The organism is Streptococcus sanguinis, from assembly GCF_900475275.1.
GTDB classification, from domain to species: domain Bacteria; phylum Bacillota; class Bacilli; order Lactobacillales; family Streptococcaceae; genus Streptococcus; species Streptococcus sanguinis_N.
This window is the reverse complement of record NZ_LS483364.1, coordinates 1,326,444-1,441,786: the sequence shown is the minus strand read 5'-3', so window position 1 is coordinate 1,441,786 and position 115,343 is coordinate 1,326,444. Positions and strand designations below refer to the sequence as shown.

Annotated in this window: 94 protein-coding genes and 2 pseudogenes (2 of these 96 cut by a window edge); 86 read left to right on the top strand and 10 right to left on the bottom strand. The window is 44.2% G+C overall.

The genetic code is table 11. The features are described from left to right. From DQM55_RS07225 to DQM55_RS07215, 3 genes are all read left to right on the top strand, one after another. Positions 1-3,884, top strand: partial view of a CshA/CshB family fibrillar adhesin-related protein gene (locus DQM55_RS07225; RefSeq protein ID WP_111675971.1) — the end only. It extends 6,283 nt beyond the left edge of the window; only the last 3,884 of its 10,167 coding nucleotides appear in the window; its start codon lies beyond the left edge, outside the window; its stop codon occupies positions 3,882-3,884. A 208-nt stretch (positions 3,885-4,092) separates the two neighbouring features. Next, positions 4,093-9,387: a CshA/CshB family fibrillar adhesin-related protein gene (locus DQM55_RS07220; protein WP_111675970.1), complete on the top strand. Its 5,295-nt coding sequence runs from the start codon at positions 4,093-4,095 to the stop codon at positions 9,385-9,387. Positions 9,388-9,731: 344 nt separating this feature from the next. Continuing rightward, complete coding sequence (locus tag DQM55_RS07215) at positions 9,732-18,047, top strand: CshA/CshB family fibrillar adhesin-related protein (protein WP_111675969.1); 8,316 nt, start codon at positions 9,732-9,734, stop codon at positions 18,045-18,047. A gap of 188 nt (positions 18,048-18,235) precedes the next feature. On the opposite strand, the gene fbpA is transcribed toward DQM55_RS07215, so the two are convergent. Beyond that, entirely contained in the window at positions 18,236-19,885 is a 1,650-nt protein-coding gene (gene fbpA, locus DQM55_RS07210) for an Rqc2 family fibronectin-binding protein FbpA (RefSeq protein WP_002925200.1), read from the bottom strand. 281 nt (positions 19,886-20,166) lie between these two features. Here fbpA and DQM55_RS07205 point away from each other — a divergent pair, with 281 nt between their 5' ends. From DQM55_RS07205 to DQM55_RS07175, 7 genes are all read left to right on the top strand, one after another. Then, positions 20,167-21,366, top strand: a complete 1,200-nt coding sequence (locus DQM55_RS07205; protein WP_111676942.1) for an RES domain-containing protein — start codon at positions 20,167-20,169, stop codon at positions 21,364-21,366. A gap of 494 nt (positions 21,367-21,860) precedes the next feature. Continuing rightward, the gene (trpX, locus tag DQM55_RS07200) at positions 21,861-22,868 is read left to right on the top strand and encodes a tryptophan ABC transporter substrate-binding protein (protein WP_002925189.1); all 1,008 of its coding nucleotides are present in this window, start codon (positions 21,861-21,863) and stop codon (positions 22,866-22,868) included. Positions 22,869-23,186: 318 nt separating this feature from the next. Next, on the top strand, positions 23,187-24,236 hold the full coding sequence (gene pheS / locus DQM55_RS07195; protein WP_002904274.1) for a phenylalanine--tRNA ligase subunit alpha: 1,050 nt from the start codon (positions 23,187-23,189) through the stop codon (positions 24,234-24,236). Between the two features lie 45 nt (positions 24,237-24,281). After that, the gene (locus tag DQM55_RS07190; protein ID WP_111675968.1) at positions 24,282-24,791 is read left to right on the top strand and encodes a GNAT family N-acetyltransferase; all 510 of its coding nucleotides are present in this window, start codon (positions 24,282-24,284) and stop codon (positions 24,789-24,791) included. 248 nt (positions 24,792-25,039) lie between these two features. Beyond that, complete coding sequence (gene pheT / locus DQM55_RS07185; protein ID WP_111676940.1) at positions 25,040-27,445, top strand: phenylalanine--tRNA ligase subunit beta; 2,406 nt, start codon at positions 25,040-25,042, stop codon at positions 27,443-27,445. Between the two features lie 158 nt (positions 27,446-27,603). Further along, positions 27,604-27,996: a YbgA family protein gene (locus DQM55_RS07180; protein WP_002925182.1), complete on the top strand. Its 393-nt coding sequence runs from the start codon at positions 27,604-27,606 to the stop codon at positions 27,994-27,996. Positions 27,997-28,146: 150 nt separating this feature from the next. Continuing rightward, positions 28,147-28,974 (top strand): alpha/beta fold hydrolase, encoded by an 828-nt coding sequence (locus DQM55_RS07175; RefSeq protein ID WP_002925180.1) that lies wholly within the window; start codon positions 28,147-28,149, stop codon positions 28,972-28,974. A gap of 121 nt (positions 28,975-29,095) precedes the next feature. Here DQM55_RS07175 and DQM55_RS07170 read toward each other — a convergent pair whose 3' ends face one another. Beyond that, a complete protein-coding gene (locus tag DQM55_RS07170) occupies positions 29,096-30,244 on the bottom strand; it encodes a cobalamin-independent methionine synthase II family protein (RefSeq protein ID WP_172454740.1) in 1,149 nt (382 codons plus the stop codon). Between the two features lie 131 nt (positions 30,245-30,375). Further along, the gene (locus DQM55_RS07165; RefSeq protein WP_111675966.1) at positions 30,376-30,843 is read right to left on the bottom strand and encodes a GNAT family N-acetyltransferase; all 468 of its coding nucleotides are present in this window, start codon (positions 30,841-30,843) and stop codon (positions 30,376-30,378) included. A 233-nt stretch (positions 30,844-31,076) separates the two neighbouring features. Between DQM55_RS07165 and DQM55_RS07160 the strand changes: the two genes are divergently transcribed. Together DQM55_RS07160 and DQM55_RS07150 are read left to right on the top strand one after the other, a co-directional pair. Further along, the gene (locus DQM55_RS07160; protein WP_111675965.1) at positions 31,077-31,547 is read left to right on the top strand and encodes an SP_0198 family lipoprotein; all 471 of its coding nucleotides are present in this window, start codon (positions 31,077-31,079) and stop codon (positions 31,545-31,547) included. Between the two features lie 181 nt (positions 31,548-31,728). Next, positions 31,729-32,766 carry a zinc-binding dehydrogenase gene (locus DQM55_RS07150; protein WP_111675963.1) on the top strand — a complete coding sequence of 346 codons (1,038 nt, stop codon included), beginning with the start codon at positions 31,729-31,731 and terminating at the stop codon, positions 32,764-32,766. Between the two features lie 70 nt (positions 32,767-32,836). On the opposite strand, the gene DQM55_RS07145 is transcribed toward DQM55_RS07150, so the two are convergent. Further along, positions 32,837-33,562 carry a hypothetical protein gene (locus DQM55_RS07145; protein ID WP_111675962.1) on the bottom strand — a complete coding sequence of 242 codons (726 nt, stop codon included), beginning with the start codon at positions 33,560-33,562 and terminating at the stop codon, positions 32,837-32,839. Positions 33,563-33,670: 108 nt separating this feature from the next. Between DQM55_RS07145 and DQM55_RS07140 the strand changes: the two genes are divergently transcribed. From DQM55_RS07140 to DQM55_RS06965, 36 genes are all read left to right on the top strand, one after another. Beyond that, entirely contained in the window at positions 33,671-34,279 is a 609-nt protein-coding gene (locus tag DQM55_RS07140; protein WP_111675961.1) for a TetR/AcrR family transcriptional regulator, read from the top strand. A 67-nt stretch (positions 34,280-34,346) separates the two neighbouring features. After that, positions 34,347-35,408: an ABC transporter permease gene (locus DQM55_RS07135; protein WP_002925166.1), complete on the top strand. Its 1,062-nt coding sequence runs from the start codon at positions 34,347-34,349 to the stop codon at positions 35,406-35,408. Beyond that, positions 35,409-36,074, top strand: coding sequence for an ABC transporter ATP-binding protein (locus DQM55_RS07130; RefSeq protein WP_002904288.1), 666 nt, complete (start codon positions 35,409-35,411; stop codon positions 36,072-36,074). A 9-nt stretch (positions 36,075-36,083) separates the two neighbouring features. Beyond that, positions 36,084-36,536: a GNAT family N-acetyltransferase gene (locus tag DQM55_RS07125; protein WP_111675960.1), complete on the top strand. Its 453-nt coding sequence runs from the start codon at positions 36,084-36,086 to the stop codon at positions 36,534-36,536. A gap of 173 nt (positions 36,537-36,709) precedes the next feature. Then, the gene (locus tag DQM55_RS07120) at positions 36,710-37,321 is read left to right on the top strand and encodes a TetR/AcrR family transcriptional regulator (protein WP_111675959.1); all 612 of its coding nucleotides are present in this window, start codon (positions 36,710-36,712) and stop codon (positions 37,319-37,321) included. An 18-nt stretch (positions 37,322-37,339) separates the two neighbouring features. Further along, positions 37,340-39,106, top strand: coding sequence for an ABC transporter ATP-binding protein (locus DQM55_RS07115; protein ID WP_111675958.1), 1,767 nt, complete (start codon positions 37,340-37,342; stop codon positions 39,104-39,106). Then, on the top strand, positions 39,099-40,844 hold the full coding sequence (locus DQM55_RS07110; protein ID WP_111675957.1) for an ABC transporter ATP-binding protein: 1,746 nt from the start codon (positions 39,099-39,101) through the stop codon (positions 40,842-40,844). Before DQM55_RS07115 ends, DQM55_RS07110 begins: the two co-directional genes overlap by 8 nt. A gap of 96 nt (positions 40,845-40,940) precedes the next feature. Then, positions 40,941-41,363, top strand: a complete 423-nt coding sequence (locus DQM55_RS07105; protein ID WP_111675956.1) for a hypothetical protein — start codon at positions 40,941-40,943, stop codon at positions 41,361-41,363. 30 nt (positions 41,364-41,393) lie between these two features. Then, positions 41,394-42,662: a DUF2130 domain-containing protein gene (locus DQM55_RS07100; protein WP_111675955.1), complete on the top strand. Its 1,269-nt coding sequence runs from the start codon at positions 41,394-41,396 to the stop codon at positions 42,660-42,662. 5 nt (positions 42,663-42,667) lie between these two features. Next, positions 42,668-43,054, top strand: a complete 387-nt coding sequence (locus tag DQM55_RS07095) for a hypothetical protein (protein WP_002909978.1) — start codon at positions 42,668-42,670, stop codon at positions 43,052-43,054. Further along, positions 43,051-43,500 carry a GNAT family N-acetyltransferase gene (locus tag DQM55_RS07090; protein ID WP_002909977.1) on the top strand — a complete coding sequence of 150 codons (450 nt, stop codon included), beginning with the start codon at positions 43,051-43,053 and terminating at the stop codon, positions 43,498-43,500. Before DQM55_RS07095 ends, DQM55_RS07090 begins: the two co-directional genes overlap by 4 nt. Before the next feature lies 1 nt (position 43,501). Next, positions 43,502-44,299 carry a hypothetical protein gene (locus tag DQM55_RS07085; RefSeq protein ID WP_002909976.1) on the top strand — a complete coding sequence of 266 codons (798 nt, stop codon included), beginning with the start codon at positions 43,502-43,504 and terminating at the stop codon, positions 44,297-44,299. 392 nt (positions 44,300-44,691) lie between these two features. Then, positions 44,692-45,498 carry an alpha/beta fold hydrolase gene (locus DQM55_RS07080; RefSeq protein WP_111675954.1) on the top strand — a complete coding sequence of 269 codons (807 nt, stop codon included), beginning with the start codon at positions 44,692-44,694 and terminating at the stop codon, positions 45,496-45,498. A gap of 3 nt (positions 45,499-45,501) precedes the next feature. Beyond that, positions 45,502-46,380: a tRNA pseudouridine(55) synthase TruB gene (gene truB, locus DQM55_RS07075; RefSeq protein WP_111675953.1), complete on the top strand. Its 879-nt coding sequence runs from the start codon at positions 45,502-45,504 to the stop codon at positions 46,378-46,380. A 250-nt stretch (positions 46,381-46,630) separates the two neighbouring features. Beyond that, positions 46,631-47,560, top strand: a complete 930-nt coding sequence (locus tag DQM55_RS07070; protein ID WP_301280216.1) for a bifunctional riboflavin kinase/FAD synthetase — start codon at positions 46,631-46,633, stop codon at positions 47,558-47,560. Positions 47,561-47,671: 111 nt separating this feature from the next. Continuing rightward, positions 47,672-48,073 (top strand): Spx/MgsR family RNA polymerase-binding regulatory protein, encoded by a 402-nt coding sequence (locus DQM55_RS07065; protein ID WP_002906786.1) that lies wholly within the window; start codon positions 47,672-47,674, stop codon positions 48,071-48,073. A 2-nt stretch (positions 48,074-48,075) separates the two neighbouring features. Beyond that, the gene (locus DQM55_RS07060; protein ID WP_002897770.1) at positions 48,076-48,354 is read left to right on the top strand and encodes a UPF0223 family protein; all 279 of its coding nucleotides are present in this window, start codon (positions 48,076-48,078) and stop codon (positions 48,352-48,354) included. Beyond that, on the top strand, positions 48,344-49,114 hold the full coding sequence (locus DQM55_RS07055) for an inositol monophosphatase family protein (protein WP_172454739.1): 771 nt from the start codon (positions 48,344-48,346) through the stop codon (positions 49,112-49,114). The genes DQM55_RS07060 and DQM55_RS07055 overlap by 11 nt, the downstream gene beginning before the upstream one ends. Then, positions 49,115-50,419: an RsmF rRNA methyltransferase first C-terminal domain-containing protein gene (locus DQM55_RS07050; protein WP_111675951.1), complete on the top strand. Its 1,305-nt coding sequence runs from the start codon at positions 49,115-49,117 to the stop codon at positions 50,417-50,419. A 130-nt stretch (positions 50,420-50,549) separates the two neighbouring features. Then, complete coding sequence (locus tag DQM55_RS07045) at positions 50,550-51,431, top strand: phosphate ABC transporter substrate-binding protein PstS family protein (protein WP_111675950.1); 882 nt, start codon at positions 50,550-50,552, stop codon at positions 51,429-51,431. Beyond that, a complete protein-coding gene (pstC, locus tag DQM55_RS07040) occupies positions 51,428-52,345 on the top strand; it encodes a phosphate ABC transporter permease subunit PstC (protein WP_002895771.1) in 918 nt (305 codons plus the stop codon). The genes DQM55_RS07045 and pstC overlap by 4 nt, the downstream gene beginning before the upstream one ends. Then, positions 52,335-53,219: a phosphate ABC transporter permease PstA gene (gene pstA / locus DQM55_RS07035; RefSeq protein ID WP_111675949.1), complete on the top strand. Its 885-nt coding sequence runs from the start codon at positions 52,335-52,337 to the stop codon at positions 53,217-53,219. The genes pstC and pstA overlap by 11 nt, the downstream gene beginning before the upstream one ends. Before the next feature lie 10 nt (positions 53,220-53,229). After that, entirely contained in the window at positions 53,230-54,033 is an 804-nt protein-coding gene (pstB, locus tag DQM55_RS07030) for a phosphate ABC transporter ATP-binding protein PstB (protein ID WP_002895769.1), read from the top strand. 75 nt (positions 54,034-54,108) lie between these two features. Next, positions 54,109-54,867, top strand: coding sequence for a phosphate ABC transporter ATP-binding protein PstB (gene pstB / locus DQM55_RS07025; RefSeq protein ID WP_009660526.1), 759 nt, complete (start codon positions 54,109-54,111; stop codon positions 54,865-54,867). Between the two features lie 14 nt (positions 54,868-54,881). After that, positions 54,882-55,535 carry a phosphate signaling complex protein PhoU gene (gene phoU / locus DQM55_RS07020; protein WP_002895767.1) on the top strand — a complete coding sequence of 218 codons (654 nt, stop codon included), beginning with the start codon at positions 54,882-54,884 and terminating at the stop codon, positions 55,533-55,535. 152 nt (positions 55,536-55,687) lie between these two features. Beyond that, positions 55,688-58,231 carry a M1 family metallopeptidase gene (locus DQM55_RS07015; RefSeq protein ID WP_111675948.1) on the top strand — a complete coding sequence of 848 codons (2,544 nt, stop codon included), beginning with the start codon at positions 55,688-55,690 and terminating at the stop codon, positions 58,229-58,231. A 160-nt stretch (positions 58,232-58,391) separates the two neighbouring features. Continuing rightward, positions 58,392-62,582 (top strand): LPXTG cell wall anchor domain-containing protein, encoded by a 4,191-nt coding sequence (locus DQM55_RS07010; RefSeq protein ID WP_061592829.1) that lies wholly within the window; start codon positions 58,392-58,394, stop codon positions 62,580-62,582. Between the two features lie 267 nt (positions 62,583-62,849). Further along, positions 62,850-63,134: a helix-turn-helix domain-containing protein gene (locus DQM55_RS07005; RefSeq protein WP_002909958.1), complete on the top strand. Its 285-nt coding sequence runs from the start codon at positions 62,850-62,852 to the stop codon at positions 63,132-63,134. A 55-nt stretch (positions 63,135-63,189) separates the two neighbouring features. Beyond that, a complete protein-coding gene (locus tag DQM55_RS07000) occupies positions 63,190-63,516 on the top strand; it encodes a DMT family transporter (protein ID WP_002900559.1) in 327 nt (108 codons plus the stop codon). Positions 63,517-63,519: 3 nt separating this feature from the next. Next, complete coding sequence (locus tag DQM55_RS06995; protein ID WP_002909957.1) at positions 63,520-64,335, top strand: SDR family NAD(P)-dependent oxidoreductase; 816 nt, start codon at positions 63,520-63,522, stop codon at positions 64,333-64,335. Positions 64,336-64,515: 180 nt separating this feature from the next. Then, the gene (locus tag DQM55_RS06990) at positions 64,516-64,998 is read left to right on the top strand and encodes a hypothetical protein (RefSeq protein WP_111675947.1); all 483 of its coding nucleotides are present in this window, start codon (positions 64,516-64,518) and stop codon (positions 64,996-64,998) included. A 104-nt stretch (positions 64,999-65,102) separates the two neighbouring features. Next, positions 65,103-65,777 (top strand): response regulator transcription factor, encoded by a 675-nt coding sequence (locus DQM55_RS06985; protein ID WP_002897753.1) that lies wholly within the window; start codon positions 65,103-65,105, stop codon positions 65,775-65,777. Further along, positions 65,767-67,158: a sensor histidine kinase gene (locus DQM55_RS06980; RefSeq protein ID WP_002904314.1), complete on the top strand. Its 1,392-nt coding sequence runs from the start codon at positions 65,767-65,769 to the stop codon at positions 67,156-67,158. The genes DQM55_RS06985 and DQM55_RS06980 overlap by 11 nt, the downstream gene beginning before the upstream one ends. Positions 67,159-67,173: 15 nt before the next feature. Then, entirely contained in the window at positions 67,174-68,112 is a 939-nt protein-coding gene (locus DQM55_RS06975; protein ID WP_061592832.1) for a ketopantoate reductase family protein, read from the top strand. Between the two features lie 112 nt (positions 68,113-68,224). Beyond that, positions 68,225-68,611, top strand: a complete 387-nt coding sequence (gloA, locus tag DQM55_RS06970; RefSeq protein ID WP_002895748.1) for a lactoylglutathione lyase — start codon at positions 68,225-68,227, stop codon at positions 68,609-68,611. A 61-nt stretch (positions 68,612-68,672) separates the two neighbouring features. Continuing rightward, the gene (locus DQM55_RS06965) at positions 68,673-70,070 is read left to right on the top strand and encodes a polysaccharide deacetylase family protein (protein ID WP_111675946.1); all 1,398 of its coding nucleotides are present in this window, start codon (positions 68,673-68,675) and stop codon (positions 70,068-70,070) included. A gap of 93 nt (positions 70,071-70,163) precedes the next feature. Here the strand turns inward: DQM55_RS06965 and DQM55_RS06960 are convergent, their stop codons facing one another. Then, complete coding sequence (locus DQM55_RS06960; RefSeq protein WP_111675945.1) at positions 70,164-71,255, bottom strand: DEAD/DEAH box helicase; 1,092 nt, start codon at positions 71,253-71,255, stop codon at positions 70,164-70,166. Beyond that, on the bottom strand, positions 71,245-72,255 hold the full coding sequence (locus DQM55_RS06955) for a Gfo/Idh/MocA family protein (protein WP_111675944.1): 1,011 nt from the start codon (positions 72,253-72,255) through the stop codon (positions 71,245-71,247). Before DQM55_RS06955 ends, DQM55_RS06960 begins: the two co-directional genes overlap by 11 nt. 79 nt (positions 72,256-72,334) lie before the next feature. Here DQM55_RS06955 and udk point away from each other — a divergent pair, with 79 nt between their 5' ends. From udk to DQM55_RS06880, 15 genes are all read left to right on the top strand, one after another. Next, a complete protein-coding gene (gene udk / locus DQM55_RS06950; protein WP_032909529.1) occupies positions 72,335-72,970 on the top strand; it encodes a uridine kinase in 636 nt (211 codons plus the stop codon). Positions 72,971-73,134: 164 nt separating this feature from the next. Further along, positions 73,135-73,803 (top strand): YoaK family protein, encoded by a 669-nt coding sequence (locus DQM55_RS06945; RefSeq protein ID WP_111675943.1) that lies wholly within the window; start codon positions 73,135-73,137, stop codon positions 73,801-73,803. 537 nt (positions 73,804-74,340) lie between these two features. Continuing rightward, entirely contained in the window at positions 74,341-75,909 is a 1,569-nt protein-coding gene (locus tag DQM55_RS06940) for a 2-isopropylmalate synthase (RefSeq protein WP_111675942.1), read from the top strand. A 12-nt stretch (positions 75,910-75,921) separates the two neighbouring features. Further along, on the top strand, positions 75,922-76,959 hold the full coding sequence (leuB, locus tag DQM55_RS06935) for a 3-isopropylmalate dehydrogenase (RefSeq protein ID WP_111675941.1): 1,038 nt from the start codon (positions 75,922-75,924) through the stop codon (positions 76,957-76,959). Then, positions 76,956-77,222: a DUF1294 domain-containing protein gene (locus DQM55_RS06930; RefSeq protein ID WP_011836838.1), complete on the top strand. Its 267-nt coding sequence runs from the start codon at positions 76,956-76,958 to the stop codon at positions 77,220-77,222. Before leuB ends, DQM55_RS06930 begins: the two co-directional genes overlap by 4 nt. Before the next feature lies 1 nt (position 77,223). Continuing rightward, complete coding sequence (leuC, locus tag DQM55_RS06925) at positions 77,224-78,606, top strand: 3-isopropylmalate dehydratase large subunit (RefSeq protein WP_011836839.1); 1,383 nt, start codon at positions 77,224-77,226, stop codon at positions 78,604-78,606. A 9-nt stretch (positions 78,607-78,615) separates the two neighbouring features. Beyond that, positions 78,616-79,206, top strand: a complete 591-nt coding sequence (gene leuD, locus DQM55_RS06920; RefSeq protein ID WP_002895722.1) for a 3-isopropylmalate dehydratase small subunit — start codon at positions 78,616-78,618, stop codon at positions 79,204-79,206. Between the two features lie 100 nt (positions 79,207-79,306). Then, positions 79,307-80,086, top strand: a complete 780-nt coding sequence (locus tag DQM55_RS06915) for an L-threonylcarbamoyladenylate synthase (protein ID WP_002897734.1) — start codon at positions 79,307-79,309, stop codon at positions 80,084-80,086. A 183-nt stretch (positions 80,087-80,269) separates the two neighbouring features. Further along, positions 80,270-80,707 carry a MarR family winged helix-turn-helix transcriptional regulator gene (locus DQM55_RS06910; protein WP_111675940.1) on the top strand — a complete coding sequence of 146 codons (438 nt, stop codon included), beginning with the start codon at positions 80,270-80,272 and terminating at the stop codon, positions 80,705-80,707. A 3-nt stretch (positions 80,708-80,710) separates the two neighbouring features. Continuing rightward, a complete protein-coding gene (locus DQM55_RS06905) occupies positions 80,711-81,475 on the top strand; it encodes a nuclear transport factor 2 family protein (RefSeq protein ID WP_111675939.1) in 765 nt (254 codons plus the stop codon). 14 nt (positions 81,476-81,489) lie between these two features. Next, positions 81,490-82,218: an ATP-binding cassette domain-containing protein gene (locus tag DQM55_RS06900; RefSeq protein WP_111675938.1), complete on the top strand. Its 729-nt coding sequence runs from the start codon at positions 81,490-81,492 to the stop codon at positions 82,216-82,218. Beyond that, positions 82,211-83,731: an ABC transporter permease/substrate-binding protein gene (locus DQM55_RS06895; RefSeq protein WP_111675937.1), complete on the top strand. Its 1,521-nt coding sequence runs from the start codon at positions 82,211-82,213 to the stop codon at positions 83,729-83,731. The genes DQM55_RS06900 and DQM55_RS06895 overlap by 8 nt, the downstream gene beginning before the upstream one ends. 148 nt (positions 83,732-83,879) lie before the next feature. Next, the gene (locus DQM55_RS06890; RefSeq protein WP_111675936.1) at positions 83,880-84,197 is read left to right on the top strand and encodes a TfoX/Sxy family protein; all 318 of its coding nucleotides are present in this window, start codon (positions 83,880-83,882) and stop codon (positions 84,195-84,197) included. 91 nt (positions 84,198-84,288) lie between these two features. Then, positions 84,289-84,954: a SatD family protein gene (locus DQM55_RS06885; RefSeq protein ID WP_111675935.1), complete on the top strand. Its 666-nt coding sequence runs from the start codon at positions 84,289-84,291 to the stop codon at positions 84,952-84,954. Then, positions 84,951-85,688, top strand: coding sequence for a DUF3307 domain-containing protein (locus DQM55_RS06880; protein WP_111675934.1), 738 nt, complete (start codon positions 84,951-84,953; stop codon positions 85,686-85,688). The genes DQM55_RS06885 and DQM55_RS06880 overlap by 4 nt, the downstream gene beginning before the upstream one ends. Positions 85,689-85,748: 60 nt before the next feature. Here DQM55_RS06880 and DQM55_RS06875 read toward each other — a convergent pair whose 3' ends face one another. Further along, positions 85,749-86,510 (bottom strand): DNA/RNA non-specific endonuclease, encoded by a 762-nt coding sequence (locus tag DQM55_RS06875; RefSeq protein WP_111675933.1) that lies wholly within the window; start codon positions 86,508-86,510, stop codon positions 85,749-85,751. 193 nt (positions 86,511-86,703) lie between these two features. Here DQM55_RS06875 and DQM55_RS06870 point away from each other — a divergent pair. From DQM55_RS06870 to DQM55_RS06840, 7 genes and pseudogenes are all read left to right on the top strand, one after another. After that, positions 86,704-87,284 (top strand): annotated as a pseudogene (locus DQM55_RS06870) (GrpB family protein). Positions 87,285-87,333: 49 nt separating this feature from the next. Beyond that, positions 87,334-87,603 (top strand): annotated as a pseudogene (locus tag DQM55_RS06865) (methyltransferase domain-containing protein); the annotation flags it as partial. Between the two features lie 11 nt (positions 87,604-87,614). Further along, positions 87,615-88,238: a Type 1 glutamine amidotransferase-like domain-containing protein gene (locus DQM55_RS06860; protein ID WP_111675931.1), complete on the top strand. Its 624-nt coding sequence runs from the start codon at positions 87,615-87,617 to the stop codon at positions 88,236-88,238. 104 nt (positions 88,239-88,342) lie between these two features. Continuing rightward, positions 88,343-89,176 (top strand): alpha/beta fold hydrolase, encoded by an 834-nt coding sequence (locus tag DQM55_RS06855; protein ID WP_111675930.1) that lies wholly within the window; start codon positions 88,343-88,345, stop codon positions 89,174-89,176. 29 nt (positions 89,177-89,205) lie between these two features. Further along, positions 89,206-89,703, top strand: a complete 498-nt coding sequence (locus DQM55_RS06850) for a GAF domain-containing protein (protein ID WP_111676938.1) — start codon at positions 89,206-89,208, stop codon at positions 89,701-89,703. Then, positions 89,703-91,373 (top strand): DNA polymerase III subunit gamma/tau, encoded by a 1,671-nt coding sequence (gene dnaX, locus DQM55_RS06845; RefSeq protein ID WP_111675929.1) that lies wholly within the window; start codon positions 89,703-89,705, stop codon positions 91,371-91,373. The genes DQM55_RS06850 and dnaX overlap by 1 nt, the downstream gene beginning before the upstream one ends. 38 nt (positions 91,374-91,411) lie before the next feature. Further along, positions 91,412-91,603: a DUF3272 domain-containing protein gene (locus DQM55_RS06840; RefSeq protein WP_002895701.1), complete on the top strand. Its 192-nt coding sequence runs from the start codon at positions 91,412-91,414 to the stop codon at positions 91,601-91,603. 52 nt (positions 91,604-91,655) lie between these two features. Here the strand turns inward: DQM55_RS06840 and birA are convergent, their stop codons facing one another. The 3 genes from birA to DQM55_RS06825 form a co-directional block, all read right to left on the bottom strand. Beyond that, complete coding sequence (gene birA, locus DQM55_RS06835) at positions 91,656-92,591, bottom strand: bifunctional biotin--[acetyl-CoA-carboxylase] ligase/biotin operon repressor BirA (RefSeq protein WP_111675928.1); 936 nt, start codon at positions 92,589-92,591, stop codon at positions 91,656-91,658. Between the two features lie 16 nt (positions 92,592-92,607). After that, on the bottom strand, positions 92,608-93,609 hold the full coding sequence (locus tag DQM55_RS06830) for a LacI family DNA-binding transcriptional regulator (RefSeq protein ID WP_111675927.1): 1,002 nt from the start codon (positions 93,607-93,609) through the stop codon (positions 92,608-92,610). A gap of 83 nt (positions 93,610-93,692) precedes the next feature. Further along, positions 93,693-94,523, bottom strand: coding sequence for an AraC family transcriptional regulator (locus DQM55_RS06825; protein WP_172454738.1), 831 nt, complete (start codon positions 94,521-94,523; stop codon positions 93,693-93,695). A gap of 102 nt (positions 94,524-94,625) precedes the next feature. On the opposite strand from DQM55_RS06825, the gene DQM55_RS06820 reads away from it, so the two are divergent. The 16 genes from DQM55_RS06820 to DQM55_RS06745 all read left to right on the top strand — a co-directional run. Beyond that, positions 94,626-96,788: an alpha-galactosidase gene (locus DQM55_RS06820; protein ID WP_111675925.1), complete on the top strand. Its 2,163-nt coding sequence runs from the start codon at positions 94,626-94,628 to the stop codon at positions 96,786-96,788. A gap of 12 nt (positions 96,789-96,800) precedes the next feature. Then, positions 96,801-98,060, top strand: a complete 1,260-nt coding sequence (locus tag DQM55_RS06815; RefSeq protein ID WP_002904350.1) for an extracellular solute-binding protein — start codon at positions 96,801-96,803, stop codon at positions 98,058-98,060. Positions 98,061-98,073: 13 nt separating this feature from the next. Then, positions 98,074-98,940, top strand: a complete 867-nt coding sequence (locus DQM55_RS06810; protein ID WP_111675924.1) for a carbohydrate ABC transporter permease — start codon at positions 98,074-98,076, stop codon at positions 98,938-98,940. 13 nt (positions 98,941-98,953) lie between these two features. Further along, positions 98,954-99,787 carry a carbohydrate ABC transporter permease gene (locus DQM55_RS06805; protein ID WP_002912289.1) on the top strand — a complete coding sequence of 278 codons (834 nt, stop codon included), beginning with the start codon at positions 98,954-98,956 and terminating at the stop codon, positions 99,785-99,787. A 215-nt stretch (positions 99,788-100,002) separates the two neighbouring features. Then, entirely contained in the window at positions 100,003-101,448 is a 1,446-nt protein-coding gene (gene gtfA, locus DQM55_RS06800) for a sucrose phosphorylase (RefSeq protein WP_002924988.1), read from the top strand. A 21-nt stretch (positions 101,449-101,469) separates the two neighbouring features. Further along, positions 101,470-102,606: an ABC transporter ATP-binding protein gene (locus DQM55_RS06795; protein WP_111675923.1), complete on the top strand. Its 1,137-nt coding sequence runs from the start codon at positions 101,470-101,472 to the stop codon at positions 102,604-102,606. A 176-nt stretch (positions 102,607-102,782) separates the two neighbouring features. Then, a complete protein-coding gene (locus DQM55_RS06790) occupies positions 102,783-103,961 on the top strand; it encodes a galactokinase (protein WP_111675922.1) in 1,179 nt (392 codons plus the stop codon). A gap of 66 nt (positions 103,962-104,027) precedes the next feature. Beyond that, positions 104,028-105,509, top strand: coding sequence for a UDP-glucose--hexose-1-phosphate uridylyltransferase (gene galT, locus DQM55_RS06785; RefSeq protein ID WP_111675921.1), 1,482 nt, complete (start codon positions 104,028-104,030; stop codon positions 105,507-105,509). Between the two features lie 45 nt (positions 105,510-105,554). Then, positions 105,555-106,556, top strand: a complete 1,002-nt coding sequence (gene galE / locus DQM55_RS06780) for a UDP-glucose 4-epimerase GalE (protein WP_172454737.1) — start codon at positions 105,555-105,557, stop codon at positions 106,554-106,556. 349 nt (positions 106,557-106,905) lie between these two features. Further along, positions 106,906-107,496: a CDP-archaeol synthase gene (locus DQM55_RS06775; protein WP_111675919.1), complete on the top strand. Its 591-nt coding sequence runs from the start codon at positions 106,906-106,908 to the stop codon at positions 107,494-107,496. Positions 107,497-107,510: 14 nt separating this feature from the next. Further along, entirely contained in the window at positions 107,511-110,006 is a 2,496-nt protein-coding gene (locus DQM55_RS06770) for a PEP/pyruvate-binding domain-containing protein (protein WP_111675918.1), read from the top strand. Further along, positions 109,993-110,625 (top strand): CDP-alcohol phosphatidyltransferase family protein, encoded by a 633-nt coding sequence (locus DQM55_RS06765; RefSeq protein ID WP_111675917.1) that lies wholly within the window; start codon positions 109,993-109,995, stop codon positions 110,623-110,625. The genes DQM55_RS06770 and DQM55_RS06765 overlap by 14 nt, the downstream gene beginning before the upstream one ends. Further along, a complete protein-coding gene (locus tag DQM55_RS06760) occupies positions 110,618-111,490 on the top strand; it encodes a phosphatidylserine decarboxylase (protein WP_111675916.1) in 873 nt (290 codons plus the stop codon). Before DQM55_RS06765 ends, DQM55_RS06760 begins: the two co-directional genes overlap by 8 nt. Beyond that, on the top strand, positions 111,475-112,374 hold the full coding sequence (locus tag DQM55_RS06755) for a UbiA family prenyltransferase (RefSeq protein WP_002906717.1): 900 nt from the start codon (positions 111,475-111,477) through the stop codon (positions 112,372-112,374). Before DQM55_RS06760 ends, DQM55_RS06755 begins: the two co-directional genes overlap by 16 nt. Beyond that, positions 112,374-114,857, top strand: a complete 2,484-nt coding sequence (locus tag DQM55_RS06750; RefSeq protein WP_111675915.1) for a phosphoenolpyruvate synthase — start codon at positions 112,374-112,376, stop codon at positions 114,855-114,857. The genes DQM55_RS06755 and DQM55_RS06750 overlap by 1 nt, the downstream gene beginning before the upstream one ends. Beyond that, positions 114,844-115,343: the start of a hypothetical protein gene (locus tag DQM55_RS06745; RefSeq protein WP_111675914.1), read on the top strand. It continues 574 nt past the right edge of the window; 500 of the gene's 1,074 nt are visible here — the first part of the coding sequence; the start codon lies at positions 114,844-114,846; its stop codon lies off the right edge, out of view. Before DQM55_RS06750 ends, DQM55_RS06745 begins: the two co-directional genes overlap by 14 nt.

The following is a 115,343-nucleotide window of genomic DNA, read 5'->3' as shown; positions in this document are numbered from 1 at the left end:
ACAAGCAATTTGTAGGTAAACCAGATCCAATCACTGTAAAACGTGTTGATAAGAATGGCACTCCAGTAATGGCAACTTACAGCCCAGAGTTTACTAAGGTTACGCCAACTGGTACTGGCACTAAGTCAGAAGGCTTGCAAGGTCAAGTCCAAGAGGGCCAAGTCACCTTCACTCCAGGCCATGACTCTGTTCCATTCCCAGCTAGTTCAACTCCATTATTCGATAATGGTACCGCAGTTAAAGAAGTGCCAAATGTTGGTAAGTTCGAAGTGGATGCGGACGGCAAAGTAACCTTCACACCAGACAAACAATTCAAGGGTGAAACGCCAGAACTTGAATTGACTCGCACTGATGTCAATGGTACCCCTGTTACAGTTAAGTATCAAGCAGTAGTGAAAGAGGTAACTCCAACAGCTACTACCTCAACCAGCACTGGCCCACAAGGCCGTCCACAAACGGGTAAACCAAACTTTGTTGGTGGCGACCCGAATGTACCACTGGATAATGATACTCCAGCGACTTTCGATGATGGAAGCAAACGCAAGGAAGTTCCAAATGTTGGAATCTTCGAAGTAACACCAGATGGATCTGTCACTTTCACACCTGACAAGCAATTTGTTGGCACACCAGACCCAGTTGTTGTTAAGCGGGTAGATAAGAATGGTACACCAGTGACGGCTAAGTACACACCAACTGTTGAGAAAGTGACTCCAAGAGCGACAGGTGCTCAGACAGAGGGGCTTCAAGGCCAAGTTCAAAAAGGTAAGATTACTTTTGAAGCAGGAAATCCGCAAGTCGGCTTCCCAGAAAACAGTACGCCAGTCTTTGACACTGGCACGAATGTCAAAGAAATTGCCAAAGTCGGTAAGTTCGAAGTAGACGGAGAGGGTAATGTTACCTTTACTCCAGTTAAAACGTTTGTTGGTAAGACACCGGAAATCGAACTCAGCCGTGCCGATGTTAATGGCACAGCAGCTAAGGCTAACTACCAAGCGACTGTGACTGCTGTTATTCCGACCGGTACTAGTGACAAGACAGAAGGACTTCAAGGCCAAGTTCAAGAAGGGAAAGTTACCTTCACGCCAGGGCATGATTCAGTTCCATTCCCTGCTGGTTCGACTCCGTTATTTGACAATGGTTCTTCTGTTAAAGAAGTACCGAATGTCGGTAAGTTCGAAGTGGATGCAGATGGCAAGGTTACTTTCACTCCAGACAAACAATTCAAGGGTGAAACACCAGAACTTGAATTGACTCGTGTGGATGCCAATGGAACACCAGTAACTGTCAAATATCAAGCGGTAGTGAGGGAAGTCACTCCGACAGGTACCACCTCAACCAGCACTGGTAAACAAGGACGTCCACAGACAGGTAAGCCAAACTTTGTCAGTGGCAATCCAGATGTACCACTGGATAATGACACTCCAGCGACTTTCGATGATGGAAGCAAACGCAAGGAAGTTCCAAATGTCGGTACTTTTGAAGTGGCACCAGATGGATCTGTCACTTTCACACCTGACAAGCAATTTGTTGGAACACCAGACCCAGTTGTTGTTAAGCGAGTGGACAAGAATGGTACGCCAGTGACGGCTAAGTACACACCTACAGTTGAGAAAGTGACCCCAATAGGAACTACCGCAACCAGCACTGGTCCTCAAGGCCTGCCTCAAACGGGTACTCCAACCTTCACAGGTGGTAATCCACTGGTTCCAATTGATGACTCAGTCGAGCCAAGCTTCTACGATGGCAGCAAGGAAAAGACTATTCCAGGTCAGGGAACTTACACCATTACTCCAGATGGCTCAGTGACCTTTACTCCAGAGAAGCAGTTTGTAGGTAAACCAGATCCAATCACTGTAAAACGTGTCGATAAAAACGGCACACCGGTAACGGCGACCTACAGTCCAGAGTTTACGAAAGTAACTCCGACTGGTACTGGATCCAAGACAGAAGGTCTTCAAGGCCAGATCCAAGAAGGAAAAGTCACCTTCACTCCAGGCCATGAATTAGTTCCATTCCCGGCCGGTTCGACTCCATTATTTGATAATGGCTCTTCTGTCAAAGAAGTACCGAATGTTGGTAAGTTTGAAGTGGACGCAGACGGCAAGGTTACTTTCACTCCAGACAAACAATTCAAGGGTGAAACGCCAGAACTTGAATTGACTCGCACTGATGTCAATGGTACCCCTGTTACAGTTAAGTACCAAGCGGTAGTGAAAGAGGTAACTCCAACAGGCACCACCGCAACGAGCACTGGCCCACAAGGTCTTCCGCAAACCGGCACTCCAACTTTCAAAGGTGCAGACCCACTAGTTCCGATCGATGAGACAGTTGAGCCAACCTTTGCAGATGGCAGCAAGAAGAAGACCATTCCAGGTCAAGGAACGTATACCATCACTCCGGATGGAGCAGTGACCTTCACGCCAGACAAGCAGTTTGTAGGTAAACCAGATCCAGTCACAGTAAAACGAGTGGATAAGAACGGCACACCAGTGACAGCGACCTACAGTCCAGAGTTCACCAAGGTAACTCCGACAGGTACTGGCACTAAGACAGAAGGTCTGCAAGGTCAGGTTCAAAAAGGTCAGGTGACTTTCACGCCAGGACATAAATTAGTTCCATTCCCTGCTGGATCTACTCCACTCTTTGGTAACGGAAAGAATATTAAAGAAGTGCCAAATGTTGGTAAGTTCGAAGTGGATGCGGATAACAAGGTGACCTTCACCCCGATAAAACAATTCAAGGGTGAAACGTCAGAACTGGGATTGATTCGTTTAGACGCTAACGGAACTCCGGTTATTGTCAAATATCAAGCAATAGTGAAAGCAGTAGTCCCAACTGGTAAAGATACCACATCTACGAATATCAAGGGTCATGTTCAGACTGGCACACCTGTCTTCGAAGCAGGTGATCCATTGGTACCAATTGATGAGACGATTGCGCCAATCTTCGAAGACGGAAGCAAGGAAAAGACTATTCCGGGTGAGGGAACCTATACCATCACACCAGACGGTACAGTAACTTTCACTCCAGAAGCTGATTTCCTTGGTCAGGGAAGCGGTGTGACTCTTATTCGTCGTGATAAGAATGGCACTTCAGTTACAGCTCGCTATGTTCCAACCGTGGTGGAACCATCAACTAGCAAGGATAGTGTGTCTAGCGGCCGTAAGGGCCAAGCTCAAACGGGCACGCCAACTTTTGAAGGGGCGATTGACCAGGCAGTAGCACCGACCTTTGCAGACGGCAGCACAGAGATGGTTGTCCCGGGTGAGGGAACTTACAGGTTCAATATGCTAGGGGCAGTGACCTTCGTTCCAGAAGCTGACTTTGTCGGAACTGCTCGCGGAGTTGTCGTGAAGCGTTCAGATATTTATGGCAATGCTGTGACGGCTACCTATACCCCAACTGTTTTGGGAAGCACGGCCACAGAAGATACCGGTAGCACCGGTCTCAAAGGCCAGCCGCAGACTGGTAAACCAATCTTTGAAGGAGACGTGGATCCAACCGTTCCTCCAACTTTCGAGGATGGCAGTACTGAAAAGGTTGTTCCAGGCCAAGGAACTTACACGATTGCGCCAGATGGCACAGTGACCTTTGTACCGGAAACTGGCTTTGTCGGTCAAGCTGACGGCGTGACTGTCATTCGTAAAGACCGCAATGGTCAGACGATTTCAGCAGTCTATGTTCCGACTGTGACAGAAGCTCCTGTTCAGCCAGAGCGGACGATTACGCCTGCACCACCATCTCTTTCTAAGAGTGAGGGTGCAAAATCCCTTCCTAAGACAGGTACAGAAGAAACCTCCTACTTAGCAGCAAGCTTACTTGCGGGAGTATCAGGTTTGGGACTGATTGGCTTAGAGAAGAGAAAGAAGAAGTCTGAAGACTAAGAGGTGAGAACTTAGCTTCTAACCGCTAAATCAAAATAGGAAAGATTCGTTTATGGATCTTTCCTATTTTTGTTAAAAATAGACCATTTTTAACAAAGTGTCTAATTATAATGTTAGTTTCTTACAATTATAGTTATATATATGGATAACTAAAATAGAATAGTGTATAATAAAAGCTGCAATTTAAATGATTATTTAGGAGATTATTATGGGAAAAGATTTATTTAATCCTCACCTGCGTAAGTTTTCGATTCGAAAACTAAACGTCGGTGTTTGTTCTGTGCTCTTATCAACCTTGCTTCTTTTGGGAGCAGCAACACAGGTTAGCGCTGATGAAACTGTTGGTTCTAATGCCCAAAGTGAGGTTTCGCAAACAGGTACAGCAGGTTCCTCAGGAAGTACTGCAGAATCAGTAAATTCACCAGCTGAGGAAAGTAAGCCTGACACTATTGCAGTTCAAGCAGAAGATGCGTCTGCGGTAGCGACTGCAAGGCCTGATTCAGTTGATAAGCCAACAAGTGAGCAGCCAGCTGCAGAAACTACCTCTTTGCAAACAACTGTTCCTGCAGAAGTTAAGTCTGAGGAAAACAGCCAACCAGCTCCTGCTCAACCGGCAGGAACTACAGAGACTCCTCAGCCTAGTCGCTCTCGTCGGGTAAGACGGGATGCAGCACCTACTGGTCTGCGAGATGGTGACCCTAACAACACCATTGAAAAGCCTACTTTGGCTGATTCTGAAAAAAAGAACCCGACAGACTTGATGAAGCAGATTAACTGGCTGGATCTTGGGGATAAAAGTGCTATCAGCAACTTAGATACGGACGATTCCTTTAAAGTTGGTACTGTCTATGAAAAAGAAATTTCACCTGGCTATCGTATCAAACTGACAGTGACGGAATTAAAACCCTTCCACTCAACAGAGATTTATCGTGACCGCGTCAAGGGTACTGCGTATGAAAGTAGCTATGATCCGAATGCGAAAAACACTTGGTTCAGATATGTAAATGAAGACTATAAAAAGCAGGAAGCTGAGGGAGATTCGGCTAGACCGAAAATTATAGGAGCGGAGCAGAATCAATGGACATCTGTTCGAGACCAAGGGATTAACACCAATGGCCGAAAGACTCAATTACAAGTTCCTAAAAATGGTGCTAGCTACGGTATAAAATTCAAGGTAGAAGCGACTTACCTTGGGAAACCTGTAAAAGCAACAGTTATCATGGCAGATGGAGAAGAAGCCAACCCAGGGGAGTATGCTATCTTCACGACCAATGGCCAAGGATGGGAACACTTGGCAGAATGGAAACGTGTCCTGCCAGACGGTCGGGAAATTACCGAAACTTATGCACCGATGAACCCTAACAGATATGGTCAATATATAGGAGATAATGCGACTATACCTGTAATCGACTGGACTGCTTTTACTAATCCAGATCAAAAAACAGGAGGCTTGGGCTCTCAGGTCTTTGGTCCTAATACTTCTAAAGATCACACAGTTCCGATTGTGATGACACGTGGTGCTTCAGAAGTTGGGATTTATATTGCTTCTTCTGGTCAGCAAGCTGCTATGATTGGTTTTATGGTAGTAGATGAGGGGGATGCACCAGCTTCTTATGGAAATGCTGTTCATGCTATTTCTGGTTATGATGCCAATACAGGTGCAAGAACTCCTCAGCCATTCTTGGGTCGAGTTGAAGCTGATATTGATACTACTTCGGGTAATGACTGGAGGCATGATGACAATACTGATCACGCAGACGAAGGGGTTGATCAGCTCTTGCCTTCAGATTTGACCGGTAAGACAAATAACCTTTTCCGAGTCAATCGTCTTCAAAATGGTGACTACTCAGTTCGCCTGCAAGCCTCTGCCAATGGTAATAGCAAGGCCTATGTCCGTGCTTGGATTGATTTCAATCAAAATGGTGTTTTTGATGAAAATGAGGCCAGCGAATTTACTGAAGTAACAACGGCTGGTGACTATACTGTTAATTTTAAGAATAATCCAGCGATGACCAATCCTGAAGTTAGCAAGCTGGGAATGCGGGTCCGTATTGCCCTGAATAAAGGAGATATTGAAAAACCTACTGGGACAGCGTTTAGTGGGGAAGTTGAAGACTTAGAAGTCATCTTGACCTATCCGCCAAAAGGTGAAAAGAAGGAAAGTTCAGGAATAATCGGCCAGCCTCAGAAAGCTACTCTTCAGTTTACACCTCAAGGTATTGATCAAAATGATGAAAGCAAGAAAGCGGCTATTGATACAACTGTAGCACCTGTTGTTTTGGACAATGCAGGTCATACATTAACAGCAGATGGCGACGGTTGGTACAGTACTGCTGAGGGACGATATAAAGTAACAGCCAAGGGTGCAAATGTGGATGTGATATTTGAACCTAGCACTGGCTATATCGGTACTACTCAGGGAATTAATATCCGACGTGTTGATACTAATGGTGCAAGTACAGATTGGATTGCGAAGAATAATGGAGAACCTGTTATCAACAATAAGTTGAATAACATGGATGCCCGCTATATTCCGACTGTTTTGAATTTCGCGGAACATCGTTCGACGGACGCACAAGGTTTGCCTCAAGTGCAAGATATTGTCTTTAATGATGGAAATCCTGCTAAGACACCTGTTCAACCATCTTCAACGAATCCTGTCTCTTTCTTGGATGCTGATGGCAATCGTATTGTTGGAACAAGCGCGAAGGCAACCTCGCAAGGCCAAGAAGTGGGAACCTTTGAGTTAGATCCAGCTACTGGTCGTGTGACTTTCACTCCGAATAAGTCATTTGTAGGGACGGTCGACCCTGTTAACCTACAATTGTATGATATCGATGGAACAGAGCACCGTGCAATCTATCAACCAACAGTAACGCGTCTTGTTCCAACAGCACAAGGAGCAAACTCTGAAGGTATTCAAGGTGCTGAACAATCTGGTGATTTGATCTTTACGCCAGGTGATAATCGTGTGCCAATTAATGAGGCAGTTGCTCCAACTTTTGATAACGGTCAAACAACTAAGGTTGTTCCGAATGTCGGAACTTATATGGTTGATAACTCAGGTCGTGTAACCTTCCAACCGGTTCCTAGCTACACTGGCCGTCCAAGTGCTGAATCTGTTAAACGTGTTGATATGAACGGGACAGAAGTAACCGCTGCTTATCAAGCCGAAGTTAAGGCCGCAACCCCAACAGGTCAAGATACACAGTCTACTGGTTTACAAGGGAAACTTCAAACGAGTCACCTAAACTTTACTCCAGGTCAAGCAAGTATTAATGGACAGAATGCGATGGTGCCTTTAGCGCCAGAGGGACCACAATTTGTAGTTAATGGGCAAATTCAACAAGCTAATAGTCTGCCTGTGCATGATGCAAGTGGCAAGCTACAAGGAACCTACACTGTTCAAGCTAATGGAGATATTAGCTTCCAACCTGCACCTGATTTCCATGGGACGCCAACTCCTGCGCGTCTTCGTGTAAGGGATATGAACGGTTCTACAGCAGAAGCGGTTTACCAACCTACAGTGACTCAAGTAACTCCAACCAGCACCGATGCGACTAGTACAGGTCCTCAGGGCGTTCCACAAACCGGTACCCCAACCTTCGCGGGCGGTGACTCAACTGTTCCAATTGATATGGATTCTCCAATGACCTTCGAAGATGGCCAGCCTAAGAAGACTGTTCCAGGAGTAGGGGAATACACTATTAACTCAGATGGTTCTATCACTTTTACTCCTGAGAAACAGTATGTTGGCACCCCAACACCAGTTACAGTAAAACGTGTAGATAAAAATGGCACGGAAGTTACCGCAACTTACACGCCAATTGTTACTAAGGCAACGCCAACCAGTACCAATGCAACAAGCACAGGACCTCAAGGAGTTCCACAAACTGGTACACCAACTTTCCAAGGTGGTGATTCATTAGTTCCAATTGATGAAACCGTTGAGCCGACCTTTGAAGATGGAAGCAAGAAGAAGACTATTCCAGGTCAAGGAACTTACACCATTGCTCCAGATGGCGCAGTGACCTTCACGCCAGACAAGCAATTTGTAGGCAAGCCCGATCCAGTCACTGTAAAACGTGTGGATAAAAATGGTACGCCAGTAACTGCAACATATAGCCCAGAGTTTACTAAGGTAACTCCAACCGGCACCACAGCGACTAGCACCGGTCCGCAGGGTGTTCCGCAAACAGGCACTCCAACTTTCCAAGGTGGTGATCCACTAGTTCCAATCGATGACACAGTAGAGCCAAGCTTCAACGACGGAAGCAAGGAAAAGACTATTCCAGGTCAAGGAACATATACCATCACTCCAGATGGCGAAGTGACCTTCACCCCAGATAAGCAGTTTGTAGGCAAACCTGATCCAATCACTGTGAAACGTGTGGACAAGAATGGAACTCCAGTAACTGCGACATACAGCCCAGAGTTCGCCAAGGTAACTCCGACTGGTAAAGATACTACATCTATAAATATCAAGGGGCATGTTCAGACTGGCAAACCTATCTTCGAAGCAGGTGATCCATTGGTTCCAATTGATGAAACAGTTGAACCAACTTTCGAAGATGGAAGTAAGGAAAAGACAATTCCAGGTCAAGGAACTTACACCATCACTCCAGATGGCTCAGTTACATTCACACCAGACAAGCAATTTGTAGGAAAAACCGATCCAGTCACAGTGAAGCGAGTGGATAAGAATGGCACCACAGTGACGGCTCGCTATGTTCCGACCGTGGTTGCACCATCAACCAGTCAGGACAGTGTGTCCAGCGGCCGCAAGGGCCAAGCTCAAACGGGCACGCCAAGCTTTGAAGGGGCGATTGACCAGGCAGTAGCACCGACCTTTGCGGACGGCAGCACAGAGATGGTTGTACCAGGAGAAGGAACTTATCGGTTCACTATGCTGGGAGCAATAAACTTTGTGCCAGAAGCTGACTTTGTCGGAACTACTCGCGGAGTTGTCGTGAAGCGTTCAGATATTTATGGAAATGCTGTGACGGCTACCTATACCCCAACTGTCTTGGGGACTACTGCCACAGAAGATACCGGCAGCACAGGTCTTAAAGGCCAGCCGCAGACTGGTAAACCAATCTTTGAAGGAGACGTGGATCCAATTGTTCCGCCAACATTCGAGGATGGTAGCACCGAAAAGGTTGTTCCAGGCCAAGGTACTTACACGATTGCGCCAGATGGCACTGTGACCTTTGTACCGGAAACGGGCTTTGTCGGCCAAGCTGACGGTGTGACAGTGATTCGCAAAGACCGCAATGGTCAGACGATTTCAGCGATTTACGTTCCGACTGTGACAGAAGAACCTGTTCAGCCAGAACGGACGATTACGCCTGCACCGTTATCTCTTTCTAAGAGCGAGGGTGCAAAAGCCCTTCCTAAGACAGGTTCAGAAGAAACCTCCTACTTGGCAGCAAGCTTACTTGCGGGAGTATCAGGTTTAGGACTGTTTGGCTTAGAGAAGAGAAAGAAAAAGTCTGAAGATTAAGAGATAGGAACTTAGGTTTCAATTCCTAAATTAAAAGAGGAAAGATTCATTAGTGAATCTTTTTTCTTTATATCCAAGGAAATAAATCTTAAAAACTTCATAATAATAGTATTTCTAAAATGTTAAACACTAAAGTAGAATCTGAAATATTCCTATATTTATTTAATTTATAAGGATTTTTCTATGGTCTATTTTTTCTTTTGTTTTCAAAAATAGACTATAAAACGCTTTGTGTCAATTTTTAAAAAAATTTTTTATATAATTATAGTTATATATATAGCTAACTAAAATGGAATGTTGTATAATAAAACTATTGTAACTAGATGATTATTTAGGAGATTATTATGGGAAAAGATTTATTTAATCCTCACCTGCGTAAGTTTTCGATTCGGAAACTGAACGTCGGTGTTTGTTCTGTGCTCTTGTCAACCCTGCTTCTTTTGGGAGCAGCGGCACAAGTTAGTGCTGACGAAGCTAGTGATTCTGGTGCCCAGAACGATGTTTCGCAAACAGGAATAGCCGAATCATCAGTGAATTCTGCTGAAACTGTGGCTTCTGAACATTTACATGCAAAAGAAAGTTCAGCACTTGCTTTTGCTACTGAGACCCTTCAATCCGATGATAATCCTAGTCCAAGAAGCTCAGAGCCTGAGAAAGTTGAAGAATCTACTGAATCTACAGCAACTAAATCAGTCGAGGATACTCAACCAATCACTGTTCACCCAGAAACATCTAACGCGGCTGTCGTGTCTGAAAAGTCAGAAGCAACCGCAGATCTAGCTCAGCCTAATCGCTTTCGTCGTGTGAGACGGGATGCTACACCTACTGGACAACAGAACAGTCTAACAACAGGAGTTCCGATAGGTACTGGATCAGCTGGGGCAGATGATGCTACCTCTACGCCAAGAGTACCTAAACCAAGCTTGGAGGAATCTGTCAAGAAAGATAGTACCCAATTAGCCAAACAGATTACTTGGCTTGATTTTTCGGATATTGCAAGTTGGAAAGGATTGGATTCACGAGGCGGACTCCAAGTAGGAACGACCTTCAAGAAAGAAATTTCACCTGGCTATGAGGTGACCTTGACCGTCACAGAGCTCAAGCCTTTTAATTCCACAGAAATATATAGAAAACGGGTTAAAGGAACACCGACAGAAAATACTTATAACCCAAATGCACAAAATGATTTCTTGCAGTCGAGTTCAAAATATGGGAGAACACCACTTTCAGTGATAGGGGCAAGTCAGGATCAATGGACAACTATTCGTAATCAAGGTTTTAATACCCAGAATCATAAGACGCAACTTGTTTACCCTGAGGATTCAGCTAACTGGGGAGTGAAATTCAATATTGAGGCAACCTATCTCGGTAAGCGAGTGGCCCCTACGGTGGTTATGGCCGATGGTGAAGACGCCAACCCAGGTGAATTTGCTATCTTCACTACTAACGGAGAAGGATGGGAATATCTCGGTGAATGGAAGAATAAGAGTACTGCCAAAGAAGCCTACACGGTTATTACCAAGCAAATGGTGGATGAAGCGGATAAAAAAACGCGCGGCGGCCTCTTAATTTTAAGAGATAAAAGCGTAGACTGGTATAAGTACCTCAGTCCAGATACCGTGACGGGTGGTCTGGGAAGTCAGGTATTTGGACCAAACCGTTCTAACGAACGGACGGTTCCTGTAGTGATGACGCGTGGGGCATCTGAAGTAGGTTTCTATGTAGCATCATCTGGGCAACAGGCTATGATGATGGGATTTTTAGTGGTGGATGGAAGTGATGCGCCAGCGACTTATGGCGAAGCCTTCCATACCATTTCAGGACGTGATTCGGTGACTGGTAAGCTAATTAATCAGCCTTATTTAGGGACAACGCCAGCTGATATTGATGTTGAGTCATCCAATGACTGGGTTCTGGATGATAAAAAGGAACATAAGGACGAGGGGGCCAGCCAATTACTAGCGGACGATCAATTAAGCGCTTCTAATGATTTGCTTGATTTAGACAAAGCCACAAATGGAACTTATACGATTAAAATCAAAGCTAACCCAAATGGCAATGCTAAATCCTATGTCAAGGCATGGATTGACTTCAATAATGATGGAGTCTTCAGTGAAAGCGAAGGTAGCAACCTACAAGAGATTACAGCTGCTGGTGACTATACCTTGACCTTCAATGCCAACTCAAATATTAGTGGCGGTCAAGTAGACAAATTGGGTATGCGTTTCCGAATTGCGACTAATAAAGGCGATATTGAGCAACCAACCGGTATTGCCTTTAGCGGTGAAGTAGAAGATATGCTCTTGCATCGCATTTATCCTCCTAAGGGGGAGAAGCAGACTACGGACGGCTTTACAGGTGAGACTCAAACTACTATCCTTCACTTCACACCTAAAGGAACGGATCGTTCAGACGACAGTGTCAATGCAGTTATGAGTACCCAAGCGCCTCAGGTTTTGGATAAGAAAGGCCAAGTTCTGACCGCCGTCGATGGTAACTATATTCGTCCAGAAGGGACCTATCAAGTGACCGTCAATGGCAATGATGTGCAAGTAACCTTTACACCAAATGCGGAATTTTCTGGAATTGCTGATGGAATTAACATCCGTTGGACTGACAGCAATGGTACATCAACTGGATGGACTTCAACGGATACTTCTGACCCTAATAAAAATGATCAATTGACTAGTATGGACGGCCGTCATGTGCCGACAGTCCGTAAGATTCCAAACTACGAATCAAATGGTATTCAAGGGTTAGACCAAAATAAAACGCTAATCTTTAACGATGATGATGCGAATACGGCCCCTCTCATGCCAGATGCTACCCATCCTGCCATCTTTGTGGATGCTAACGGTCAGACAGTAGCAGGCAACACGGTGCCAGCCATGTCCAATGGCCAGCAAGTCGGGACCTATGAATTGGATCCAAATACCGGCCAAGTAACTTTCAAACCTATCAAAACTTTTTATGGTACGCCAGACCCAGTGGTAGTTCAAGTCAGTGATACCGATGGTAAAGCACATCGGGCACGCTACCAACCTAATGTGACCCAAGTAACACCAAGAAGCACCGATGTTGAATCAACTGGCCTCCAAGGTCAAGCACAAAGTGGTAAGCCGACCTTCACCCCAGGTGACCAACAAATCCCAATTGACATGAGCAAAGCCATGACTTTTGAAAATGGGACGAACACCTTGGAAGTAGCTAATGAAGGAACTTATACTATCAATTCAGATGATACCATTAGCTTCAAGCCGCTTAAGCAATTCACTGGTAAGGCGACTCCAGTGACGGTCAAACGTGTTGATACCAATGGCACCGAAGTGACTGCAACCTATACACCTAACGTGACCAAGGTCACACCAACCAGCACACCCGCTATTTCATCAGGTCCTCAAGGGGTGCCACAAACAGGAACGCCGGTCTTCAAGGAAGGCGACCCAGCGGTTCCAATCGACTATAACAAGCAAATGACCTTTGACGATGGTCAACCTAAGAAGACGGTTGCGGGCGTAGGGGAATATACCATCAATTCAGATGGATCTATTACCTTTACCCCAGATAAGAAATATGTGGGGACCCCAGCTGCAGTGACGGTCAAACGAGTTGACGAAAATGGCACCGAAGTAAGAGCGACCTATACGCCAACCGTGACGGAGGTTACACCAAGAAGTACCAATGCCGTTTCAAGTGGCCTGCAAGGACAACCACAAAGTGGCAAGCCAACCTTCACCCCAGGTGACAAGGCTGTGCCGATTGATATGAGCCAACCAATGACCTTTGAGGATAATCAAACAACTAAGAAGGTAGACAAGGTCGGGACTTATGTCATTGAGTCAGACGGTACGATAACTTTCACGCCAGACAAGCAATATGTGGGGACCCCATCTCCAGTAACAGTTAAACGCGTAGATACAAATGGAACCGAAGTAAGAGCAACCTATACGCCAGCTGTGACGCGAGTCACACCAACCAGCACCAATGCTGAGTCAACAGGCCTGCAAGGCCAACCACAAAGTGGCAAGCCAACTTTCAGTCCAGGTGACCAAGCAGTTCCAATCGATATGACCAAGTCCATGACCTTTGAAAATGGGACTGACACGTTGGTAGTAGCTGATCAAGGAATTTATACTATTAATTCAGATGGTTCCATTACTTTTAAGCCAGAGAAGAAATTTACTGGCAAGGCGACCCCAGTCAATGTTAAACGTGTAGACACAAATGGAACAGAAGTAACGGCCACTTACACACCTACTGTTGAAGAAGTTATTCCAAACGCAACTGGCGATCAGACTGAAGGTCCACAAGGATTGGTTCAGAATGGCAAGATTACTTTTGAAGCTGGAAGACCAGAAGTAGGTTTTTCAGCAGACAGTACCCCAGTTTTTGACACGGGTACCAATGTGAAAGAAATTGAAAATGTTGGCAAGTTTGAAGTGGATATTGATGGTAATATTACCTTTACACCTGTTAAGACATTTGTAGGTAAAACACCTGAAATTGAAGTCAGTCGTGCAGATGTCAACGGTACCGTCGCTAAGGCAAAATATCAAGCAACGGTGACAGCAGTAAAGCCAACTGGTGTTGGAAATAAGACAGAAGGCCTGCAAGGTCAAGTTCAAGAAGGTAAAGTGACCTTCACACCAGGGCACGACTCTGTTCCATTCCCAGCTGGTTCAACTCCATTGTTTGATAACCATTCAACAGTGAAAGAAGTACAGAATGTCGGTAAGTTTGAAGTGGACTCTGATGGTAAGGTTACCTTCACTCCAGTCAAGCAGTTTAAGGGGGAAACACCAGAACTTGAATTGACTCGCACCGATGCTAATGGCACTCCTGTTACAGTCAAATACCAAGCAGTTGTGAAAGAAGTGGTTCCAAGAGGAACCGACGCGACTAGCACAGGTCCTCAGGGTGTTCCGCAAATAGGTAGCCCGAGCTTCCAAGGTGGTGATCCGCTAGTTCCGATTGATATGGATTCTCCAATGACCTTTGAAGATGGTCAACCTAAGAAGACAGTTCAAGGAGTAGGAGAATATACCATCAACTCAGATGGTACTATCACCTTTACCCCAGACAAACAGTATGTGGGGACCCCAGCTTCAGTTACTGTTAAACGTGTAGATAAGAACGGCACGGAAGTTACTGCCACCTATACGCCAACGGTAACACGGGTAACGCCTACTAGTACCAATGTTGAATCAACGGGTCTCCAAGGTCAACCGCAAAGTGGCAAGCCAACTTTCAGTCCAGGTGACCAAGCGGTTCCAATCGATATGACCAAGTCCATGACCTTTGAAAATGGGACTGACACTTTGGTAGTGGCTAATCAAGGAACTTATACCATTAATTCAGATGGTTCTATTACCTTCAAACCAGTTAAGCAATTTACTGGCAAGGCGACACCTGTTACGGTTAAACGAGTCGATGCTAACGGTACAGAAATAACTGCGACTTATACACCGACCGTTACCAAGGTGATACCAACCAGCACCAATGCGACTAGCACAGGTCCTCAAGGTGTCCCTCAAACTGGCATTCCAACCTTTGCGGGTGGTGATCCACTAGTTCCAATTGATGACTCAGTAGAGCCAACTTTCGAAGATGGAAGTAAGGAGAAAAAGATTCCAGGTAAAGGAACCTACACCATTACTCCAGATGGAGCAGTGACCTTCACGCCAGACAAGCAATTTGTGGGTAAACCAGATCCAATCACTGTGAAGCGAGTGGATAAGAACGGTACACCAGTAACGGCAACTTACAGCCCAGAGTTTACTAAGGTTACGCCAACTGGTACTGGCACTAAGACAGAAGGCCTACAAGGTCAAGTCCAGGAAGGCAAAGTGACCTTTACGCCTGGTCATGACTCAGTTCCATTCCCAGCCGGTTCGACTCCACTCTTTGGTAACGGAAAGAATATTAAAGAAGTGCCAAATGTTGGTAAGTTCGAAGTGGATGCGGACGGCAAGGTTACTTTCACTCCAGACAAACAATTCAAGGGTGAAACACCAGAACTCGAATTGACTCGTGTGGATGCTAATGGCACTCCAGTAACCGTCAAGTACCAAGCGGTAGTGAAAGAAGTGATTCCTACTAGCACCAATGTGATTAGCACTGGTCCTCAAGGTGTTCCGCAAACTGGCACCCCAACTTTTGCTGGCGGTGATCCACTAGTTCCAATTGATGACTCAGTAGAGCCAACTTTCGAAGATGGAAGCAAGAAGAAGACCATTCCAGGTCAAGGAACGTATACCATCACTCCGTATGGAGCAGTGACCTTCACTCCAGACAAGCAATTTGTAGGTAAACCAGACCCAGTCACAGTAAAACGAGTGGATAAGAACGGCACACCAGTGACAGCGACCTACAGTCCAGAGTTTACCAAGGTAACTCCAACTGGTACTGGTGATAAGACAGAAGGTCTTCAAGGTCAAGTCCAAGAAGGTAAAGTAAGCTTCACCCCAGGCCATGACTCTGTTCCATTCCCAGCTGGTTCAACTCCGCTGTTTGATAACAATTCAACAGTGAAAGAAGTTCCAAATGTCGGCAAGTTCGAAGTGAATGCGGATGGAAAGGTGACTTTCACACCAGACAAACAATTCAAGGGTGAAACACCGGAACTCGAATTAACTCGTGTGGATGCCAACGGTACTCCTATCACCGTCAAATATCAAGCAGTAGTGAAAGAAGTGATTCCAACTGGCACCAATGCGACTAGCACTGGTCCTCAAGGTGTTCCACAAACCGGTACTCCAACGTTTGCGGGTGGTGATCCACTAGTTCCAATTGATGAATCAGTAGAGCCAACTTTCGAAGATGGCAGCAAGGAGAAAAAGATTCCAGGTCAAGGAACTTACACCATTGCACCAGATGGCGTAGTGACTTTCACACCTGAAAAACAATATGTTGGTAAACCAGATCCAGTCACTGTGAAACGTGTAGATAAGAACGGCACGGAAGTGACTGCGACTTACAGTCCAGAATTTACGAAAGTAACTCCAACTGGTACTGGCACTAAGACAGAAGGCTTGCAAGGCCAAGTTCAAGAAGGCAAAGTAAGCTTCACTCCAGGGCACAACTCTGTTCCATTCCCTGCTGGTTCGACTCCGTTATTTGACAATGGTTCTTCTGTCAAAGAAGTACCGAATGTTGGTAAGTTTGAAGTTGATGCGGACGGTAAGGTGACTTTCACTCCAGACAAGCAGTTTAAGGGTGAGATACCGGAACTTGAATTGACTCGTACCGATGCCAATGGCACTCCAGTAACCGTCAAGTACCAAGCGGTAGTGAAAGAAGTGATTCCTACTAGCACCAATACAACCAGCACCGGTCCACAAGGTGTTCCACAAACCGGCACACCGACCTTTGCAGGTGGTGATCCACTGGTTCCAATTGATGACTCAGTTGTGCCAAGCTTCGACGATGGCAGCAAGGAAAAGACCATTCCAGGTCAGGGAACATACACCATTACTCCAGATGGAGCAGTGACCTTTACTCCAGACAAGCAGTTTGTAGGCAAACCAGATTCAGTGACTGTAAAACGTGTCGATAAAAATGGCACTCCAGTAACAGCTACCTACAGTCCAGAGTTTGCCAAGGTTACTCCAACTGGTAAAGATGCGACCTCTACGAATATCAAAGGTCATGTTCAAACAGGCAAACCTGTATTTGAGTCAGGTAATCCATTGGTGCCAATTGATGAGACGATTGCACCAACCTTCGAAGACGGAAGCAAGGAAAAGACTATTCCGGGTGAGGGGACTTATACCATCACGTCAGATGGGACAGTCACCTTCACTCCAGAAGCTGATTTCCTTGGTCAGGGAAGCGGTGTGACTCTTATTCGTCGTGATAAGAATGGCACTTCAGTTACAGCTCGCTATGTTCCAACCGTGGTTGCACCATCAACTAGCAAGGACAGTGTATCCAGTGGCCGCAAGGGCCAAGCTCAAACGGGCACGCCAACTTTTGAAGGGGCGATTGACCATGCAGTAGCACCGACCTTTGCGGACGGCAGCACCGAAATGGTTGTCCCAGGAGAAGGAACTTATCGGTTCACTATGCTAGGGGCAGTGACCTTTGTGCCGGAAGCCGACTTTGTCGGAACTGCTCGCGGAGTTGTCGTGAAACGTTCAGATATTTATGGCAATGCCGTGACGGCAACCTATACCCCAACTGTTTTGGGAAGCACGGCCACAGAAGATACCGGTAGCACCGGTCTCAAAGGCCAGCCTCAAACTGGTAAACCAATCTTTGAAGGCGACGTAGATCCAACCGTTCCTCCAACTTTCGAGGATGGCAGTACTGAAAAGGTTGTTCCAGGTCAAGGTACTTACACGATTGCGCCAGATGGCACAGTGACCTTTGTACCGGAAACTGGCTTTGTCGGCCAAGCTGACGGTGTGACAGTGATTCGCAAAGACCGCAACGGTCAGATGATTTCAGCAGTTTACGTTCCGACTGTGACAGAAAATCCTGTTCAGCCAGAGCGGACGATTACGCCTGCCCCTCCATCACTTTCTAAGAGTGAGGGTGCAAAATCCCTTCCTAAGACAGGTACAGAAGAAACCTCATACTTAGCTGCAAGCTTGCTTGCGGGAGTATCAGGTTTGGGACTGATGGGCTTAGAGAAGAGAAAGAAAAAGTCTGAAGACTAACATAGGCTTGAAGAAATTCCGTTAATAAACTAGAAGAATTTCGGAAAAGCTCAAAAATAGGTAGAACTTATGTTCTACCTGTTTTTTTTTAACAAAAAATTGTTGGAATTAATAGAAAGAATCGAAAGCTTCAGCTGGCTAATGACTGTCCTGCTCCTAAGTCAGTTTGATAGTTAAAGAGGGTAACTTTATATCTTCATGCTTTTAATTTTCTCTTCATCCGGTGTGACGCGCAGGGTTTTCTGGCCCGTATAGGTGACAAATCCTGGCTTTCCACCGGTTGGTTTGTTGAGCTTTCTAGTCTCAATCATATCTACTTGGACCAGATTGGAGAGTCTAGCTTTGGAAAAATAGGCTGCTAACTCGGCAGCGTCTGTCTTGACTTCATCGCTGGGCTGAAGATTGCCTGTGATGACCACATGACTACCTGGAATATCCTTGGCGTGAAACCAAAGCTCGTCCTTCTTGGCCATCTTAAACGTCAGCTCGTCATTTTGTAGATTATTGCGTCCAACTAGGATAATAGTTTGGCCATCTGTTGCCAAATATTTCTCCGGTTTCTGTCTTTTGTGGATTTTCTCTCTTTGGCGTCGGCGGATAAAGCCAGTCTGGATTAGTTCCTCCCGAATTTCTGCAATTTCAGTCAGGCTGGCCTGAGAAAGGGCTGTTTCCACGCTCTCTAGGTAGAGAATCGTAGTCCGTGTCTCCTCAATCAAGCTGGTCAGGTGTTTGACGGCTTCCTTGAGCTTCTGGTAACGTTTGAAATAGCGCTGGGCATTTTGGTTGGGAGTCAGGGCCTTGTCAAGCGAGATGATAATCTTCTCACCTGTATAGTAATTATCCAACTCAACCTGGTCCTGATCGTTAGGTACCTGATGGAGAAAGGTAGTTAAGAGCTCCCCTTTTTGACGGAATTCCTCTGCATTCTCCGTTGCTAGAAGTTCTTCCTCTTGCTTAACCAGCTTTTTTCGGTTCTTTTCCAACTCATTTTCTACTCGACGAATCAGTTCGCTAGCCTGCTGGTTGACTCGATCTCGCTCAGCCTTGTCCTTATAGAAAGTGTCCAAAAGCTCGGATAGCGTGGACATTTGGGTCTTGCTGTCGGAAAATAGCAGAGCAGAGAAGGATTTTTCGGTCAGGCTTGGCTGAGTTGGACTGGCAAAAAATGCACGGAAAGTTTTGAGCTTGTCAGCTGTCAGACGGCCACTGAGCTCAGTAGCCGTATCTCGGCCCAATCCCTGAAAAATCTGCTGCAGGCGTTTGGGCTCTAAGTCTTCAGTATGTAAGATTTCAAAGAGCTTTTCATCACCCACAGCGAAAGGATTGAGACTGCCTGTCTGAGGCGGTGCGACATAGGTTGAGCCAGGCAGGATCGTTCGATAGCTATTTTGTGAAAATCCGACATGTTTGATGGCCTCAATAATCTTACCGCTAGCCTTGTCCAAGAGAATGATATTGCTGTGCTTGCCCATGATTTCGATGACCAGAGTCACAGCCACGCTATCGCCGATTTCGTTCTTATTGGAGACGCTGATTTCCAAAATCCGGTCATTCTCCACCTGCTGGATTGCTTCAATAACAGCGCCCTGCAGGTATTTGCGCATCACCATGATAAAGGTATTGGGAACAGCTGGATTTTCAAACGTGGTATCTGTCAGCTGGACGCGCCCAAAGACCGAGTGGGCTGATAAGAGCAGCTTGTGGCTTTTACGGTTGCTGCGAATCTGTAAAACCAGCTCCTGTTCAAAGGGCTGATTAATCTTCTGAATACGGCCGCTCAACAATTCGCGGCTGAGCTCCTCTGTCATGTGGTGTAAAAAAAATCCGTCGAAAGACATCTATATTCTCTCTTTCATAGAAATAACTTCTATCATTATATCATATCACAGAAAATAGACCAGGAAGTTGATGAATATTTCTTGAAAGGGGTCTATACATTAAAAGAAATAATCATAATGTACCCTAATTATTTTTTGAACTGTTTTACAGCAATATGACAATGCAAAGGAATGGAAAAAGAGGAGATTGTGGTATAATGTATATTATTCATAAATAACTTGAAAGCAAGGTATATTATTTGATTTGTACGAGATGTGATGAGTTCAAAAAAGTTTTGGCAGTGGAAGAGTACATTGTAAGAAGTGCTCCAGAAAAAGGAAATTTTCTTGAAGAACTTTTTGATGAATTTTCTGTAAACCAAGAAGTAGAAAGTATATGCCAAAATTGTAGTAATAAAATATCGAAAAGTGAATCTTACTTTGATGACGATGAGTTAATGGAAAGATTGTATCATTTTATTGGAGAGCAACTAACATCTAAAATTGAAGGTTGTCAGTTTTGTTCTCAACCATCAGAAATATTTACCAGTATGCGACATGGTGGATTCTTTGATGAAGAGGATGATGTTGAGGGTATGATTGATGATTTAGATACCTCAATTGAAGTAGGAGAATTTATCTATGATCAATTTGATTTAGATACCATTGATGAAATTGTTAAATCTATGTACTGCCCAGTGTGTGGCTTTGGTTCTGGACCTAATTATGATGAAAAAATAGACTATGGTTTTTTTGATGAGTTTTCGAAAATTTACACAAAAGAATCTTTAGACGAATTTGATGAAAGGTTTTATGGAGAAATTGAAGAAATAGAGAAAGAAGTCAGCTTATTGGCAAATGAATTAACAATGGAAGAGTTAGTTGACTTGAAGGATGAATATATACAAAATAAACTTTATGTTTCTCAAAATAAAGCTTTTTTAAGTCTTGAAGAAGTTATTAAGTCTTTGTATGAAAAGGGAGGTTATTACCCTTTAGCTTCTGGAAGAACAATTTTTAGAACACGAACTATGGAACTTGGCTATCAAATTAGCGAATCACCGCCAGATGACAAATTATGGGAGCCTCCATATGGGGTATCGGGGCATGGAAGGTATAATGATATTGGAGTGAGTGTTCTATATTGTGCTAATAACTTAGATGTTCTTCAAGAAGAAGTTCCTTTAGATCAAGGGAAGGAATATGTATATGCTAAATTTATTCTTAGTAAAACTTTAAAAATGTTTCCAATAAATTTTGTTTTTAAGAGAGGGAAAGATAAACAGAGTGATTTTGATGGACTTATTTCTCAGCCATCAAAATCGGATTCAAAGTCATTTAGGATAGAATATATTATGAGCAATATTGTTGCAGCAATCTGTTCAAAAATAGGATATAACGGAATAGCGTATAAATCTACTAAGTGTCTGGAATCTATAAATTATGCTTTTCTTAGATTTGATAAAGAAAACGAACTTACGATGGTTGAAGTATTTAAATAAAATAGCTTTAATAGAGAAACGTTGGAGATGATTTTATTTTTATTCTAAAAAATGAAGATGATTCTTTGAATATCAGAATAATTAACAATGTATTAAATAATTGGATTTTAATCTTGACATTTTCGTCAGTATACTTTATAATAGTGTAGATTAGAAAGTAATTTATGACTGTCTTTTAGAGAGCCTGTAGTTGGTGCAAACAGGCGGTGGGCATGAACGAAATTGGGCTAATTGATAAAATGAATTTGAAACAATAAGAATTCGGTAGGCACACCTTACAGTGCAGCTTGTTTGATGACAAGACAGAGATATGGGGAATATTAGTTATTTTCCATAATTGAGGTGGCACCGCGATTTACGCCCTCACACAGAGTACCTGTGTGAGGTTTTTTGTTGCTTATTATAAAAAAACAAGGAGAATTGCCTATGTTTAAACGATGGCGTCCCTAGGGATTAAACAGAAAAAATATAAAACATAGAAATGGGGAAAGAACATGAAAAACAAACGATTAATCACTATCTTAGGCCTTCTGGCCGTTTTGGCAATCGGTGGGATAGTCTATTCCAGCCTGAACAGTAAAGGCAATACTACTAAGACTAGTAGTGATAGTCAGACAGTCAAGGTCGGCGTGCTGCAGTATGTCAGCCACCCTTCACTGGATTTGATTTACAAAGGAATCCAGGATGGTCTGGCTGAGGAAGGTTATAAGGGCGACAAGATTAAGATTGACTTTATGAATGCTGAGGGCGATCAGAGTAAGGTTTCTACTATGAGCAAGCAGCTGGTCTCCAATGACAATGATGTGCTGATTGGGATTGCGACTCCGTCTGCACAAGGACTGGCTGCAGCTACTAAGGACAAGCCTATTGTCATGGGAGCTATCACAGATCCGGTCGGAGCAAACCTAGTGAAAAATCTGGACAATCCAGGGGGCAATATCACTGGTGTCTCTGACCGCAATCCAGCTAAGCAACAGCTAGAGCTGATTAAAAAATTAACTCCAGATGTTAAGACTATCGGTGCGCTATATTCTAGCAGCGAAGACAATTCTAAAACTCAAGTGGAAGAGTTCAAAAAATTGGCTGAAGAGGCAGGCTACAAGGTAGAGGAATACTCTGTTCCGTCCACAAATGAAATTGCTTCAACCATGAATGTCATGACTGGCAAGGTTGACGCTATCTGGATTCCAATTGACAATACCATTGCATCAGCTTTTGCGACAGTTGTGTCCAGCAATAAAGAAGCTAAGAAACCGATTTATCCAAGTGCAACAGCCATGGTAGAAGAAGGTGGTCTTGCCTCTGTCGTTGTAGACCAGTATGACCTAGGTGTTGCGACTGGAAAAATGGCAGCTAAAGTCCTTAAAGGTGCTAAACCTGCTGATACTGCAGTAGATATTTTTGATACAGGTAAATCTGTTATCAATACCAAAAATGCGAAAGAACTTGGCATTACTGTACCAGAAGATGTTCTGAAAGAAGCAGGACAAGTGATTAAATAGAAAGAAGGAAGTCTGTTGTTTGACAGGCTTCTTTTTCTCGATAGTCTCTTCTTGTAAATTCTTTAACTGAGCTTGCGAAATGTTTAGAAATCTGTTAGAATGAAATATAACTGAATAGCAATCCGCAAGACCAGTAACCTAGGGGAAGTTTAACAGGGAGGGGAGCCATCGACTGAAAGCTCTCTAGATGAAAGCTAGGCGAATTCACTTGCTCTAGGATTGATAAGTAAGGTCTGGCTTGCCAGATAAAAAACGGATGGTACCGCGTGTCAACGCTCCGCTTATGGAGATTGGCGCGCTTTTTATTTTGGAGGGAAAATGACGAAAACGATTGAAGAACAATTGAAAAGCCTGCGCGAAGAGACTCTGGCTTCTCTCAAGCAGCTCAAGGCGGAGAATCAAAAAGAACTGCAGGACTTGCGTGTAGCTGTCTTAGGTAAGAAGGGTTCGCTGACTGAAGTCCTAAAAGGGATGAAGGATATTTCAGCTGAAATGCGGCCGATTATCGGGAAGCATGTCAATGAAGCGCGTGATATTCTGACAGCAGCCTTTGAAAAGACTGCTCAAGAGATGGAAGAGCAATTAGTAGCTCTGAAACTGGCTGAGGAATCCTTGGATGTGACCCTGCCAGGCCGTCAAATTCCGGTTGGGAACCGTCATATTCTTAGCCAAACTAGTGAGGAAATCGAAGATATTTTCATCGGAATGGGCTATCAGGTCGTGGACGGCTTTGAAGTGGAAAAGGACTATTACAACTTTGAGCGGATGAATCTGCCTAAGGACCACCCAGCACGGGATATGCAAGACACTTTCTACATTACAGAGGAGATTTTGCTCAGAACCCACACCAGTCCGGTACAGGCGCGAGCTATGGATGCTCATGACTTTTCTAAAGGGCCACTCAAGATGATCTCACCGGGGCGCGTTTTCCGACGGGATACCGATGATGCGACTCACTCCCACCAGTTCCATCAGATTGAAGGCTTGGTGGTTGGAGAAAATATTTCCATGGCCAACCTGCAAGGAACACTGCAGCTGATTGTCCAGAAGATGTTTGGCCAAGACCGCAGTATCCGTCTGCGTCCGTCATACTTCCCATTCACAGAGCCGTCTGTTGAAGTGGATGTTTCCTGCTTCAAGTGTGGCGGTGCCGGCTGTAATGTCTGCAAGAAGACTGGCTGGATTGAGATTATGGGAGCTGGTATGGTGCATCCGCGAGTACTGGAAATGAGCGGTATTGATGCAGAGAAATACTCTGGATTTGCCTTTGGTCTCGGTCAAGAGCGGGTAGCTATGCTCCGCTACGGTATCAACGATATTCGTGGCTTCTACCAAGGAGATATTCGTTTTTCTCAGCAGTTTAAGTAGAAACCTGTATTCATAGATACAGCTTTTCTGAGAAAGGAGTGCAGTATGCTAGTCAGAGTCAAGAAAGAAGAAGCGAGTCTCTTGCGGGAGTTGGAGGTCGCGACCTATCAAGAAACTTTTGGTCCTTTTATCAAGGAAGCTGATATGGCACATTATTTTGACAATGAGCTGTCGCTTGCAACTATCGAAAAGGAGCTAGAAGATCCTGAGTCAGAGACTTATTTTGTTGTCAAAGACGGTGAAATTGCTGGTTTTCTGAAGTTTAACTGGGGACAGGCTCAAACGGAGCAAGAACTGCCACAGGCCTTTGAGGTTCAGCGAATCTATGTCTTGAAAGCCTACCATGGTCAAGGCTTGGGCAAGGAAATGTTTGAATTTGCCTTAGATGAAGCCGAGAAACGAGGCTTTGACTGGGTCTGGCTAGGCGTCTGGGAAAAGAATTTTAGAGCTCAAGATTTTTACTTCAAATATGGCTTTGAAAAATTCAGCCAGCACGACTATATCACTGGTGAGACGGTAGACACAGACTGGCTACTGCGCAAGAAATTGAAATAAACAAGAAAATTTAAAGAGAGGAAATGAATACGACCTAAAAGCTCGAAATTTAGATGATTTGTCTCTGAAATCAGGATTTCAGACAAGTCCCTAAAATTTGGTCGGTCAAGTTCCTCAGCGATAGAATAGAGAAAGGAATTGAATCCGGGCTAAAAACTCGGAAAAAGGATAGATTTGCGAGCATTCATCGAATGCTTGAACAAATCTCCTATTTTTCAGTCGTTTTTGACGCCCTTGGTATCTTAAATATGCTAGTAAGTTATAAGTGGTTAAAAGAGTTAGTAGACATTGATGTGGCGAGCGCTGAGCTGGCTGAGAAAATGTCAACGACAGGAATTGAAGTGGAAGGTGTGACATCACCAGCTGCTGGCTTGTCAAAAATTGTTGTTGGTGAGGTGGTATCGTGTGAGGATGTTCCAGATACTCACCTGCATGTCTGTCAAGTCAATGTCGGAGAAGAGGTGAACAGTCAGATTGTCTGTGGTGCTCCAAATGTTCGCGCAGGCATCAAGGTTATGGTGGCTTTGCCAGGTGCTCGCATTGCCGACAATTATAAGATTAAAAAAGGAAAAATCTGTGGCTTGGAGTCACTGGGCATGATCTGCTCTCTCGGTGAGCTGGGCATTTCTGATTCTGTCGTGCCAAAGGAATTTGCGGATGGCATTCAAATCCTGCCTGAAGAAGCAGTGCCAGGTGAGGAAGTCTTCTCTTATCTGGACTTGGACGATGAGATTATCGAACTTTCCATCACACCAAACCGAGCTGATGCTCTGTCTATGCGTGGGGTGGCTCATGAAGTGGCTGCCATCTATGACAAGTCAGTACATTTTAAAGATTTTCCGCTGGTGGAAAATGAAAAGCAGGCAGCTGACAGCCTTTCAGTAGCCCTTGAGACAGAGAAAGCCTCTTACTACGCAGCTCGTATCTTGGAAAATGTCACCATTGCCCCAAGTCCTCAATGGCTGCAAAATCTCCTCATGAACGAAGGAATCCGTCCGATTAACAATGTAGTGGACGTGACCAACTATATCCTGCTCTACTTTGGTCAGCCCATGCATGCCTTTGATCTGGATACGTTTGAGGGTGACCAGATTGTCGTGCGGGAAGCGAGTGCTGGTGAAAAACTGGTGACGCTGGACGGTGAAGAGCGCGAGCTGGAAGTTAGCGACCTAGTCATCACTGTAGCGGACAAACCAGTAGCCCTTGCAGGTGTTATGGGGGGGCAAGCAACAGAAATTTCCGGTCAGTCCACTCGTGTTGTTCTGGAGGCAGCAGTCTTTGATGGTAAATCAATCCGCAAGACCAGCGGTCGCCTTAACCTACGCTCGGAATCATCTTCCCGCTTTGAAAAAGGGATCAACGTGGCAACTGTTAATGAAGCTTTGGATGCGGCAGCAAGCATGATTGCGGACTTGGCAGGAGCGACTGTTCAGGCTGGGATTGTATCCGCTGGCAGCTTAGACACTAGCGATGTAGAAGTGGTGTCCAGTCTCGCGGATGTCAACCGAGTTTTAGGAACGGACTTGTTGTATACAGATATCGTGGATGTCTTCCGCAGACTTGGCTTTGGCTTATCAGGAAATGCTGAACAGTTCACTGTCAGTGTCCCTCGCCGTCGCTGGGATATTTCAATCGAAGCGGACCTCTATGAAGAAATTGCCCGTATTTACGGCTATGACAAATTGCCAGCTAGCCTGCCAAAAGATGACGGGACTGCTGGTGAATTGACTGCAACGCAGCAACTGCGACGTCAAGTACGGACCTTAGCAGAGGGAGCTGGACTGACAGAAATCATCACCTACGCTTTGACGACGCCAGAAAAGGCGGTTGAGTTCACTCTCAATCCTAGCAATTTGACTGAGCTCATGTGGCCGATGACAGTAGAGCGCTCTGTTCTTCGTCAGAACATGGTTTCTGGGATTTTGGACTCCCTAGCCTACAATGTGGCTCGTAAAAATAAGAACCTAGCCCTCTATGAGATTGGTAAGGTCTTTGAGCAGACTGGCGATCCTAAGGAAGATCTGCCAAACGAAATCAATAGCTTTGCCTTTGCTTTGACAGGACTTGTTAATGAAAAAGATTTCCAGACCAAGCCAGTAGCAGTTGATTTTTTCTATGCTAAGGGTGTAGTGGAAGCACTCTTTGCTAAGTTGGGCTTGACTGCTGAATACGCGGCTAACAGCCAGATTAAGAGTTTGCATCCTGGGCGGACTGCTTTAATTTCTATCAAAGGACAGCCTGTCGGCTTTGTCGGTCAAGTCCATCCTGCGACAGCCAAGGCTTACGATATTCCTGAAACTTATGTGGCTGAGCTCAACCTGTCTGCTATCGAAGAGCAACTCCAGCCAGCACAGCCATTTACAGAAATCACTAAATTCCCAGCTGTCAGCCGTGATGTGGCACTCTTGCTCAAGGCTGAAATCACTCACCAAGAGGTCCTTGATGCAATCCAAGCAGCTGGTGTCAAGCGCTTGACCGATATTAAGCTCTTTGATATCTTCTCTGGTGACAAGCTGGGTGTTGGCCTCAAATCTATGGCCTACAGCCTGACTTTCCAAAATCCAGAAGCTAGCCTGACCGACGAAGAAGTGGCTAAATACATGGAAAAAATCGAAAAATCTCTGACCGAAAAACTTGGTGCAGAGGTACGTTAATGAACGATTCCCCAGTTATGTGGTTGGGGATTTTGATTCATACTCTTCTAAAACCTATTCAAATCATTGTTGATTTGCTTTCTATCTTACTAGGATGCGAGCAGTGATGCAGATGAACGAGTAGTGTTTGAAATTGAAAATCAGTAGGGGAAGTAATCATGGAAAATGTAAACCAAATCTCCCAATGTCAGACTCTTTGGGCTAGAAATAAATATCTGGTTCTCAGTCATTCCAGTAAGATTTATCTGGAAATCCGCCAATATCTGAAAAGTGACTCGGTGGAAGCAGCACATGTTCAAGGCTTGATTGACCAGGCAGTAACCCTGCCTGAAAACCGAGGTCAGGTCTGCAATGCCTTTCAGCATGTTTGGGGCTATTTTAAGAAAAAAGTCAGCACTTCAGAAAAAGAAGATTTTATGCATCTTTTGCTTCGTTACCAATCCGGTCAGGCTGAGCAGAAAGACTTGGTAAGAGCTGTAAGGGATCTGCTAGTCAAGTACCCTAATCCTTATCTGCAGCAGTCGACCTTGTTATTTGGGGATGAGGCATGAAGCTCTGAAATCAAGGGGAAAGAATAAGTTTGCTCGTCTAGTAGCTTTGAGGGGTGTAGATGATAAGAATAATTTGTTAGGCTCATAAACAATATTATTTTGACTAGTTTCGATAAAGGATCCACCTCGAGCAAAACGTGTCTTTAAGGTATGATTGGAGAAAAAATGTTTTTTACTTATCAGGGAAATAAATTATATTATAAAGTGATTGGTCAAGGAAAGCCAGTCTTGGCAATTCATGGTTTGGGCTGTTCATCTGAATTGATGGAAGGATGCTTGGAACCTATTTTTGAGAAACATGCTGACTATAAAAGGATTTATTTAGATTTGCCTGGCATGGGTAGGTCTGATGCCAATCCTGCTTTTGCAAGTGCGGATGCGATTTTAGAGATGCTCTTGAACTTTATAGAGACTGTAATCAGCGGACACTCCTTTCTCTTAGCTGGAGAGTCTTATGGTGGTTATCTTGCTCGAGGAATTTTGGCTAAGAAAAGGTCGGAGATTGATGGTTTGCTGCTTATTTGTCCAGTAGTTGTACCCAATCCGCAAGAAAGAATTCTGCCAAAAGACAGCCTGCTAATTAGAGAGGTAGGTTTTGATATAGCAGGCAAAAGCGAAGATTTCGTTGATTTAGCGATTTTACAGACTAAAGAAACTTATCGACGGTTTGCAAAAGAAATCCTAGTAGGGCTTCAGATGATGAATGCTCCCTTTGTCCAAAAGCTGCAAGAAAACTATGCTTTTTCGTTTGAAGTGGATCAAGGGATACAGGAAAAGGGCTATGACAAGCCCAGCCTTTTTATAGCAGGAAAGCAAGATCAAGTCGTGGGCTTCCAGCAGTTAGCCCAGCTGTCTCACTATTATCCAAGGGCAACTCATGCTGTAATGGATCTTGCTGGCCATAATGCACAGATAGATCAGGAGGCTCTCTTTACGGCCTTGGTTGAAAATTGGCTCAAGCGAATTGAACTTTCCTGATACTCCAAGATTTAATATGTTGAACAGATGCAGATGAAACTGGAGTTCATCTAAGAGATCTAATACAGTCCACAATTGATTTTAAAAGCATAGAAAAAAGCGGTCACACCGCTTTTTTTGCTTATTTTCCCCAGAATTTTTGGGCGATTTCTTGGCCTTGTTTTATTTTGGCCCATTGTTGCTCAATGGTGAGTTCGTTTCCAGAGTCACAAGAGGCGAAGCCACATTGGTGGGAGAGCAGGAGTCGCTCTTTTGGTAGAACAGTTGCTGCTTTCTCGAGGAGGTCTAGGACGCGTTTTTCGTCATCCAAGCCTGTCGTCTTACTGGAGAGCAGTCCTAAAACAACTTCTGCATCTTTGTCCTTCAAAGCTGCTAGGGCTGAGACATCTCCAGCCACGTCACTGTCCCACTCTAGGAAGTAGCGATCATAGTGTTGGTCGCGCAGGAATTTTTCCGCGATAGCTTCGTAGGTACCCTCAGCAGCAGAGCGGCTTTCGTAGTTACCACGGCAGTTGTGGGTCCAGACAGTCAGTCCAAGCTCATGGGCGTAGTCTACGACTTCGTTATTAATAGCGACAAACTCGTCTGCTAGGTCAGCCAGACTAGCATTCCCCTCCGCAAAGAAGCTAGCAGGATTGGACTCGTCAAAGAGTTCCCAGAGGCAGTCGTCAAACTGGATAATCTGTCCGCCAGCTGCCTTATAGTCGTCCAAAAATTCCTTATAGGCTTGAATCAAGCCTTTTTTCAAATCTTCATTGGTCTCATAAACTTGTCCTGGTCCCGCTAAGCGGTCAAAGACAGCTAACTCAGTATAAGCATGGGCAGGCCCCCAGACAGTCAGCTTAGTATCTTCACCAGCAGCCTCTTCCTTGACTAGCTTATAAATCTCGATAAAGTGATGGTTTTTACCAGAGAGTGGTGCTGTGATGCGGATACCAATGTCCTTGCGGGTCTCGTATTGCCCACCGTCGTGGTCCTTGAAGGTATAGCCGTGGTCAGCAATGTAGCGCTCAATTCCCTTAAGTCCCCAGACAAAGTCCAGATGCCACATAGACTTGGAGTATTCTCCATCCGTCAGGATGTCAATTCCCTTAGCCTTTTGCTCAGCAATAATCTCCTTGATGTCAGCTGTCTCCGTCTCATGGTAGCCTGGGAAGCTGTCGTAGAAGGGGTACTGAATATCATCGCGGTGCTCAATTTCTGTCTTATACTGGCGGAGATTTTCTGGGCGCAGAAGGGATCCAACCAGTTGAAATTTTGATTTTGTCATAAGATTTCTCACTTTCATTAGGGATTATGGTCCATTGTATCGAAAATTCCTCGGCAAATAAAATAGTTAATTATACTGGTAGGGTATAGCCGAAAACTATTGCTCGCGCTTCCTGAAATTTTTCCTTCAAATCAAAGTATCTTCTCCATTACAGTTTCCTGAGCCTGAAGCCCTAATCGCTCATAGAAACGCAGAGCTCCGACATTGTCGTTCCAAACATTGAGAGTCAGATTATAGCAGCCGATTTTCCGAGCATAGTCTTCCGCAAAGCGGTAAAGCTGCTCGCCAACCTTTTGCCCTCTGGCTTTCTCATCTACACATAAATCCTCAATAAAAAGTGTCTTGATGGGATTGAGTACAGGACTGTTCGGTTCCTTGATGGAGCAGAAGAGGTGACCGAGGATTTCTCTGGATTCACTTTCAAAGACGAAAATAGGGGTGGAATCCTGGCATAGAATCTTCTCAAGTTCTTCATTGTTAAATTTGCTTCCCTGATCTTTAAAAATATCTGGCCGAGCTTGATGATGAACCAGCAGGACTTGCTGGAGGAGTTCTTGTAGTGCAGGAATATCGCTGACTTGGGCTTTTCTGATTGGCATAATTTTCTCCATTCATCTTTTATAGAATCATTATACGACAGGGAACTATTTTGTCAAGCGAGCTCGGAAAGACTAACAGAACAAGTAGCGCCTGACTATCAAAGGTCAGTCAGAGTGATTGATTTCGTCAAGGTGTATTTCCTTATAATAAAAACTATTTTTTCTTGACAAATGAAACAGACAAGTGTAGAATATAAGTATAAACTACAAATGTAGAAAAAGGAGAAAAGGATATGACTATTACAAAAAAAGCCTTTATCGGAATTCTATCTCTGACAGCAGCGGTCCTATTGACTGCTTGCTCAGGCAATACTAACCAAGGAGGGAATACTAGTTCATCACAGAATACACAAGGCCAAACATCACAATCTGCGCAAAATCAGACTTCGCAGTCATCAGCTGCATCTTCCTCTAATCAGCCTTCTTCATCATCAAATGCAGGGCAGGCTACTAATCTAGACGGGCGCTACCAAGCAACCGACCATGATGGTGACCAGCATGTCCTGGAAATCAATGGTACGACTGGTACTTGGACTGAGACCGAGGTCGATGGCAGTAAGGAAATCAAGCAGGTACAAGTAGATAGCGCTAATCAAAGACTGATAGTCGGCGATGATGTCAAAAGTTACCGCCAAAATGGCAATCAGCTGATTGTGGACGAATTGGATGATGATCCAGACACTCTGACCTTTACCAAGCAGTAAAGCGCTTTTCATTCTGCTCAGGACAACAGGATGAGCAGTGAGGAAATCAAACTAGGAAACTCTGAGAATGGAGTTTCCTTTTTTTATAAAAATTTTATCTTAAATGATGTCAAATATTTGACTTGAAGGGTGCTTTAAGTTGTATAATAGTTGCAATAAAGATATCAAAGGAGAAGAAACGATGAAATTGGCAGTTTATACAAAAGCGGGTCAAGTTGGGCTCGCTGACATTGATAGTCCGCAAATTATTGAGGCAGATGATGCCATTATTCGGATTGTTCGGACCTGTGTCTGTGGCTCTGACCTATGGCGCTACCGCAGTCCAGATATTGAAGCAGGCCATCAAAATAGCGGGCATGAAGCTATTGGAATTGTCGAAGAAATTGGCGATGCAGTAACGACTGTTAAACCTGGCGATTTTGTTATTGCTCCATTTACTCATGGATGCGGGCAATGTGATGCCTGCCGTGCAGGATTTGACGGTACCTGTGATTCTCATATTGGGAATAACTGGTCAGACGGGGTGCAAGCAGAATATATGCGCTTCGAATTTGCTAACTGGGCTCTTATCAAAATTCCGGGCCAGCCCTCTGATTATACAGAAGGCATGCTCAAATCACTCTTGACATTGGCTGATGTCATGCCGACGGGTTACCATGCTGCGCGAGTGGCAGATGTTAAGCCTGGTGATAAGGTGGTCGTGATTGGTGATGGGGCTGTGGGACAATGCGCTGTTATCGCTGCTAAAATGCGTGGTGCTTCCCAAATCGTTCTTATGAGCCGTCACGAAGATCGACAAAAGATGGCCTTGGAATCCGGTGCGACAGCTGTTGTTGCAGAACGTGGCGAAGACGGAATTGCCAAGGTCCGTGAAATCCTTGGTGGTGGTGCAGATGCAGCTCTGGAATGTGTTGGAACAGAAGCAGCTGTTGATCAAGCTCTGGGAGTTCTTCACAACGGTGGTCGCTTAGGCTTTGTCGGTGTGCCACACTATAATAACCGAGCACTTGGTTCTACCTTTGCTCAAAATATTACAGTGGCAGGAGGAGCAGCCTCAGTCACAACTTACGACAAGCAAATCTTGCTCAAGGCAGTTCTTGACGGTGATATTAATCCGGGAAAGGTCTTTACTTCAAGTTACAAACTGGAAGATATCGATCAAGCTTATAAGGATATGGATGAACGCAAGACCATTAAGTCCATGATTGTCTTTGATTAGGTGTAGAAGAAAACAGCCTTGCTGCAGTCTCTTTAAGATGGCAGTAGGCTGTTTTTGTATGGAAGGAAATTCATTCTTTATGCTCTTTGCACCAAGCTATCCACTTTGACCATTCGGCGGCCAAGTGGAGCTGGTGTTCTTTGATAAGGCTGTCTGGACAAAGGCTGGGGAATTCAACACAGAATCGGGCTTCTAGGCCTTTTTCTGTGTCGCGAAACTGATGGCGAATACCACCGATATTGCAACCATTCGCTAGACTGGCGGCACCGACAGTTTGGAAGGGATAAGACGCATCACGAGGCTCCTCTATCTCAGCTTCACCACCAAGGTTAAGAAAAAACTGTGTCGGCAGCGGGCTGTTTCCTGCGGTCTCAATGACTTCTAGTTTGTCGCCGTGTGGCTGCATGGCATAATGGTCTGGACAGGCACCAAGATTGACTCTTTTATGAACATTTGTCTTTTCTAACATCAATTTTTCTAGCCTTTTACTGAAAGAAGCAGCAGTCAGTCCACTTGCAAAAATCGTGATGATAGCTCTTTTTCGTGGTTTCTTGGACCATTTGGCCGCCCATTTCATCAAACATTGGCTCCATTTGAGTTTGGTTCCGATTTGCTGGATTAGCTCTTCGTATGTCAGCTTCATTTTTGCTTCCAGTAGGGCTTGGTCTAAAATCTCCGTGTTGTCAGTATTAGGTAGCTGTAGATTAAGTATCTTAGCTGCTTTATGGATTCTCTTCTTCCGCCAGTGCTCAATTCTTTCTTGACTGACTTCCTTTTGATTGATAATAATCTTCATTTTTAATCCTCTTGTTCTTGTCTTCTGCTTATATTTATTATATAGTGGGAGCTGGATGGTAGACAAGCATCAATTTTAGAGAGACTGTTGCATTTTGAGGTGAATGGCATGTATGAGAAAAAAAGAAGAAAGACAGAAAAGCAGATAGAGACTAGCTTGCTGCAGTTGATGAAAGAGCAGACTTTTGAGACAATCAGCATTCGCCAATTGATTGACTTGGCGGAGGTGAATCGCAGTACTTTTTATCGGTATTATTTGGATAAATATGATCTGCTGGAGAAGATAGAAGACCGCTTGCTAGATGATTTGCAGGCCTATTATCAAGAGGCTCTAGAGTCTGCCTGCTTGTTCAAGTTAGAAAAGGATTTTAAAGTGGAAGACTATATCCATGAGAAACAAAATCTTTTTCATTTTTTTGAGCCTTACTTGGAAGACTTGGCCATTCTTTTAGGTCCAAATGGCAGTCCAACTAGTTCGAGGCGATTGCAGGAAGCTTTGAGGGAGATTTTCTCGCAGAGTATTTCCTTGGCTGATCCACATTTAGAGGAGGTTGAGGTGGACTTGCTCCTGAATCATCAAGCCGCGTCCTTTATGGGAACCCTGACTTACTGGCTGGCTCATCCTCTCTACAAGGCTCAGCAAATGAGTGATTTTCATGCTAGGGTGACCTCTGTCGGTCTGGCGGGCTTTGTTAGAGAGCATATGGAGGGGGATTGACAGGATAGTTTTTCCAGCTTGCTTCTTTATGGTATAATAGTCTCGAATATCTCGAAGGAGGACAGCTTTGTTTTTAGCTTTTAAAGAGATTGTCTACAGCCGCGGACGCTATCGTTTAGTGGTTGCTGTGGTCTTTCTCATTACCTATATGGTTTTCTTTTTATCTAGTCTTTCCGTCGGTTTGGCTAGGCTCAATCGCCTGGCTTTGGACCAATGGCAGGCTGAATCGATCGTTTTGTCAGAGTACGCCAATAAGAATCTAATAGCTTCGACTCTCAAGGAAGAGGAATACAGCCGCCTGCTTCAAGGGGACTCAATTGCGGCTTTGGGACAGACGTCAGCAGTGGCCAATTATGAAGATGGGACTGATAAACTCAATGCTCAGGTTTTTGGTCTCTCTTGGGATAGTTTTCTGGCGCCTGACATTATTGAGGGACGTCCTGCTGAGAATGCTTATGAAGTTATTGCGGATAAGCGTCTGCAGCAAAAAGGTGTCAAACTAGGGGACCAGCTTCAGCTCAATGGCAGTGAGCGCCTCTATCAGGTTGTTGGTTTCACAGAGGATAATAGCTTCTTTACGCAACCTGTAATTTTTATGGATCTAGATGATTTCAGGGAATTAAAGTACGGCTCTAGTCAGGTTAAGAATATCAGCGCACTTGTGGTCAAGGATGGTCAGAAGATTGAAGAAGCAGGACTTAGTCAGCTCTCTATGAGTGATTTTATAGAAAATATCCCTGGTTATCAGCCTCAGGTACTGACTTTTTCCTTTATGATTGGGGCAATGGTTCTGATTACATTTTTGGTATTGGGAATTTTCATGTATATTATTACCATCCAAAAGACGCATCTTTACGGTATTATGCGCGCCCAAGGAATTGCCAGTGGGAAGATTATTGCTTCTATTTTTTGGCAGATTTTCATCCTGTCCACTCTGGGAATCAGCTTAGCTGTTTTGGCTCTCTTGGGAACCCAGCTAGTCTTGCCGGCTTCTATGCCTTTTTACAGTGACTGGAGAGCTTATGCTGGATTGATTGTCCTGATTGTGTTCATGTCACTGGCTGGCGGACTCTTGTCCATTCATCGGGTTCTGAAAATTGACCCTATCACAGCGATTGGAGGTGAGTAAATGTCAATCATAGAACTAAAAGGGGTTACAAAAGAATATGGTCAGGGGCATACGCTGGTCCAAGCCCTGAAACCAACTGATTTCCGATTGGAAGCGGGGCAGTTTGTAGCTATTATTGGGCCATCAGGCTCAGGTAAAACAACCTTTCTGACCTTGCTGGGCCATTTGCAAACTCCCTCAAAAGGACAGATTCTTCTGCATGGGAAAGATACTTCCCAGCTCAAGGAAAAGGAACGAGCTGCTCTACGCTTCAATGATTTCGGCTTTATTTTGCAGGCTTCCAATCTCATACCTTTTTTGAAAATTGAAGACCAGTTTCAGCTGATTGACCGCTTATCTAAAAAGGAGAGAACAGATCTAGACAGTCTGATTGAGCTGTTGGATCTTAAAGGAACACTCAAGCAGTATCCGAAAGAGTTGTCCGGCGGAGAACGGCAGCGAGCTGCTATCGCCCGAGCACTTTACAATAGCCCTGATATTATCTTGGCTGATGAGCCGACAGCTAGTCTGGATACAGAGCGGGCCAAGCGCGTGGTCCATTTGCTCAAAGAGGTGACCCAGAAATTCCATAAGAGTGTAGTCATGATTACCCATGATACCCGCCTGCTGGACGAGGTTGACAAGGTTTATGAGATGCAAGACGGAGTGCTGACTCAAGTTCGATAAAGCTTTAGAATGGTTTATGCAATCAAACAAAAAAAGGAGAGGACTACGATTCATTATAAAACAAATCCGCAGCTAGATTTTGCTGCTGTACTAGATCTCTATGCTTCGGTTGGTTGGAGCAATTACATCAATTATCCTCGTCGGTTAGAGCAAGCCTTCCATCAGTCTTTGTTTGTGATGGCGGCCTATGATGAAGACAAGTTGGTTGCTTTGATTCGAGCGGTCGGAGATGGGCTTACCATTGTCTTTATTCAGGATTTGTTGGTGTATCCGCAGTACCAGCGTAAGGGAATTGGCCGAAGCCTTCTTCAGCAGACGTTGGAAAGATTTAAGAATGTTTACCAAATCCAGTTGGCAACGGAGCAGTCAGATAAAAATCTAGCTTTTTATCGAGAGCTCGGCTTTCGCCGACAGGAAGATTTCGACTGTACTGGCATGATTTATGCACCTAATAAAAAATAAAATTCTAGAGGAGCTTGTTCGCAAGCTCCTTTTGTTATGTTTACAAGAGGAAAAGGAATAGAACTAGACCGATGAAAATATTTCGCGGTCTCTTTTGTTTTTCCTTGACAGTTAAATTGTCAGAATTTATAATAAAAGAAGAAAGGCGATAACAGTGTTATCGAATTAAAATCATGAAAAAAGAAACAGATGAGTTAAACGAAAAAATCTTGGAAAGCGCGAGGAGTGAGTTCTTAGTTTATGGGTATCAGGATGCTTCACTTCGGAGAATTTGTCGCGCTGCTGGCTTGACGACTGGGGCACTTTATAAGCGCTATGAGAGTAAGGACAGTCTCTTTACTGCTCTGCTTGAGCCCACTCTAACAGCCTTAGACCAGTATGGACAAGAGCAGAAGCGACGTGACTATGCTTTCTTAGAAGAGGGACACCTGTCTGACATGTGGGCCCATCGCTTGGAAGATCTCCAGTCCCTGATGCGGATTCTCTATGAGCATAAGGATATTATGCAGCTCTTGCTCTTTAAATCTCAGGGATCTTCTCAAGCGGACTTCAGGATGCGTCTGCCTCATTTGGCTGCAGACGAGACTTATCGCTATTTGGAGCTGGCTTACAAAGAGGGTAAGATCAATCATTTGGTCAAACACGAGTTTCTGCGATCGTGCATGACAGCTTATTACACAGCTGTATTTGAGCCCTTGGCTAAAGACTGGCCCCAAGAGCAGGCGCTGAAATTTTGCCATTCCATCATGGACTTGTTTGACTGGGGAGGTTTGCTAGGTTTTTGATAGAAAGAAGGAAATTCTATGAAGAAAAAATCTGTCCTTGCTTGGATTTGGGACTTTGTTTCCCTTCATAAGATATATTTTGTGCTCAGTCTGATCTTTGCATTTGCCTCTGTGATTTCAGGATTTCTGCCTTATTTCTTTATTGGTGGAATGATTAATCAGCTCTTGAATGGTAATAAAAACTGGGATTTCTACCTGCATCAGTCAGCTTGGGCAGGTATGGCCTGGATTGGCTACTGGGGATTCCATGGTATTTCCACCATGCTGTCGCATACGGCTACTTTTAAGATTCTAGCGGAAATGCGGCACCGCCTGACAGATAAGCTAGCTAGGTTGCCTTTAGGCACAGTGCTCAGTCAGTCATCAGGCAGTTATAAAAACATTATCGTTGAGCGGGTAGATGCGACCGAAACGACCTTGGCTCACCTAATTCCAGAGTTTACTGCTGGGATTTTTGGTCCGATTATTGTTCTCATTGCCATGCTGATTATCGATTGGCGGCTGACCTTGCTGTCTCTCCTGACTATTCCCATCGTGGCGCTGGCCTATATGCGGATGGCTGTCAATAGCGAAGCGGACTATCAAAATACTCTGGTCAAGACCAAAAAACTCAATGATACAGCGGTGGAATACATCAATGGGATTGAAGTCATCAAGGTCTTTGGCAAGGAAAAATTTTCATACGATAAGTTTGTGACGGCTGCTAGAGAAGGAGCAGACTGCTTTATTGAGTGGATGCGCAAGTTCAATCTAGAGATGGGTATTGTGACTGCTTTTCTGCCATCAGGTTTGCTCTTTCTGCTGCCGGCTGGCTGTTATTTCTATCTGCAAGGTAGTTTGACTGCTAGTAATTTCATTCTGATGATTATTCTTTCGCTCAGTCTTCTGACTCCTCTGATTTTAGTGGCTAGTTACATGGACGATTTACGGAAAATCGGGACTATTTTTGGCCAAGTCATTGATATTTTGGAAAAGCCTGATTTGAAAAGGCCTCAGGAACTGAGAGAACTTCCAAAAGGAAGGGATCTGGTCATGACGGATGTCAGCTTTGGCTATACAGATGAAGAGGAAGTACTGCACGACATTTCGCTAGATATTCAGGCTAGCAGCATCAATGCTTTAGTTGGGCCATCAGGCTCAGGTAAGTCTACAATTGCCAAGCTTCTAGCTTCTTTCTGGGATGTCACTTCTGGTCAGATTACCTATGGGGGATTGGATATTCGCCAGCTTCCGCTAGACTATTACAGTCGGCAGATTGCTTACGTGACCCAGGATAACTATCTCTTTGATGAGACTATTATGGAAAATATTCGGATGGGAAATCCAGCGGCTTCTGACGAAGAGGTCATCGAAATTGCCCGTCGCTGTGGCTGTTATGACTTTATCATGAACTTGGAAGACGGCTTTGAAACTCAGGTAGGATCTGGCGGCGGTCATCTATCTGGTGGGGAGCGTCAGCGGATTGCTATCGCCCGTGCCATGCTTAAGGATGCGCCAATTCTTATCTTGGATGAAGCGACTGCTTATACAGATCCTGAAAATGAAGCACGGATTCAGTCCAGTCTAGCTCGTTTGATTGAAGGACGGACCTTGATTGTCATTGCCCACCGATTGTCTACGATTATGAGCGCAGACCAGATAGTCCTGGTCAATGATGGTCGGATTGAAGCTAGAGGCCGGCATGAAGAATTGCTGGCAACCAGTCCGCTTTATGCTTCAATGTGGCAGGCCCATATTGCTACCAGGGATAATAGTGAGATGGAAGGAGGGCTGACTCATGCTTAATATACTGAAGAAATTCTTTGATTTCTGTACGGCAGAGGATCGCAGGAAATTTTATCAATCCATTTATCTGGGCGTCATCAAGTCCTTTATCATCGCTCTGCGTATCCCAGCAATTGGCCTAGTCGTTATGGGACTGATTGAGAAGAATCTCTCTATGCAGACCTTCTGGCTGGCTCTGGGCATCATGCTGGTATCCACTGTGCTAAACGTCTGGATTACCCTGAAAATTACCATGCTGCAGACGGAAGCGGGCTATCATACCTGTGCTCAGAAGCGGATTGAAATTGCCGAGCACATGCGCTATTTGCCCATGGGTTACTTTAATCAAAATAGCTTGGGCAAGATTACCAGTGTTACGACCAATACGCTGGAAGGGCTGTCTGATGTAGCTACACGAGTGGTTATGATGACTGTGCAGGGCTTTCTGACGACTGGTCTCATCACCGTTTTGGTCTTTCTCTATGATTGGCGGGTTGGTCTGGTTCTATTGGTTGGTCTTGTCCTCTTTCTCCTGCCAAATACCCTCATGCGTTGGCAAGTTGGCAAAGTTTCTGATGTCAAGTATCAGGCAGATACGGATCTAGTGGCCGTTGTCTTGGAGTATAGCCAAGGTATCGCAGAGGTTAAAAACTACAATCTAGTTAACCGCTCTGCTAAAAAGTTGTCTAAGGCTATTGACCGCAAGAGTCAGCTAGATACCAAAATGACACTAGTGACTTCACCTTACATTGCCCTCCAGGGCATAGTGACCAAGCTGACCGGTCTCTTTATGGGGCTTTTCTCTATCTACTTTTACCTCAATGGCAGTATGGAGCTTCTGGTAACCATTATGATGATTGTCAGTGGTTTTATGATTTATGAAAATCTAGACGGCGTTGGCTCTTTCTCTTCTCTCCTGCGCATTGTTGATTTGTCGGTTGATATGGTCAATCAAGTTTTGGCTATCCAGCCGATGGACATCAGCGGTCAGGATATTGAGCCTAAGAGCAGTCGGATTGAGCTGAGAGATGTTAGCTTCTCTTATGGAAATAAGAAAATCATTGACCAGGTTTCCCTCACCATTCCCGAAAAAACAACAACTGCTCTGGTCGGACCTTCTGGATCAGGTAAAACAACGCTTTGCAACCTCATTGCCCGCTTCTGGGATGTGGACCAAGGAAGTATCAGTCTGGACGGACATGATGTTAGAGATTACAGCTATGACAGCCTGATTCGTAATTTCAGCTTTGTCTTCCAAAGCGTCTATCTCTTTGAGGATACTATTGCTAATAACATTCGTTTTGGCAAGCCGGAGGCCAGTCAGGAAGAAGTAATAGAGGCTGCCAAGAAAGCTGCCTGTCATGACTTTATCCTCTCACTGCCTGATGGCTATGACACCAAGATTGGTGAAGGAGGTGCCAGTCTTTCTGGAGGTGAGCGCCAGCGTATTTCCATCGCTCGGGCTATTATCAAGGATGCACCTATTATCATTCTTGATGAAGCAACAGCCAATGTTGACCCAGAAAACGAAGAAGCTCTCATGCAGGCTATTCAGGCTCTGACTCGCGATAAGACTATCATCATGATTGCCCACCGACTCAAGACAGTTGAGCATGCAGATCAGATTTTGGTGCTGGATCAAGGCCGCATTGTCGAACAAGGCAAACACCAAGACTTACTAGCTAAACAAGGCATTTACAGTAAATTTATCCAAGAAAGAAAAACAGCCGCCAGCTGGCGGATTGAGATAGGTGAGTGATAAACTGATACAGCAAGCTATTTGGCTTGCTGTTTTTAATTTCGAGAAAGGATGGTATAATAATCATAAAGATTAACGAGCAGAAGTAGGAGAAAGATGGAAAGAGCAGAGAAGCGGCCTCCTGGCCGGGCCTTTAGTTTGCATGATTTGAGCACTCGGAAGATTTGGCTGGAAAGCAATCATTTGCATGTTCAGTTTGATTATATGATTGATTATAGTCAGGAGGGCGAAAAGTATTATGAAGCTGGCATTTGCTTTGAAAATGTTGAGCTTGATTATTGTCAAATCTACATTTTGGACAGTCAAGAAAATCGGGCATTCACTGGTGTTTACTATCCATTAGAACATTTTCTAAAAGAATATCCGCAATTTATTATTACAATTATTCACGAATATTACAGTGATAAAAAGTGTCTTTGGCAGGGAGAATTATCAATAGGAAATAAGATTTTTCCTTGTCAGCTCCAAATAATGTATGAAGGCTGCATGAACTGTCGGATCGGAAAAGAAAAAGAATAAAGAGTTTAACTACAGAGAAAGAGGTACCCCATGAATGAAATCAAATGCCCCAACTGCGGGGAGGTTTTTACTGTCAATGAGAGCCAGTACAGTGAGCTTTTGTCGCAGGTTCGGACAGCAGAGTTTGACAAGGAGATTCATGCTCGGATTGAGCAGGAACTGGCTTTAGCAGAGCAAAAATACCAGAATGCCCAACAAGCCCTGCTATCGCAGAAAGAGCAGGAAATTAGCAAGCTTCAAAGTCAGATTGCTCAGTTTGAGACCCAGCAGGAATTGGCAAAGAAAGAGGCGGAGCAGGCAGCTAGTCTTCAATTGCAGGAGAAGGATAAGGAAGTTCAGCAATTGGAAAGTCAACTGACAACTCTGCGTTTGGAGCATGAAAATCAACTGCAAAAGACCTTGTCTGCGCTGGAAAAAGAGCGAGACGAGGTTAAGAACCAGCTAGTCTTGCAAGAAAAGGAAGCAGCGCTGGCTCAGACCTCGCTCAAAGAGCGCTATGAGGTAGAGCTGCGGCAGAAAGATGAGACAATAGAGTTCTACAAGGATTTTAAAGCCAAGCAGTCCACTAAGATGATTGGTGAGAGTTTGGAACAGCACTGCGAGTACGAGTTCAACAAGAACCGTATGGCCATGTTTCCACGAGCGGAGTTTGGCAAAGACAATGATGCCAGAACAGGCAGCAAGGGCGACTACATTTACCGTGAGGTGGATGAAAATGGTGTAGAAATCCTCTCGATCATGTTTGAGATGAAAAATGAAGGTGATGAGACAGCGACCAAGAAGAAAAACGAGCATTTCTTCAAAGAGTTGGATAAGGATCGGCGGGAGAAAGGCTGTGAGTATGCCATTCTGGTGACACTTCTTGAGGCTGACAGCGAGCTCTACAATTCGGGTATTGTCGATGTGTCCTATGCCTATGAGAAGATGTATGTTATCCGGCCTCAGTTCTTCCTCCCCATGATTACACTTCTACGTAATGCTGCTCTCAACTCGCTCCAGTACAAGCAGGAACTGGCCTTGGTGCGGGAGCAGAATATTGATATTACGCATTTTGAGGAAGATTTGGATGCCTTTAAAGTAGCTTTCGCTAAGAACTATCAGTCTGCTTCGACCAACTTTGGCAAGGCAATCGAAGAGATTGACAAAGCTATCCGCCGGATGGAAGAAATCAAGAAGTTCCTGACGACCTCTGAAAACCAGCTGCGCTTAGCAAATAACAAACTGGACGATGTCTCTGTCAAAAAATTGACACGTAAAAACCCTACCATGAAAGCTAAGTTTGAAGCTTTGAAAGAGTGAGAAAAATGGACTTAACAACCCGTTGGATACAATCAACCAAATTTGCTGAGATTGATCGAATTATAGAAAGACTGCCACAAGAAGGGAAGGAAACTTTTTATCAGCAATGGCAGGCTGCTTCTTCAGAATTACGTAAAGAAATTTGGATTGAACGAGGCAAACAAGTACTGTTAGCTAATGTAGTTTATTTTTTACTACTTTGCTATTTAGTCTTTTTTCAAGGGATGTCCTTATCTGTTAAGGATTTACCTTATCTTGGACTAGGTTTGTTAGTTTTTTCAGTGATTGGATTTATGGACGATGAAGAGGCGACTGACTTGGTTATTAAGAAAAAACGTCAGATAGCAGTAACTATTTATAAGCAATATTTTGAAAGAAAAATAGAAAAATGATAGATCAATTGACTGTTCAAGAATATGAGAAAGAAGACGCAGAAGTTCTGCCGCCCCTGTATAAAGCATTGGGCTATTCAGCAGAAAAAGATGAATTGCAAAGTAGACTCAGGTATATTCTTGCTAATCCAGCTTACGGTTGTTTAGTTGCTGAGAAAGAATCTCAGATTCTTGACTTTATCGGCTATGTTAAGCTTTACTTTTTCGAGTCCACAGCTTTCTACTATCGGATTTTAGCTCTGGCAGTCAGTCGAAATGCTAGGCGGCAAGGAATTGCGACAGCTCTGATGGACAAGGTCAAGAAGATAGCTAGTCAAGACGGTGCCAAAGCTATAGCCTTAAACAACGGAGATAATGATCAACGGTTGGTTGCGCATGCTTTTTACCAAAATTATGTCTTTCGTCAGACTAGCCTAGCTTTTGCGAGGAACGTAGAGGAGGATTAGCATGGGAAAGAAAAAAGCTAAGACTAGACCGGAAATACCGAAGAAGCCCGACCTCAGCCCTGCTATGCAGGCCCTTTTAGAAGAGGCTTATACCCTGTTTAAGTGCGAATTGCACTTTCCTCTGACCCTTTGTACCTGCCCTGTCTGCCTCTCCGAGGAGAATCTCAGAGCTTTGCAAACCACACCTGTCAGGGAACTGAGTGAGGCGTTAATCTATGAATACCTCAATGCGGTGGTTTCTAAGAGTGATGACGACTACCAAATCAGGCATTTTCTGCCTCGGATTTTAGAGATGATTGCTCACTACATTGAAATCAGAGTCGATGATTCTCTTAATCTGGATCGGTGTCACTTTGAAAGTGACAGTTGGAAGCCACAGGAGTTAAATTTTATGCGGCGCTTCTCACGTCAGTTTATCCTTGATACGATTAATTTTAGACCCAGTCAAGCTGATGGTGTGGCGGTTTATTTGGTTATGTTTGATCTGGCTGGCCTTGAAACCAGCCATCTGCTAGATAGGAGTCTTTGGCTGGAGGAAGCTGATCCCATCAAGGCACTACTTGCTCTGGAGGAGATTTACTACAATTACACCAAGAATTATGCTCACTTTGACTATATTTTTTCGGATAATCCTGCCTTTAACCAGCAGATGACAAATTGGTTGAACAGTCGGGAACTGGCTCAAGGTTTTTTTCCAATATTGGAGAATGTTCTCCTATCGGAGGAAGAAATGGCGTCTACCGAGGACTACCGCCTTGAACAGCTTTATCAGATTTTTGAAAGTCGGATAGAAGTGTGACTATTTCGTTATGTTTTTCTAGTCAATCATTAGCATACATATAAACTGATGGAATTTTGGAAAAAATCAAGAACAAAAAGCGACTGCTGATTCAGTCTCAGACCTTTCAAGAATATGATGCAAGAGCAGACAAGGATTTCCTGTCCTACCTTGCTTGTCAAGGAAGAGATGGGTGATGGACTAGGACTTGAAAACGATTTTGAATTAAATCGAACAGTTTCGAACAGCTACTTAATCGTCCTACAAGAATGTGGCCGAGGTACTGACCTTAAACAGTTGGCTTGCGGATACTATACGGGGAACCTATCAGTTTTACGAAAACTATGGCTTTGAAAAACTAACAATTGATTTTTGCTTATTCTTTTAAGTACGCTTTTGAGAGGATTCTGAATATGGTCTATCGTGCAAAAAATCATGTCCTGCGTTTTAACGCTAAAAGCATGGACTATGTGACCTTTGGAAAAGGGAAGAAGCCGCTGCTCATCATTCCAGGTCTAGGGGATGGTTTGGCGACTGTTAAGGGAATGACGCAAATGCTTGCCCTATCTTATAGGAGCTTCGCAACAGCTTACCAAGTGTATGTTTTTAGCAGAAACAATCAATTACCAGAAAATTATACAACACAAGATATGGCGACTGATATAGCTGAAGCAATGGATGTTTTAGGTTTGAAAACGGTAGCTGTCCTAGGAATTTCTCAAGGTGGTATGATTGCCCAATGGTTGGCAGCAGATTTCCCAGAAAGAGTTGAAAAATTGATTTTGACAGTTACTACTGCGAAACTGAATAATCTTGGTAGGGAGCGGATTACTCGTTGGCTTGAGTTGAGTCAGACTGGAGCCTATAAGGAGCTGATGTTGGATATTGCAAGTCACTCTTATACGGCTAAATCTTTTGGAAAGTTTAAATACCTTTATCGAATAATGGGAATCTTTGGTCGTATTAAAGATAAACAGCGGATTGCTATTCAGGCCATATCTTGCTTAAGACATGATAGTCTGGCAGTTCTGGGAAAGATCAACTGTCCTACGCTGATCATTGGAGCAGCAGAAGATGATGTTCTAGGTGTAGAAGCTTCGCTCGAATTGTATCAACATATCAAAGATAGCCAGCTAATTATTTTGCCAGACTGTGGCCACGCACTCTATGAACAGTATAAGGATTTCCAAAAAAGAGTTTTAGTATTTTTAGAAAGTTAACCAATGAACGGAATTATCAACCTAAGAAAAGAAGCGGGCATGACCTCGCATGATGCGGTATTTAAGCTGCGCAAGATTTTAAAAACCAAGAAAATCGGTCATGGGGGAACCTTGGATCCAGATGTAGTAGGGGTGCTTCCGATTGCTGTGGGCAAAGCGACACGTTTGGTCGAGTTTATGCAGGAGGAAGGCAAGGTCTACGAGGGGGAGATTACACTAGGCTGCTCAACAACCACAGAGGATGCCAGTGGAGACATCCTAGAGCGGACGCCGGTGACAGAGCTTTTAGAAGAAGCTCTCATTGATGAAGCGATGGAGTCCATGACTGGGGAGATTTGCCAGATTCCGCCCATGTACTCTGCAGTCAAGGTCAATGGCCGCAAGCTTTATGAGTATGCAAGAGCGGGTCAAGAAGTGGAGCGGCCAGAGCGGCAGGTGACCATCTATAGTTTCGAGCGGACCAGTCCGATTTCCTATGAAGATGAGCAAGCCCGCTTTCGTTTTCGAGTCAAGTGCAGCAAGGGGACCTATGTCCGAACCCTGTCTGTTGATTTGGGAGCCAAGCTAGGCTTTGCCAGTCACATGTCCCAGCTGACACGGACTTCCTCAGCAGGTATGAGCTTAGATGATGCCTTGACCCTAGATGAAATAGCAGAGCGAGTAGCAGTAGATGATTTCTCCTTCCTCCAACCACTCGAATTAGGAATCGGAGATTTAGTGAGAGTTGAGCTCTCAGACGAGCAGGCTGAGGACGTGAGAAACGGTCGTTTTATCAGCTTGGTGTCAGAAGAAGCTGAGCTAGCTGGCTTTTATAAGGAGAAGTTAGTAGCCATTTTGGAAAAGCGGGAAGTCGCCTATAAGCCCCGCAAAGTCTTCCTTTAATATCCGCAGTAGAATTGTCAAAAGATTGTTACTCTTTTGTAATATGAAATGTGCGCTTGCATGTTATAATAATCTCATTAAACCTCACAAAAGGACAGCAACTGCACAACTGCTGTCCTTTTGTTTTGCTTTTTTTCTGATTTTGACAAACATCCTGTCTTTGAATGGTAAAAATCTTTTTGAATATTTTGCAGTTTAGAGTGGAACGGATATTGTAAAAATAGCAAATGCGTAGTAAAATAGAGGAATGATGATAACCAAGAGAATTATAGATGAAAAAGGGATTGATCAGACAGAAGATACAGTCCTTGTTCTAGGCTATTTCGATGGGCTGCATAAGGGCCATCAAGCACTCTTTGAGAAAGCGCGAGAGATTGCTGCAGAGCAAGGTCTAAAGATTGCAGTGATGACCTTCCCAGAGTCGCCTAAGCTAGCCTTTGTCCGCTATCAGCCTGAGCTCATGCTGCATCTAGCTAGTCCTGAAGACCGGATGGCGCAGCTGGAAAGTCTGGGTGTTGACTATCTTTACCTGATTGATTTTACTAGCCATTTTGCGGGCAATACAGCTCGGGACTTTTTTGAGAAGTACGTGTCTCGTCTGCGTGCCAAAGCCGTGGTAGCTGGCTTTGACTATCATTTTGGCTCAGACCGCAAAGAGTCACATGAGCTGAGAGATTATTTTAATGGCAAGATTGTTATCGTTCCCTCGGTTAATTTGGATAATCGGAAGATTTCTTCCACTCGGATTCGGGAGACGATTGCTGTCGGAGATATGCTGAAAACACAAGAGCTGCTTGGCTACCCTTTGTCTACTCGTGGCATTGTGGTTCATGGCAATGCCAGAGGACGGACGATTGGTTATCCAACAGCCAATCTAGCTCCTTTGGATCGAGTCCTGCTTCCAGGAGATGGTGTTTATGTCGCGGATGTTGAGCACAATGGTCAGCGCTATCGCGGTATGGCTAGTGTTGGGAAAAATGTAACTTTTGACGGGGATGAGCTTCGTTTTGAGGTCAATATCTTTGATTTTTCTCAGGATATCTACGGCGATACCATTCGGATTTTCTGGCTCGATAAGATTCGCGAGATGGTTAAGTTTGATGGTATTGACAGCTTGATTGCTCAGCTGCAGAGTGATGAACGGATCGCTAGAAGTTGGACTGGTTATCGAAATAGTTGAAAAATTTATATTTTCATGACATTCGGCAGTAATTTTCAAAAAAATATAGTCAAGCCAAATAAAATTTAGTATAATAGAGGTAGTTATTATACAGAATTAGAAGAGAAACGCATGATTACATTATTTTTATCGCCGAGTTGTACTTCTTGCCGAAAGGCGCGTGCTTGGCTGCTAAATCATGAAGTGCCCTTTCAGGAACATAATATCATGACGAGCCCTCTGTCAGCTCCCGAATTGCAACACATTCTTTCTCTGACAGAGAACGGTACAGACGACATTATTTCAACTCGCTCAAAAATTTTTCAGAAATTAGATTTAGATGTGGAGGATTTGTCCATTTCAACCTTGATTCAGTTGATTGAGGAAAATCCCAGTCTTTTGCGTCGCCCAATTATTTTAGATGGCAAACGGATGCAAATCGGCTTTAACGAGGATGAAATTCGTGCTTTCCTGCCTCGTAGTTATCGTAAGGAAGAGTTAAGATCCGCAACCATGCGGGCAGATATTCAGTAAAGATGAACAAAAATTATAGTTACCCACTAGATTTATCGTGGAGCACTGAAGAGCTTGCTTCGGTGCTCTCTTTTTTTAATGATGTAGAAGCAGCTTATGAACAGAAAGTCCAAGCGGAAAAGCTCTTGAAGTCCTATGCGGCTTTCAAGCAAGTTGTTCCTAGCAAGGGCCAAGAGAAGCGAATCGGCCGAGAGTTTGAAAACGTCAGCGGTTATTCGCTTTATCGTGCTGTTCAAGAGGCAAAAAGTAAAGGTAAAGGAAGCATTTCTCTTGGAAAATAAATTTCATTTTGCTAAAGAAATCATCTACCAAGCTGGTGCTTTTTTGAAGGAACATCTCTATGATGATTTGGATGTGAGTCAAAAGACCAGTGCCACTGACTTGGTCACCCAGATGGACCGGAAGGTTCAGGATGATTTGGTGGCTAAGATTCTAGCCCGCTATCCGCAGGATGCTATTTTAGCGGAGGAAAATGGACTCCGACATGATATTACTGATGGCAATGTCTGGGTGATTGATCCGATTGACGGGACCACCAACTTTATCACTCAGAAGGCTGATTTTGCCGTTATGATTGCCTATTTTGAAGAGGGTATTGGTCGTTTTGGGCTGATCTATGATGTGACCAGAGACCTGCTCTATCATGGTGGCGGAGACTTTGATGTCTATTGTAACGACTGGAAACTTCCTGCTTTTGAGGACCGGCCTTTTCAAGATTTTCTCATGGCTTCCAATGCCGGTATGCTGCAAGCCAATGATTGGGGCTTGGCAGACTTGGCTCGAGAGTGTTTAGGGGTTCGTGTTTATGGCAGTGCTGGGATTAGCTTTAGCAAGGTGCTGTCTGGCGGTCTCCTAGCTTATTTCTCCTACAACTGGCCTTGGGATTATGCGGCGGCTTCGATTATGGCGAAGAAACTAGGCTTTATCGTCCAGACCTTGGATGGCAGTCGGCTAAATTTCCAGACTCGACAGCCTGTCATGATGGCGCCTAAGTGCAAACTATCGGCTCTGAAGCCTTATTTAAAAAAGGGGAAGCAGTAGATGGACTTTCCTAAAGGTTTTAAAGAAAAATATGAGCAGATTTTAGGCGCAGAAGCGGCGGACTTTTTTGCGACTTTTGACGAGGAGCCGATTTCGGCCTTTCGCAGCAATCCTCTAAAAGAAGGCCAGCAGAATTTCTCAGATGCCATTCCTCAGACAGACTGGGGCTTTTATGGCAAGGTGTCTGGCAAGTCTGCTGAGCATGTGACTGGTCTGGTTTATTCGCAGGAGCCAGCAGCTCAAATGGTAGCCCAGATAGCAGCGCCCTCTAAGGGGATGAAGGTCCTAGATTTAGCTGCAGCACCAGGTGGCAAGTCAACTCATCTTTTATCTTTTTTAGATAATACGGGCCTGCTGGTCTCCAATGAAATCAACAGCAAACGCTCAAAAATCTTAGTGGAGAACATTGAGCGCTTTGGTGCCAGAAATGTGCTTGTTACCAATGAATCAGCTGAGCGGTTGGCTCAGGCCTTTGAAGGTTATTTTGATCTGATTGTTTTAGATGCCCCTTGTTCGGGCGAGGGCATGTTTCGTAAGCAGCCGGATGCTACCCAGTATTGGACTCCGGATTATCCAGCCCAATACGCCCAGCTCCAGCGAGAAATTTTGACAGCTGCTATGAGCATGCTTGCCAAGGACGGTCGTCTGGTTTATTCGACCTGTACTTGGGCTCCTGAAGAAAATGAAGACGTCGTTGCTTGGTTACTGGAAGAATTTCCACTTGAACTGATTGATATTCCTAAGATAAACGGGATGACTGAAGGAATTGGCTTTCCTGAGACAGCTCGGATGTATCCGCATCGCTTCAAAGGTGAAGGTCAGTTTGCAGCTCATTTTCACTTTACTGGTGAGAATAGCTACAAGAAGATTAAATCAGCTAAGAATCGTTTGTCGAGCGAGCAAAGAAAACTCTGGCAGGATTTTGAGAGCAAGCATCTAAAAACAGTCTTGACTGGAGAGCTTCAGACCTTTGGGGACAATCTTTATTTGTTGCCAGCTGGATTGCCAGACCTGTCCAAGCTAAAGATTGCTCGTAATGGTTTGCATCTAGGAACGTTTAAGAAGAATCGCTTTGAGCCTAGCTTTGCCCTAGGCTTGGCTATGAAGCCCAGCGAAGTTCTAAATCGAGTTGAAATCAGTAATCAGGACTTCAAGAAATATGCGGCTGGCGAGACGATTGAACTGGCAGAAGCGCAGCCAAACGGCTGGTACCAACTAGTCCTTGGCGGGAACGGCCTAGGCTTTGCAAAAGTGACTGGAAAAACCCTGAAAAATTATTTTCCAAAAGGCCTGAGATTTAGATAAAATATTAGGAAAAGCTGGTATTATATGATATAGTTGAAGATGTGAATGTATTGAAAAAAGCTTCTTTCTGCTAAGTAAGAAATACTAAAGATACTTCCCATCCTCTTGATTTTATTAAAGGAGAAATCTTTTGAACAAATTGAAAAAATTTGCTTTAGCGCTGACAGCTCTGGGCTTAGGACTCACCTTATCAGCTTGTTCATCATGGATTGACCGTGGTGAATCCATGACAGCAGTAGGGTCAACTGCTTTGCAGCCTTTAGTTGAAGCGGCAGCTGATGACTTTGGCTCTAACAACATCGGTAAAACAGTCAATGTTCAGGGTGGTGGATCTGGTACAGGTCTGTCTCAAGTGCAGTCAGGAGCTGTTGAAATCGGGAACTCTGATGTTTTCGCTGAAGAGAAGGAAGGAATCAAAGCGTCTGACTTGGTGGACCATAAGGTCGCTGTGGCCGGCATTGCTGTGATTGTCAATAAAGAAGTTGACGTGGATAATCTAACGTCCGAGCAGCTGCAGAAAATTTTCACTGGTGAAATCACCAACTGGAAAGAGCTGGGCGGTAAGGACTTGGAGATCTCAATTATCAATCGTGCGGCTAGCTCTGGTTCCCGAGCAACCTTTGACAGTGTCATCATGGATGGGAAATCAGCTGTGCAGAGTCAAGAGCAGGATTCCAACGGTATGGTCAAGAACATCGTTTCGCAAACTCCAGATGCGATTTCTTACCTGGCCTTTGCCTATGTTGATGAGTCTGTAAAAACCTTGAAACTCAATAACTATGAGCCAACAGCAGAAAATGTTGCTACCAATAACTGGTCGCTCTGGTCTTATGAGCATATGTATACACTAGGCAAGCCGACTGGTTTGGCTGCTGAGTTTCTTGAATATATGCTGTCAGATGATGTTCAAAAAGGGGTAGTTACCAGCATGGGCTATATCTCAATCAACGATATGAAAGTCAGCAAGGACGCTGATGGGAATGTCACAGCAATAGAAGGAGATTCAAAATGAAAAATGAGGAATTAACTAAAAAGTTGTTATCGCCTTCTAAAAATTCTCGCTTGGAGAAGTTTGGCCGCTATCTGACTTTTGCCTGTCTATCACTGATTGTGGTGATTGTGGCTATGATTCTAATCTTCGTTGCTCAGAAGGGGCTATCTACTTTCTTTGTCAACGGCGTTAATGTTTTTGATTTTCTTTTTGGTGGCGTCTGGAATCCTTCTGGTAAGGAATTCGGTGCCCTGCCAATGATTTTAGGCTCTTTTATCGTTACCATTCTGTCAGCCCTGATAGCAACTCCCTTTGCGATTGGAGCAGCAGTCTTTATGACAGAGGTGTCTCCAAAAGGAGCAAAGATACTGCAACCGGCGATTGAACTTTTAGTTGGTATTCCGTCTGTTGTTTATGGATTTATCGGTCTGCAAATCGTAGTTCCTTTTGTCCGTACAGTCTTTGGCGGTACTGGTTTTGGTATTTTGTCTGGTATTTTTGTGCTCTTTGTCATGATTTTGCCGACAGTAACCTTTATGACGACGGATAGTCTGCGGGCTGTGCCACGTCATTACCGTGAAGCAAGTCTGGCTATGGGCGCAACGCGTTGGCAGACTATTTGGCGGGTAACACTCAAGGCTGCTCGCTCAGGTATCTTTACAGCTGTGGTCTTTGGAATGGCGCGTGCCTTTGGTGAAGCTCTAGCTATCCAGATGGTCGTGGGTAACTCTGCGGTGATTCCAACCTCTTTGACAACGCCAGCAGCTACATTGACTTCTGTCTTGACCATGGGAATCGGAAATACCGTTATGGGAACAGTGGACAATAACGTTCTCTGGTCTCTGGCTCTGGTGCTCTTGATGATGAGCTTAGCCTTTAACAGTGTGATTAAACTAATTACAAAAGAAAGAGGTAAGAAAAACTATGCACGCTAAGAAATTAGATAAATTTGCGACTGGTGTTCTCTACACAATAGCGAGTATCATTGTTGCCATCCTTGCCTCTCTCATCCTCTATATCTTAGTTAGAGGTCTGCCTCATGTTTCCTGGTCTTTCTTGACAGGGAAATCCTCTTCTTACCAAGCTGGCGGTGGTATTGGGATTCAGCTATACAATTCCTTCTTCCTGCTAGTAATTACTCTGATTATCTCTGTGCCTCTTTCTATGGGGGCTGGGGTTTATCTGTCAGAGTATGCTAAGAAAGGCCCAGTAACCAACTTTGTCCGTACCTGTATTGAAATTCTGTCTTCACTGCCTTCGGTAGTAGTCGGGCTCTTTGGTTATTTGATCTTTGTTGTACAGTTTGAGTATGGTTTCTCAATCATTTCTGGTGCCTTGGCTCTGACAGTCTTTAATCTGCCTCAGATGACGCGGAATGTCGAAGACAGCCTGCGTCATGTCCACCACACCCAACGTGAAGCTGGTTTGGCCTTGGGAATTTCCCGCTGGGAAACGGTCCTGCATGTGGTCATCCCAGAAGCTTTGCCTAGTATTGTGACAGGGATTGTACTGGCTTCTGGTCGTATCTTTGGTGAGGCAGCAGCCTTGATTTATACAGCAGGTCAGTCAGCGCCGGCTCTTGACTGGTCCAACTGGAATATTTTCAGCGTCACTAGTCCTATCTCTATCTTCCGTCAGGCTGAGACTTTGGCCGTCCATATCTGGAAGGTCAATAGTGAGGGTACAATTCCTGATGGAACGGCTGTTTCTGCAGGTTCAGCAGCGGTTCTCCTGATTTTTATTTTGATTTTCAATCTGGGAGCCCGCAAACTGGGCAGCTATCTGCATAAGAAATTAACCTCTGCTTAAAGGAGAAGAAATGACAGAATATAATTGGAATGAAAAACATATCATTACTTTTCCTGAAGAAAAGGTAGCCCTGTCGACCAAGGATTTGCATGTTTACTACGGTAAAAAGGAATCCATCAAGGGCATTGATATGCAGTTTGAAAAAAACAAAATCACTGCTTTGATTGGCCCCTCTGGCTCAGGAAAATCAACCTATCTTCGCAGCCTCAACCGCATGAACGATACCATTGATATTGCCAATGTGACTGGAGAGATTCTCTATGAGGGGATTGATGTCAACCGGCCTGAAATCAATGTTTATGAAATGCGTAAGCATATTGGCATGGTTTTCCAACGGCCAAATCCTTTTGCCAAGTCCATCTATCGAAATATTACCTTTGCTCATGAACGGGCTGGTGTCAGAGATAGAAAGGTTTTGGATGAGATTGTGGAGACCTCGCTTAAGCAAGCAGCTCTTTGGGATCAGGTCAAAGATGATTTGCACAAGTCAGCCCTGACACTCTCTGGCGGTCAGCAGCAGCGGCTCTGCATTGCCCGTGCTATCTCAGTCAAACCAAACATTCTGCTCATGGATGAGCCAGCGTCAGCCTTGGATCCGATTGCGACCATGCAGCTGGAAGAAACCATGTTTGAGCTTAAGAACAACTATACCATTATCATTGTGACCCACAATATGCAGCAGGCTGCCCGTGCTAGTGACTACACTGGATTCTTCTATCTGGGCGACTTGATTGAGTATGATAAGACGGCTAATATTTTCCAAAATGCCAAGCTTCAGTCCACTAATGACTATGTTTCAGGCCACTTTGGTTAAGCTGCCGTCCGTATTCATCACGATTCAACAAGCTTAGTCTTTGGTTGAATGTAAAATAAAATGAAGGAAAAACGTATGACAGAACCTATTTTGCAAGTCAAGGACTTGTCGGTTTATTATAATAAAAAGAAAGCCCTCAATAGCGTTTCACTTGATTTCATGCCAAATGAGATTACGGCTTTGATTGGACCGTCAGGCTCAGGTAAGTCAACCTTGCTTAAGGCCATCAACCGAATGGGCGACCTGAATCCAGAAGTAACGACTACAGGAACGGTCATTTATAACAGTCACAATATCTATGGTCCGAGGACAGATACGGTAGAGCTTCGCAAGGAAATCGGAATGGTCTTCCAGCAGCCCAATCCTTTCCCTATGACCATCTATGAAAATGTGGTCTATGGACTTCGGATTAATGGTGTCAAGGACAAGGCAGTTTTGGACGAAGCAGTAGAGCGCTCCCTTATTGGTGCTTCTATCTGGGACGAGGTCAAGGACCGTCTGCATGATTCTGCTATCGGTCTTTCCGGTGGTCAGCAGCAACGGGTTTGTGTGGCTCGCGTGCTAGCTACTAGTCCTAAGATCATTCTCTTGGACGAGCCGACATCAGCCTTGGATCCAATCTCAGCTGGGAAAATCGAGGAAACCCTCTACAGTCTAAAAGACAAATATACCATGCTTTTGGTCACTCGCTCCATGCAGCAGGCGTCTCGGATTTCTGAAAAAACAGGCTTCTTCCTTGGTGGAGACTTGATTGAATTTAATGAAACCAAGAAGATGTTCCTCAATCCAGCCCATAAAGAGACCGAAGATTACATTACTGGTAAATTCGGATAACAGAAAGGAATCTTATGCTTAGAGTACAATTTGAAGAAGATTTAGAAAAACTTCATAATCAATTCTACGCGATGGGAAACGAAGTCCTATCGCAGATTAACCGAACGGTTCGTGCCTTTGTCACACATGACCGTGAACTGGCTCGTCAGGTCATTGAAGACGATGCCGAAGTCAATGAATACGAAGTGAAACTGGAGAAAAAATCTCTGGAAATCATCGCCTTGCAGCAGCCTGTGTCTCAGGATTTACGGACCGTTATCACCGTGCTGAAGGCCAGCAGTGACTTGGAACGCATGGGTGACCACGCTGTATCTATTGCCAAAGCTACTGTTCGGATGAAGGGAGAAGTCCGCATCGAGTCCGTAGAAGATGCCATCAGCAAGATGGGGCGCGATGTTAAGAATTTCGTCGAAGAAACTCTGAACGTCTACCTCAATGGAAATGTAGACCAAGCCTATGCTGTAGCAGCTATGGATGAGAAAATCAACCAATACTTTGATGATATTCGCGATCTTGCTACAGAGGAAATCAAACAAAATCCAGAGCTGATTGTAACTGGCCGCGACTATTTCCAAGTTATCTCTTACTTGGAACGAATCGGCGATTATGCTAAGAATATCTGTGAATGGGTTGTTTACTTTGAAACAGGTAAAATTATTGAGTTGTGATGATAAATGAAGACAGGTTATTCCCCTGTCTTTTTCATTTACATTTATTCTGCACTGAAATCATTTAAATATGATACAATAATAACAGATTATAAGCGGACAAGGGTGGCAGAATAATTTTGCCATGATGTTCGTTAGATGAGGAGAAGCTTATGCAAGCAGTTAAACATTTTATTGAAACTTTTGTTCCTGAGCACTATGATCTCTTTTTGGATCTGAATCGTGCCGACAAGTCTTTTTCAGGCAAGGTGACCGTTACTGGAGAAGCTAAGACGAGTAAGATTTCCCTACATCAAAAAGATTTGACAGTTGAAGCTGTAGAGGTGGCTGGCCAAGCTCGTCCTTTCGCTCTGGATAAGGATAATGAAGCTCTTTATATTGAGCTGGAAGCAGCTGGTCCTGTAGTTGTGACAATAACTTATACTGGTAAGATTACGGACAATATGACGGGGATTTACCCATCTTACTACACGGTAGATGGTGTGAAAAAAGAGATTATTTCTACGCAGTTTGAGAGCCATTTTGCCCGCGAAGCCTTTCCGAGTGTAGATGAGCCAGAGGCTAAGGCAACTTTTGATTTAGCTTTGAAATTTGACCAAGCAGAGGGTGAGTTGGCTCTGTCTAATATGCCAGAAATTGATGTTGAAAACCGCAAAGCGACTGGCGTTTGGAAGTTTGAAACGACTCCACGTATGTCTTCCTATCTCTTGGCTTTTGCTGCGGGTGATATGCAAGGAATTACTGCTAAAACCAAGAATGGAACTTTAGTAGGAGTTTATGCGACCAAGGCCCACCCAGCCAGCAATCTAGAGTTTGCTTTGGACATTGCGGTTCGCTGTATCGAATTTTACGAAGAATACTACGGAGTCAAGTACCCTATTCCTCAGTCACTCCATGTGGCCCTGCCTGACTTTTCTGCTGGGGCTATGGAAAACTGGGGCTTGGTAACCTATCGGGAAATTTATCTGCTGGTGGATGAAAATTCAACAGCTCTGAGCCGTCAGACAGTTGCCTTGGTTGTTGCACACGAACTAGCCCACCAATGGTTCGGAAATCTAGTGACCATGAAGTGGTGGGATGACCTCTGGCTCAATGAGAGCTTTGCCAATATGATGGAATATGTCTCAGTTGATGCGATTGAGCCTAGCTGGAAGATTTTTGAAGATTTCCAGACCAGCGGAGCTCCTTATGCCCTCAAGCGTGACGCGACAGATGGCGTTCAGTCGGTCCATGTAGAGGTCAAGCACCCTGATGAAATCAATACTCTTTTTGATGGGGCGATTGTCTATGCCAAGGGAAGCCGCCTCATGCACATGCTGCGCCGTTGGCTGGGAGATGATGCTTTCCGTAAGGGACTAGGTGCCTACTTTGAGAAGCATCAGTATGGCAATACTATCGGTCGTGACCTATGGGACGCTCTTTCTCAAGCTTCTGGCCGTGATGTAGCAGCCTTTATGGATGCTTGGCTAGAGCAGCCGGGGTATCCAGTCGTCACTGCCAAGGTCGAAAACGACTCCTTGATTTTGACGCAGAAGCAGTTCTTCATTGGGGAGCACGAAGACAAAGGTCGCCTCTGGCCAGTACCGCTCAATAGCAACTGGCAAGGACTCCCTGATACACTGACGACAGAAAGACTGGAAATTCCCAATTATGCAGCCTTGGCAGCGCAAAATGACGGGGCCCTGCGTCTCAATACAGAAAACACTGCCCACTATATTACAGATTATCAGGGTGAGTTGCTGGATGCTCTTCTGAATAATCTCAGCTCTTTGGACAATATTAGTAAACTGCAAATCGTGCAGGAGCGCCGACTTCTAGCAGAGTCAGGTAAGATTTCCTATGCGGACCTGCTGCCAGTTATCAGCAAGCTAGCAAACGAAACTTCTTATATGGTGGTTTCAGCTGTTTCCCAAGTGCTGGAAGGCTTGAACCGCTTTGTGGATGAAGGCAGTCAGACAGAAGAAGATTACAAAGCCCTGTTGAAAGTTCTCAGTCAAAGTAATTTTGACCGCCTTGGTTTTGAAAAGCAGGAAGGTGAAAGCGATGAGGATGAGATGGTTCGTCAGCTGATTGTGGGCAATATGATTAAGGCCGACGACGAGACAGCTAAAGCTCAAGCTAGCCAGATTTTTGACAAGTATCGTGATAATTTGGAAAAACTCCCTGCCGCTATTCGCTTGCAGGTATTGGTCAACCAAATCAAGCATCATGAAAGCAAGGAGCTGGCTAAGCTTTATCTGGACCTCTATGTCGCTTCAAATGACGGAAGCTTCAAAAATGCTCTTTCTACAGCCCTTTCTTATACGAAGAACAAGGAAACCTTGGATGAACTGTTAGCGACTTGGAAGGACAAATTTACTGTGAAACCGCAGGATTTGTCAGCTTGGTATGCTCGATTCCTCAGCCGTGATTTTACTCAAGAAGCAGTGTGGACTTGGGCGCGTGAGAATTGGGACTGGATCAAGGCAGCGCTAGGTGGCGACATGAGCTTTGATAGCTTTGTCATTAGCCCAGCAGTGGTCTTCAAGACAGAGAAGAGATTAGCAGAGTATAAAGCCTTCTTTGAGCCTCAGTTGGACGATATGGCGATTAGCCGAAATATCAGCATGGGAATCAAAGAAATAGCTGCTCGTGTTGAACTGGTGAATCGTGAGAAAGAAGCAGTGGAAAAAGCAATTCGAGCTGCAATCAGATAGATTTGATTAAAATAACTAGAAAGTCTGAGATATTAGCCTATCTCAGGCTTTTTCTTTATCATTTTGAGTATTTAAACATTGCTAATATGCCTTTGCTTTGATAAAATAGAAAAGTATGTGAAATAAACAGGCAACTGTTTAAAGGAGAAATGGAGTTTATATGGAAAAGAAAATAGTCTATGGCTTCCGCAAGAGCCGCCTTTCTAAGGGCTTGTGCGGAGCTGTTTTGGGTGCGGCTTTGTTGGTAGCTGCCGGATCAGTAAAAGCAGAGGAGAAGGTATCTTCAGCAGCAGATCAGTCTGCCCTTTCTGAAGTTGCCCTTTCGCCAGCCGAAGCGCCCCAGAAATCTGCTGCGCCTGCTCAGTCAGAGCCAGTAAGTCAAGACAAGCTTCCCTTGGAGGTTTCCCATGCGGACTTGGACCAAGCTGTGGCAGAGGCTGAGAAAGCAGGTATCCAGCTAAAGCAGGAAGCAACTGTTGATTTAGGAACAGCTAGAAATCCAGAAGAAGCTGCTAGTAAACGGGAGACAGTGCTAGCTGATTATGCGACCCAAGTCAAGGAAATACGCGAAACCACAGCAGTTTATCAGGAGCAGTTGAAGACATATGAGAAAGAGCTTAATCAGACAGAGTCTGCCAATCAAGCCTTGAAAAACCAATATGACAAGGCTTTAGCTTCCTATGAACAAGAGTCCAGCCGTATTCAAGCTGAAAATGCTCAGCTTCAGGCAGACTATGAGCAGAAACGGACGGCTTATCAAGCAGAATTGAGCCGTATAGTAAAAATCAATCAAGAGAAAGAAGCCTCCTATCAAGCAGCTTTAGCAGCCTATCAAGAGGAGCGTTCACGGATTTTACAAGAAAATGCTCAAGCAAAAACAGCCTACCAAACTGCTATGGAGAGCTATGCTACAGAGCTGAAAGCTACTCGGGAGAAGAATGCAGAAGCAAAGCGTCGCTATGAAGAAAAGCTTGCTCAGGTCTCAGCTCATAACAAAGCTGCCCAAGCTGAAAATGCAGCCATTGCAGAACGAAATCAGGCAGCTGAAAAGGCCTATCAGGAAGCAGTCAAACGGTATGAAACTGAAGTTTCCAGATTGGCTCAGGTTAAGGGAGAAAAAGAAGCTGTTTATCAAGCTGCCTTGGCTGACTATGAGAAAGAATTGGCTCGGATTCAGAAAGAAAATGCTGAACTAGAACAGCAGTATCAGACAGATTTAAGGGCTTACCAGCAGGAAGTAGAACGCATTCAAACAGCCAATCAAGCAGCTAAACAATCTTATGAGATAGCCTTAGCTAAAATCCAAGAGCAGAATAAAGAGATTGAGGACCAAAATCTAGCTGTTCAGAAGAAAAATACTGCCTTAAAGGAGCAGTATCAGGCTGATTTGGCAGCATATCAAGAGCGATTGACTGAGATTCGTCAAAAAAATCAAGCGGCAGAGAAAGACTATGAGAGCAAATTAGCTGCTTATCAAAAGAATCGCTCTGAAATCGAGGCGGCCAATGATGCCAAAGCGAGAGATCATCAAGCAGCTTTGACTGCCTATCAATCTGAACTTGAGCGTGTCCAAGCTGAAAATAAGAAGCGCCAAACTGCCTATGAGACAGAAAAAGCAGAAGTAACAGCCCGTAATGCTGCCATTGAAGCTGAAAACGCCCAGATTCGTCAGCAAAATCAGGAAAAACAAGAGCTTTATAAAAATCAATTAGCTCAATATGAGCAGGATGTGGCTCGAATCACCGAGAGCAATCAGAAAAGTCGAGAAGCATATGAGAAAGCCTTACTTACCTATCAGGAGGCGACTGCTCGGATTGAGACAGAAAACAAGAATAAATTAGCTGCTTATCAGGCAGCCTTGGCGACCTACCAAGCAAATCTTGCAAGGATTGAAGCAGAAAATCAAAGACTAAAAGAAGACTATGAGGCAAACCTTGCTTCTATTTCAGCGCAGAACGCAGTGATTGAGCAGGAAAATGCAAGCATTAAGGGAAAAAATGCCCGCTTGAAAGCTGACTTTGATAAGCTCTTGGAAGAATATAAGAAGGCAAAAGCTGCCTATGATACAGCCAAAACTAAGTATGATGCAGCTCTTGTAACTTTTGAGAGAGAGTTGCAAGAAGCTGAAGCTAAGAAAAATGAAGAAGGTTATCTCAGTAAGGTTGAAAGCCAGCCTTTTGTTTTCAAATCTGAGCCCCAGGCTGTCTTGACGCTTGATCCCTCTATTAGAACCTATACCAATGATGAGCTGACTGATGAGGTTCGTTCTTGGGGAATGGATCAACAAGGAATAACTGCTTTGACCAGTGTTTTAAAAGGGAAAGAACATCAGACTAAAGTCATTTTACAAAAAGATGTGCCTCTGGTAGCTACTTATACTAATATCAAAAATTCCAGTATTCAGGGCAAGAAAATCGCTAAAGTTGTCTACACTTATACTCTGAAAGAATCAACGAAGAGTCAGGATAAGCTGCCAGTTTTCTTAGTTAAGGATCCGACCTTGACTGTCTGGACCTTGGATTTTTATGGCCATTCTCGGGTCAATGTTCAAGCTGAGTTTTTCGATGAGGCGGGAGAAAGGCTTGATATGACAGGCTCGCTTGTCAGCTTCTCGTCTTTAAATACGAACAAAGTTGCGATTGAATATATCAAGAATTTTAATGGTGAATATATTCCTATTACAGGCTCTGCCATTAATGTTCACCCAGATACTAGTGTTCACGCTGATATTTCTATTAACTTTGAGCGGGAAGGTTCTCGCTTTGAGCACAACAAGTGGGATACACCTACTAGTCCTTATAACTGGTATGGCGCTATTGTCGGTAAGGCGCAAGGCGATGTCATTTCCTTTGACATTGGTTCACGAAACCGGGGTTCTGCTTGGTTTGTATTTAACTCTGATATTAAAGCCAAAGGTGTTCCAATGAAGCCTGTTGCTCCGACAGAAGTTGCTCAACCTCAGGAACCGGCTTATGAGGAAGTCAAGGCCTTGCAGCCTCTTCCGAGTCAGCCAGTTTATCAACCCTTGCCAGAAGAGCCAGATCAGCCGGCCTATCAAGAACTTCCTAGCCAGCCGACAGAAACTCAGCCTCTTCCTCTTCCAAATCGGCCTGAGGAGCCAGCAGTTCTACCGGAAAGAGATTTGGAAAGTCTGCCGCAAGAGCTAACTTATCTGCCTGAGCCGCTTCAACCTCAAAAGCCAGTTTATCAGGAAGTGCCAGAAGAACCTAGCTCCCCTTCTCTATTGACAGAGCCGACTGCAGTTGAAGAGCCGACCTATGAGAAGGAGCAGCCCTTGCTGAGCCTTCCGCAAGCTCCGGTCGAAAATCCACTGCCACAGGAACCTCAACGACCATCTTATTTGAAAGAACCAGAAAAACCTCAAAAAGATCCTGAAGCAAGCGCGGGAGAAGCACCGAAACCGCCTGCTTATGAAGAAGAAATTGCTTTAGAGGACCTGTCTCAGGAGCCAAGCTATCTGCAGGAACCACAGCTCCCTAAAGAACCAGTTCTTCAGCCTGAGCCCCAGTCACCTGTCAGAGAAAGTGACCTGCCTTTGATTGAGGAGCCTGACAAGCCGACCTATAAAGAACTTCCTCAAAAGCCGGCTGAGCCTAGCTATCAAGCTTTGCCAAGCCGTCCGCAAGCGCCGACTCAAACTTATCACTATAACCAGCTCTTTATCCAGTTAAAAGTCAGAGAAGAGTTGGAGGATGAGTCCAAGAAGAATATTCATCAACAAGAGGTTAGCCATGGAAGTTTTGCTGTCCTTAATCTGGTAACGGATGCTTTGCCTGCTTATCGCTTGCCAATTCACTCTTTCGTATTGGAAGATCGCCTGCCAGAAGGTTTTGAATTAGATCTAGAAGCTACTAGAGCGAAAAGTCCTGGTTACGAGGTTTCTTATGATCCGAGCAGCAGAATTTTGACTTTTGTTGCTGCACCAGGTCTGCTTGAACGCTACAATGCTGACTTGAATTCTGCGACCGAGACCCTAGCTCCAGCAGCAGTCGGTCGACTCTTGTATTCAGGCAGAACTTATACCAATCATTTCAGCTTGCTGATTAATAATCAATACCGGATAGAGTCCAATCAGGTTAGTGTTTCGACACCTCCTGCAGAAATTACTATTCAAACAGCACAGAAATTTGAGCATCTTTCAAACCAGACTTTGCAGTATCCAAGATCTGCAAGTAAGCAAGCAAGCAACATGCAGCTATCTGTCAGCTACCAAACCAGTCAAGGTCAACTGCCTAAAACTGGAAGCAGTTCGAGCACTCTTCTCACCTATCTTGGCTTTGCGACCTTGCTAGCTTCATCCAGCTTCCGTCTTTCTAAGAAAGAGTCATAAAAAGATAAGCAGCTCCTGCATCCAGAGCTTTTGAACATGATAAATCAAGACTGAGACAATTTCGTCCCAGTCTTTTTTACTGAGGATTTTTGGGGCAAATGGTTGATAGATGTATCAAATGTTTTAGATAGGCAAGTATTTTAAGATAAACGTAAATCGTGTTATAATAGCCATGTCAAAGAATTTTTACCTACAATAATCACTAATGTTAAAGAATTTCATCTAGCCAAACAACTAAAAAATAAGTATGATGAGGAGGAAAAGATAATGTTAGGAAAACAATTGAAGCTTATACGGGAGCAAAAAGGATATAGTCAAGCTCAGATTGCAGAATCACTAGGGACGACTCGGCAGACCATCTCGAACTGGGAAAATGATAAGACGATTCTAGATAGTGCAAGTCTTATTCGTCTAGCCGATTTTTACCAGATTTCATTAGATGAGCTATGTGGTCGAAAAGCTTTATCTATCTCCAAAGATTCGAGCATAAAATCAATGATTTTGACAAATGCCTGTACACTTTGGACTTGCTTTGTTTCATCTCTCGGATAGCTCTATTGATTTTCCTGCTAACTTTTTAGTTATTTAGAATATTAGGAGGAAAACAATGTTTTACTATTTTTATTTATCTCTCGCAATTCTATTTGAAATTGCCGCCACAAGTCTTTTAAAACTATCTCAAGGTTTTTCGAAACTATTTTTCGGTTGCCTTGCTTTGATGTTTTATGGCTTGTGCTTTTTCTTTTTATCTCTATCTTTAAAGGGCATTCAGTTAAATCTAGCTTACGCTATTTGGTCTGCAATAGGTCTAGTAGGGACAACGATATTATCTATTCTGCTTTGGCACGAAAAAGTAACAGCTGTAAGCCTTTTAGGGATAAGTCTAGTTATTGTCGGACTTGTTTTATTGAATTTATCACAAAAGACTCACTAGAGAATGGGGAATTATATGTTTGATAATTATTTTAAAAATAAAAAGGTTGTAATTATTGGTGCAAGTGGCAGTTTGGGAAGAGTCTATACACGTGCTTTTCATCAAGCAGGTGCTAGGTTATTTCTCTTAGGAAGAGATATAGATAAGTTAAAGATATTTGTGCAAGAATTTTCGTCTTTTATTCCAATAAGATCAGTGGATATAACAAGTGAAGAGTCTCTAAAAAATGTAGTATCAGAGATACAAGAGTGGTCGGAATGTATAGATATTGTTATCAATGCAACTGGTTTTGATGTAAGAAAGTCTTTGTCAGCGCATTCCTTTGAGGACATAGAGCAGACACTGTTAATCAATTTATCTGGCGCCATTCTGATTAGCAAGATTTTTCTGCCCTTATTAGCAAATGAAAAAGGTGCTACAATTGTGCATTCTGGCGGTTTTGCAGATGGGCGGCTCGCTTTCCCTTACTATAGCGTAGATGTGGCTAGTCGCGCAGGGATTTTTTCTTTTATTGAATCAATGAATCGCGAATTAAAACAGGAGCGGAAAAAGGTGTATTTAACCTATTTTTGTCCCAATGCTGCGGATACACCCTCAGAAAAGCCTTACCATCCTGTTTGGAAAGAGATGGGGATTAAGATTTCAACTACAGACGAGGTTTGCCTAGCTTTGCTAAAAGGTATTAAGTCTCATCAAAGAGTCATCCTGATGGGGCGGGGGGCATCTTTATTTGCTAAACTCAATCTTCTGTCTTCAAGATTAGCTGATTTTCTTTTATTAGATAAATATAGCCGTATATTGAAAAAGCACTTTTCATAAACTATTTTCCCTATCTTTCAGCCTTTTTTAAGAAAAAATTCAGTCCTGTTTAAGTAAAAATCTATATGATAATGCTATTCAAGTGAAAGGATGTGTATGGGATGACTTGTAAGCTGCATTAGCTTCTTGTTTGATAGAAACAGATAGAAAAATTTACAAAAGAAAGAAGGAACATATTAAATGGATATGGAAAAAATGATTGTTGTAGAAAAAAGCACTAAATGGTGGCTGACGGTTGCAACGGGTGGTGCTCTAGCAGTCGGACTTCTGGGCGGTTATGGTCTTGCGACAGCTATTCACGGTACAAACAATCAGCAATCAGCTATTCAACAGCCAGCTACTATGCCTGGAGCACCGGAGCAGAGTCAGAATGGCCAGGATGCAGGAAATGGAATGCCGCCACAAGTTGGTCAGAATGGTCAAAATGGTGGACCAGGTAATGGCATGCAGCCGCAGGATGGTGGTCCAGGACAGAACGGTCAAGACCAAGGAATGCCGCCTCAAGACGGCCAGCAGTCTGACAATGACAAGAGCAAGAATTCTTCTGCTCAGCAAAATGACAACGGGAAGAAAAACAAGAAAAAGTCTTCAACGAACACAAACGAACAATCGGACAAGAACAATAATAAGTCGACAAAAGAAAATAAAACGTCGCAGTCGTAGAAAAAACTTACTGATTTTGACCCAAGTCATGATATAATAAGAATAGCAAATAAAACAAAAACCAAAAGACATAATCTTGGAAAGTTTTATTGGAGGAAAGAAAAATGATTAAAATTCTATTGGTAGAAGATGACCTTGGACTGTCAAACTCAGTTTTTGATTTTTTAGATGATTTTGCAGATGTAATGCAGGTTTTTGATGGTGAAGAAGGTCTATATGAAGCAGAAAGCGGTGTTTATGACCTCATCTTGCTGGATCTCATGCTGCCTGAAAAGGACGGTTTCCAAGTGCTGAAAGATCTCCGAGCAAAAGGAGTTACAACACCTGTTCTCATCATGACAGCTAAGGAAAGCTTGGATGACAAAGGACATGGCTTTGAGCTCGGAGCTGACGACTATCTGACAAAACCTTTCTATTTGGAAGAACTGAAAATGCGGATCCAGGCGCTCTTGAAACGCGCTGGTAAATTCAACGAGAATACTCTTTCTTATGGTGATGTAACTGTCAACCTATCTACAAATTCAACCACGAAGGCTGGTAAAGACGTAGAGTTGCTTGGTAAAGAGTTCGACCTCTTGGTTTATTTCCTGCAAAATCAAAATGTAATCTTGCCTAAGACTCAAATTTTTGACCGTCTGTGGGGCTTTGACAGTGATACCACTGTTTCCGTTGTCGAAGTGTACGTTTCAAAGATTCGTAAAAAACTGAAAGGAACGGCATTTGCGAAAAACCTACATACTCTTCGTAGTGTCGGCTACATTTTAAAAGATGCTGAATAAAATCAAGAAGACCTTTTATGCGGATGATTTCTCTTATTTCATTCGCTATTTTGGGTTGTTTACATTAATCTTCTCAGCCATGACCTTGATTATTATTCAGGTTATGCGCTCCAGCCTTTATACGTCAGTTGATGAAAATCTGAAAAACCTGAGTAATGATCCTAGTTCAGTAGCTGATTTGGCCTATCGGACGACAGGCCAGCAGTCTGATCCAAGCAATAAGGTCAATTCTAAAAGTCCTAAAAGCAGTAAAGAGCCAGATGGTGATTCAGATGAAGAGCCTAAGCCTAACAATCTAACTACGCCAAATGTCAGCTCTAATACTTTTGCCCTGCTTTTGGATGATGATTATAAAAATATTTCCACCAGCAAGAGCGATGGTTTTCTGGACTTTAATTCATTAGAGTTTAACAAGTCCTATCTAAATCAAATCAAGGAAATTGTGATTGGTAACAGCTTTGGCCAAACGGAGAGCTATCGGGCTTATCTCTTTGATATTGATCCTAAAAATGAGTATCCTGATATCAAGTACGCTGTGGTCATGACTAGTATCAGCCAGCTGGAGCAGACCAGCAGCAAGCATGAGCAGTTGATTGCCATGGTCATGGTCAGCTTTTGGGGAATTTCCCTGATTGCCAGTATTTACCTTGCTCGGATGAGTGTCAAGCCTCTGCTGGAAAGTATCCAGAAGCAGAAGGCTTTTGTGGAAAATGCCAGTCACGAACTACGGACTCCTCTGGCAGTATTGCAGAGCCGCTTAGAGACGCTCTTTCGTAAGCCTGAAGCTACAATAATGCAGAGCAGTGAAAATATTGCTTCTAGCTTGGATGAAGTACGGAATATGCGCTTGCTGACGACCAATCTGCTCAACCTGGCCCGCCGCGATGATGGCATCAAGCCACAATATGGTGAAGTTGAACCAGAATTTTTTGATACGACCTTTGCTAATTACTGTATTATCGCAAGGGAGAATAAAAAAGCCTTTCATTCAGAAAATATGATCAAGCACCCTATTGTGACCGATCAAATTTTTCTCAAACAACTGATGACCATTCTATTTGACAATGCTATCAAGTACACAGATGATGATGGCGTAATCAGTGTCATGGCTACTTCGACAGATCGCTACCTTATTTTCCGAGTGGCGGACAATGGTCCTGGTATCAGCGATGAAGATAAAAAGAAGATTTTTGATCGCTTTTATCGGGTGGACAAGGCTCGGACCCGTCAGAAAGGTGGCTTTGGTCTGGGGCTTTCTCTGGCTAAGCAGATTGTCGATGCTTTCAAAGGCTCTATTTATGTCAAGGACAACAAACCAAAAGGTACGGTCTTTGAAGTTAAACTGCTCCTGAAAGAAACGAAAAAGCGTTCTGTTAAATAGCGGGAGAGGCTTAATATGAACATTTTGGTTTATGGTGCTGGCACAATTGGTTTGACATACGCTTGGTTACTGTCTAATCAGCATCAAGTTACTGTCTTAGTTAGAGAACATAAGCTGTCGACTTTAGAGCAAGGCTTCACACTTTCTATTAAAGATTTAAGGAAAGACGAACAGGTCTATAAAGAACATCATTTCCAGCCGCCATTGGTGACGAGTATTGATCAAGACTATGACCTGATTCTCTTAACGGTAAATAGTTTGCAACTAGAGCAGGCATTGAATCATTTAGCGGCTATAAAGGAAAAAGCTCATTTACTTATTTTACAGAATAACTGGAATATCAACTCCAAGATTCCTTCTTATTTGAACAGAAAGCAGGTGTCGTTAGCTTTTCCTTCTTCTGTTGGAGGAGGGCGAAAGAGTGATGGTCGGATCCAAGCTATCATTTTCAAAGAAGCTACGTTACTTGATGATGATTCTTATACATCAGAGTTGTCTCCTATTTTCACAGCTAGTGGGATAGGCATTGATGCTATGCCTAACTTGGCTTCTTGGATGAAGGTTCACTGCCTTCAGGAGGCGGTAATGGCAGGTGCAGTTGCAGAAGTGGGGTCTTTTGATGCACTCTTGAAAGATAAAAAAGCAATTCGAAAGATGATTTGCGCTTGGCGAGAAGGTTTAGAACTCTGTCAGCGATATGGCATTCCTAAACATCGTTATAAACCTACTAAATATCTATCCCTGCCCCTATTTCTCTTAGTTCCAGTAATGAAGTTCATGTTGAGTCAGCCTTTGGTTGCCGAAATGGTCACAAATCATATGCATTCAGGTTATGCCGAATGGGTTGACCAATATTTTGAAATCAAAAGAAGTGCGGAGAAAGAAAGCATTCTCATGCCTCAATGGAATTCGTATAGCGACTTCATTGAACATTTTTTGAAAAACAATTCTTAGCAGGCCTTATTGGTTTGCTTTTTATCTGCTTTTACTTACTTTTTTAAAAATTTAATATAAGTTTTGCCCAAAATAGGGTATAATAATAAACAAGAAAGAATGAGGTGAAATTATGGCATCAAAAATGTTACATACTTGTTTGCGTGTGGAGAATTTGGAAGCGTCTATCGCTTTTTATGCAGAGGCTTTTGGTTTTAAGGAGCTTCGTCGCAAGGATTTTCCAGATTATCAGTTTACTATCGTTTATCTAGGTTTGGAAGGCGATGATTATGAGCTGGAACTGACCTATAACTATGACCATGGTCCTTATGTGATTGGGGATGGCTTTGCTCATGTGGCACTTAGCACGCCAGACTTAGAAGGTCTGCATGCTGAGCACAAGGCCAAAGGATATGAAGTGACAGATCCAAAGGGTCTTCCTGGCAACCCGCCTAATTATTATTTTGTAAAAGATCCTGATGGCTACAAGGTGGAAGTCATTCGTGAGAAGAGTCTTTAACATCTAACTGTAGTTAATTTTGCAAGATAAATGATGATTTTTATTCATTTAGGACAGGTGTATGAAAAGACAAAATAACAAGAAACACGGTAAGAAAACACTCATCGTTCTCGGCTTGCTAGGTTTAGCTTTTGTTGCTGCTCTATTTCTGGGGGCTGTAAAAATTTACGCTATTTTCCAGGAAAAGGAACTGCAAGAGAAGGTTAGTGTGCTGATTGCCCAAGAAGAGACCTTCCACGCTGAAAATACTGAAAAGCAGAGCAAGATGATTGGCAGCCACTATGTAGAGGCCTTTTATCCTCTGCTGGATGGTCAGGTTATGGCAAGTGTCAAGGAGCAGATGGACGCAGATAGCCAGACGATTAAGGATAATCAGAAGAAGGGCGATAAGATTGAAGAATTGACCTTCTACTATGCTGAGGAAAAAGAAACGAGCCTGAAGGACGTCAAAGAAATACTGGTGCATCGCAAGGACTATCATGTCAAAGAGATGAAAATCAGTAAAGGAGAAGAGCGGGAAGTTGCTGACAGCTATCTCGGTGCAGACGGCAGCCCTTTCACTCTGGATAAGCTCTTTCAGGATCCCGATGCAGCTAAGGAAATCTTCATCAACGAAATATCCAGCCAGCTGACCTTTAGACAGGCCGATGAGGCGGTGCAGACGGAAATTCTTAATAACCTCAATGGAACGGAGTTGGGTCAGTGGTCCTTCCGTTATGAGTACAGCCATTTTTCTATTAAGCTGAGTAAGGAAGTGCAAGGCTTAACCAGCATTGACGTTCCTTTATCCAGTTTTTATGACCAGATTAATGCGGACTATCTGACCGGCGATGACTTGGCAGCTTATCAGAGTTTTGAAGCTAAGAAGCATGTGAAAATGGTTGCTCTGACCTTTGATGACGGTCCAGATCCTAAGACAACACCCCAGGCTCTGGATATCCTCAAGAAATATGGTGCCAAGGCGACCTTCTTTATGGTTGGTCAAAACATTGCTGGTAATGAAGCGATCGTCAAGCGCGTGCACAATGAAGGTCATCAGATTGGGATTCATACATGGGACCATCCAGTCTTAACCAAACTACCTCTGGAGTCAGCTCAAAAAGAAATCCTTGATACCCAGACCGCTATTAACAATGTCATAGGCATTAAGCCAACGATTACGCGGCCTCCTTATGGAGCCATTAATGCCACAATCCAAAATTCGGTTGACCAGTCCTTTATCATGTGGAATGTAGACAGTCTAGACTGGAAGACACGCAATACTAAGGCTATTATGCAAGAGATTGCTAAAACTCAGCCAGGCTCAATTATTCTCATGCATGATATTCACCAGACTAGTATTGACGCTCTGCCAAGTGTTCTCGAGTATCTGAAGAGTAACGGCTATACTTTGGTAACGGTCGATGAGCTGCTGGAAGGTCAGCTGGAGCCACATCGTATTTATTACGGCAGAGACTAAGACGGTCCTTGGGTTTAGATTTTTGAAATCGTTGTTGGCAATGAGTAAAAGCGAAAAGCTTTGGAAATCTAATGTTTCCAAAGCTTTTTTAGTTTAACTCGTTACATAAAGTTCTTGATTTTTTAATACAATTTCTCGGACGGTGGCGTATTTTTTCAAAGTTTTCAGTTCTTCAGGATGGCTGATGAGGGTGATGACATAGCCTTCCTTGCCCATGCGGCCGGTTCGTCCAGAGCGGTGGGTATAGGTTTCTAAATCGCGCGGAAGCTCATAATTGACGACGCATTCTAGGGAGTCAATATCAATGCCGCGAGCAACTAGGTCAGTGGCTAGCAGGAGAGTAATCTGGTGCTCTTTGAACTTATCCAAAATCACCTTGCGGAACTTAACGTTGACATCACTGGCCAGAGAAACTGCGTTGGCTTCACGATACTGGAGTTTTTCTTCGGCACTGCCCAGGTCTGACAGAGCGTTGAAGAAGACCAGTCCACGGAAATCTTCAACATTGGATAACTTACGGAGCAAGTCCACCTTATCACGTTTTTCGACTTGCATGTAAAAGTGCTGGATGTTGTCCAAAACTTGGTCGTCAATGCTGATTTCTAGAGTGTTTTCAGCAATCTTATCGTGGTCGAACTTAGCGGTGGCGCTCATATATACCAGCTGGTGGTCACGAGGCGCATAGTGGGTGATTTTATCTACAAAGTGATACTGAGAATCGCTGAGCAGCTGGTCAAATTCGTCCAAAATGATGGTTTCGACATTCATCATCTTGATTTTCTTAAGCTTGACCAACTCGAAAATCCGCCCAGGCGTTCCGATGATAATCTCTGGACCTTTCTTAAGGCGCTCAATCTGTCGCTTCTGGCTGGAGCCGGAGAGTAGTAGCTGGGCTGTCAGTCCTAAAGGCTCCGCCCAAGTTTTGCAGACCTCAAAGATTTGTCCGGCCAGCTCAGTATTAGGAGCTAAAATCAAGAGCTGTTGTGCTTTTCTAGGTGTCAGTTTGAGCAGACTGGGAAAGAGATAAGCCAGAGTTTTACCAGTACCAGTTGGACTGATTCCCAGCACCGTATCGCCTGCAGAAATAGAATCAAACATCTTCTCCTGAATAGCTGTCAAATCTTCAAAGCCTAACTGAGCCAGCTGATTTCGCCAGCTCGGGGGAAATTGTTCCTTAATCATCATCAACCTCAAATCTAATGCCAGCGTCCTTGCGCATGGCAAATAAGCTTTCGTGAACAGCTACGGCAGCATCCAACCATTTCTCGTAAGCCGCATCCTGTCCGCCCTTGAGCACTCGCGCGAAAGCCTGAGCTTCTTCCAGCATGGTATGGGAAGCACGCTTGATAGGCAGCACCTCTTCTTGACCGTCCAGATTTTGGAAAATAGCAGAGCTGATAAATTCAATCCCGTCTAAAGTCAGAGTTCCCTGATCGGTGTAAATCTCTGCTGGCAGATTGCTGTTTATATTTTTACCGGCCTGAATCTGAACTTGAAAATCTGGATAGATGAGACAGCCGGCTCCATTTAAATCAATCGTATTGGCCAGCAGCTGGGCGCTGTAGCGAGCGAAGCGCGGATGGCCGAAAAGTCTGATAGCCGCATAGACTGGATAGACACCCAGATCCATCAAAGCGCCGCCAGAAAATTTAGCTGAGAAAACGTTAGGCTGCTCTCCCGCAAGCAGAGCCTGCATTTTTGAAGAATACTTGGCATAGGTGAAGTTGGCTCCTAAAACAGTCTTGTCCTTGAGGAAATCACTAATCGTATCAAAGGCCTGCTCATGATAGTTGCGGGCAGCTTCAAAGAGATAGACTTGATGCACGTCAGACAGCTTGACCAATTCCCGCCATTCTTTGGGACGAGAAACCGCTGGCTTTTCGACAATGACATGTTTACGAGCCAGAATGGCTACCTTGGCATGCTTGAAATGCAGGCTGTTGGGACTGGCGATATAAACGACATCGATATCAGACGACAGAAAGTCCAGCATTTCAGTAAAAATGGCCGTATTTTCATAGTTTTGCACAAAGCGCTCAGCAGAAGCCAGAGCACGAGAGTAGACAGCAGCAAGCTGATAGTCGCCTGTTGAGTGAGCAGCCTTGATGAACTCATGAGAAATTGAACCTGTTCCGATGATTCCAAGTTTGAGCATAAAAACCTCCTTTTTTCTATTTTTAAGCATGTACTTTTTTTATTTTAGCTCTTTCATTATAACATGAATTGCGGTAAAATAGATAAGATAACAAGAGATGGAGCTTATAATGCAAAATAGACCTATTATTATTGGTGTAACTGGTGGTTCCGGAGGCGGAAAGACCAGTGTTTCTCGAGCAATTTTGGCTAATTTTCCAAACGAAAATATTGCAATGATTGAGCATGACTCCTACTATAAGGATCAGACGCATCTGACTTTTGAGGAGCGGGTTAAGACCAACTATGACCATCCTTTTGCCTTTGATACGGATCTGATGATTGAGCAGATCAAGGAGCTCTTGGCTGGTCGACCAGTGGATATTCCCACTTACGACTATACGGAGCATACCCGCAGCAAAAAGACCTATCGTCAGGAGCCTCAGGATGTGTTCATCGTTGAGGGGATTTTGGTCTTAGAGGACCAGCGCCTGCGAGATTTGATGGATATTAAGATTTTTGTGGACACAGATGATGATGTTCGGATTATCCGCCGGATTAAGCGGGACATGGAAGAGCGCGGTCGCAGTTTGGATAGCGTTATTGAGCAGTATTTGGGTGTCGTTAAGCCTATGTACCATCAGTTCATCGAGCCGACCAAGCGCTATGCGGATGTCATCATTCCAGAGGGAGCTTCTAATAAGGTGGCTATTGACCTGATTACGACCAAGATTGAAAAAATCCTTAAGGAAGCCAGAGAAGGCTAGCACACGTAGCTTTCTGCTCTGTCATTTGAGGAAATAAAAGTTTGTGAATCTGGCGAATCACAGTAGCTACAAGATTTTTGAAATGTAATCTAGCAAGGGGAAGTGGACGGACTGAAATCTATGATTTTCGGAGTCTGGTCACTCCCTTATTTTGTAGGTGATTTATGAAACAATTTGTAAAAAGAGAGTTTCACTCTCGTTCAAAATTTTTTGCCTGCCTCTTGACCTTTTGTGCAGGATTTATCGACGCCTATACCTTCATTGAGAGGGGAGGGACCTTGGTGGCAGGGCAGACAGGAAACGTCGTTTTCCTTTCGGTTGAGCTCATCAATCAGGAGACAAGAGGAATTGAAGTTAAATTGGCAACTATGCTGGCCTTTATGCTGGGGATTTTTCTGATGACCGTTTTTCAGCATCATTTTGAGCATTCTTGGCGCAGGCTGTCCAGCGTTTTTCCCTTGATATTGACGACAGCTGTCGCTGGATTTTTGCCAGCAAATGTGTCCCATCTCTATATCGTGCCGCCACTGGCTTTCTGCATAGGTCTGGTCGCGACGGCTTTTGGCGAGGTGGATGGTATTGTCTATAACAACTCCTTTACGACGGGGAATATCAAGAAAACCATGGTAGCTTTCGGCAACTATGCTCGAAACAAAAAAGGGAAAGATTTGAAAGAAGGCCTTTTCTTTGTAGCCCTATTGGCAAGCTTTGTAGTCGGAGCCATCATCTCTACCTATCTGATTCAATTTTACCTCCTGAAGACCATCTGGCTTGTTTCCCTGATTCTAACAGCCTTTCTCCTTTTCCGAGGCATTCAGTATGTGAGGAGATGAGGAAAGTGGAATTAGACTATGTTACGATTGCTGAAAAATAGAAGAAGTGAGACTTACCTTACTTCCTTTTTCTCGTATTTACAGTTTAAATCCCCAAAAATAATCCAGCATATTAAAAATTTTCAGAAAATATCGACTTTTTCTTGACAGGTTTATGATACTGTGTTAAAATACTAAACAATAAGAAACCATCTCAAAAAGGAGTTAGTCAAACATGAAGTCAACCCAATCTTCAAACTTTGCTTTGTTGTTGCGTTACTCGGGCTAGTGCAAAAGCATTAGTCCTGTTTGGCTTACCAAGCGGGAGTAAATCAACATCTCGCTTGTTCCTCAAGTGAGATGTTTTTTATTTCACCTATCTTACCTCAAACTCTGATGAGGAAGAAATGGTTTCTAAAGGAGCGACGGGAGTGGGAGTACATCTTGATTTTTCTGAAATCGATTTGTCTTATACCGTCTCAGTCATTGAATACGACCTAGAAGTTTGGGAAGATTTTTTCCTAAAAGGGTCTTTGTATCTTAGAAAAGGAGTTGTCTATGACACGCAAAGTTGAGTTTTTTGATACCAGCCTCCGGGATGGCGAGCAGACACCAGGAGTGAATTTCTCTATCAAGGAAAAGGTGGCTATTGCCAAGCAGTTAGAGAAGTGGGGGATTTCAGTCATTGAAGCCGGTTTTCCTGCTGCGAGTCCAGATTCTTTTGCGGCGGTGCAGGAGATTGCTAAAGCCATCACAAAAGCTTCTGTTACTGGTCTGGCGCGTTCGGTCAAGTCCGATATTGATGCCTGTTATGAAGCGCTCAAGGATGCTAAGCATCCACAGATTCATGTCTTCATTGCGACCAGTCCTATTCACAGAGAGTTTAAGCTGAAAAAGTCTAAGGAAGAGATTTTAGAAGCTGTGAAAGAGCATGTCTCCTACGCGCGCTCCAAGTTCGATATAGTCGAGTTTTCGCCAGAGGATGCGACACGAACAGAGCTGGATTTCCTCTTTAAGGTGGTACAAACAGCAGTTGATGCAGGTGCGACTTATATCAATATTCCAGATACAGTCGGCTTTACTACTCCGGAAGAGTTTGCAAATATTTTCGACTACCTAGTGGCAAATGTGACTTCAGATCATAAGGTGGTATTTGGTGTTCATTGCCATGATGACCTTGGTATGGCAACGGCTAATAGTTTGACAGCTATCAAGCACGGTGCTGGTCGTGTTCAGGGAACTATCAATGGAATCGGTGAGCGGGCTGGAAATGTAGCATTGGAAGAAGTAGCAGTTGCCTTAGAGATTCGTCAGGACTATTACCAAGTTGAGACAGACATTGTCCTTAATGAAACCATCAACACTTCTGAGCTGGTATCCCGCTTCTCTGGTATTCCAGTGCCTAAGAACAAGGCGGTCGTTGGCGGCAATGCCTTCTCTCATGAGTCCGGTATCCATCAGGATGGTGTTCTTAAGAATCCACTGACCTATGAAATCATCACACCTGAGCTGGTTGGAGTCAAGAGCAATTCGCTTCCGCTTGGTAAACTGTCTGGCCGCCATGCCTTTGTCGAAAAACTCAAAGAATTGGCTCTGGACTTTGCAGAATCTGAAATTAATGATCTCTTTGCTAAATTTAAGGTCTTGGCTGATAAGAAAAATGAAGTCACAGACGCTGATATTCGGGCTCTGATTGCTGGAACGACGGTCGAAAATCCTGAAGGCTTCCACTTTGATGATCTGCAGTTGACGACCAATGATGACCATACCATCACAGCGGATGTGCAGTTGGTTAATGGCGACGGAGAGACGGTCAGCTGTGTGGCAGAAGGTCAAGGAAGCGTTGAAGCTATCTTTAATGCCATTGACCAATTCTTTAACCAGTCTGTTCAGCTTTTATCTTATAACATCGAGGCGGTGACGGATGGTATTGACTCTCAGGCTCGCGTCTTGGTGGCTGTTGAAAATACGGATACAGATACAATTTTCAACTCCTCTGGTATTGACTTTGATGTTCTTAAGGCCAGCGCCATTGCCTATATCCATGCCAATACCTTTGTGCAAAAGGAAAATGCGGGTGAAATCGGCCATCAGGTATCCTACCGCGATCTGCCTGCAAATAATTAGAAGGAAGCGACTATGACAAAAGAAATTGTAGCTCTGGCGGGTGATGGTATCGGCCCAGAAATCATGGAAGCCGGTCTCAAAGTACTGGCTGCTGTTGCGGGCAAGTTTGGATTTACTTACCATGTCACAGAGAAGGCTTTTGGGGGTGCTGGTATTGATGCGGAAGGTAATCCTCTGCCTCAGTCAACTCTAGAAGCGGCCAAGGAGGCGGATGCTATTCTTCTAGCAGCTATCGGAAGTCCCCAGTATGATAGTGCTCCAGTTCGTCCGGAGCAAGGTTTGCTTGCTCTGCGCAAGGAGCTTGAACTCTATGCCAATATCCGCCCAGTTAAGATTTTCGATGCACTTAAGCATTTGTCGCCTTTGAAGGCTGAAAGAATTGCTGGTGTGGATTTCGTTGTCGTGCGTGAGCTGACTGGTGGGATTTACTTTGGCGAGCATATTTTGGAGGATAAATCTGCTCGTGATATCAACGACTACAGCTATGAAGAGGTGGAGCGGATTGTCCGTAAGGCCTTTGATATCGCGCGTGGTCGCAGAAAGCGCGTGACCAGTATTGACAAGCAAAATGTGTTAGCAACATCCAAACTCTGGCGCAGAGTGGCAGATGAGGTGGCCAAGGATTATCCAGATGTGACCTTGGAGCACCAACTGGTGGACAGCGCTGCTATGCTCATGATTACCAATCCTGCTAAGTTTGACGTTGTAGTAACGGAAAATCTCTTCGGGGATATTCTCTCAGACGAGTCCAGTGTCCTGTCAGGGACGCTGGGAGTTATGCCATCGGCCAGTCATTCGGCAACTGGACCAAGTCTTTACGAGCCTATCCATGGTTCAGCTCCTGATATTGCAGGGAAAGGCATTGCCAACCCTATCAGTATGATACTTTCTGTGGCCATGATGCTGCGGGATAGTTTTGCAGAGCTTGAGGCTGCAGAGGCGATTGAAGCAGCGGTTGAGAAGACTTTGGCTCAGGGTATTTTAACCCGAGATCTTGGCGGTCAGGCAGGGACAGCTCAAATGACGGAGGCAATTATTAATAACTTATGAAATGGATATTAACAGGTATTTGCCTGCTATGGAACCTTGTCGTTTTCCTGCTTTATGGCTGGGATAAGCGTAAGGCTAAGAAAAATCACTACCGCATTCCAGAGAAAACCTTGCTCTTGTCAGCTTTGGCAGCCGCAGGTTTGGGCGCTTTATTAGGCGGTCGCCTCTTTCATCACAAGACCAGAAAATGGTATTTCTGGCTGGCTTGGATTTGCGGAATAATAGTGGGAATCGGAATTTTATATTACATATGGAGAAGCTAGTATGGCTGGAAAATCGATTTTTGATAAGCTTTGGGAAAGGCATCTGATAACTGGTGAAGAAGGCCAGCCCCAGCTTATGTATGTGGATCAGCATTATATTCATGAAGTAACCAGCCCTCAGGCTTTTCAAGGCCTTCGAGATGCAGGGCGCAAAGTTAGACGGCCGGATTTGACCTTTGGAACCTTTGATCATAATGTTCCTACGGTCAATATCTATGATATTCGGGATGTGATTTCCAAGGCTCAGATTGATAAACTTTCTGAGAATGTCAAGGATTTTGGTATCGAGCATGCGGCTCACGGATCGGAGTTGCAGGGGATTGTCCATATGGTTGGACCGGAAACTGGCAAGACTCAGCCGGGCAAATTCATCGTCTGCGGTGACAGTCACACGGCCACTCACGGTGCTTTTGGTGCTATTGCTTTTGGAATCGGTACTTCGGAGGTAGAGCACGTCTTTGCCACGCAGACCATTTGGCAGGTCAAGCCTAAGAAAATGCTGGTCAAATTTACTGGGGTGCCACCTAAAGGTGTCTATTCCAAGGACTTTATCCTCGCTCTGATTGCCCGATATGGTGTGGCTGCAGGTGTTGGGCATGTGGTCGAGTATGCTGGCGATGCGATTGATCATCTGACTATGGAAGAGCGCATGACCATCTGCAATATGTCCATTGAGTTTGGCTCTAAGATGGGCATTATGAATCCCGACCAGAAGACCTATGATTACGTTAAAGGGCGGCCGGGCGCTCCCAAGGACTTTGAAGCAGCGGTAGCTGATTGGAAGACTTTGGTCAGTGATCCTGATGCCGTCTATGATAAGGTCATTGAGATTGATGTCTCCGAGCTGGCACCTATGGTGACTTGGGGAACCAATCCTTCTATGGGAGTAGAGTTTGGCGCGGCTTTCCCAGAAATTCGCGATATGAACGACGAGCGGGCTTACAATTACATGGACCTCTCACCGGGTAAGAAAGCAGAAGATATTGACCTAGGTTATATCTTTATCGGCTCCTGTACCAATGCCAGGCTCAGTGACTTGCAGCTGGCAGCTAAGTTTGTCGCTGGTAAGCACATTGCTCCCAATCTGACAGCTATCGTCGTACCAGGCTCTCGTCCGGTCAAGCGGGCTGCTGAAAAGATGGGACTGGATAAAATTTTCATGGATGCAGGCTTTGAGTGGCGCGATCCGGGTTGTTCCATGTGCCTGGGAATGAATCCAGACAAGGTGCCGGACGGAGTCCACTGTGCCTCGACCAGCAATCGGAACTTTGAGGATCGGCAGGGATTTGGAGCAAAGACCCATCTTTGTAGTCCAGCCATGGCAGCAGCAGCAGCCATTGCCGGGCGATTTGTAGATGTCCGCCAGCTACCGGAGGTCCAGTAAGGAAGGTTTATGGAAAAATTTACAATCTACACGGGGACAACAGTGCCCCTCATGAACGATAATATCGATACGGACCAAATTTTGCCCAAGCAGTTTCTCAAGTTGATTGATAAAAAAGGTTTTGGCAAGTACCTCATGTACGCATGGCGTTATCTGGACAATCAGTACACGGAAGATCCTGATTTTGTCTTTAATAGACCGGAGTACCGTAAGGCGACTATTCTGATTACAGGTGACAATTTCGGAGCCGGTTCCTCTCGGGAGCATGCCGCCTGGGCCTTGGCTGACTATGGCTTCAAGGTAGTCATTGCTGGATCTTTCGGGGATATTCACTACAACAACGAGCTTAATAACGGTATGCTGCCTATCGTCCAGCCATTGGAAGTCCGACAAGCCTTGGCTAACCTGAAGCCGACAGATGAAGTGACGGTGGATTTGGAGCAGCAGAAGATTTTTTCACCGGTGGGAGAATTCTCCTTTGACATTGATGGAGAATGGAAACATAAGCTCCTCAACGGTCTGGATGATATCGGCATTACGCTTCAGTATGAGGATTTGATTGCAGAATATGAAAAAAATCGTCCATCTTATTGGCAGTAACCTTATTTTTTGCTATATTGAGAAAATTCTGAAAAAATCTTGTCTCCGATAAAAATATATGGTAAAATAAATCTTAATTTAATAGAAAAGGAAGAAACTTATGACAAAACACATTCAATGGAACGGACAGCTTTCACAAGAAGGTTATGACATCTTGAAAGGCGATGGCGGCTGTATTGTTTGCCCGACCAAGGTAGGTTACATCATCATGACTAGCGATAAAGCTGGCTTGGAGCGTAAGTTCGAAGCTAAGGCTCGTAACCGTAATAAGCCAGGTGTTGTCCTCTGTGGCAGTATGGATGAGCTCCGTGCTTTGGCTCAGCTAAATCCGGAAATTGAAGCTTTTTATCAAAAGCATTGGGATGAAGACATCCTCTTGGGCTGTATCCTTCCATGGAAGCCAGAAGCTTTTGAAAAGCTCAAGGCCTTTGGCGACGGTCGGGAAGAGCTGATGACAGATGTTCGTGGAACTAGCTGTTTTGTTATTAAGTTTGGTAAGGCGGGCGAGCAGCTGGCAGCTAAGCTTTGGGAAGAAGGCAAGATGGTTTATGCTTCCTCAGCCAATCCATCCGGTAAAGGAAACCGTGGCAAGGTCGAAGGAATTGGCGAGCGCATCGAAAATGCTGTTGATTTAGTCATTGAAGCAGATGACTATGTAGCCTCTATCCAGCCAGACAAGACGATTGAAACTCGCTATGAGCAAGGTGTTATGGTTTCCATGGTGGATAAAGATGGAAAACTGATTCCAGAACAAGGTGGGCAACGTTCCATCTCACCAGCACCAGTGGTCATCCGCAAAGGCTTGGACATTGACAAAATCATGATGCACCTGTCCGATACTTTCAACTCATGGGATTACCGTCAGGGTGAATATTACTAAGATAAAAAAAGAAGCTCAGTGTAGGAGTCGCCTCTTTACACTGGGCTTTTTAGTTTGGAACTTTGATTTTAAAATCTTTACCCAGTTTAAAATTATTTCCAAATAGAACAAAATGCTTGACAGATATAATTCTAGATGTTACAATTTAAAAACGATTCGATATAGAAATAAATTGGAGGGAGTATGAAAGACAGTCATTTGGTAGCCTATCATATTCGTTTGTTGAATGGGCGGATTTTTCAAAAGTTACTGAATCAGGATCCTGAAGCTCTTTATCGGAGTGAACAGGGCAAGATTCTCACAGTTTTATGGAATAGTGAAACGGGTTGCGCTACGGCGACAGATATTGCACTGGCGACAGGATTGGCCAATAATACGCTGACGACTATGCTGAAAAAGCTGGAAGAACAGGGTTTGGTGACCTTTAGTCAGTGTGGTTTAGACAAGCGAAAAAAATATGTCAAGTTGACGGAGCAAGGTTGGTCCCAGAAAGAAGTTGGCCATCGCGTCAGTCAAAAATTGGATGCTATTTTTTATAAAGGTTTCTCAGAGGAAGAAATTCGCCAGTTTGAAAGTTATCAGGAACGCATCTTAGCGAATTTAAAAGAAAAAGAGGCATAAATCATGTCAAAACAAGTTGAAAATGCACAAAATTTATACATTCATGCCATTCAAGATGGGCGCGTTGCCGAGGCTCAAGCTCAGTCTGTAGGGGATACCTACATTCAACACTCGACAGGTGTGCCAGATGGGAAAGAAGGGTTTGCGGCTTTCTTTGCAAATTTCTTTGAGCGCCATCCCGAGCGTGAGATGAAGATTGTTCGCACCATTGAAGACGGCAATCTAGTCTTCGTCCATGTTCATCAATATCTCAATGGCGGGGAAGCTCAATGGGTGACGACGGATACTTTCCGTGCGGATGAGAATGGCCGTATCGTGGAGCATTGGGATGTCATTGACTACTATCGTGTTCCAGAAAATGGACAGTTAGATCAGATCTTTGGAGATTTTGAAATTATGGATTTGGACAAGACAGTAGCAAATAAAAAAACCGTTCGTCGTTTCTTGACAGAAATCTTTCAAAACGGCGAACTAGAGCAGTGGGATGATTATGTGGCAGAAGATTTGATTCAGCACAATCATGAGATTGGCCAAGGAAGTGATGCTTATAAAAACTATGTGGCTGAACATGGTGTTACTTTCGACTTTGTTTTCCAGCTTTTGGGACAAGGAAACTATGTGGTCAGCTATGGGCAGACTCAGATAGATGGGGTGGCCTATGCCCAGTACGATATCTTCCGTCTAGAAAATGGGAAAATTGTGGAGCATTGGGATAATAAAGAAGTCATGCCTAAGGTAGAAGACTTGACCAATCGAGGGAAGTTTTAAAAGGAGGACAAACAATGATTGAATACAAGAATGTAGCGCTACGCTATACAGAAAAGGATGTCTTGAGAGATGTCAACTTACGGATTGAGGATGGTGAATTTATGGTTTTAGTGGGTCCTTCTGGGTCCGGTAAGACAACCATGCTCAAGATGATCAACCGTCTCTTGGAACCTACAGATGGCGATATTTACATGGATGGCAAGCGCATCAAAGACTATGATGAGCGTGAGCTGCGCCTTTCTACAGGCTATGTCTTACAAGCGATTGCTCTCTTTCCAAATCTAACGGTGGTAGAAAATATTGCTCTCATTCCTGAAATGAAAGGATGGAGCAAAGCAGATATTCAGCAGAAGACCGTTGAATTGCTGGAGCTAGTGGGCTTACCTGCAGAAGACTATGCTCAGCGTATGCCGAGTGAGCTGTCTGGTGGTGAGCAGCAACGGGTGGGTATTGTCCGTGCTATTATCGCCCAACCCAAAATCCTGCTGATGGATGAGCCTTTTTCAGCTCTTGATGCCATCTCGCGTAAGCAATTGCAGAGCTTGACCAAGAGTATCCATGACCAGTTTGGGATGACGACAATCTTTGTGACCCATGATACGGACGAGGCTTTAAAGTTGGGGAATCGGATTGCTGTTCTGCAGGACGGGGAGATTCGTCAAGTGGCGACACCTGAGGAAATCTTATCTGCACCTGCAACCAGCTTCGTAGCAGATTTGTTTGGAGGTGTTCAACATGGCTAATTTGTTTTCTACCTTTCAGGAGCGCTTTGGCGAATGGTTGGCAGCCTTAGGGCAACACCTCCAGCTGTCTCTTCTGACCTTACTAGTGGCTATCTTCCTGACCATTCCGCTCGCTATCTATCTTCATAGTCACAAAAAAACAGCCAATTGGGTGCTGCAAATTGCAGGAATCTTTCAAACTATTCCTTCAATGGCCTTGCTGGGACTCTTTATCCCACTCATGGGGATTGGTACACTGCCAGCACTGACTGCTCTGGTGATTTACGCTATTTTCCCGATTTTAGAAAATACTGTCACGGCTTTGAATGGGATTGATCCTAGTTTAGAAGAAGCTGGAATCGCCTTTGGGATGACCAAGTGGGAGCGACTCAAAAAGTTTGAACTGCCTCTAGCTATGCCTGTCATCGTATCAGGAGTTCGGACTGCAACGGTTATGATTATCGGAACAGCAACTCTAGCAGCACTTGTCGGAGCTGGCGGACTAGGTTCTTTTATCCTTCTAGGAATTGACCGTCGCAATGCCAGCCTGATCTTGATTGGAGCTATTTCATCTGCAGTTTTGGCTATTCTTTTCAACAGTCTCCTTAAATGGATGGAAAAGGCTAAGCTTCGGACTGTATTTACAGCTTTTGCTGTCTTAATACTCGGACTAGGCGCTTCTTACACTCCAAGTCTCTTTCCCAAGCAGGAGAAGGATCATCTGGTTATAGCTGGGAAATTAGGTCCAGAACCAGAAATTCTCATGAATATGTATAAACTTCTCATTGAGGAAAATACGGATATGACTGTGACAGTCAAGCCAAACTTTGGTAAGACTGACTTCCTTTATCAAGCTCTAAAAAAAGGTGATATTGATATTTATCCTGAGTTTACCGGTACGATTACTGGAACTCTCTTGCAGCCTGCTCCAAAAGCCAGTACTGATGCTGAAGAAGTTTTTGAAGCAGCACGTGATGGAATCAGAAAACAGGACAATCTAGTCTTGCTAAATCACATGGCTTATCATAATACCTATGCGATTGCTGTACCCAAGAGTGTCGCCAAAGAATACAATCTTAAAACCATCTCTGACCTTAAGACAGTTCAAGACAAGCTCAAGGCAGGGTTTACCTTGGAATTTAACGACCGTGAAGATGGGAACAAGGGTTTGCAATCTCTATATGGCCTTAATCTCAATGTGTCAACCATGGAGCCAGCGCTTCGCTACCAAGCTATCCAGTCGGGTGATATTCAAATCACGGATGCCTATTCGACTGACGCAGAACTTGCGCGTTATGATTTACAAGTTTTAGAAGACGATAAGCACCTTTTCCCTCCTTATCAAGGAGCACCTCTCATGAAGGCTGAATTGCTCGAAAAACACCCTGAATTGGAAGGTATTCTCAATAAGTTGGCTGGTAAAATTACGGAAAGCCAGATGAGCCAGATGAATTATCAAGTTGGCATTGAAGGTAAAAAGGCCGAAAATATCGCGCGTGACTATCTGGTCAAGGAAGGACTTTTAAAAAAATAAGAAATAAAAGTTAGACTTATATGGTCTAGCTTTTTTGCTTACTTGAGGAAAGACAGAATACGGATTGAAGGAGATGAGTTGAACTCTTAGTCAGGAAATCTTCATCCATTTTTGGTATAATAAAGTATCAATTCATGGAGGTGTTTCGATGGCATCTAGTCAAGAATATTTGGATTTTATCCTGAGGCAGCTGCAGGGCTTAGGGCAAGAAATTAGCTTTCGCAAGATGATGGGAGAGTATTTGCTCTATTATCGGGGGCGCTTATTTGGCGGGATTTATGACAATCGCTTGCTGCTCAAGCCGGTCCAGCCAGCCCTGGATTTTTGTGAAAATCCGGTTTATGAGACCCCTTATCCAGGTGCAAAGCCAATGCTTCATATAAAAGAAGTAGAAGATGCAGCCTTTCTCTGTAATTTGATTGAAGCTGCTTACCCTGCATTACCAGCACCTAAAAATAAAAAATAGTCTTTCCTTTACAATGGATATTCTAAAAAGTTGCCGTTTAAATAGACATTTTTTAAATTTTCCTTTATAATGGACTTAAAGGAGGTTTGGTATGCTTTATATTGCTCTTATTGGAGATTTAATAGAATCCAAACAGCTGAAAAATCGCAAGCAGGCGCAGAAGGACCTGCAGGACATGATGGCGGTGCTAAATCAGGATTATCGGGATTATCTGGTGTCACCTTTCACGGTGACGACTGGAGATGAGTTTCAGGCTTTGCTGCGGCCTAATCCAGAGATTATGCAGCTCCTTGATCAGATTGCCTTGGGCTTTCCTCACCCAATTCGCTTCGGGCTTGGCCTGGGGGAGATTGTGACGGATATCAATCGGGAGCAGAGTATTGGTGCCGACGGTCCGGCCTACTGGAGGGCACGCGCAGCCATTGAGGCTATTCACGAGAAGAACGACTACGGCAGCAGCCGTATAGCTGTATCCTTGGGAGATGAAGAGCTCAGTCAGGCGGTCAATACGGTGCTGGCAGCTACTTCATTTATCCAGAGCAAGTGGAATACCAGTCAGAGAGAGGTTCTGGAGCGGATGCTCATGGAATATATCTATGACGAGAATTTTTCTCATGGAGAAATAGCAGATCTGTTACAGATTAGTCCCAGTGCGCTTAGTAAGCGGCTCAAGTCGTCTGGACTGAAGATCTATCTGAGAAATCGCCGTTTAGCTATGAAAATGATTCTACAGGCAGCAAAGGAGGCTGAAGAATGACAAATTTTATGGGATTTTCAGAATTTCTCGTGCAGAATCCGATTCTTGTATTGACTTTGCTGGCTCATGTACTAGCTGATTTTCAGCTTCAAAGTCAGAAAATGGCTGACCTTAAAAGCCGGCGGATGAATTTCTTAATTCTTCATTTGGGAATTGTTCTCTTGCCCTTGTTGCTCTTGGGGCTCATCTTACCTAATTATCTGCTATATTTCGCCTTGGTCTGGCTCAGCCATGCGCTTATTGACTTCTTGAAGAATAGGCTGAATTCATCGATTGTCCGCCATCATGCTCAAAAGTTTGCCTTTATACTGGATCAGGTCTTGCATCTGATTAGCATTTTTGCTCTTTATTTTCTCTTAGGGCAGCAGAAAATTTCAGCTCCTAATTGGCTGTCTGAGCGCTACCTCATGCTACAGGCTCTCTTTTTCTTCGCCCTTACTGGTAAGCCGGTTAATATCCTCTTTAAACTCTTCTTCAGCAAGTATCAGGCAGGAGAAGACAGTGGGGAGACTATTGCGGGGGCTGGTGCCATGATTGGGGTATTAGAGCGCTTGATTATGGGACTTTCTCTTATTTTCGGGCAGTTTACTGCAATTGGGTTAGTTTTTACGGCTAAGTCTATCGCCCGCTATAATAAGATTTCAGAAAGCCAGTCCTTTGCTGAATACTACCTGATTGGCTCGCTTTTCAGTATGATTGCAGTCTTGCTGGTTTACGGCTGTCTGTATTGGTAAAAATAAATAAAAAACAGACCATCATAGCGATGGTCTGTTTTTGTGTTCTTATCTATAATTCTACTCAATCATGGTATTGACAGCAGTGCCTGTTTGGTAGTCAATCTCTGCATTTGGAGAAACATTGTCCAAGAGGACATGAGACATTCCGTCTTCATCTATGGTCTCCTTGCCCCCTAGCTGAATGCTGACAACATTGCCTTCTGCGTCAAGCCCGACATACTGGAGCTCAATCTTGCGAGGAAGAAGCTCATTGTCCGTATAAATCGGAGTAACCTTGTAATCCAGCCAATAATCAGGATTTTCCTCTAGCCAGCGTTCCAAGCGATGTTCATAATAGATCATGCTATCTGGGTTATTGTCATCCAGTCCTTGGAAACTGCCAGAGTTGAGCCAAGCTGTCATCGGAACGAGGTTTTTCCCTTCATTATTGAGGCCGCTGAAAGTGAAGCCAATCAGATGAGCGCGATTCATGAGCCAAGCCCGATCATCTCCATTTCCATAGTAAAATTTGTAATTGTGCCAACCGATGGGATTGTAAGTGACCTTGGTCTCCTTTTTCTTTTTGGCTTTGTGTTGCTCCTGCATTTGGACATGAGCAGCAGTAGCCCGACCGTACTTGTCCTTTTTCCCAAGCTTTAGCTGATACTCTCCATTCAACTCCAGAGTGCCGATAGCTGTTTCATCGCTATGGTTAAGCAGCTGGACCTTAATCTGGTTCTTCTGATTCGCAGCAACATTCTCTGCAGGAAGAGCCTGTGAAAGTAACAACAAAGAGCCGGCTGACAGGACAAGCCAAGTGCCAAACCTAAACTTTTTCATAAAGAACTCCTTTTAAATAATATATCTCCGACATCATTCTACTAAAAAATAGATTGTTTGACAACTAAAACTTTTCAAAAATATTACAAAAATAAATATCTGTTCAATAAGTGCGAGGTTTGACTAGGATGCGTATTTTTCCTATAATCATAACTAGAGAAAACGCTTGTATAAATTACCTAAGGAGGTGCTTATGAGTCCATCTTTAGAGGAAATGTCACTCGAAGAGCTATGGCAGCTTTTTCCGATTTTTCTGAGAGAGCATCAGGCAGCGTGGAAAGATTGGTATGAGGCGGAACGGCTTCGGCTTTTGAGTTTTTTGCCAGAACATCAGATTGTTCGTCTTAGCCATATTGGCTCAACATCGGTAGAGACCATTTGGGCCAAGCCAATAGTGGATATCTTATTGGAAATTCCCAAAGAAACAGATATGGTGGTAATGAGAGACTTGCTGCTGCAAAATGGTTATCTCCTCATGTCAGAAAGCAAGGGCGGATGTCATTTAATAAAGGCTACACACAGAGCGGTTTTGCGGAGCGGGTTTTCCATCTGCGTTTGCGCTATGAAGGCGATCATGATGAACTTTACTTTAGAGACTATTTACAGGAGCACCCTGCTGTAGCTAAGGACTATGAACAGCTCAAACTGTCTTTGTGGAAACAGTATGAGCACAATCGGGATGCCTATACAAACTCCAAGACGGATTTTATCAAGAAATATACCAAGGAAGCTAAAAGGCTTTATGGCAGAAGATATGAGGGGGAAGACAGATGATTTATATAGCAATGATTGGTCTTCTGATTATTTTTGCTTTTCTTTACTTAATGTACCAATCAAAGAATTTGATTTGATTACAGCCTTTCAGACTCATTTTCATTGGTCAAATCTAACTCAAGCGTTCCTAGAACTTAAGCGGATACTTAAGCCAGATGGAATCATCTTACTGGCATGTGAATGGAGCAAATTAGCTTATTACCAACCAGACTTTACAAAGCAAGAAAAACTGGAAAACTATTTGACAGATTTGGACCTGCATCTCATCGATAGTCAAAGAAAGGATCAATGGATTCTTTATAAGATCGTTAAAAAATAAGGAGGTATCCTATGAAACAATTATTTTTATGTTCATATTTTGCGGGAGTCAAGAACTTGTTCAGACAATATGCATCTGAAAAGCAATTGGGCAAACATGTGCTTTTTATTCCGACGGCTGGAAATGTAGAAGAGTACAGAGGTTATATTGACGAAGCCCTGCAGACATTTGCAGATTTGGGATTTCAAGTAGAAATTTTAGATATTTCAGCTTGTGATAGAGAGACAGCTCAGGCCAAAATTTTCCAAAGCAAACTCCTCTATGTCTCTGGCGGCAATACTTTTTACCTTCTGCAAGAACTAAAGAAAAAGCAGCTTCTGTCCTTGATAAAAGAACAGATTGCGGATGGCATGGTTTATGTGGGCGAATCTGCTGGTGCTATCATCACAGCCAAGGACATTGATTACAATAAGCTCATGGACGATAAAGGAGTTGCAGCAGAACTGCACGATACAGGGGCACTAAACGAGGTGGATTTTTATGTTCTTCCTCATGTTGGCGAAGAACCTTTTGTTGAAAGTGCCCAGGACACTCTGGATACATATAGCGACCAGCTGAATCTGCTTCCCCTCAATAATCGCCAAGCTGTGCTTGTGGAGGGTGAAGAAGTGAAGGTTTTGGAGGAGGATAAGTAAGCAGAATATATGTTCTAGTTGTCCTACTTGAGAAACTCTAATAAGAGAAATGAGTGCAATTGCGATAAACTAGATTAAACAAATTAGAATGTGAGTGTTGAACTTTGATTGAAAGAATATATGAAACACCAAGTGGAATAATTCATTATTGGACAAATGATGCTGTTAAATCATACCAAAGTGCTCTTGTCTTTTTACCTGGGCTAACTGCTGATCATAGGTTATTTGAAAAACAAATAGAATATTTTAAAGATACATATAGAGCCTTGGTTTGGGACGCACCTGGACAAGCTTCATCTTATCCATTTCGTCTCGATTTTACTTTATTTGATTTAGCAACTTGGCTGGATGAAATATTTATCAAAGAGAGAATAGAAAATCCAATAGTAATTGGTCAGTCAATGGGAGGATATGTAGGACAGGTTTATGCTCAACTTTTTCCTGAGAAATTAAAAGGTCTTGTTACGATTGATTCACCATCCCTTCAAAGGAAGTATTATACAGCTATGGAATTGTGGCTCTTAAAAAATATGGAGGCAATTTATAGAATCTATCCATGGAAATTTCTTTTGAAATCAGGCCCTAAAAGCGTATCAACAACAGACTATGGAAGAAAACTGATGTATGATATGATGATGGTTTATGATGGCGATCAAGAAAGGTATGCTCGTCTTGCGGGATACGGATATAAGATATTTTCAGAAGCAGTAGAGAAGAAGCTTTCTTATGAAGTAAAATGTCCACAATTGGTTATATGTGGAAAAGAAGATCGTGCAGGGTCTTGTATACGATATTTGAAAGCCTATGAAAAAAATACTGGGAAGTCTGTTCAATGGATTGATAAGGCGGGACATAATTCTAATACCGACCAACCCGATATTGTAAATAGACTGATTGATGAATTTTTGGATAACAAAATTAAAGAAAAGCTTGGTTGAAAGACCGGCTTTTTGATATAATAGACTCTATGAACACAAAAGAAAAAATTTCAAATTATCAACTTTTATTGGCACAGCTGGAAGCTTTGTTGGAGGGTGAGACCAATGCTTTGGTCAATCTTTCCAATGCTAGCGCCCTGCTCAATCAAGCTCTTCCTAATTCTGTTTTTGCAGGTTTCTATCTTTTTGATGGGAAAGAGCTGATTTTGGGGCCTTTTCAGGGAGGTGTTTCCTGTGTCCATATTACCTTAGGTAAGGGTGTATGTGGGGAATCTGCTGAGAAAAAAGAGACGATTATCGTAGATGATGTGACCCAGCATGCCAATTATATCTCTTGTGATAGCCGGGCTAAGAGCGAAATTGTGGTTCCCATGGTAAAAGACGGTCGACTTCTGGGAGTACTGGATTTGGACTCAGCCTTGACGGGTGATTATGATAAGGTAGATCAGGAATATCTGGAAAAGTTTGTTCAGATTTTGCTTGAAAAAACGACTTGGAATTTTGAAATGTTTGGAGAAAAAGCCTAATGTATCAAGCTTTATATCGAAAGTACCGCAGTCAGACCTTTGGTCAGCTGGTGGGGCAGCAAGTAGTAGCTACCACTCTGCGTCAGGCTGTGGAGCAAGGAAAAATCAGCCATGCCTATCTCTTTTCTGGTCCACGTGGAACAGGGAAAACTAGTGTTGCTAAGATTTTTGCCAAGGCTATGAATTGTCCGAATCAAAAGGACGGTGAGCCCTGTAATGACTGCTATATCTGCCAGGCTATTACTGAGGGGAGCCTTGAAGATGTCATCGAAATCGACGCTGCTTCTAATAATGGAGTAGATGAGATTCGTGACATTAGGGACAAGTCAACCTATGCGCCTAGTCTGGCCAAGCACAAGGTCTATATCATTGACGAGGTGCATATGCTCTCGACTGGAGCTTTTAACGCCTTGCTCAAGACCTTGGAAGAGCCAACGGAAAATGTGGTCTTTATCCTAGCGACGACAGAGTTGCATAAGATTCCAGCGACCATTCTTTCCCGTGTCCAGCGTTTTGAGTTTAAGTCTATCAAGACGCAGGACATTATTGGTCATATTGAGTGGATTTTAGAGCAGGAAGGTATTGATTTTGAGCAAGAAGGTGTGCAGATTATTGCTCGTCGAGCTGAGGGCGGTATGCGGGATGCCCTATCTATCCTTGATCAGGCTCTTAGCTTAACTCAGGAAAATCGTTTGACTACAGACATTGCTGAAGAAATCACTGGCTCTATCAGCTTGGGAGCCTTGGATGCCTATGTAGCAGCCTTGATTGCTCATGATGCTGTTGCAGCCTTGGATAATCTCAATCTGATTTTTGATAGCGGCAAAAATATGGCTCGTTTTGTGACGGACCTCCTGCAATATCTGCGTGACTTGATTATTGTCAAAACTGGCGGGGAAAATCATCATGCCAGCGAGCTCTTTCTGGAAAATCTCAAGACACCGCAGGACACTCTCTTTGCCATGATAGATATGGCGACTAAGAGTTTGGCAGACATCAAGAATAGCCTACAGCCTAAGATTTATACAGAAATGATGACCATTCGACTGGCAGAGACCAGCAACCATCCTGCAGCGGCAGCGATTCCGGATAATCTAGCTGATGAGCTCAAGGGCCTGAGGCAAGAGATTGATAGTCTTAAACAGCAGCTGGCTAATGGCAATGGGAAACCTGCAGCAGCTGTCAAAACTTCGGATATTCGGCCGCAGAAGTCTAAGGGATATCGAGCAGACCGCAATAAGGTCAATGCCATCCTAGAAGAGGCTGTTGAGAATCCTAGTCTGGCTCGCAGCAATCTGACTAAGCTGCAGAATGCTTGGGGTGAGATTATCGAAAGTCTGGCTGGAGCTGATAAGGCCTTGCTGGCAGGATCGCAGCCGGTAGCGGCCAATGAAAGTCATGCTATCTTAGCTTTTGAGTCTAATTTCAACGCTGAGCAGACCATGAAGCGGGACAATCTCAATACCATGTTTGGTAATATCCTCAGCAATGCAGCAGGCTTTTCACCAGAGATTTTGGCTATTTCCTTGGAAGAGTGGACCAAGATTCGGGCGGACTTTTCAGCTCGCAGCCGCAATGGCAAGGCGGAGGCTGAAGAGAAGGAAGAGGAAAGCCTGATTCCAGAGGGATTTGACTTTTTAGCAGAAAAAATTACCATTCAAGAGGACTAAAAAAAGATTTTTCTAGGTTTTCGTGTTATAATAAATCTATGAACAGACGACAATTTATTGTGATGGCTGTTTTTACGGCCTTAGAAACCTATTTTTTCAATGAATCTATCATGGCGGGGCGCTATTTTATGGCTGCTTTCTGGGCAGTTTTAGTGCTGCGCAATCTGCAGATTTCCTATGTCATGGGGCGGATTGTGGATGAAATCGATAAACATTTAGGACCGAAATAATGAAAACAGGACTGAGCTATGAGACTCAGTCCTTTTGAAATGAAATTTTTGATTACCAACTGGTCAACGAGACTTCGCCGCTATTGAGCCATATTTCCTGACCATCTGTCAGCTGGACTAAAAGTTGCCCGCTGTCTGAGATATCCTTGGCCAAACCTTGGTAGTCTACGCCTTTTTGACTAAAGGTCACTTGTCGTCCTAGCACCAAGGAGCGCTGCTTGTAGAGATAGATGAGCTCTTCTGGGTCACTTTCGTAGAAGCATTTCCAAATCTCGGCAATGAGCTCATTGCGACTAATGGCTGGTTTCTCTTCAAAGAGGGAGCCAGCTTTTTCTTTAATCTCAGCTGGAAATTCTTTAATGAAAAAATTAAAGCCAACACCAATGATAACATCAGTGACGAGACCTGTCTCGATAGAAGTTGTGGCCTCGGTCAGGATGCCGGAAATTTTCTTGTTTCGATAGTAAATGTCATTGACCCACTTGATATCAACCTCTATAAGGGTTAGATTTTTTACTGCCTTGTAGATAGCTCCTGCGGTCAAGATTGTATAGGAGGGGAGCTGGTCGAAGGGAAGGTTGGGCTTGAGATGGAGAGACATATAGAAGCCGCCCTGGCTGGGGCAGAAGAAGGCACGACCGAAACGGCCACGGCCAGCAGATTGGGCAGCGGCTAGATAGAGAGTGTCGGCAGGGCGTCCGGCCTCCATGCCAGCTTTGGCGTCCATCTGAGTGGACTGGCAGTCAGGATTAAAGGAGATCTGAACAGGTGAGTGCGCTTCAATCCAATCAGGAATCAGTAAGTCACCCGCTGTCAATCGATAGCCTCGGTTTTTGACTGACTCGATTTGGATGCCTTTTTTCTCCAGTTTTTGAATGGCTTTCCAAATAGAAGTTCGCGAAATGCCCAATTCTTGGGCTATTTTTTCGCCGTTGACATAGTCGTCAGTCTGGCTGAGGATGTCAAAGATTTTTTCGTAGGTTTTCATAGGTGGTCTTTCTAACTTAATGGCTGCTTTCTCTTAGTGTCAGCTTGGTTGAGAGCTTAATCATGTAAGGGATGGGGCTTTCGTCAGTTTTAATCATCTGGTCCAGCATCTGCAGAGCTTGCTTGCCCATTTCCTCTGTAAAGACTGTCACAGTACTGAGAGGCGGATAGACGTATTTGGCAATGGATGTATCATTAAAGGAAATAATCTGGACATCTTGGGGAACAGCTATTCCCACTTCCTGAAGAGCACGGATGGCACCGACAGCCAGAGCATCGCTGGCTATGAAAAATGCTTTGGGCATCTGTTCTTTTTGTTCGTCAATCATGTCTTTCATCAGCTGGTAGCCCGACTCTGAGGAGAACTTGCCTGTCTTGACATAAGTCGGCTGATAAAGACCTTTGTCACTAAGGTAACGGCAGAAGCAGGCCAAGCGCGGATCGTCAAGACTTGTCGTTCCGTCTGCGGTCTCTTCACGTCCAGCAATCATCCCGATTTCTCGAATGCCCTGCTCAAGAAAATGGTCGAGAACATGAGTAACGGCATGCTCAAAGTCCGTTGTCACACAGCTGTGGCCTTGGTCGATCGTATCGCTATCCACGAAAATCAGGGCAGGACTGTATTGCTCCAGCTCCTTGACTTGCTTGCTGCTGAATTTTCCGATGGCAATGACGCCGTCAATCTGTTCTAGCTGGCTCAGAGAGTCGTTGTTGAAAATACGCACGATATCATAGCCCAGTTCCTGGGCTTTCTTTTCGATGCCTAAGCGGATGGAGTAGTAGTAAAGATCATCCAGCTCTTCCAGCTCTGTGTACCATTCAACGATAGCGATGCGATGGGTTTGAGATGCAGTCTTTTTCTGCCTGTTGCTTTTTTTGTAGTTGAGCTGTTCAGCGATATCGAAAATCTTTTTGCGCGTCTCATCGCTGACAGACATGGACTTGTCATAGTTCAAAACCCGCGAAACAGTTGCGGGAGAAACACCAGCAGTCTGGGCGATATCTTTGATAGTAGCCATTTGATTTGGTCCTTTTTCAATTTACTGTCTACATAAATTATAACTCAAAAATTAGTAAATAACAAAGATATGTTTAGTAAAACTTAACTTTGTTCTCGAAAGGAACTGGGTGAAAAGCCAAAATATTTTTTAAAAGCCTTTGAAAAGTAAAGGGGATCTGAGAAACCTACAGAATAGGCGATAAATTGGACAGGCTCACGGGTGCTTTTGAGGAGTTGTTTAGCTCGATGCATTCGGACATATTCCAGATATTCTTTAGGTGAGCTTTGGTGCTCCTCCTTGAAAATGGTTGTTAAATAGCTGCGATGAACGGACAACTTAATTGCCATAGCTTGAATGCTGAGGTTAGGATTGGGATATTGAGTGTCAATTATCTGCTTGCAGGCTAGATAGAGTTGCTGGCTTGCAGATAGGGTATTTGCTTGGGGCTTATAGGCAACGCTGCCCAAGTGAAAGATGAGTTCATAAAGTTGGCCCATAATGTGGAGTTGAGCTAGTTGGTTAGATTTGGTCTGCTCGGCGAAGTAAACCAAGTTCTCAACAATTTTCCCAATCCTATCTGTTTTTCGTTCCTGGTTAGCAAGTAGGTAGCAGTCTTCGGCAATCTGAGAGTGATTGAAGTAGTCATAAACCCTACCTCCAGTCATTCCCAGCCAGTAGTAAGACCAAGGTTCTTCTTTGTCAGCCTGATAAAAGGTAAGTTCATTTGGCTTGAGCAGAAAGAGATCTCCAGCTTTTAAATCGACAATTTTTCCTTTGTAATGAAATTGACCTTTCCCTTTGGTAATGTAGTGAAGAACGTAGGTATCTCTAATAGCTGGTCCAAAAGAGTAGCTAGGTGTGCACTCTTCATAACCGTAGAAGCTAAGTGAGAGATCAATTGTTCCTGTTTGGTATTCTGAAAAAACAAGCATATTTTGCCTCCTACCTAACATTTTACCATATTTCCCTAACATAATTCTATTTTAGGAAGCGATTTCATAAGGTAAAATATTAGTAAATATGGAGGTTCAGAAATGGCTATCAAAATAGACAAACATCTATTCTACATCAATACAAAAAATTTCAGTCTTATCATTGAGGAAAGGGATGGCTACCTTTTGCTTAAACACTTAGGCAGAAAAATCGAATCCTATCATTTTTCCAATACAGTATTTGAGCGAGATCATGCATTTTCTGGTAATCCGAAGTCGAATGAGCGAAGTTTTAGCTTAGATACCCAGCGGCAGGTTTTGGGTCAGCATGGTTTAGGAGACTTTCGGCAACCTTCTCTGCAAGTCCAACATGCTAATAATGAAGTAACAGATTTTCGGTTTGTTGAGAGTCAGCTGATTAAGGGAGGTTTGGAAGTTCCAGGACTGCCTAGCCCTCACAGTACAGAAGATGCAGAAACACTGGCCTTTATTTTAGAGGATACAGTAGCTCACTTACGACTCACTCTTTATTACACAGCTTTTGAAGATAGCAATACTATTGCAACCTTTACTAAGCTGGAAAATATCGGTAGAGAGACAGCAATCATACATAAGAACTTGAGCTTAATGGCAGATTTGCCAGCAGGGACTTATGATGTGATTAGTTTACAGGGAGCTTATGCTAGGGAGAAAACAATTCGTCGTCACAAGCTAGAACAGGGGATTTTCAAAATAGCTTCCAACCGAGGAGCTTCTGGTCACGCGCAGACTCCGAGCCTTATCCTTTGTGATAGTGAAACGACGGAAGAGGCTGGTCAAGTTTGGGCAATTCAGCTCCTTTATAGCGGAAACTTTGAAGCTTGGATTCAGCAAAATCAGTTGAATGAAGTTCGGCTAGGTATCGGTATCAGTGAAGATAACTTTGCTTGGAAACTGGAAGCGGGGCAGACTTTCTATAATCCTGTTGCTCTGTTGAATTATTCGGCTCAGGGTTTGACTGGTCTTAGTCATGAGAGCCAAGCTTTTGTTCAAGAGCATATCATTCCTAAAGCATTTGCGAAGCGAGAGCGGCCAATTTTAATCAATAACTGGGAAGCAACTTACTTTGATTTCAAAAAAGAAAAGTTGCTAGAGTTAGCAGATGAGGCACAGAAAGTTGGTATTGAGCTCTTTGTTCTTGATGATGGCTGGTTTGGTAACCGTTTTGATGACAATCGGGCTCTGGGTGACTGGTTTGTCAATGAAGATAAGCTAGGTGGCAGTTTGACAGAGCTCATAGCAGAAGTTCATAGCAGAGGATTGCAGTTCGGTTTATGGGTTGAGCCAGAAATGATTTCCGTAGACAGTCAGCTGTATCGGGCACATCCAGACTGGGCTATTCAAGTGCCTGATCGGGACCATACCTACTCTCGCAATCAACTCGTATTGGATTATGCTAATCCAGATGTGGTAGCCTATATCAAAGGAACACTGGATCAGCTGTTGAGTCAGCACGATATTGACTACATAAAATGGGATATGAATCGTAATATTACCAATCTTGGGAATGGCACTAACTATCTGGCGACCAAAATGCAGTCACATAAGTATATCTTGGGGCTTTATGAAATTGTAAGATATTTGACAGAGAAATATGAGAATATTTTATTTGAGTCCTGCTCAGGTGGTGGTGGACGAAATGATCTTGGTATGATGCGGTATTTCCCTCAAGTCTGGGCTAGTGACAATACTGATGCCATAGCTCGTTTGCCAATCCAATATGGGTCTTCTTATCTTTATCCGACTATTTCAATGGGTGCCCATGTGTCGGCAGTGCCTAATCATCAGATGGGACGAATTACTCCGCTGGCAACTCGGGGTCATGTGGCTATGATGGGAAATCTGGGGTATGAGCTTGATTTGACTAGTCTATCAGATGAAGAGAAAGCTGCGATTGCTGACCAGGTGAAGTTGTATAAAGAATTACGGCCAGTGGTCCAGCTAGGGCGTCAGTATAGGCTAATCAATCCAGATGTTGGCTCCAATGAAGCAGCAGTTCAATTTAACTATGAAGATCAAACGATTGTAACCTATGTCCGAGTCTTATCAGTTGTGGAAACGATGGAAACAACCTTGAAACTAAAAGACTTAGAGGAAGAAGGGCTTTATGAGCTGCAGGGAAATGGCGCAGTTTACTCAGGTGCAGAACTCATGTATGCTGGTATCACTATGAATCTTCCGCAAGGAGATTATCTTAGCAGACAGTTGCATTTTATTAAAAAATAAGGAGGCTAGACCATGAAATGGTATAAAAAGATGAGCTTAGCTGCTATTACAGGACTGTCCCTTTTGGGGCTGTCAGCTTGTAGCAGCCAAGGGGAGTCAACAGATGGTAAGGTAACGATTGAGTATTTCAATCAGAAGGGTGAAATGGTTGATACCCTTCGTGAGATTGCAAAAGACTTTGAAAAAGAAAATCCGAATGTGCATGTGAAAGTGGTGAATGTCCCTAACGCTGGGGAAGTACTCAAAACTCGCGTTCTGGCTGGAGATGTTCCTGATGTTGTCAATATCTATCCCCAGTCTATTGAATTGCAAGAATGGGCTAAAGCTGGGTACTTTGAAGATTTATCTAATAAAGATTATCTCAAGCGAGTTAAGAATCATTACGCAGATAAATATGCGATAGATGGAAAGATTTACAATATCCCTTATACTGCTAATGCTTATGGTATCTATTACAACAAAGATAAATTTAAAGAACTGGGATTGAAAGTTCCAGAGACTTGGGAGGAATTTGAGGAATTAGTTGATACGATTATAGCAAAAGGGGAAACACCTTTTGCCATTGCAGGAGCAGATACTTGGACCTTGAATGGTTATCATCAGTTAGCTCTTGCCACTTCTACGGGTGGCGGTAAGGAAGCGAATGATTACCTACGTTTTTCCAAGCCAAATGCCATCAAGTCTTCAGATTCAGTGCTTAAAGATGATTTCAGACTGTTAGATTTATTCCGAAAAAAAGGTGCCATGCAAACCAACTGGCAGGGAGCAGGCTATACTGATGTTGTCGGTGCCTTCGCTAGAGGCGATGCCCTGATGACTCCAAATGGCTCTTGGGCTATCACAGCAATCAATGCGCAAGATCCTAAGTTTAATGTTGGAACTTTCCCTTTCCCTGGAAAGCAAAAAGGACAAAGCTTGACCATTGGAGCAGGAGACCTAGCTTGGTCTATCTCGTCAAGTAGTAAGCACAAGAAAGAAGCCAATGCTTTTGTTGAATATATGTCACGTCCAGAAGTTATGCAGAAATATTATGATGTGGACGGCTCACCAACAGCTATTGAAGGTGTCAAGGAAGCAGGTTCAGATGCACCGCTAGCCGGTCTTGCTGAACTAGCATTTACAGACCGACACCTCGTTTGGCTAGCCCAAGACTGGACCAGTGAAAGTGATTTTTATACCTTGACTGGGAACTATATTACAACTGGAAACAAAGAGGATATGGCGAAAGCACTAAATGCCTTCTTCAATCCGATGAAAGCAGACGTAGAGTAGGAGTAGATCCACTATGAAAAAATTGATTGAGAAATATTGGGGTTGGCTCTTTGTCCTTGTTCCCCTTGTACTACAGGCTGTATTCTTCTATGTGCCCATGTTTCAGGGTGCCTTCTACAGCCTGACAAACTGGACTGGTTTGACCTATAATTATAAGTTTGTCGGACTCAATAACTTTATGCTCCTCATGAGCGATCCTAAGTTTATGAACGCAATAGGCTTTACATTTATCATTACTATCTGTATGGTAGTTGGTGAGATTATGCTGGGGATCTGGATAGCACGAGCTCTCAACTCGAAGATAAAGGGGAAAACTTTCTTCCGAGCTTGGTTTTTCTTCCCCGCTGTCCTATCTGGATTGACTGTGGCTCTTATCTTTAAGCAACTTTTTAACTACGGGTTGCCAGCTATAGGGAATGCCTTAGGAATTGAATTTCTTAAAACCAGCCTTCTAGGAACGAATGGCGGTGCAATCTTTGCAGCAATCTTCGTCTTGCTTTGGCAAGGGGTAGCCATGCCTATTATCATCTTCTTAGCTGGTCTTCAGTCTATCCCGACTGAGATTACAGAAGCAGCTCGAATTGATGGAGCTAGCAGCAAACAAATCTTTTGGAAGGTGGAACTTCCTTATCTCCTACCAAGCGTTTCCATGGTCTTTATCTTGGCTCTAAAAGGTGGTTTGACAGCGTTTGACCAGGTCTTTGCCATGACAGGCGGCGGTCCGAATAATGCGACCACCTCTCTAGGACTTCTGGTATACAACTATGCTTTTAAGAGCAATCAATTTGGTTATGCCAATGCCATTGCTGTTATCTTGTTTCTCTTGATTGCGGTTATTTCTATTATCCAGTTGAGAGTATCTAAGAAATTTGAAATCTAAGAGGAGAAGCCCGATGAAAAATGCAGAAAGAAAAGCTAATTTTAGTAAATATATCTTGCTAACACTGGGGTCTATTATCATTTTAATTCCACTCTTAGCAACGATATTCAGTTCCTTTAAGTCTACCAAAGACATCGTTAATAATTTTTTCGGATTTCCGACTCAACCGACTTTAGAAAATTTTCAACGCCTTTTGGCTGATGGTATCGGAGGCTACTATTGGAATTCAATTGTAATCACGGTTCTATCTTTGGCTGTTGTCATGATTTTTATTCCCATGGCTGCTTACTCTATCGCTCGTAATATGTCTAAGAGAAAAGCTTTTGGTATTATGTATACGCTTTTGATTTTAGGGATTTTCGTTCCTTTTCAAGTTATCATGATTCCTATTACAGTTATGATGAGTAAGCTAGGACTAGCCAACACTTGGGGATTAATTATCCTCTATCTGGCTTACGCTGTTCCACAGACTCTCTTTCTCTATGTAGGCTACATTAAGATTTCCATTCCAGACAGTCTGGATGAGGCAGCAGAAATTGACGGTGCTGGAAAGTTTACAACCTATTTCAAGATTATCTTTCCTATGATGAAACCCATGCATGCGACAACCATGATTATCAATGCCCTCTGGTTCTGGAATGATTTCATGCTTCCTCTCTTGGTACTCAATAAAGACTCCAAGATGTGGACTCTGCCACTCTTCCAATATAACTACACAGGTCAATACTTTAATGATTATGGACCGAGCTTTGCTTCTTATGTTGTTGGGATTATCACCATTACTATCGTTTATCTCATCTTCCAGCGCAATATTATTGCTGGAATGAGCAACGGGGCTGTGAAGTAAGCTCAAGATACAAAGACTGTAAAAAGCTCACAGTGCATACAAAGGCAACCACATCCGTAAACTATTGAATTTGTAACGCCTGTGGAAAAATAGGGGATCTGAAAATGAAGCTTCAGCCTCTTGGAAGATTCGTGTTTTTCGCACAGAGCTAATAAATAGAAAACCTAAAACCGCTAGGAAAGGATATAGAAGACAAGATTTTAGAGGAGAAGACTATGGCTATTCAAAATAAGACCATGCTGATTACTTACTCAGACAGCCTGGGGGAGAATTTAAAAGATCTATATGACAATTTAGAAAAGCATTTTGGGGATGCGGTTGGAGGAGTGCATTTGCTTCCTTTCTTCCCATCAACTGGTGACCGGGGATTCGCCCCAGTAGACTATGAAGAGGTTGATTCAGCCTTTGGTGACTGGGAGGATGTAGAAAAGCTGGGCGAGAAATATTATCTCATGTTTGACTTTATGATCAACCACATCTCACGCCAGTCCAAGTATTATAAGGATTTTCAGGAAAAGAAGGATCAGAGTGAGTATCGTGACCTCTTTCTCAGCTGGGATAAGTTTTGGCCAGAAAATCGTCCGACGCAAGCTGATGTTGATTTGATTTATAAGCGTAAGGATCGGGCACCTAAGCAGGAAATCGTCTTTGCAGATGGAAGCACTGAGTATCTGTGGAACACCTTTGGTGAAGAGCAGATTGATCTAGATGTTCGCAGTCAGGTAACTAATGATTTCATCAAGAAAACATTGCGTCAACTGTCAGAGCATGGCTGTGATCTGATTCGTTTAGATGCATTTGCCTATGCGGTCAAAAAGTTAGATACCAATGATTTCTTTGTTGAGCCAGAAATCTGGGATTTATTAGAAAAAGTCCAGCAGCAAGCGGCTGAGTTTGGGACGGATATTTTACCAGAAATTCATGAGCATTATTCTATCCAGTTCAAGATTGCAGAGCATGGCTACTTTGTCTATGATTTTGCGCTGCCGATGGTAACTCTTTATTCTCTATACAGTGGTAAAGCAGAGCGTCTAGTCGAGTGGCTTGAAATGAGTCCTATGAAGCAATTCACAACACTGGATACTCACGATGGTATTGGGGTTGTTGATGTTAAGGATATTTTGACTGATGAAGAAATTGATTTTGCAACCAATGAACTATATAAGGTTGGAGCTAATGTCAAGCGTAAGTATTCCTCAGCTGAGTACAATAATCTGGACATTTACCAGATTAACTCGACTTACTACTCAGCCTTGGGCGATGACGACAAGAAGTACTTCATTAGCCGTCTGATTCAGGCTTTTGCTCCAGGGATTCCACAGGTCTATTATGTTGGTTTCTTAGCTGGGAAAAATGACCTTGAACTGCTAGAAAACACCAAGGAAGGTCGCAATATCAACCGTCATTATTACAGTAATGAGGAGATTGCTGAAGAAGTCAAGCGTCCAGTTGTGCAAGCCTTGCTCAAGCTTTTCCGTTACCGAAACCAGTCTGCTGCCTTTGACCTAGATGGCACTATTGAAGTCAATCTATTGGATGAAAATAGCCTCCGGATTGTCCGTAGCAATGCAGATAAGTCAGTCACTGCTCAAGTAGTTATCAACCTCAAAGAATTGACATATAGCGCTAGTGAAAATGGCCAAGCTATCACTTTTGAATAGAGATAAGAAAAGAGAAGAAGAATGGTAGAATTAAATCTGAAAAATATCTATAAAAAATATCCCAACAGCGACCACTATTCAGTGGAAGACTTCAATCTAGATATCAAGGACAAGGAATTTATCGTCTTTGTTGGTCCGTCTGGTTGCGGAAAATCAACTACGCTGCGTATGATTGCAGGTTTGGAGGATATTACAGAAGGAACTGCCTCTATTGACGGTACAGTGGTCAATGATGTGGCGCCCAAAGACCGTGACATCGCCATGGTCTTCCAGAACTATGCCCTTTATCCGCACATGACTGTCTATGACAACATGGCCTTTGGTCTCAAGCTGCGCAAGTACAGCAAGGAAGATATTGACAAACGAGTTAATGAAGCAGCAGAAATCCTAGGCTTGAAGGAATTCTTGCAACGCAAACCAGCTGATTTGTCTGGCGGTCAGCGTCAGCGGGTAGCAATGGGACGCGCTATCGTTCGGGATGCAAAGGTTTTCCTTATGGATGAGCCTTTGTCTAACTTGGATGCTAAGCTGCGTGTTTCTATGCGGGCGGAGATTGCCAAGATTCACCGCCGTATCGGGGCAACAACTATTTATGTTACCCACGACCAGACTGAAGCTATGACCTTGGCGGATCGTATCGTTATCATGTCAGCGACCAAGAATCCTGCTGGAACTGGAACGATTGGTCGAGTGGAGCAGATTGGTACTCCTCAGGAAGTCTATAAACATCCGGCAAATAAGTTTGTTGCCGGCTTCATTGGCAGCCCAGCTACGAACTTCTTTGAAGTGACACTGGAAGATGGCCGTCTTGTCGGCCCCAACAGAGACTTCAGTCTCCAAGTCCCAGAGGGCAATCTTAAGGGGTTGCGGGAGAAGGGCTATGAAGGCAATAAGTTGATTTTTGGTATTCGTCCTGAAGATATCAACATGGAACCAGCTTTTCTGGAAACCTTCCCTGAGTCGGTTCTAACTGCGAAGATTTCTGTTTCTGAGTTGCTTGGAGCGGAGTCTCACCTCTACTGTACGGTTGGTGGTAGTGAGTTTGTTGCCAAAGTTGATGCACGTGATCATATGAATACCGGAAGCAGTATTAAACTTGGCTTCGACCTAAACAAGGCGCATTACTTTGATGCTGAGACGGAAGACAATATTTTCTAATCTATTGCTCCTTATAAAATAATCCAGACAGATTACTGTTTGGATTTTTACAAAAAATCTATCTATAAAATTAGTAAAATTTTACTAAATTTATTGAAGTTTTACTCGGAAACAGTTATAATAAAACCAAGAAAACGATTACAATATCGATTATTCATTTTAAAGGAGTTTAGCTTATGTCAAACCTAATTTCAGCGGAGCAAGTCCGCGCAGATTTTGCCAAGATTTTTGGAGTAGAAGCGGACCACACTTTCTTTTCACCCGGTCGGATCAATCTGATTGGTGAGCATACGGACTATAACGGCGGCCGTGTTTTTCCTGCTGCGATTTCTCTAGGAACTTATGGAGCGGCTCGCAAGCGGGACGATCAGCTCTTAAGATTCTTCTCAGGGAATTTTGAAGAAAAAGGGATTATTGAAGTGTCGCTGGAAAACCTGCACTTTGAGCCTGAGCATAACTGGACCAACTATCCGAAAGGAGTTCTGCATTTTCTGCAGGAGGCAGGCCATACAATTGACCGAGGCATGGATGTCTATGTTTATGGAAATATTCCAAATGGTTCTGGCTTATCATCTTCTGCATCGCTGGAGCTTTTGGCGGGTGTCATTGCTGAGAAACTCTTTGATTTGCAGTTGGAACGTTTGGACCTAGTGAAAATCGGTAAATTAACTGAGAATGAGTTTATCGGGGTTAATTCTGGCATTATGGACCAGTTTGCTATCGGAATGGGAGCTGACCAGCGGGCTATTTACCTAGACACCAATACTCTTGAATATGATTTGGTGCCGCTTGATCTCAAGGATAATGTTGTAGTGATTATGAATACCAACAAGCGTCGTGAGTTGGCTGATTCTAAGTACAATGAGCGTCGGGCGGAGTGCGAAAAAGCTGTTGAAGAACTGAACCGTAAACTGTCTATCGCAACCTTGGGCGAGTTGGATGAGTGGTCCTTTGACGAGTATAGCTATCTGATAGAGGACGAAAATCGTCTCAAACGGGCTCGCCATGCTGTTTTGGAAAATCAACGCACTTTGCAAGCGCGGGAAGCTTTGCAGGCAGGTGCTCTTGACAAGTTTGGCCGTCTCATGAATGCGTCCCATGTTTCTTTGGAACATGACTATGAGGTGACTGGTCTAGAGCTGGACACCTTGGTTCACACGGCCTGGGAGCAAGAAGGTGTTCTAGGGGCTCGTATGACCGGAGCAGGCTTCGGTGGCTGTGCCATTGCTTTAGTTGGTAAGGATGCGGTGGAATCTTTCAAAGAAAATGTCGGCCGCAAGTATCAAGAAGTCGTCGGCTATGCCCCTAGCTTTTACATTGCAGAAGTAGCTGGCGGAAGCCGAGTACTGGACTAAATCACAGAAAAGGAACTTGGGCTGACAGGAATGCCGGCCCTTTACTAGCAAGAGAAAGGAAGAACTATGTCCAAGAAGTTACTGGATGCTTTCGTATCAGCAGTGATTGACAATAGCGCTTTTGAGGAAATGGACACCATCTATCTGAGCAATCGTGTCATGGCTTTAGTCGGAGAGGCAGTGGCAGAGCAGGATATGGAGGCTGAGCAGCTAATTGACCTTAAGGATGACTTGGTAGCTGTGGCTGTCAAGAATGGGAAGATTGGTGATACTCTGGCAGAGCAGGATATACTGGGAGCTGAGCTCATGAACTTAATCACACCAGCCCCTAGTCGGCTCAATCAGGACTTCTGGACGACTTATGCCACCAATCCTGAACAGGCCGTGGCTGATTTTTACCAGCTTAGTCAAAAGAATGACTATATCAAGGTCAAGGCCATTGCTAAAAACATTGCTTTCAAAGCACCGACTGAATATGGAGATTTGGAAATCACCATCAATCTCTCTAAGCCAGAAAAGGATCCCAAGGAAATTGCGGCAGCTAAAAAGGCTAAGACCAGCCATTATCCTGCCTGCCAGCTCTGCATGGAAAATGAAGGCTACCAAGGGCGTTTGGATCACCCAGCCCGTGCCAACCATCGAATTGTCCGTTTTGACTTGGCTGGACAGGTATGGGGCTTCCAGTATTCGCCCTATGCCTACTTTAATGAGCATTGCATCTTTCTCCACAGCCAGCACCTTCCCATGTCTATCAGTCGGCTGACCTTTGAGCGTCTGCTGGACATCGTTGAGACCTTTCCAGGCTATTTCGCAGGATCCAACGCCGATTTGCCTATTGTCGGTGGCTCTATCCTGACCCACGACCACTATCAGGGCGGAAGTCATACCTTCCCTATGGAAATGGCAGAGCTGGATTGCAGCTTTACTTTTAGCGGATTTGATGAGGTGGAAGCAGGTGTTGTCAAGTGGCCCATGACCGTCATTCGTCTAAGGTCTGAGAAAAAGCAATTGTTGATTGAGTTGGCTGACAAGATCTTGCAAGCTTGGCGGACTTATTCTGACCCCAGTGTGCAGGTGTTGGCAGAGTCTGAGGGTGAGCCTCACCATACCATCACACCGATTGCCCGCAGGAAAGATGGACGTTTTGAGCTGGACTTGGTCTTGCGGGACAATCAAACTTCCCCAGAACATCCGGACGGCATTTACCATCCTCATAGGGATGTGCAGCATATTAAGAAAGAAAATATCGGTCTGATTGAGGTTATGGGACTGGCCATTCTGCCGCCTCGGCTCAAGGAAGAACTCAAGCAGGTGGAACGATTCCTGCTGGGAGAAGACTGTCAGGTTGCTGCCTATCATCAGGAGTGGGCCAATCAACTCAAAGACCAGAATCCAGATGTTACCGCTGAGACGGTGGAAGGAGTAGTTCAGGCCTCGGTTGGACACATTTTCAGCCGTGTGTTGGAAGATGCGGGAGTTTACAAGCGAACAGAGGAAGGGCAAGAGGCTTTCATGCGCTTCGTCCAATCCGTCGGCATCCAGCCCTAGGAAATGTGTTATAATGAATCTAATGTAACAAGGAAGGGAAGTTTTATGGCAATTTTAGTATTAGGTGGAGCTGGCTATATCGGCTCGCACATGGTAGACCGTCTGGTAGCAGCAGGTAAGGAAGAAGTAGTCGTCGTTGATAATTTGGTGACTGGTCATCGGGCAGCCGTCCATCCACAAGCAGTTTTTTATGAGGGAGATTTGGCGGATAAGGACTTTATGCGTGGCGTTTTTGCCAAACATCCGTCCATCGATGCAGTCATTCATTTTGCTGCCTTTTCACTGGTCGCCGAGTCCATGGCGGACCCGCTCAAGTATTTTGATAATAACACGGCCGGCATGGTTTCTCTTTTGGAGGTCATGCAGGAATGCGGCGTTAAAAACATTGTCTTTTCTTCAACTGCTGCGACTTATGGCATTCCTGAGGAAGTTCCGATTCTGGAAACGACTCCGCAAAAGCCGATCAATCCTTATGGTGAGAGCAAGCTTATGATGGAGACCATTATGCGCTGGGCAGACCGGGCCTATGGGATCAAGTTTGTAGCTCTGCGTTATTTCAATGTGGCCGGTGCCAAGCCCGACGGCTCAATCGGCGAGGACCACGGACCTGAAACCCATCTCCTGCCCATTGTGCTTCAGGTGGCTCAGGGCAAACGTGAGAAGATTGCCGTCTTTGGTGACGATTACAATACTCTGGATGGGACCAATGTCCGCGATTATGTCCATCCTTTCGACTTGGCTGACGCCCATATTCTGGCTGTTGAGCATCTGCGTTCCGGACAACCTTCAGATGCCTTTAACCTTGGCTCTTCGACTGGTTTTTCCAACCTTCAGATTGTAGAAGCAGCCCGCAAGGTGACTGGACATCCTATTCCTTTGGAAATAGCAGAGCGGCGCCCAGGCGATCCGGATACGCTGATTGCTTCCTCTGAGAAGGCAAGGAAGGTTCTGGGTTGGCAGCCGAAATTCGACAATATTGAAACCATTATCGAAACCGCTTGGAAATGGCATTTCAGTCATCCAAACGGCTATGATGACAGAGGATAAACTGACAAACCAGCTAGAAAAGCTGGTTTTTTACTTTTTATTATAAAACCCTTCTTTACAAAGTTTTAAAAGCCTTTTATAATAAAAGGAAGATTGATTGACATATTATTTACAATCTTGTTTAGTTGCTACTAACTCTTAGTATGTCTTGAAAAATCAGGTAGTTACAGATGGAACGGGAAGTAACATTTTAGAATAGTGAATTTTTTGCACCACTATCAGATGAGACAGATGTTGACAGTTTGTTTTGTAAGGGCTTTAAAGACTTATGATATAATGAAGTCATAAAAGTTTGAGAAGTCTCTTAATCTTTTCAAACTGATTTTCATAAAAAGAATAGGAAATAAGTATGCGTTCGATTCTTGCCTTATATATCACCCTGATGCCGGTCATTCTGGCTGGAGTACTGAATATGATCTTTTGCAAGTCTTCACTGCTAGAGGCGGCTTATCGACCAATGGATGGTGGGTTGATTTTAAAGGATGGGAAGAGGATGTTTGGGGCTAACAAGACCTGGAAAGGCTTTCTAGGCATGATTATCTGGGGAGCTTTGGCGCAGATTCTTTGGGGATTGCTCTTAAAGAGTATTCCTACCCTTGAGAATCTGCACTTGGTCTATGCTTTTTACGAAAATACCGTGTTGTTTAATCTGGTGCTTGGAGCACTTTTGGGGCTGGCTTATGTTTTGTTTGAGCTGCCCAATAGCTTTATCAAGCGCCGTTTGGAAATCAGAGAGGGCAAGACGGCGGAGAATGGCTGGAAATGGACCTTTATCTGGATAGACCAGATTGATTCCTTGATTGGCTGTATTATTTTCTTGCTTTTCTATATCCCTCTGTCTTGGCAGCAGATGCTGGACATTTTAATCCTAGGGGCAGGCACGCATCTAGGAGTCAATCGCCTGCTCTACTGGGCTAAGCTTAGAAAAAATCGTATGTGAGATGGGAGTTTTTGATGAAAGAACTATGGCTGGAAAAAGAGCCTTCAGTCGTCTATGGCGGTAAAATCAATCAGTTAATCAACCTCTGTCAACTGGGGCATTCGGTTCCTAAGGGTTTGATTTTGCCTGCGGATCAAGTAATGGCTTGGCTAAGAGCGGCTCTGCCAGAATATTCAAAACAGGGACTTAAAGAATTCATCGAACTGGGCAAGGAGGAAATTGCGGAGCGTTTGCAGCACTATCCCTTGGATCCAGCTTGGCAGCGGGAGTTAGCAGCCTTTTGTCAGCAAAATCAAGCTTATATCGTTCGCAGCAGTGCCCTCTTAGAAGACGGACAGGCCATGTCATTTGCTGGCCAATATGACTCGATCGGCAACTGCCGGACACTGTCAGAAATTGAGCAGGGCATTCGTTCCTGTCTGCTTTCCCTTTTTAATCCTGAAGCCTTGGCCTACTGGCAGCGTCAGGGTCTGGCAGAACAGGATTTTGCCATGGCGGTGCTGATTCAGGAGCAGATAAAGCCTGACTTTAGCGGTGTCTGCTTTTCCCTAGACGTGGCAACAAATCAGGACCAGACCATGCTATTGGAGTATGTAAAAGGCTCAGCTGAGAGCTTGGTTAGCGGTCAAGTTAATCCTGAGCAACTGACTCTTTCTTGGTACAAGCCGGACTGGAGCCAGCTTGAAATAGTTGAAATGCCTATGGCAGTCTTGCAGAAGCTGCACTCGCAGGTTTTGGAGATTGTAGCGTATTTTGGTCGGCCGATGGATATTGAGTGGTGTGCCGTACAAGAGCAAGTCTATTTGCTGCAGGCTCGGCCCATCACAACAGTTCCAACTAAAATAGACAGTGGCCGCTGGACGACGGCTAATTTTCGGGATGGAGGCGTGGCGGCCCAGCCCTGTCCAAACCTGATGTGGAGCCTTTATCGTTATTCTTGGCAAGAGGCACTCTCTAGCTTTTTGCTGGCAATTGGCCTAGAGCCAGATGGTGTGATGCCTCCGCTGATGCGTCTCCATTATGCACGGCCTTTCTGGAACTTAGGCGTGGTCAAGCAAGGCATGGAGCAAATTCCAGGCTATATTGAACGTGACTTTGATGATGAGCTGGGAGTTAATAAAGACTACCAAGGTCAAGGTTTTACCAGCAAATTAAGTCCAGCCTTGCTCTTGAATTTCCTGCGGGTAGCTTTAAAAACACAAAAGGTAACTAAGACTTTTCTGCATCAGGCGCCAGAGAAGCTGCAAGAGCTGCGCCAGCAATTTAACCATCTTAATCAAAAAATACAAGAACTAGACGATCAAAGTCCACTGCAGCAGGTCGAGAGTCTTTGGCAATTAGTGCTAAATCAGGCTTATTTAGACAGTGAGGGAACTTATTTCTGGCAGGCCTACATCAATACGGTCCAGCTGTCTATGAAAAAGACCAGTCTCCTCAAATGGCTGACGGTCGATGAATTTTTCCAACTGATAGCTAAGTTAGGAAATGTTTCGCATACCAAGCCTTTGGCTCGGATGCTGGAAGCTGCGGATCTTATTTTGGAAGACGAGAAACTGACAGACGATTGGTTGAAGCTATCAGTGGAAGAGTTGCAGGGACTGACTGCACAATATCCTGAGCGAGCTGATTTTATCAAGATTCAGGATTTCCAAAAGGACTTTGGCTATCACTCGGCACGGGAGCTGGACTTACGAGTAGCGAGTTACGAAGAAGATGCTCATCAGGTCCTGACAGCGATTCAACAGTTGGTTGCTGATTCAGCTTACTACCAGGCGGCCAAAGCTTCGCTCAGTCCTGTCTCAGAGTCTGAACTTGATCTTGCTCATCTATCTCGAGCCAAGCAGAAAAAGATAGAAAAAATTAGTGAAGACCTGCGGAACTTGCTCTGGTGGCGGGAGGAGTTCAAGGATATTTCCACGCGCTATTACCACCTCATTCGTCAGATTAGCCTCAAACTCGGTCGAGCTTATGAAAAGCGAGGTTTTCTGAAAGATTTTCAAGATATTTTTTACATTAAGAAAGAAAGTCTGACTGCCTTTATGGAAGGGCAAAAGACTGCCGACAAGCTTCAAGAAGAAGCGGCTGATAATCAGCATTATTGCCAGGCCTATCGGAATTTTGAACCAGTGGGTGATTTGACCGACAAAGAGATGAGCTTGGAAGAGGTAGCCCATGACAGTCGGGCTCTGCTGACGGGAATGCCAGCCAGCAGTGGTCAGGTGACCGGTCGGGTTCGCGTCCTCTTGGATTTGGCTGATATTGAGACGATTGAGCCAGGAGAAATTCTTGTCACTCGCTATACAGATACGGGCTGGAGCTATGTTTTTGGTATTCTAGGCGGTCTAGTGACAGAGTACGGTGGAGTTCTCTGTCATGCCTCCATTGTCGCTCGGGAATGCGGAATTCCAGCTCTGGTCTGCGCTAAGAATGCAACTCAGCTGCTAGAAACTGGCATGATGGTAACTTTAGATGGAAGAAGAGGAGAAATACGAATTCATGAAGAAGAATGAACCTTTGTTTATCGGTGAATACGATAAATCTGTTATCCTGACCTATATGGGCGCTGCTTTTGCACTGTTGGCAGTCTATGCCGTCATTCAGTCCCAGCTGCGGCTAGCCATGATGGCCTTTATCGTTAGCGGTATCTGCGACCTCTTTGACGGTGTGGTGGCGCGACGGATGAAGCGGACTGAAAGTCAGAAGCGCTTCGGCATTGAAATTGATTCGCTCTGCGACATGATTAGCTTTGCGGCTCTCCCGGCTATGCTCCTCATGACTCAGCTGCCCTTGGGAGCGGCCAATATCATCTTGGCTGTCCTCTATGCCTTAGCTGCGGTTACGCGCTTGGCACATTTTAACCGCTTGGCCAAGCATGATGAAGGATCTGGATCTTATTTTATCGGCTTGCCCGTGACTTACAGTGCCCTATTTTTCCCTCTGACCTATCTGGTCAGTCAATGGCTGGCGCCTGGTCTCTTTGCTTGGGTGTGGCTGGGCTTGTCTCTTTTGCTGACCTTTCTATTTGTCTACAACTGCCGGATTCCCAAGCCAAATAAGCTGGCCTATCTAGTCTTTGCGATTTTAGCTGTTGCAAGTCTGATTGGTCTGGGGGTTCTCCCGCATGGTTAAGGTCTATCAGAGAAGGACTGGCCAAGTACTGGAACCAACAGAATACAAGGCGGGTCTGTTAGATAAGCTTTATGGTACTGCTTGGGGCCGCATCTTGTTGCCTTTCTTGACCCGACCTAGCCTGTCTTATCTTCTAACTTTGAAAGACTACACTCCTTTTTCTCGCAAGAAAATAGCAGCTTTTGTGGAAAATTATCAGCTGAATCTGGCTGACTATGAGGATGGACCCTATCCTAGCTTTGCGGCTTTTTTTCAGCGGAAAATCAAGCCCGCCCTGCGTCCAGTCTGTCCTGACAGTCAAGTACTGGCTGTGGCGGATGCCAAGCTGGAGGCTTTTACCATCAGTCAGGACTTACAGTTGACGATTAAGGGTCAGATTTATAGTCTAGCTGACTTACTGCTGGATGAAGAATTGGCTCAACTGTTTAGTGGCGGAACAGCTCTTGTCTATCGTTTGGGAGTGGAAGACCTGCACCGCTATCTAGCAGCTGAATCCGACAGAATTACCCAAAGTCGAAAAATCAAGGGACGCCTCCATACGGTCAGGCAGGTAGCCCAGAAGCGGCGCTTGATTTATAAGGAAAATAAAAGAGAATACTGTCTTTTAGATACCGACCTAGGACCTGTTCTGCAGATGGAAGTAGGGGCTCTCTTGGTCGGAAGAATATACAATCACAGTCAGGATCATTTGGTTAGGGGACAGGAGAAGGGCTGCTTTGGTCTGGGCGGCTCAACTATTCTTGTCCTCTATCCGGCAGACACGATTCGCTTGGATCAGGATATCCTGACTTACTCAGACCTCGGAATAGAAACCCAGATTCAAATGGGTGAAAAGATTGGAGAAAAGCTATGTTTAAACGATTAGCTGTTTATTATAAGGAAATGTTTCCTTTGCTGCCGCGCTTTTTTGTGGCTGCCATCATGTTTTTTGAGATTTATTTTGTCCTCTTGCTCAATGACGGAGTGACCACCTTTCACTTTGACCATCAGGAGTTGATTGGGATTTTTACGATTTTTGTCTTTCTGATGATTCTGCGGATTGCAGATGATTTCAAGGACTATGAGACCGACAGACGGCTCTTTCCTCATCGGGCTCTGCCATCTGGCCGGGTGAAAAAGAAGGACCTGGCTATTGCCCTCAGCTTTATCGTAGCTGTGTCTGTACTTCTCAATGTTCTCTTTATGAATAATATCGGCTGGTTCCTCTTTCTCTATATCTACGGAACTCTCATGTCCTTCTGGTTCTTCAAGCGTGATAAGATTCAAAATTCTCTGCCACTGGCTCTAGTGACCCATAATCCAGTCATGATGATTTTGAATCTCTATACTATCTCTTTTGTCTGCTACAAGTATAACCTGCCTCTCTTGTCCCTGCCGACCGTTTTGCTGGCCTTTACCATGTATTTCCCAAGTCTGATCTGGGAAGTCTGCCGCAAGATTCGGGCTCCCAAAGACGAGACAGAGTATGTGACCTATTCTAAGCTTTTTGGCTACAAAAAAGCCACTCGCTTTATCGAGGTGGTGACTCTGCTGGATATCTTGACCAATTTCGCTCTTCTCTGGAATATTTCCCATGTCGGAGTGGTGGTCTTGGTGCTGAATGTCATCTGGATGACTGTCCAGTTTGAGCAGTTTATCAAGGATCCGACTCGCTTTAATATCCGGGAGCGGGTAGAGCGTTATACTTATATCACGGAGACGACCATGGTTCTGTCCGTTGCTGTTTATCTCTTGATGGGGGTACTTTGATGAAAAGAATCAAGCAGACAGGGCTTGACCGGGTTGGAGGCAAGGCCTATCATTTGCTGAAAATGCAGGCTGCTGGTTTGCCGGTTCCTGACTTTGCTGTGTTTGCTTTTGACTTTTTTCAAGAATCTGCCAGCTCTGCTGACTTGGAGCGGATGGAAGAAGCTTATCGGTCTGGAGAGTTGGACTTGTCCCAACTCAGTCAACAACTGCAGGACTGGGCTAAAGAGCAGTTTGCGCGGGAAGATCTGACAGCAGCAGAAAGCTGGATCCGGCAGGAGTTTTTTCAGAAAGACTGTCGCTTTGCAGTCCGCTCATCTGCTACCATTGAGGATGGCAAGGCTTCCTCATTTGCCGGTCAGTTTGAGAGCCAGCTCAACGTGAAGCCAGAGGGGCTTAAAGAAGCTATTCAAGCGACCTTACTCTCTCTTTATCAGGAGTCAGCTCTTAGTTATCTGTTTGAGCAAGGCCTATCTTTGAAGCAAGCTCAGATGATTTGTCTTGTGCAGGTCATGCAGGAGGGAGACTTGTCTGGGATTTACTTCACAGCTAATCCCAAGGGCATTCTGAACGAGCATATCATTGTTATCGGTCGGGGCTTGGGCAACAAGGTTGTTGAGGATAAGATTCCTACGACAATGGTGACCCTCCATCCCAAGGACCAGCTCTTTTATACAGAGCAGACGGAGGACTCACCAGACGTATCACAGGAACAACTCAAGGAGCTACAATCTTTAGCTGGTCAGGTGAGTCAGCTTTTCGGACCTTATATGGATATGGAGTTTACCTTCGCCAATGGCCAACTCTATCTCTTGCAAGCACGACCTATTACCACCTTGCCAGAGGGACAGCAGATTATTCTGGATAATAGCAATATTGTTGAAAGTTATCCGGGAGTTTCTAGCCCTCTGACTATTAGTTTTATCCAAGAGGCTTATGCTAGCATTTTCCGCAGTCTGGCCCAGCGCTTGGTTGGCAAGGGTGCCCCTGAGTTGGCTGCCTATGAAGCTACTTTTCAAAATATGCTGCAGCCGGTCAATAGTCGTGTTTATTACCAGATTCAGAGCTGGTATCAGCTCTTGCAGCTTCTGCCTTTTTCTAAGAAAATCATTCCTATCTGGCAGGATATGCTGGGAGTGAGAGAGACGGAGGTGCCTCAGATGCCAGTGCACCTGTCCGCTTTCAAACGCCTGCAAATCATGCTCCGAATCATCCGAGAGTTTTGGACGGCTCCCAAGCAAATGCGACAATTGGAAGAGCAGTTTGCCCAGATTCAGCGCGAATACGAAGCGAGCTTTTCTCCTGATGCAGATGCGGAGACCTTGATTACCTTGGTCAGCAAGCTAAAAGAGGATATTCTGGCTCACTGGGACATTACGCTAGTCAATGACCTCTATGCTTTTGTCTATACTGGACTGCTAAAGAAGTCGCGTCGCGGCGGGGCTGTTCAGGCTGAGATTGCAGGAATTGAGCAGATTGAAAGTATGAGGCCGGCTTTGGCTCTGCAGGCTTTAACAGCTCAGCTGAAAGCAGAAGAAAATGCAGATATTAGACAGGCTATGGAAACTGAAAGCTCAGCAGTCTTTCTAAGTCGCCAGCATCCTTTGGTTCAAGAAATAGTCCATTTTATCCATGAATTTGGCGATCGGGCTCCGGAAGAGTTGAAGTTAGAAACATCAACCTTCCGAACGCATCCAGAGCGTCTGCTCAAGCTCCTGCTGCAAATGTGCCAGCAAGAGGAGAAGAAGTTGGCTCCTCAGAAACTTGAAGAAGAGGAGCAAAAATCAGGTTGGTGGGCGAATTTTCTTCGCAAGCGAGCCATGGCTGGTGTTAAATATCGGGAAAGCTCACGCTTAAACCGCACACGGATCTACGGTATGATGCGGCAGATTTTCCGAACATTGGGGCAGCAATTAGCCGAGCAAGGGCTGCTGGCTATGCCTGACGATGTTTTTTACCTGACAAAGGAAGAATTGTTTGAGTTGACCAGAAAGCCCAGAGATGTTAGTGGCTTGATAGCCGAGCGTCGGGAGAAGTTGGAGGCTGACAAGGAACTGCCAACCTTTAGTCGCTATGTTTTTACTGGACAAGTCTTTGAGAAATATATGAAACCGCAAAACCGCACCAGCAGTTATAATACGAGCAATCAAGCCTTACAAGGGATTGGCTGCTCACCTGGCTGCGTTAAGGCTCAGGTTTTGGTCGTGGAAGATGTGCAGGAGATTGAGTCTGCTCAGGACCGGATTATCGTGACCAAGATGACCGATCCGGGCTGGGTTTATCTTCTGACCCAAGCCAAGGGTGTCATTGCCGAGCAGGGGTCTTTGCTCTCGCACACGGCCATTATTTCCCGCGAGCTAGGTATTCCTTCCATTGTCAATGTTAGAGGCGCCTGCAGCCAGCTGCAAAATGGTGACTGGATTGAGATGGATGGCCTTACTGGCAAGATTCGACTAATCAAGGAGGAAGACCATGCTGGAAATTAAACCAGTCAAACCCAATACTGTAGAGCTGGCCGATTTTCTAGCCCTGCCCAAACAGATTTACCAGCCAGTCCACCTCATGCAGTCGGAAGAGGAAGAACTGGCTTTGATTGAAGGCAGTCACCCGCTGAGTTCTGACTTAGAAACCTATGCTTTTATTGGCTATGTGGACAGTCGGCCTTGTATTCGAGGGCTCCTGACCTTCTATCCAGGTGATGAGGCTGCTTACTTGGGATTTTTCGAGTCGATCAATGATCAACGGATTGCATCTGCTTTTATCGAGCATTTAGCAGGTTTTGCTCGCAGTCTCGGAGCGATTAAGATAATCGGCCCCGTACAGGCAAGTTTTTGGCTGGGCTATCGAATGCAGCTGACTGGAACAGAGGAGCTTCCTTTTACTGGAGAACCTCATAATCCAGACTATTATCCCCGGATGTGGCAGGCTGCTGGTTTTGAGCTCAAGGAGCGCTATTTATCCAATTTTTATCC

What these genes read in the sequence shown, in the direction of transcription:
- DQM55_RS07220 (WP_111675970.1), top strand. Translation starts at nt 4,093, where the DNA reads ATGGGAAAAGATTTATTTAATCCTCACCTGCGTAAGTTTTCGATTCGA.
- DQM55_RS07215 (WP_111675969.1), top strand. Translation starts at nt 9,732, where the DNA reads ATGGGAAAAGATTTATTTAATCCTCACCTGCGTAAGTTTTCGATTCGG.
- fbpA (WP_002925200.1), bottom strand. Translation starts at nt 19,885, where the DNA reads ATGTCTTTCGACGGATTTTTTTTACACCACATGACAGAGGAGCTCAGC.
- trpX (WP_002925189.1), top strand. Translation starts at nt 21,861, where the DNA reads ATGAAAAACAAACGATTAATCACTATCTTAGGCCTTCTGGCCGTTTTG.
- pheS (WP_002904274.1), top strand. Translation starts at nt 23,187, where the DNA reads ATGACGAAAACGATTGAAGAACAATTGAAAAGCCTGCGCGAAGAGACT.
- DQM55_RS07190 (WP_111675968.1), top strand. Translation starts at nt 24,282, where the DNA reads ATGCTAGTCAGAGTCAAGAAAGAAGAAGCGAGTCTCTTGCGGGAGTTG.
- pheT (WP_111676940.1), top strand. Translation starts at nt 25,040, where the DNA reads ATGCTAGTAAGTTATAAGTGGTTAAAAGAGTTAGTAGACATTGATGTG.
- DQM55_RS07180 (WP_002925182.1), top strand. Translation starts at nt 27,604, where the DNA reads ATGGAAAATGTAAACCAAATCTCCCAATGTCAGACTCTTTGGGCTAGA.
- DQM55_RS07175 (WP_002925180.1), top strand. Translation starts at nt 28,147, where the DNA reads ATGATTGGAGAAAAAATGTTTTTTACTTATCAGGGAAATAAATTATAT.
- DQM55_RS07170 (WP_172454740.1), bottom strand. Translation starts at nt 30,244, where the DNA reads ATGACAAAATCAAAATTTCAACTGGTTGGATCCCTTCTGCGCCCAGAA.
- DQM55_RS07165 (WP_111675966.1), bottom strand. Translation starts at nt 30,843, where the DNA reads ATGCCAATCAGAAAAGCCCAAGTCAGCGATATTCCTGCACTACAAGAA.
- DQM55_RS07160 (WP_111675965.1), top strand. Translation starts at nt 31,077, where the DNA reads ATGACTATTACAAAAAAAGCCTTTATCGGAATTCTATCTCTGACAGCA.
- DQM55_RS07150 (WP_111675963.1), top strand. Translation starts at nt 31,729, where the DNA reads ATGAAATTGGCAGTTTATACAAAAGCGGGTCAAGTTGGGCTCGCTGAC.
- DQM55_RS07145 (WP_111675962.1), bottom strand. Translation starts at nt 33,562, where the DNA reads ATGAAGATTATTATCAATCAAAAGGAAGTCAGTCAAGAAAGAATTGAG.
- DQM55_RS07140 (WP_111675961.1), top strand. Translation starts at nt 33,671, where the DNA reads ATGTATGAGAAAAAAAGAAGAAAGACAGAAAAGCAGATAGAGACTAGC.
- DQM55_RS07130 (WP_002904288.1), top strand. Translation starts at nt 35,409, where the DNA reads ATGTCAATCATAGAACTAAAAGGGGTTACAAAAGAATATGGTCAGGGG.
- DQM55_RS07125 (WP_111675960.1), top strand. Translation starts at nt 36,084, where the DNA reads ATGGTTTATGCAATCAAACAAAAAAAGGAGAGGACTACGATTCATTAT.
- DQM55_RS07120 (WP_111675959.1), top strand. Translation starts at nt 36,710, where the DNA reads ATGAAAAAAGAAACAGATGAGTTAAACGAAAAAATCTTGGAAAGCGCG.
- DQM55_RS07115 (WP_111675958.1), top strand. Translation starts at nt 37,340, where the DNA reads ATGAAGAAAAAATCTGTCCTTGCTTGGATTTGGGACTTTGTTTCCCTT.
- DQM55_RS07110 (WP_111675957.1), top strand. Translation starts at nt 39,099, where the DNA reads ATGCTTAATATACTGAAGAAATTCTTTGATTTCTGTACGGCAGAGGAT.
- DQM55_RS07105 (WP_111675956.1), top strand. Translation starts at nt 40,941, where the DNA reads ATGGAAAGAGCAGAGAAGCGGCCTCCTGGCCGGGCCTTTAGTTTGCAT.
- DQM55_RS07100 (WP_111675955.1), top strand. Translation starts at nt 41,394, where the DNA reads ATGAATGAAATCAAATGCCCCAACTGCGGGGAGGTTTTTACTGTCAAT.
- DQM55_RS07095 (WP_002909978.1), top strand. Translation starts at nt 42,668, where the DNA reads ATGGACTTAACAACCCGTTGGATACAATCAACCAAATTTGCTGAGATT.
- DQM55_RS07090 (WP_002909977.1), top strand. Translation starts at nt 43,051, where the DNA reads ATGATAGATCAATTGACTGTTCAAGAATATGAGAAAGAAGACGCAGAA.
- DQM55_RS07085 (WP_002909976.1), top strand. Translation starts at nt 43,502, where the DNA reads ATGGGAAAGAAAAAAGCTAAGACTAGACCGGAAATACCGAAGAAGCCC.
- DQM55_RS07080 (WP_111675954.1), top strand. Translation starts at nt 44,692, where the DNA reads ATGGTCTATCGTGCAAAAAATCATGTCCTGCGTTTTAACGCTAAAAGC.
- truB (WP_111675953.1), top strand. Translation starts at nt 45,502, where the DNA reads ATGAACGGAATTATCAACCTAAGAAAAGAAGCGGGCATGACCTCGCAT.
- DQM55_RS07070 (WP_301280216.1), top strand. Translation starts at nt 46,631, where the DNA reads ATGATAACCAAGAGAATTATAGATGAAAAAGGGATTGATCAGACAGAA.
- DQM55_RS07065 (WP_002906786.1), top strand. Translation starts at nt 47,672, where the DNA reads ATGATTACATTATTTTTATCGCCGAGTTGTACTTCTTGCCGAAAGGCG.
- DQM55_RS07060 (WP_002897770.1), top strand. Translation starts at nt 48,076, where the DNA reads ATGAACAAAAATTATAGTTACCCACTAGATTTATCGTGGAGCACTGAA.
- DQM55_RS07050 (WP_111675951.1), top strand. Translation starts at nt 49,115, where the DNA reads ATGGACTTTCCTAAAGGTTTTAAAGAAAAATATGAGCAGATTTTAGGC.
- pstC (WP_002895771.1), top strand. Translation starts at nt 51,428, where the DNA reads ATGAAAAATGAGGAATTAACTAAAAAGTTGTTATCGCCTTCTAAAAAT.
- pstA (WP_111675949.1), top strand. Translation starts at nt 52,335, where the DNA reads ATGCACGCTAAGAAATTAGATAAATTTGCGACTGGTGTTCTCTACACA.
- pstB (WP_002895769.1), top strand. Translation starts at nt 53,230, where the DNA reads ATGACAGAATATAATTGGAATGAAAAACATATCATTACTTTTCCTGAA.
- pstB (WP_009660526.1), top strand. Translation starts at nt 54,109, where the DNA reads ATGACAGAACCTATTTTGCAAGTCAAGGACTTGTCGGTTTATTATAAT.
- phoU (WP_002895767.1), top strand. Translation starts at nt 54,882, where the DNA reads ATGCTTAGAGTACAATTTGAAGAAGATTTAGAAAAACTTCATAATCAA.
- DQM55_RS07015 (WP_111675948.1), top strand. Translation starts at nt 55,688, where the DNA reads ATGCAAGCAGTTAAACATTTTATTGAAACTTTTGTTCCTGAGCACTAT.
- DQM55_RS07010 (WP_061592829.1), top strand. Translation starts at nt 58,392, where the DNA reads ATGGAAAAGAAAATAGTCTATGGCTTCCGCAAGAGCCGCCTTTCTAAG.
- DQM55_RS07005 (WP_002909958.1), top strand. Translation starts at nt 62,850, where the DNA reads ATGTTAGGAAAACAATTGAAGCTTATACGGGAGCAAAAAGGATATAGT.
- DQM55_RS07000 (WP_002900559.1), top strand. Translation starts at nt 63,190, where the DNA reads ATGTTTTACTATTTTTATTTATCTCTCGCAATTCTATTTGAAATTGCC.
- DQM55_RS06995 (WP_002909957.1), top strand. Translation starts at nt 63,520, where the DNA reads ATGGGGAATTATATGTTTGATAATTATTTTAAAAATAAAAAGGTTGTA.
- DQM55_RS06990 (WP_111675947.1), top strand. Translation starts at nt 64,516, where the DNA reads ATGGATATGGAAAAAATGATTGTTGTAGAAAAAAGCACTAAATGGTGG.
- DQM55_RS06985 (WP_002897753.1), top strand. Translation starts at nt 65,103, where the DNA reads ATGATTAAAATTCTATTGGTAGAAGATGACCTTGGACTGTCAAACTCA.
- DQM55_RS06980 (WP_002904314.1), top strand. Translation starts at nt 65,767, where the DNA reads ATGCTGAATAAAATCAAGAAGACCTTTTATGCGGATGATTTCTCTTAT.
- DQM55_RS06975 (WP_061592832.1), top strand. Translation starts at nt 67,174, where the DNA reads ATGAACATTTTGGTTTATGGTGCTGGCACAATTGGTTTGACATACGCT.
- gloA (WP_002895748.1), top strand. Translation starts at nt 68,225, where the DNA reads ATGGCATCAAAAATGTTACATACTTGTTTGCGTGTGGAGAATTTGGAA.
- DQM55_RS06965 (WP_111675946.1), top strand. Translation starts at nt 68,673, where the DNA reads ATGAAAAGACAAAATAACAAGAAACACGGTAAGAAAACACTCATCGTT.
- DQM55_RS06960 (WP_111675945.1), bottom strand. Translation starts at nt 71,255, where the DNA reads ATGATGATTAAGGAACAATTTCCCCCGAGCTGGCGAAATCAGCTGGCT.
- DQM55_RS06955 (WP_111675944.1), bottom strand. Translation starts at nt 72,255, where the DNA reads ATGCTTAAAAATAGAAAAAAGGAGGTTTTTATGCTCAAACTTGGAATC.
- udk (WP_032909529.1), top strand. Translation starts at nt 72,335, where the DNA reads ATGCAAAATAGACCTATTATTATTGGTGTAACTGGTGGTTCCGGAGGC.
- DQM55_RS06945 (WP_111675943.1), top strand. Translation starts at nt 73,135, where the DNA reads ATGAAACAATTTGTAAAAAGAGAGTTTCACTCTCGTTCAAAATTTTTT.
- DQM55_RS06940 (WP_111675942.1), top strand. Translation starts at nt 74,341, where the DNA reads ATGACACGCAAAGTTGAGTTTTTTGATACCAGCCTCCGGGATGGCGAG.
- leuB (WP_111675941.1), top strand. Translation starts at nt 75,922, where the DNA reads ATGACAAAAGAAATTGTAGCTCTGGCGGGTGATGGTATCGGCCCAGAA.
- DQM55_RS06930 (WP_011836838.1), top strand. Translation starts at nt 76,956, where the DNA reads ATGAAATGGATATTAACAGGTATTTGCCTGCTATGGAACCTTGTCGTT.
- leuC (WP_011836839.1), top strand. Translation starts at nt 77,224, where the DNA reads ATGGCTGGAAAATCGATTTTTGATAAGCTTTGGGAAAGGCATCTGATA.
- leuD (WP_002895722.1), top strand. Translation starts at nt 78,616, where the DNA reads ATGGAAAAATTTACAATCTACACGGGGACAACAGTGCCCCTCATGAAC.
- DQM55_RS06915 (WP_002897734.1), top strand. Translation starts at nt 79,307, where the DNA reads ATGACAAAACACATTCAATGGAACGGACAGCTTTCACAAGAAGGTTAT.
- DQM55_RS06910 (WP_111675940.1), top strand. Translation starts at nt 80,270, where the DNA reads ATGAAAGACAGTCATTTGGTAGCCTATCATATTCGTTTGTTGAATGGG.
- DQM55_RS06905 (WP_111675939.1), top strand. Translation starts at nt 80,711, where the DNA reads ATGTCAAAACAAGTTGAAAATGCACAAAATTTATACATTCATGCCATT.
- DQM55_RS06900 (WP_111675938.1), top strand. Translation starts at nt 81,490, where the DNA reads ATGATTGAATACAAGAATGTAGCGCTACGCTATACAGAAAAGGATGTC.
- DQM55_RS06895 (WP_111675937.1), top strand. Translation starts at nt 82,211, where the DNA reads ATGGCTAATTTGTTTTCTACCTTTCAGGAGCGCTTTGGCGAATGGTTG.
- DQM55_RS06890 (WP_111675936.1), top strand. Translation starts at nt 83,880, where the DNA reads ATGGCATCTAGTCAAGAATATTTGGATTTTATCCTGAGGCAGCTGCAG.
- DQM55_RS06885 (WP_111675935.1), top strand. Translation starts at nt 84,289, where the DNA reads ATGCTTTATATTGCTCTTATTGGAGATTTAATAGAATCCAAACAGCTG.
- DQM55_RS06880 (WP_111675934.1), top strand. Translation starts at nt 84,951, where the DNA reads ATGACAAATTTTATGGGATTTTCAGAATTTCTCGTGCAGAATCCGATT.
- DQM55_RS06875 (WP_111675933.1), bottom strand. Translation starts at nt 86,510, where the DNA reads ATGAAAAAGTTTAGGTTTGGCACTTGGCTTGTCCTGTCAGCCGGCTCT.
- DQM55_RS06860 (WP_111675931.1), top strand. Translation starts at nt 87,615, where the DNA reads ATGAAACAATTATTTTTATGTTCATATTTTGCGGGAGTCAAGAACTTG.
- DQM55_RS06850 (WP_111676938.1), top strand. Translation starts at nt 89,206, where the DNA reads ATGAACACAAAAGAAAAAATTTCAAATTATCAACTTTTATTGGCACAG.
- dnaX (WP_111675929.1), top strand. Translation starts at nt 89,703, where the DNA reads ATGTATCAAGCTTTATATCGAAAGTACCGCAGTCAGACCTTTGGTCAG.
- DQM55_RS06840 (WP_002895701.1), top strand. Translation starts at nt 91,412, where the DNA reads ATGAACAGACGACAATTTATTGTGATGGCTGTTTTTACGGCCTTAGAA.
- birA (WP_111675928.1), bottom strand. Translation starts at nt 92,591, where the DNA reads ATGAAAACCTACGAAAAAATCTTTGACATCCTCAGCCAGACTGACGAC.
- DQM55_RS06830 (WP_111675927.1), bottom strand. Translation starts at nt 93,609, where the DNA reads ATGGCTACTATCAAAGATATCGCCCAGACTGCTGGTGTTTCTCCCGCA.
- DQM55_RS06825 (WP_172454738.1), bottom strand. Translation starts at nt 94,523, where the DNA reads ATGCTTGTTTTTTCAGAATACCAAACAGGAACAATTGATCTCTCACTT.
- DQM55_RS06820 (WP_111675925.1), top strand. Translation starts at nt 94,626, where the DNA reads ATGGCTATCAAAATAGACAAACATCTATTCTACATCAATACAAAAAAT.
- DQM55_RS06815 (WP_002904350.1), top strand. Translation starts at nt 96,801, where the DNA reads ATGAAATGGTATAAAAAGATGAGCTTAGCTGCTATTACAGGACTGTCC.
- DQM55_RS06810 (WP_111675924.1), top strand. Translation starts at nt 98,074, where the DNA reads ATGAAAAAATTGATTGAGAAATATTGGGGTTGGCTCTTTGTCCTTGTT.
- DQM55_RS06805 (WP_002912289.1), top strand. Translation starts at nt 98,954, where the DNA reads ATGAAAAATGCAGAAAGAAAAGCTAATTTTAGTAAATATATCTTGCTA.
- gtfA (WP_002924988.1), top strand. Translation starts at nt 100,003, where the DNA reads ATGGCTATTCAAAATAAGACCATGCTGATTACTTACTCAGACAGCCTG.
- DQM55_RS06795 (WP_111675923.1), top strand. Translation starts at nt 101,470, where the DNA reads ATGGTAGAATTAAATCTGAAAAATATCTATAAAAAATATCCCAACAGC.
- DQM55_RS06790 (WP_111675922.1), top strand. Translation starts at nt 102,783, where the DNA reads ATGTCAAACCTAATTTCAGCGGAGCAAGTCCGCGCAGATTTTGCCAAG.
- galT (WP_111675921.1), top strand. Translation starts at nt 104,028, where the DNA reads ATGTCCAAGAAGTTACTGGATGCTTTCGTATCAGCAGTGATTGACAAT.
- galE (WP_172454737.1), top strand. Translation starts at nt 105,555, where the DNA reads ATGGCAATTTTAGTATTAGGTGGAGCTGGCTATATCGGCTCGCACATG.
- DQM55_RS06775 (WP_111675919.1), top strand. Translation starts at nt 106,906, where the DNA reads ATGCGTTCGATTCTTGCCTTATATATCACCCTGATGCCGGTCATTCTG.
- DQM55_RS06770 (WP_111675918.1), top strand. Translation starts at nt 107,511, where the DNA reads ATGAAAGAACTATGGCTGGAAAAAGAGCCTTCAGTCGTCTATGGCGGT.
- DQM55_RS06765 (WP_111675917.1), top strand. Translation starts at nt 109,993, where the DNA reads ATGAAGAAGAATGAACCTTTGTTTATCGGTGAATACGATAAATCTGTT.
- DQM55_RS06760 (WP_111675916.1), top strand. Translation starts at nt 110,618, where the DNA reads ATGGTTAAGGTCTATCAGAGAAGGACTGGCCAAGTACTGGAACCAACA.
- DQM55_RS06755 (WP_002906717.1), top strand. Translation starts at nt 111,475, where the DNA reads ATGTTTAAACGATTAGCTGTTTATTATAAGGAAATGTTTCCTTTGCTG.
- DQM55_RS06750 (WP_111675915.1), top strand. Translation starts at nt 112,374, where the DNA reads ATGAAAAGAATCAAGCAGACAGGGCTTGACCGGGTTGGAGGCAAGGCC.